Here is a 115,343-nt window from a genome sequence, read left to right as displayed (position 1 = left end):
TGTTTTTGCCTCCCCGTTTATTCTAGGGTTTCTCATCTTTACGGTCTATCCGATCTTCTCGTCGCTTTATTATTCGTTTACGGATTACAACCTGTTCGAAGCCCCGAGATGGATCGGGTTCGACAATTACGACAAGATGTTTACAGGCGACGACAAGTACTGGAAGTCGATTAAAGTCACCTTTACGTATGTTCTGGGCAGCGTTCCCCTCCGGCTCGCCTTCGCACTGGCTGTGGCCATGATGCTGAACAAAGCGGTAAAGGGAATCGGTCTTTACCGGTCGGCCTATTACCTTCCGTCTCTTATTGGAGGAAGCGTAGCGGTGTCCATCATGTGGACCCAGATTTTCGGAGACAAAGGACTGCTGAACTCGGCGCTCGGCTTGATCGGTATCCACACGGAGACTTCCTGGATCGGCAGTCCCGGAACGGCGATCTGGACGCTGATAGCGCTTTCGGTTTGGCAGTTCGGCTCTTCCATGCTGATCTTCTTGGCCGGGCTGAAGAATATCCCCGCCTCCTATTATGAGGCGGCGAGTGTGGACGGAGCCGGCGGAGTCCGGAAGTTTTTTCAGATCACGCTTCCGCTTCTCAGCCCGATCATACTCTTCAATCTGATCATGCAGACGATTTCCGCCTTCATGACCTTTACGCCGGCCTACATTATCTCCCGGGGGGAGGGCGGACCGCTGGACAGTACGCTGCTTTATTCGCTTTACCTGTACCGCCGGGCGTTCCAATTTTACGAGATGGGCTACGCCTCCGCCATGGCCTGGGTGATGCTTATCCTGATCGGATTGATTGCGCTTGTGCTCTTCCAGACCTCCAAATACTGGGTTCATTATGAAACGAAAGGAGGCCGTTAACATGGCAGCCGGCAAGCTTGTGATCAACCCGCCGTCCCAGGCGGCGGCTTCTTCCCGGACATTCCGCCATGCGTGGAAGCCCGTTGTGTATCATCTCCTTATTGGCGGCTTGGCTCTGTTCATGATCTACCCGATTCTATGGCTTCTGACCAGCTCGCTTAAACCGAACGATGAAATCTTTACCCAAGCTTACAGCCTTATCCCCTCGAGGCTTGCGTGGGAGAACTACGCCAGCGGCTGGCGGGGCTTCGCCGGGAATTCCTTCTCCACCTTCTTCCGCAATTCTTTCTTTATTGTGACGGTTTCGACGGTCGGAGCGGTGGTCTCTTCCGCCCTTGTCGCCTACGCCTTCGCCCGGATTCCGTTCAAGGGCAAGGGGTTCTGGTTCTCCTGCATGATGATGACGATGATGCTGCCGCATGACGTGACGATCATTCCCCAATACGTTATGTTCTCGAAGATGGGCTGGCTGTCTTCGTTCAAGCCGGTTATCGTGCCGCAGTTTTTTGCGGTTCCGTTCTTCATCTTCCTGATCATGCAGTTTATCCGGACGGTGCCGGCCGAGCTGGACGAGGCCGCCAAGATGGACGGCTGCAGCAAATACGGCATCTTTTTCCGGGTGATTGTGCCGTTGATTGTCCCGGCGCTGATTACCGCCACCATCTTCTCCTTCTACTGGAGATGGGATGACTTCATCAATCCGCTGCTTTACTTGAACAAGCCGGAGCTCTATCCGGTCTCGCTTGCCCTGAAGCTGTTCCTCGACGGGGAATCGCTCAACAACTGGGGCGGAATGTTCGCCATGGCGTCGCTGTCCCTGATTCCGATCTTCATCGTATTCTTTGTGTTCCAGCGTTATATCGTAGAAGGAATCAGCACCAGCGGATTGAAGGGATAACCGCATGAGAGGAGATAACGAAGAGATGCCTAAGCTAGTTTTTGACGAACAGGAGATCCGTTCCGCCATCGACCGGGTGGTGGAGCGCACGTACCGGATGGATTTCAGCTGGGATTGGCCCGGCGGGGTCGCGTTCTACGGGGTGTGCGAGGCCTATGCGGCCACGGGGAAGGAAGAATACCTGAACGGCTTGAAGGCCTGGGTGGACGAGAACATGGAGGACGGCCTTCCCAAGCTGTCCGTTAACGGGGTGTCCATCGGTCACGCTCTGCTTACGCTCTATGAGGTGACGAGGGACGAGAAATACCTCGCCACGGCTACCGAAATGGCGGAGTATTTGACCCATGAGGCCGAGCGGTTCGGGGACGGAATTTTCCAGCATACGGTGAACTCGGAATCGTATAACTTTCCGGAGCAGGCCTGGGTTGATACGATGTTCATGGCTGGCTACTTCCTGCTGCGAATCGGAGCCCTCCTTAACCGGGAAGATTACTTTGAGGACGGGCTGAAGCAGTACCACGGGCATGAGAACGTCCTGCAGGACCCGGTGACGAATCTGTATTATCACGGGTGGGACAATCTTGCCCAGAATCACATGTCGGGCATTTATTGGGCGCGGGGCAACTCCTGGGCGGCCTTGACGATGGCCCGGGCGTTACAGCTTATTCCCGTCACGCATCCGTCGTTTATGATTATCGACGGGTCGCTTCGCGACCAGCTAAGCACTCTTGTCCGCCTTCAGGATGATTCGGGTCTTTGGCATACGGTGCTCACGGACCCGTCGGCGCCGCTCGAGACGTCCGGCTCGGCCGGCATTGCGGCCGCCCTGCTTACGCGGGGAAGGCTCTACAACAAATACACGCAGAAATCCATTAACGGCATCCTTTCCCAAATTACCGCAGACGGAACCGTTACGGGAGTTTCCGCCGGTACGGCCGTTATGAAGGACGCGGACGGCTATAAGGGAGTACCGGATAAACGCATTCAGGGATGGGGGCAGGGCTTGGCGCTTGTTTTTCTGGCAGAAGTGCTGAACTCCACCCAGAACCGGTTCGGAAACGGGTGTTAAGAGCAAAGCAAGGGGAATCCCGTTTCATTTGGCGATCGGTGGACGATCGGCCAAATGGCGGGATTTTTGTGCAGTCTATTCGACTAACGGAGGGGTTAGAATGAGCGGTAAATTGTATCATGGGGCAGCCTGGTATCCCGAGCTGTGGGAAGAAGAGGTACTAAGGCAGGACATCCGGATGATGAAGGAAGCGGGCATCAATGTGGCGCGGATCGGGGAATTCGCCTGGTCGACGATGGAGCCGAAGGAAGGGCAGTTCGACCTCAGCCTGTTCGTCAAAGTTATCGGATGGCTGAAGGAGAACGGGATCGATACGGTGATGTGCACCCCGACCCCCACGCCGCCGATCTGGTATACCCACGGCCATCCGGAGAGGATGTATGTGGACCGCGAGGGCAAGGTGATGGGACACGGGTCCCGTCAGCATGCCTGCACGAACCATCCCGTTTTCCGGGAGAAGGCGGCCTTGATCACGGAACAGATCGCGAAGGCGGTAGGCAGGCAGCAGGGCCTCGTCGGGTGGCAGATCGACAACGAATTCAAGGCTCACGTGTCGGAGTGCATGTGCGCGACGTGCCTTGGCGAATGGCACGGGTGGCTGGAGAAACGATACGGAACGGTGGAAAGGCTTAATGACGCTTGGGGGGCCCAAATCTGGAGCGAACGGTACGAGGCCTTCGAGCAGGTTCCCCAGCCCGGACCGGCGCCGTTCCTGCACAACTCCTCGCTCAGCACGATGTACCAGCTCTTCTCCATGGAGAAGATAGCCGAGTTCTCGGACGAGCAGGCGGCTGTCATCCGTCTTCATTCGGATGCCCCCATTACCCATAACAGCAGTGTGGCCTTTCACGTGGATAACGAAAGGCTGTTCCGGAATCTGGATTTTGCTTCCTTCGATACGTATGCCACTTCGGACAACCTTCCGGCCTATCTGATCAACTGCGACCTATGGCGCAACTTCAAGAGGGGAAGGGATTACTGGATTATGGAAACCAGCCCGTCCTATGCCGCATCGCTTGAGAGCTACGCTTCCCCGCATCCGAACGGCTACCTTAAGGCGGAGGCAGTGGCGGCTTATGCGCTCGGCGCGGAAGCGTTCTGCTACTGGTTGTGGAGGCAGCAGCGCTCCGGCTGCGAGCAGCCGCACGGGTCGGTGCTGAGCGCGTGGGGCCAGCCGACGGTCGGCTACGCCAATGTGCGGGAGGTGGAGGAAGCCCGCCAGGCTATCGAGGAAGTAATTCTTGGCACCCGTCCTGTGCAGGCGGAGACGGCCGTCACCTATTCGGACCGCGCCAAGGCGTTCCTCAAGACGGAGCCCCACCGGAAGTTGAATCACCGGGGGCTGATGACCGGCTTCTATGAAAGACTGCTCGCGATGGGCATTCACCGGGACCTTGTCCCCGAAGGAGGGGAGCTCGAGGGCTACAAGCTGTTGTTCACCCCCTTCCTACCTTATGTGTCTCCCGAATTGACGGAGCGTGCCATGAGAATGGCGGAAAAGGGAGGGATCTGGGTCGTCGGACCTCTTTCCGGCGGTCGCACGGAGGAGCACACCGTTCCTGCCGACTGTGCCCTTGGCCCCTTGGAGGCGCTGGCCGGCGTGGAGACGGTCTTCACCTATCCCATGGAGGGGACCGGTTCGGTCGGGCAGGCGTTTGGCGTATCCGCTCCTCTCTCGTTGTGGAGCGCCGTCTTCCGGCCTCTTGAGGCCCAGTCGGCGGGGATCGTGGAGCAGGGACTCACGCCGGGCCTTTCCTTTCTTACCGAGCGCAAGCACGGCAAAGGTAAAATCGTCCTGCTCGGGTCCATGCCGGAAGGAGAGGAGGGCGACCAGCTTCTGAGAAAGCTCGTCGACCATTATGCCCGGGAGGCTCAGGTCACCCTGCGGACAGATGTCTCCCCGGGGACGATCGTCGCTCCAAGAAGAGGAGAAGACGGGGACGTCTGGTTCGTCATCAATATGGACGGACAGGGAGGGGCCGTAACTCTTCCTTCGAAGGCAGTGGATGCGCTGAGCGGAGCGGCGATCACGCCGGGCCGGCTGGAGGTAGGACGTTACGAGTATAGGGTCGTCCGCTTTACGTAAAAAGGATTAGAAATGCCGAGGAAAGCCCGTCTCCCGCAGGGGAGAAAGGGCTTTCACTCCTTTTGCCGGGTTTGCACTTTATTGAACGGATGCCATTCCAGGCGGGGCGGGAGCCGTCAAGAATATCCAATTGCCGGAAAAACAAAGCGGCGGCATAATCAGGGCTAACACCGCAAAGGCGGCAATCACTTGGAGGTGAAGGAATGAAGCAGGCAGCAGCTTCTCATCATAGGGAAATCTCGCATAAGACTTCGGTCCGCCGGCCAAGTGTGCTGGGGCGACTGCGCAAGGACAAATGGATGTATTTGCTTCTGACACCGGGCGTTCTCTACTTTATCATTTTTAAATACGTGCCCATGTGGGGCGTGCTTCTCGCGTTTCAGAATTACCAGCCGTTTCTCGGCTTCTGGAAAAGCGAGTGGGTCGGCTTCGAGCATTTCCGTGTTTTCTTTGAAAATCCCGAGTTTTTCATGCTGTTCCGCAATACATTGCTGCTTTCCTTGTACAATCTGCTGTTCTTCTTTCCGGCACCGATCATCCTGGCTCTGCTTCTGAACGAAGTCCGGATCTCCATCTTCAAACGCTCTATCCAAACGCTGATTTACATTCCGCATTTTATCTCGATGGTTATCGTGGCGAGCTTGACGTATGTCTTCCTAACGACGGAAGGCGGAGTGATCAACGAGCTGCTGAACAAATACATCGGCACCAAAATCGATTTCCTCTCCAGTCCCGACTGGTTCCGGCCCATGATTATCATTCAGACGATCTGGAAGGAATGCGGATGGGGGACGATCATCTTCCTCGCCGCCCTGGCGGGAGTGGACGTGGAACAGTACGAGGCCGCCATCATGGATGGAGCAAACCGCTGGAAGCAGACGTGGCACATTACACTGCCTTCCATCCGAAGCACGATTGTCATCCTGCTCATTCTGCGCATGGGCCATGTTCTCGACAACGGCTTCGAGCAGATCTACCTGCTGCTGAACCCGTTGAACCGCGAAGTGGCGGAGGTGTTCGATACCTACGTGTACATGGTGGGGATTACCCAAGGGGCGTTCAGCTACAGCACGGCGGTCGGCTTGTTCAAGGCGGTGGTGGGGGTCATCCTCGTGTTCGGCTCCAACTGGCTGGCCAAGCGTTTCGGCCAGTCCGGCTTGTATTAACGCCGGCCCGTCAACTATCCTGCCTAATCCTATCCATCCAAACGTAAAGGAGGAGACCATCCATGGCCAAACAATACAAAACCCCGGCGGGCGTCGCGTTCGATGTGACCAACTATCTGTTTCTCGGCTTGTTTGCGCTCGTTTCCGTGCTTCCCTTTCTCTATGTCATCGCAGGCTCCTTTGCCTCCGATGCGGAGCTGACCAAGCGGGCTGTCTTCCTGATTCCGGAGACATTCTCCCTCGCGGCCTATAAATTTATCTTCTCGACCGATACGATCATCCGAAGCATCTGGGTTTCCGTCTATGTAACCGTGGTGGGGACGATCGTCAACCTTCTCTTCACGGTGACGATGGCCTATCCGCTGGCCCGCAAAGGACTGATGGGCCGCAATACGCTGCTTAACCTGATCATCTTCTCGATGCTGTTCGGCGGAGGGATGATTCCCACCTACCTTGTGGTCCGCGAGCTTCATCTGCTCGATTCCTTCTGGGCGTTAATCCTGCCCGGTGCCATCAGCGCGTTCAACCTGATCATCGTCAAAAATTTCTTTCAGGAGCTCCCTCCCGAGCTTGAGGAAGCGGCCAAAATCGATGGCTGCACCGAACTCGCTCTGCTGTGGAAAATCGTTCTGCCGCTGTCCATGCCGGTGCTTGCTACCTTCACTCTGTTCTATGCCGTCGGCCATTGGAACAATTTCTTCTCGGCTCTGCTCTACATCAACGACCCGTCCAAGTGGCCTCTGCAGGTCATGCTGCGCCAGATCGTTCTCCTTTCCCAGGCGGCGGCAGGCGACCTCAACAACATGGACCCGAATTTCGTCAAACCGCCGGAGCAATCCATCAAGCTCGCCGTTATCGTCGTCGGCACGATTCCCATTCTGCTCGTCTATCCGTTCCTTCAGAAACATTTTGCCAAGGGAGTCTTGATCGGCTCGGTCAAGGGGTAAACGGATTTGCGATATAAGCACAACCAATTAAGGGAGGCATTCCAATGAAAGCAAACAAGAGAACGAAGCGTTGGATGACAATGGCGGCAGCCGGAACGCTGGCCGTCACGAGCTTGGCGGGATGCGGAGGCCAATCGGCGGCTCCGTCTCCGTCCGCATCCGCCGGCTCAAGCGGAAACAACCAGCAGGCGCAGGCGCCTTACGACATCAGCATCATGATCCCCATATTCAAGACGAACTACCCGAAGGACGACAGCCCCGTCGCGCTTGAGATCGAGAAGAAAACGAACACCAATCTGCATTTTGAGTGGGTTCCGAATTCCTCCTACGGAGACAAGTTCAACATCACTATGGCTTCCGGCAAGCTTCCGACCATCATCTACGTGCCGGATGTGAAATCGCCGAGCTTCGTGAACGCAGCCAAGACGGGCGCTTTCTGGGAAGTGGGCAAATATTTGAAGGATTATCCGAACTTGAGCAAGGCCAATCCGGTTATCCTGAACAATTCCTCCATCGAAGGCAAAAACTACGGAATATACCGGGGGCGGGCTCTCGGACGCAACGGCATCAACTACCGCAAGGATTGGCTTGACGCGGTGGGCATGCAGACGCCGAAGACGATCGATGATTTCTACAATATGTTGAAAGCGTTTAAAGAGAAGGATCCGGATGGAAACGGAAAGAACGACACGTACGGCATGGTGCTGGTCAAGTGGACGGGGCAGTGGGCGAGCGGCTTCGATACGATCAAGCTGTGGTTTGGCGCTCCGAACAAATGGGGAGTAGTGGACGGCAAGCTGGTTCCCGAACACCAGACAGCCGAATACTTGGAAGCTTTGAAATTCATGAAGAAGCTGTATGACGAGAAGCTCATCAACCAGGATTTTGCCGTCTTCGACAGCGCCAAATGGAACGATCCGGTCGTTAACAACCAAGCCGGAGTAATCGTAGACGTAACCGACAATGCGGCACGCCTCGATGACAAGATCCACGCCGCTCTTGCCAAGGAAGGCAAGGACCAGCCTGACAAGCATTATGTCGATAACATCATCGGCGTGACCGGCAGCCAGGGCCTTCGGGCGCTTCCCACATCCGGCTTTGCCGGCATGCTGGCCATCCCTAAATCAACGGTTAAGAATGAAGAGGATCTGAAGAAAGTGCTGACCTTCATCGACAAGATGAACGAGCCGGAGCTTCAGACGCTGGCCGGCTACGGGATCGAAGGCAAGCATTACACCAAAGCCGGTGAATTTGTCGAGCCGAGCAAGGATTCGGCTTTGCTGGAATCCGAGGTGGAAGGCCTGAACCAGATGCTGACTTTCATTCCGGAGGATCAGGGGCTGAAGGTTAAGCAAACCCCATTGCGTTTGCAGACGACCAAGATTCAGAAGGAAGCGGAAAAGTATATCGTGGCTAACCCGGCGGAACCGTTCATTTCCACGGTTTACTCCCAGAAAGGCCAGCAGCTGGATAATATCGTCAACGACGCCCGGATTAAATTTATCGTCGGGCAGCTGGATGAAGCCGGCTTGAAGGCGGCCTTCGAAACCTGGAAGAAGAGCGGGGGAGACGACCTGGTGAAGGAAATGAACGAGCTCTATGCCGCAGCCCCCAAAAAATAACTAGCCGAGCTTCGTCAGTCAGCTGTGCCCTCCCGGGCATGGCTTTCTTGACGTTTGGCGCGGAAAAGTCGGAAAAGTAATCGAAATCCTCTGAAAATTTGCTTGTGGCGGCTTATCCCGAAGGGTATCCTCATACTAAGATTAGAACCGCGAGACAAATAATCGATCAGGTTGGTGAGACGATGCTGAAAGCGATGGGAGCGGGGTGGTTCCGCGAACGGACCAAAAAGCCGGGCTCGGCAGGACGATTCTATAGAAAAAGCCTTATCATGATCTTCGTCGTGGCTGGGGTCCCCGGCCTCATTATCGGTGGTCTCCTGTACGGAATGGCCGGAGGGCGGGTAAAGAGCGAGCTTCTTCAGCTGCATTACCGTCAGATTGAACAGCGCTCGCATAATATCGACGACCAGCTCGGCAACCTGGAGCTGCTTCTTTCCCACTGGGCGTTTGACAGCAAGTTCGATACCAATCTGATCGAAACCAATTTTGTGCAAAATTATGAGAAAACGAATGACATCACCAAAACCTTGCTCGTGATGGAAGGGTCCAATTCCATGGTCAAAAAGGTGGAGCTGTATTTAGGCGGGGAGCGCCGCGTGCTCTTCAATCCGGAATACACCGTGCTGGACAACCAGACGGCATCCGCCGTGTATGAACCGCTGATCCGGACCAAGCAGGTGACCTATTGGGCCCAGAAGGCCTTTGATGCGGAGGGGAAGGGCAAACGGGATCTTATCCTCGTCCATCAAATCCCGGGCGGCACGTTCCAGCCGTTTGGCGTTCTGCTGCTGCGTTTCGATGGAGCGAAGGTCGCCAGCCTGCTGAGCACGCTTACTCCCTATAATGACGGTGAGACCTTTCTGTCGCAGGATTCGGGCGATCTGTTCGTTTCGTCTTCAGCAAGCGCTTCCAATTCGCCCTTGGTTATGGAGCTGAAGAAGAAGGTCGGCACCCTGCCGGCTTCGAAAGGGTCGTTCTTCTATAATTGGAAGGGGACGACCTACACGGTTTCGTACGGGAAGCTTTCGCGCATTTCGGAAGATTGGACGTTAGTGTCCGCCTCCCCGATTACCCAGATCACGGCGCCGGTCGTCTTCCTGTCCAAGCTGATTGTCGCCGTAAGCTTGTGTGCGCTGCTGCTGGCCGCCCTGCTGGCCTGGCTCGCCTCCCGGCAAATTTACTCACCTGTCAACCGGCTCGTTCAGGTGCTCTTTGCCGGCAAGCCGCCTGCCTCCCGGGAAAGGGAAGACGAGTTCGCTCTGATCGAATCTCATTGGCACAACCTGAACCGGGAAAGCCGGGAGCTGAACACACGGCTTGCGGAGCAGCTTCCCCATGTGAAGGAGGGCTTCCTGCATCAGCTGCTTCAAGGCTACCTGTATGCCTATTCGGAAGAAGACCTCCGCAAGCGAATGGAGCGCTTCAAGTGGCCGGTTGAAGGCCGGAAGTTCATCATCCTGTATTTGCAATTAACCGGAATTACCAGCATGGGAGGGAAATTCCGTTACGGGGATGAGGGCCTCGTGACCTTCGCTGCCGTCAATATGATTGACGAGCTGGCCGCGGAGCATTTTGGCGAGAGCAATACCATCAATTTTCATGATCTCACGGCGGGTGTGCTCCTGATGGTTCCGGGGGAGGAGCCCCATGCGGAGAAGGTGCACCGGTTCGGCCAGGAGCTGATGCAGGGCATCAACCAGATTCTGACCATGCGGGTTACGCTTGCGATCTCGCCGGCGGTGACGCAGGTCACCGACATTCCGCTTGCTTTCGAGCGGGTCAAGCATGCGGTCTCTCACCGCAATTTCGAGAATGAGAACCAGCTGATCGATCTGACGGAGGAGGTTACAGAGGGAAGCCCGGCAGAGGTCGTCTATCCCTTTGCCCTGGAGAGAGAGCTCGTTCAAGCCCTCCGAACCGGCAGACAGCCGGAAGCCGAAGAACTTCTTCAAGCGTTCTTGGAGGCGCTTACCTGCAAAGGGGCCAAGGAAATCGACGTGCAGCAGGGCATGCTTCAGCTGCTCGGAAGCATTCAGCATGCTATCCTCGTGTCGGGCATTCACCCCAACCGCCTGTTCGGGGGAGCCAATCGGTATGAGCAGCTTTCCCAGATCCGCGAGCCCGAGCTCATCATGACGTGGTTCCGGGAGAAGGTCATCACCCCTTTCCTGGAGGAAATGGGAGGCCGGACCGACGCACAGGTGAAGCGATATATCGAGGAAGCCATGATCTATCTCCAAAACCATTACCAGAACGACATCTCACTCGACAACTGTGCCGATCACATCGGGACGAATCCTTTCTTCCTGAGTAAATCCTTCAAGCAGGTGACCGGCAAAAATTTTATCGATTACCTGACCGAGCTCCGCATGGAGAAGGCGAAGGAGCTTCTGCGGGAATCCGAAATGAAGATCAGCGAGGTGGCCGAGCAGGTGGGGTACCAGCACAGCTATTTTAACCGGATCTTCAAGAAGCTGGAGGGGATGACCCCAACGCGTTACCGCGAATTGAGCCGCCACTCCTAAATGTGCAAGTCCGATAAAAAAGTGCAAGCTCCCGCCAAAAATGTTCGATTGCCGGCAAACCGCCTCCCTTTCTAGAATGAAGGAAACCATAAAGGGAGATGAAGTGGCGTGGCAACCGAGATTAAACTGAATCGCTTGAACCAAGCCGGATCCCTGCCGGCCGGCGTAGCCTGGGGAGTACCGTGGAAGGAAGGAGAGCTCGGCCGGCAGGAGACTCTGCATCTGGCCGGAGAGAAGGAGGGAGGGCTCCTGCCGGTGCAAAGCTGGCCCGCCGCCTTCTGGCCGGATGGCAGCGTCAAATGGTCGGCGCATGCGGCGGTGATTCCAGAGGGGGAGGGAGGCTTCTTCCTGGCGAGGGGGGCCGCACCCGAATCTGCTTCCAGGGTGAAGGTCACGGAAACCGACGAGGAGATTGCGATCGATACCGGCGTGATCCGTTTCGCTGTCGGGCGCTCGGGAGAGAACTGGCTCCGCGAGGTATGGCGGAAGGACGACCGGATCTGCAGCGGAGGGGATCTCGTCTGCCTTAAGGAAGAAAGAAACGAAGGCCCGGGTATCCGGACGGTTACCGAAACGGCCTTCGGAAGCGTGCTCGACAAGGCCGTGGTGGAGCAGGACGGTCCGGTCCGTGCCGTGCTTAAGCTGGAGGGAAGGCACCGTTCCCAATCGGGGAACGGGGAATGGCTCCCCTTCGTCCTAAGATTCTCTTTCTATGCCGGCTTGGATTCGATCCGGCTGGTCTATACCTTTTTCTACGACGGGCGGGAGGATTCGGACTTTATTAAAGGGCTCGGGATCCGGTTGGACGTACCGATGAACGGTCCTCTGTATAACCGGCACATCCGCCTCGCCGGCGACCAGGGCTTCTTCAGCGAGTCTCCCAAAACCCTGCACACGCGCCGTACCAAAGGAAAGTACCGCGAGCTCTTCGAAAAGCAGACGAGAGGGGAGAAGGTTATCTTCCACGAAGAGGAGGACGCTTACTTCCTCGGCCTGCTGGAGGATTCCGCCACCTGGGGCAGCTTCAAGCTGGTGCAGGATTCCTCGGAGCATTACCGCCTGTCCAAGCGGACGAAGGAAGGCTGCTCCTGGGTGAAAGCGGCGGAAGGCCGCCGGGCGGGCGGACTTGCTTATGTCGGCGGAACCCAGGGCGGTCTGGCCGCCGGGCTGCGCGGCTTCTGGGAAATGCATCCCGCCGGCTTCGAGGTCCAGGGGGCGGACGGGAGAGTGGCCGCTCTCACCGTATGGTTCTGGAGCCCGGACGCCGCTCCCATGGACCTGCGCCATTACGACACCGAGACGCATGTAGAATCGTCCTATGAAGGAGCGGAGGAGCTCCGGGCTACCCCGTATGGAATCGGCCATACGAGCGAGCTGACGATTTGGGCGACCGGGAGCACCCCGGACCCGGCGCTTCTGGAGCGTATGCGGGAGGAAGCCCAATCTCCTTCCCTTCTCGTCTGTGAGCCGGAATACTATCACGAGACGGGGGCCTTCGGTTATTGGAGCCTTCCCGACCGGAGCCATCCGGTAAAGGCCCTTCTCGAGGACCGGCTGGAGGGCATCGTTTCCTTCTACCAGAGAGAAGTGGAGCAGCGCAAGTGGTACGGATTCTGGGACTTCGGCGATTTTATGCACAGCTACGACCCGGTCCGTCATGTGTGGAATTACGACCTGGGCGGATGCGCCTGGCAGAACACCGAGCTTGCCCCCAACATGTGGCTGTGGGTCATGTTTCTCCGTACGGGGCGCGCCGATATCTTCCGGATGGCCGAGGCCATGACCCGGCACACGAGCGAGGTGGATGTCTATCACTTCGGGGAGTACGCGGGGCTTGGCTCCCGGCATAATGTGGTTCATTGGGGCTGCGGCTGCAAGGAAGCCCGGATCGCCATGGCGGGCCTTCACCGCTACTACTTTTATCTGACCGCCGACGGGCGCATCGGGGATATTCTGGATGAGGTCAAGGATTCCGATTTCTCTACCGTCAACTTGGACCCGATGCGGGCTTACTTTCCGAAGGACGAGCATCCGACCCATGTGCGGGTGGGCCCGGATTGGGCGGCCTTCAGCTCCAACTGGATGACGCGCTGGGAGCGGTATGAGGATACGGCATACCGGGATAAAATTGTGGCGGGTATCGACTGCATCAAGCAGGCCAATTACCGGCTGATCTCCGGTCCGACGTATGGCTATTACCCCGAAACCGGCAAGCTGGTGCCGATGGGGGATGACAATTACGGCCGTCACCTGGCGATCTGCATGGGAGGGCCGCAGGTATGGTTCGAGCTGGCCCGGATGCTGAAGGATGCCGAGTGGGAGGACATGATGGCCGAGCTCGGCGTCTATTACAACAAGTCCCAGGAGGAAAAGGATCTTCTGACCAAGGGAGCGGTCAGCACGAGCCGGTTCGAGCATCCGGTCCTCAGCGTCGCGATCGCGGCCTTCGGCGCTTATTATACGAAGGACGAGAGAACCGGACGCTTATGCTGGGCCATCTTGGCGGAGAATCCGTTCGCCCGCGTCCATCTTCAGGACGACGCCGTTCCCGTTACTCATGTAGACCGGCTGCAGGAGATCGACTGGATGAATACGAATGAAGCGGCGCAGTGGTCCTTGAACACGATCATCAGCCTGGACCTGATTGCCGACACGCTGCCGAAGGAGCTGAAGGAATGGAACGAACGGAAGAGAGCCTGATTCCGGCAGGATGGGAGCGGCTGTATTCCAATCCTCTGGAAAGCGAGCGGGATATAAGCTCCTTCCGGATGGAAGGGGACGGGGCGGTCACCTTCCCCATGAAGAGGATGAGGCTTGAAAGCACCCGGGATCCCGGGGAAGGCCAAGCCGCGAACCTGGTGTTCTGGTGTCCGGAGGAATTTCCTCCGGACTTGGCCGTGTCCTGGCGGTTCCGGCCGGTCCGCGAGCCGGGGCTCGCCATCCTGTTCTTATGCGCCCAAGGAAGGAAAGGCCAGGATCTTTTTGATCCGGGGCTTTCCCCGCGGACCGGCGTATACGACCAGTATCACCATGGGGACATCCAGGCGTTCCATATCTCGTATTTCCGCCGCCGCTGGGCGGAGGAGAGGGCGTTTCACACGTGCAATCTCCGCAAAAGCTACGGCTTTCATCTGGTGGCCCAGGGAGCGGACCCGATCCCCGGCACGGCGGACGCCGAAGGGGATTACCGGATGCTGGCGGTCCGGCAGGGCAGCCGGCTCTTTTTCTCCGTCAACGGGTTGGTCCTGTTCACTTGGGAGGACGACGGCCATACCTACGGTCCGCTCCTTGCGGGAGGAAAGATCGGCTTCCGTCAGATGGCCCCGCTGATCGCGGAGTATTCCGAGCTGTGCGTATACGGAAAATAATCCAGAATGGAGGAAAGGGCATGCCGAAAATCGTCCTGTGCTTTCCGGGAGGAAGGCACAAGGCTTTAACCATGAGCTACGATGACGGAAGAACGGCCGACAAGCGTCTCGTGGACATCTTCAACCGGAACGGAATCAAAGGAACCTTTCATCTGAACGGGGGGCTTTTTGAGGCGGAGGACCGCATCCCCGAAGCGGAAATCCGGGCCCTTTACGAAGGGCATGAAATAGCCGCCCTTACCCTTACCCACCCGACCATTGCCCGCTGCCCCGACGAGATGATTGTTCATGAGGTGATGGAGGACCGGAAGAGGCTGGAGCGGATCGCCGGGTATACAGTCCGCGGCATGTCCTATCCGAACGGCTCCTACAACCGCCGGATCAAGAGCATGCTGCCGTCCCTTGGCATCGAGTATTCCCGGGTGGTGGCCTCGACAGGGAACTTCTCCATGCCGGACGATTGGCACGAATGGCAGCCGACGTGTCATCACAAGCACAACCTGATGAAGCAGGCGGAAACGTTCGTTTCCCTCCACAAAGCCCAGTATCTCTATTTGATGTATGTGTGGGGACACAGCTATGAATTTGATCTTGACGGCAACTGGGAGCTCATGGAGGAGTTCTGTGCTTTCGCCGGCGGGCGGCCCGAAATCTGGTACGCCACGAACATCGAGATCGCCGATTACGTAAAAGCGTTCGAGCAGCTCCAATTTTCCGCTTCTCTTGATTTTGTTTACAATCCGACGGCCTTGAGCGTATGGCTTGGCGTTGACGGCCGGATCACGGAGGTCGGTCCGGGCCGGCAGGTGTCCATGACTGAGGCGGGCTAGGCAAGCCTGGTAAGAACAGCAGCCAGGTCAGGGCAGCCGGACCGTACGGCTCGATTTCCAGTCGAAAGGGCCTTTCTTCGTCCGGTCCAGTCAAAAGGGCCTCCCTTCGTCCTAGCCAGGACGAAGGGAAGGCCCTTTTGAAGAAGATGGGGCAAGTTTTTTTGGCCGGAGCCGCCGGTTAGTTTACGGTAAGAGATGCTGTTCCATGGAATCTTGTTCCATCCTCCAGCTGCCCGGTTACCTCCACCGTTTGCTCTCCCGACCGGTCGCCGAGAGCTTCGATCAGCTTGCTCCGGTCGACCTTGGCCATTAGGCTGAAGCCGTTGTCCCCGGAAGTGCCCTCGGCTTTCACAGATTCGGCGCTGAGTTCTTTACCCGCCACAAGCAAGGAGAGGGAGGAGGCATCGCCGGAAGCGCCGCCCAGGTAGGAGGACAGGGTAACCTTAATGGTAACCGACTGGCCCGAGCTCTTCCGGTCTAACGTCCGGGGAGCGATTTCCGCTTCAGCTGGCCGATTGACATAGAGGGACGGATGAGGAGGCTGCGTCATCCCGGCTCCCAGGAAGTAACTCGTGTGTGGAGGCTGGTTATAGGCGACGTTCTGCCAGGCGATTCCCAGCCGGTAAACGGAATCGTGAAGCAGGGTGGGGAGACGGTGCTCGGTCATACTCGTGGTGGTGTAGAGGCGCAGAGCGGTGCTGTCCTCCGTCCGCCAGATGACCTCCTCCCGCCAGTCGCCGATGAGGTCCGCCTGAAGCACGGGTGTTCCCTTCGTGTAATTGTTGGACAACGTGCCGTCCGCAGTTAAGAGACGAACGGGCTTGCTGTTCTCGTAATCCCATTTGTCAATTTTGCCGACGCCGGTAGCTGTGGTTCCGTTCCACGTATGATCCAGGAGCTCCCGCTGAAGGTCGCCGTCCCACCAAATGCCGAAGTTAATCGAGGAAGGCGTCGTCTCGCTGATCTTCTGGCCAGTGGCGCTGAACAAGCCGCTTATGCCGGCTGCCCAGGCTTCCTCGCCCGGGTATCTCGGGTCGAGATCGGCCGACATGCCCCGGCCGGTGTCCTTACCGGTATAGACGCCCCAGAGGGATTCTCCGGTAGCGGCATCGCGGAACTCCAGGCCGTAAGGGGATTTCTTATCCTCATGCACCTGCACCACTTCGAGACCCGGGCGAGTCGGATCGAGGTCCCCGACATGAAGGGCATCCCCGTGGCCCAGGCCGGTCGTATACAGCCCTTTGCCGTTATGATCGATGGCGGCGGCTCCGTAGATGATCTCATCCTTGCCGTCGCCATCCACATCGGCCACACTCAGGTTATGGTTGCCCTGGCCGCGGTAGCCTTCGTTGCCGGGGTCATTGGAATCGAAGGTCCACACCTGGCTAAGCTCGCCGTCCCGCCAGTTATAGGCGGCGAGGACGGCCCGGGTGTAGTAGCCGCGGGCCATGATGAGGCTTGGACGCTCTCCGTCCAGATAGGCGATCCCGGCGAGGAACCGGTCCACCCGGTTGCCGTAGCCGTCGCCCCAATCGGTGACCGTGCCGCGCGGAGGCTCATATGGAACGCTGGTCAGCTCCTTGCCCGTAGCCCCTTCGAAGATGGTAAGGAATTCAGGTCCGGCTAGGATGCGTCCTTCGCTGTTCCGGTAATCGGCAGCCGGATCTCCGATCACCTTACCGGTTCCATCGACCGTTCCGTCCGCCGTCTTGCAGGCCACTTCCGCTTTGCCATCCCCGTCCAGGTCATAGACCATCAGCTGGGTATAATGGGCGCCGGCCCGGATGTTGCGGCCGAGATCGATTCTCCACAGGAAGGTTCCGTCCATGCGGTAGGCATCCACATAGACGGGGCCGGTCACCCCGTTCTGGGAATTGTCCTTGGAGTTGGACGGATCCCATTTCAAGATAAGCTCCAGCAAGCCATCCCCGTCCACATCGCCGAGCGAAGCGTCGTTCGCGCTGTATGTGTACACGGAGCCGTCGGGGTTAACGCCGTCCGCCGGCTTCTTCAGAGGAATGTCGCGATACTGCTGCCCCCAGACGCCGGCCGGCTCCGAGGTTTCCTGTTCCTTGCCGTTTACAACCGGCTTAACGGTATAGCGGGAAGAGGGCGTTCCCGCGGCATCCAAGTAATTGGTCGAAGAGGTCAGGGGCTGGTCCGTGAGCCTGCGGCCATCCCGGTATAGATGAAAGGCTACGTCTTCCGGGTCCGTTCCAAGCAGACGCCAGCTGACGAAGTTGCCTTCCGGGGTTTGGACGGCGACCAGTCCCCTGTCCAGAAATTCCATTTGCCGTTTTCCTTCTGTGGCTGCCGAAGGGGGATTTCCTTCCGCCGCAACCGCTTTCAAAGATGAGCCGGATGAAACGAGCTGCAGTGCCGCGAGCAGACTGACGCCGGTGAGGCCGGCTTTCTTCTTCCAGTTCCTTGACCGCTTCCTGTTCTTCATCATACTGCCTCCTTGAGGGAAAGTGGTTCACCGGCCGGTTCTTTCCTGAATCTTCCGGGGTGACCCTTTAAAAGTAAGACAACCCCATTTTTCCGTAAATAAGAAAAAATTACCGAAGGCTCCTGCCGGGGATCCGCAAGAAAGTGGCAGGCCGTCAAGATAGTCCAAGCCCCGTTCCAAGCCGGGCAAAAAAGTACGATTGTGCGGAGAACGGATTTTCGCTAGGCTCCTCATTAGAAGAAGGAACAGGGTCCGGGGCGCCGGACGCCTTTTCCGATTACCATATTCGTGGAGGGAAGACCATGAGCCAAATGATTCATCACGAAGCCTGTCTGCTGGGCGAAATCGACATTCGGCAGGCGGGCCCCCGCTGCAAAATGCTGCTCGGAGATCTAAACGGCGACGGGCGGATGGAGCTGCTTCTCGTTCAAGCCGACAACCGCCAGGATGTCCGTTATATTCCTCACCAGGTACAGTGCCTGACGGCCTTTGACCTCGAAGGCCGGGTTCTGTGGCAAACGGGTACCCCCGACCCCGGAGCCGGGGGCCAGGGCTCGGATTATCCGGCCCAAATCGCCGACATCGACGGGGATGGGCATCTCGAGGTGATCTGCGTTATGAATGACCGTCTTATCATTCTGGACGGAAGAACCGGGGAACGGAAAGCCGTGCATGAGCTTCCTGACCCGCAGGCCCATGACTGCATCGTGGTGGCCAATCTGACAGGCGCTCCGTTTGCAGGCGATCTGATCCTGAAGGACCGGTATCACCGGATGTGGGCGTTCGACAACCAGTTTAACCTGTTATGGACCCACGAGGGAAACCCCGGGCATTTTCCGTGGGTATACGATTTGGACGGGGACGGCAGGGATGAAGTGATGGCCGGGTATGATCTGCTCGATCACGACGGAACGCTTCTGTGGAGCTGCCGGGATCTCGAGGACCACGCGGATTGCATCTGGGTCGGCGACGTCAACGGGGACGGAGAGCCGGAGCTCGTGATCGGAGGCAGCGTTACCGTCATGTATGACCGGCACGGACGGGAGCTGTGGCGGTACGAGGGCTCCGTCGAATCCCAGCATATCGCGTTAGGCCGTTTCCTTCCGGATAAGCCTGGCCTCCAAATCGCCGGATTGGACCGTCTTGTCCGGGAAGACGACGGGAAGGGGCTGAAGGGCAAGGATGCCTTGTTCCTGCTCGACAGCGAAGGCCGCGAACTGTGGAAGGAGGACCGGCAGACGGACGGCTGGCTGACGATCATCGAGCCTCTGTCGAACTGGGAGGAGGGAGCGCCGGATTATATCCTGGCCTTCCGCCGGGGCGGGGGAGTCTATCCCGGTCTGTACGACAGCGCCATGAAACGGGTCGTGGAGTTTCCGTCCGAAGGTTATGCCGTGCATGCCGATTTATGGGGCGGGGGAACGGAGCAGGTGATTGTCTACTCGGATGAACGGGCGTCGATCTACGCAAGCCGTCCGGCCCGTCTGGACAGCCGGGCTCCGGGACCCCTTCCCCAGCCCAAGCGGCTGTCGAGCTCGACGCTCTATCCCGGTGGAGAGATTCCGCTGAAGGGAGGGACGGAGAGATGACGGCTGGGGGATATTTTCATGAGAACGACTCCATCGCCGGGAGAACGGCCGGACGCCCGGAGGGCGTGTTGGAGGCGGTGGCCAACCGGTTCATCGGAGCGCATCCCGCGCTCCCTCCGGTCTATCGCGTTCATTCCGTCAACGGATTTCCCAGGGGAGCGGATTACCGGTACGTCATGGATTTCACTTCAAGGTGGCCGGAGATGGCCGACGGGCAATTCGTCTATGCGTGGAGCCGGGTGTGGAGCGACCAGGAGGCCGAGGTTCCGTTCAGCTTGTCCTGCTTCAGCCCCGCCAAAGTCTACGTTAACCGGTCGCTGGTCTATGAATCCAATCTGAATGACGATGTCTTTCCGGACCGGAACGCTTATTTCCGCACCAAGCTCAGCCGGGGCTGGAACCATCTTGTGCTGGAATTCGTGCGCACAGGCACTGGCTGCGGGGGGAAATTCGGAACGGGTAGCATCAAGGGCTTCCCGCTGCACGTGCTCGCGCCCACCCTGGACCGGGAAGGGCAGGAGGGATGGGTGTACAGCGCTCCCCAGGTTCTTCCCTTGTCGGTTATTCCCGGAGGGGAGGATGGGGAAGCGGTAAATGCCGCCTTCCTCTACCCGGAGGCGGATTGGACGGCCGATCAGAGGGAGCGGGGCTGCTTCGCGCGAATCTTCGGTTCCCATCCGGGCAAGTTGGCCTATGCCTGGGCGAAGGTGGAGAACCGGGGAACCGGCAGCCGGAGTGTTTGCTTGAAAGGAACCTTCCAAGGACCTGCGGCTGTCTTCCTAAACGGTGTCCCCGTCTTTCGATCGGAGGAGCCCGCCGCGGAAGTCTCTCTGGAGCTGAATGTCCCTTGCGGTTGTCACGAGCTGCTGGTCCGCTCGATGGGGACCGGCTCCCACTGGGGGTTCACCTTGGAGGCGGAAGGGGAGAAGGTCCGCCTGGTTCCCCCTTATCCGGTTCAGGGCCTCCCCGGCACCTGGCTTTACCTCGGTCCCTTCTCTGCGGCTCCGGACGAGACCGGACTTTGCCGGATGGACACGGTATTCGGAGAAGGGGAGGAACGAACTTTTTGGCAGGCCGACCGGCCGGGAGCCCGCATTCGGCCCTACCTCGAGAACCCCATGTTCGGGCGCTGGAATTACCCCCTCGGGGTTACCCTTTACGGACTCCTTCGCACCGGCGTGGAGCTTGGACGGCCGCATTACTCCGATTATGCGGCAAGCCATATCGGGCAGTGCAGCTCCCTGTTTGCCTACAGCGAATGGGATCGGGAGACGTACGGCTCGCCCGGCGTCAACCATCAGCTCTCGCTGATCGACAGCTTGGACGACTGCGGCTCGTTTGGCGCCGCCCTGCTGGAGGCCCATCGGGTCAAGCCGCTTAACGGCGCCCCCGAAGCTGCTGCGCGGATAGCCCGCTACATAACGGAGGAGCAGGATCGTCTGCCGGACGGCACCCTTTACCGGGTGCGGGGAACGACGGATTTTATGAAGGATACCGTCTGGTGCGACGATCTGTACATGAGCACCCCCTTTCTCAGCAAATATTCCCGTCTAACCGGGGACGCTTCCTATCTGGACGATGCGGCCGAACAGTTCCTGCTTTACCGCAGCAAGCTGTTTATGCCCGACCGGCAGATCATGCATCACGTCTATGACGCAAAATTCGGCAAAGGCAACGGGGTTCCTTGGGGCCGGGGGAACGGCTGGGTGCTGTTTTCCTTAACCGAGCTGCTGGCGCTTATGCCGCAGGAGCATAAGCGCCGGCAGGAGATCCTCTCTTTTTTCCGGGAGCTGTGCGAGGGCTACCTACGGCTGCAGGGAACGGGCGGATTATGGCACCAGGTGTTGACCGACCCCGATTCCTATGAGGAAGCGTCCTGCACCTCCATGTTCCTTTACAGCTTCGCGCGGGGAATAAGATTCGGCTGGCTGGCCGATGCCGAGCCTTATGCGGAAGCGGTCTGGAAGGGCTGGGAAGGCTTGACCCGCCGGTGCATCGACAAGCACGGGAATGTTTACGGAGTGTGCCGCGGCTCCGGTTATTCCTTCAATCCTTACTATTACAAGGACGGCCTCTCCTGGCTTCTTAACGATACCCACGGGATCGGCATTGTCCTCCTGGCCGGGATCGAACGAATCCGGCTGGAGAAGCATTTGGCGGAGCATTCCGGCTCCCTGCCTCAAGCCTGCCTATAAACAGGCGCCACTTCACACTCATTAGGGGAGGACCCCATGACACCTTCATACCGATTTGATTTTGGCCAAGGAAGTCCGCAGGAAGGCTATACCAAGATAGAACCCGACACCGTGCACGATCCTTCGGTCGGCTACGGCTTCGGGGAGACCAGCCGCATTAATGCAAGAGACAGAGGCGGAGAGCCGCTGCGGCGGGATTTCTGCATCCCGCTTGACGCCTCGTTTGTTGTGGATGTTCCCGACGGAACGTATCACGTGACCGTCTTAATGGGGGATGAGCTTGCCGCAACGGAAACAACGATCAAAGCCGGCGAAGGCCGCCTGATGCTTCACAAGCTGCGGACCCAGCCGGGGTATTTCGCCCGGGTAAGCTTTGCCGTATGGGTGACCGGCGGCCGGCTTCTTCTGAGTTTCACGGGGCGGGCCCCGCGGGTCAATGCGATGGAGATTAGGCCGTCCTCCTCGGCCTGCACGATCTTTCTGGCGGGAGATTCCACCGTCACCGATCAGCCGGCCGACGGTTATCCTTACGCGGGATGGGGACAGATGCTTCCCCAGTTCGTCAAAGCGGATGCCGCAGTGGCGAACTATGCCTTGTCGGGCCGCAGTTCCAAGAGCTTTATCCGGGAAGGGCACCTCGATGCCATTTGGAGCCGGATGAAGCCGTGGGATTACCTGCTCATCCAGTTCGGCCACAACGATCAGAAATACGGGGAGGAGCGTTATACGGAGCCCTTTACGACCTACAAGGAAACGCTGAAGATCTATCTGGACGGTGCCCGGGAGCGCCAGGCGTTCCCGATCCTCGTGACGCCGGTGGAGCGCCGGTTCTTTGAAGAGGACGGGACCCTTCGGGATACCCACGGCAACTATTTGACCGCAGTCCGGGAGCTGGCGGAGGAGGAGAAGGTGCCGCTGCTTGACCTTGCCGCCCGAAGCCGGGAGCTCTATGAACGGCTCGGGCCGGAAGGATCGAAATCGCTCTTCATGTGGCTCGCTCCGGGAGAGTTTCTAAACTTCCCGGACGGGACGGAAGACAACACTCATTTCCAGGAGCAGGGGGCCATTCAAATCGCCAAGCTGGCGGCGGACGGCTTGAAGGAATTGCGAATACAGCCGTTGAACCTCTATTTGAAGTAAGTTCCTAAGCGATAGGATACTTAAGGAGGAAAGGAACATGACCATGAGCAAAGGACACATCCTCTGGTTCATCCCAGACGGCTACATTCCCCCGGAGAGCTCCGGGGAGCTCGAAAGCCACGAGTCCATCTGTGTACTGAATTGTTATAAGGAACCCGCCCGATTGTCCGTCACCGTTTATTTCGAGGACCGGGATCCGATCGAAAACATAGAAGTGACGGTTCCTGGACGACGGACCGACCATATCCGCACGTCGTCGCTGTCCCGGGACGGCGAGTCCATCCCGAAAGGCGTCCCCTACGCCATGGAGGTGGAAAGCGACCGGCCGGTGATCGTTCAGTACAGCCGGCTCGATTCCACCCAGGCGGAGAACAGCCTGATGACCACGATGGCCTTTCCGGGCTAGCCGCTATGCTAAGGAGCATCTACAGGGCCCAGTGGAAGCCGGAGGGAAGAGAGGATGGCCTGCCGGTTCTGATGGAATCGCCCCGGGCGAGGAAGCTTGTCGAGTCCGGGGAGATTATGACCGCCGCCTGCTACGAATGGCGAAACAACCTGTTCCTGTATTACGAAAGTGTGGATAGGCCACTTCTGCCGGAGGAGCTCCTTCCTGGAGCCGCCCCCTTTCTCATGCCGTGGCCGGGGGAAGCGGAGCCGCGCCCATGGGTGCCCATGGCGGATGTCTTTCATTTCAACGAACCGGCGGGAGTGGAGCATTGGCGCCGCAGGACGCCGGTGGAGCAGCGGATCGGCCGGGTGGCCCATCTCCGGCCCGGGCAGATTGCGAGCTATATCTATTATCATTATCAGCTTCAGGAGGAAAGGGCGTTCCCGGGCGACAAATACGAAATTATCGCCATTCATGAGAACCTGCTGTTCGGTTACCAGGAGCTTCCGAAGGTGCTGGAAGAACCGGTTATCCCCGGCAGGCTGAAGACCAAAGGGACGCCCGGGAACTGGGCGGATTCCCGGATGGATCTGCACTTTCAGCCGTGGGAGGACGGCCATCTGTTCTTCAAGCCGATTGCTCCGTTGTTCGTTTACTACGAGGAATAGAAAGATAGAGCGATAGCCAGCCTGCCCAAAAAACCCAAAAAAGCGTCTCCCCTTAGCCCGGGAGACGCTTCTTGCTTATTCTAATGAAACTTGACGAGGTCCTTGATCTGCACGGGCAGTCCGGTGCGGATGGCCCGGTTGGCCGCAATGCCGGTCAGGATCGACCGGGCGCCGTCGATATGATCGGCCGCGCGGTGGAAGCGGTCTTCAAGCGGCGTGCCGAAGATGTCGTTGAGGAGAACGGGATCTCCGCCGCCATGGCCGCCTTTTCCTTCCTCGACCTCTACTTCATAAGGCGCTCCGAACATTGGGAATACCCTCATCGCTTTTCCTTTCAGGGCACCCTCCAGAGCTTTTTCTCCACCGGAGTTAACGTAAGACTGCTCCACGATCGACATCTCGATGCGGCCTTTGGTTCCGTTGAACGCAATCCGGTACCCTTCCCAAGGCATGTAGGCATTCAGCGAGTAGGTCAGAATCGCCTTGTTCTTGTAACGGACCATGACACCCATCGTGTCTTCGATGTTGATGCCGTCTCCGAATACGCTTTGGTCCCGGCGGTAGCCGTCCTCGTGCTCGGCATCCAGGTACATCGCTTTCAGGTTCTCGTTCTGGTCGAGATGCAGAGCGAACGGATCGTCCTTGGCATTGGGGTTCCCGGTTGCCCGGTCATAGAATTTGGTCTCTCCTCTGAGCTCCGCATTCTCTCTTCCATAGAAGAGGAGGTCTCCGAAGGCGAAGACGGTTTCCGGCTGGGAGCCGATCCAGAAATTAACCAGGTCGAAATGATGTGTGGATTTGTGAACGAGCAGTCCTCCGCTGTTCCTCTTGTCGCGATGCCAGCGGCGGAAATAATCGGCTCCGTGCTTCGTATTGAGCAGCCACTCGAAATGGACGGACGTCACTTGGCCGATCACGCCGTCTTCAATCAGCTCACGGGCTTTCGTATGATGCGGGGCGTACCGGTAGTTGAACGTGACGCGCACTTTTTTGCCGGTGCGGTCCACGGCATCGAGAATTTCCTGGCATTTCTCTTCGTCCACCGTCATGGGCTTCTCGGTAATAACGTCACAGCCGAGCTCCAGCGCCCGGATGATGTACGTATGATGCGTGCGGTCTACGCTCGTCACGATGACGGCATCGGGCTTCTCGGTCTCGATCATGCGGTCGAATTCACTGGCCGGGTAGGTGCGGACGGCCGGATAGTCGTATTTCTCCGTCAGCTTGCGGTTGGCATAGTCCATGCGGGTTTGGTTGATGTCGCAAAAAGCCAAGAGCTCCGAGGTTTCGCGGTAAGTCGTGGCGATGGCGGAATAGAAAAATTCAGCACGGCCGCCGGATCCGACCAATACGTATTTTTTGGTAGACATGGTCATCCTCCTGATGGATGGTTTATCGTTTCTTCCTTCAGATTATCGCAAGATAGAGGGATTTTCTCCTCTTTTTATGCGATAATGGTAGGGAATCACGCCTATTTTGCGATGATAGGAGAGAGATGACCATGGAAGAAGCGATGCTGCGTTACCAGGAAATGACCGATTCCCTGTGCGTGGAATATATCAAGCGGCACGGCCGGTACAGCATGGCGGCCAATCATTTTCATCCTACTTATGAGGTATATTACCTGCTGAAGGGGGAGCGCATTTACTTCATCCGGGACTCCTCCTACGCGGTCCAACCCGGGGATCTGGTCTTTCTGCCGAGAGATGCCCTCCACAAGACGATCCATTCCGGCATTCCGTCTCACGAAAGGATGGTGATTTATTTCGATGAGCGGTTCTTATACGAGGCAGGGGGGCAGGACGCGCAGCTTCTGCTAAGTCCTTTCCGGCACCGCCAGCCCGTTCTGCGCCTTCCCGAGGAACAGAAGAAGGAAGCGGAAAAGCTCGTGCTCCGTCTCTTGGAGGAGATCGGAAGGCGCGAGCCCGGTTACGACCTCTCGGTGCGGAACATCGTGACGGATCTTCTTCTTCTCTCGGGACGCTTCCTGCTGCGGAATGAGCCGCCTGAAACGGCTTATGCCACTCCCATGCACAAGAAAATATCGGAGGTGATCCGCTACCTCAACAGCCATTATGCGGAGCCGGTCACCTTGGCGAAGCTGTCGGAAACGTTCTTCGTCAGCCCTTATTACTTAAGCAGAAGCTTCAAGGAGGTCAGCGGCTTCGCTTTAACCGATTATTTGAATCTGACCCGGATTAAGGAGGCCCAAAGGCTTCTTCGCAGCACCCGTCTTCCGGTGACGGAAATAGCGGCCCGCGTCGGCTTTGAAAGCTTCTCCCATTTCGGCAAAATGTTCAAAAAATTATCCCGCATGTCCGCCCGGACCTACCGGAAGCAGGCATCCGCCCAGCCGGGGACGGACCCCTATTTGCAAGGCGGAGATGACCTTGATAAGATGGATACCGGTACTTTGTTGTAAAGACGCCGTTTCACTTGCTAAGTGCTTGGGTAAGGTTATTTATTAAGGATAACTTGAAGCCTGCCCCGGTGTGCCGTCTGGGGAACCATCCGTTCCAGAAACGGCTTGGGCCCGACTGGCGCCGCCGAAACGGGTTTTGCAGCAACCATTACGGGAGGTCCGATTCGGTTGGAAGGAATTCACAGAGAGAATGCAACTTTCTATTCAGGCATCCATGATGCGGCGGCCCATGTCATAGAGCTATTAAGCCGCTTGCTTGAAGTCAATACCATCTTCGTGGCGAGCAATGACGGGGTAACCAATGTTATTATGAATGCGTTTAACCGCAGGGAAGAGCTGGTGAAGGAGAACGACTGCCTTCCTTTTGAACTGAGCTACTGCAGCCTTGTTCTTCATAACGACAGCAAGCCGCTTCTGATTCCCGACACGGCTTCGAGTCCCCTCACCTCCTCCATGGCGGTAACCCAGGCTCTCGGAAGCCGTTCTTTTATCGGGGTTCCGATCCTGCTCAAGAACGGGACCGCTTACGGGACGGTTTGCGCCCTGGACTCCACGACCTACCGTTTTTCGGAGACCGATATTACCGCCCTGCAATCAATGGCTGTCTTTCTGGCCCATGTCATCGAATTGGAGAATACGGTCTCGGAACTTAAGAAGACGGAGAAGAAGCTGAAGGAAGCGAACCAGGCCGTGGAAGGATCCGTCCAGTTAAAAAGCAACCTGCTGGCGACCATCGGTTCGGAAATCCGGGCCCCTATCACCAGTATTATGGGAGCCACGGACCTGCTGGGCGAGACTCCTCTTCTGCCTGATCAGCAGGAATACATTGAAATTATCCAGATGAGCAACCATTCTCTGCTTTCGCTGGTGGACAACATCCTATACTACAGCCGTCTGGAAGCGAAAGACATGAAAGCCGAGCATGAGCCCTTCGATCTTGTATCGGCCGTGGATACCGTCATCCGGGATTTTCAAGCAGAAGCCGCGGAGAAAAACATCCAGCTCGAGCTGGCCACACGCTTCGAAAGCTTGCCTGTCATCGTTGGAGATGAGCGAAAGCTTCGTCAGGCTTTGTCGAATATTTTACGCAATGCCCTGGACTTCACGAGCCGTGGAAGAATCGACGTTTGCGCCCGTGTTCTGCCGAACAGCGGCGAGCCCGGAAGCTATCTGCTGAAATTTGAAGTCCGGGGAGGGGGGATCGGCATCCTTCCCGATAGGCTCGGGGATCTGTTTCATCTCCAGTCGGAACCGGAGCAGGCGGGAACCGAGCAGAACTACTCCGGGGCCGTCATTAATCTGGCCATCAGCAAACGGCTTATCGAGCTGATGGGCGGGTCTCTCCAGGCGGAGGCCGCCTCCGATCGTGGAGCTACTCTTACCTTTGTCATCCCCGTCCGGGAATTCACACTGGACATCCTATCTAACGACAACGAGCTCCCTGAAGAAGAAAGGCGGTGCAGGCGTTGACTTCCAGTAATTCCAATAGCCGCGAACGGCTGATCCGCCATCAGGTTCCGTTCGGCTCCGCCTTCGACTACCCCGCTGTTCTCGCAGAGGAAGCGGAGCAGCACGGGAGGGTTAGCATGTTTACCGTCCCTTACGGAGAAGGCAAAGCCTCCCTCATTCTTATCCAGCCGGGTCTGGTTCGTGTCCGTATGGTGGGAGGCGAAGACAAAGTGAAGAACGTTTACCGGTCGATGCCGTGGGAGGAGCGTCAGCTCACCATTTCGGGGGATCCCTTCCGCTACAAACAAACGGATTTCATAGACGAGGTAACCGAACGGCAGATTGATCTGCTGTCCTTCCAGCCGTCCTCTTCTTAATGGGATTTTCATAAAATCTGACAGGCGGAAAGTCAAGACCTGTCAGGTTTTATTTTTTTTGCCGTAACGATACCCATGGATCGACAAATTTTTCCGGAAGGCTGTAGTATCATAGCTTATGGATGAACGATCAAGGAAACGCTGTCATATTGAATCGTACCCTTATCCCTTATGTAACAATGAATCATGAAACAACAGGTTCCCATCAGACGGCCCGGCCTGTATTATGTGTCTCCTGAGATAGACGACTTCCTGGCCATACTGAAATCCAGTTTCTTCGGGTCATTCTCCGTTTAGGATGGACAGGCGGAAGGAAGCCGGGCACGGGTTATGATTCCTTTGGTTCGTTTGCCAAATATTCACATGGAGGCGGAGGCTTGCCGTGACCAGGATCGAAAGCAATCAGGCAGAGGATGGACAGCTTGCGCTCGAGCCGGTTAATTCCGAATGGGAAGAAACGATCCGAGTGCAGCAGGGAATGATCTTCAAATTCAAAAAGCAAAGCGGACGGTTTGTCCATACCATCTGCCATGGAGAACTGATGGACCGTATGCTTCCGGGTCAGGAGGAAATAGCGGGAAAGGACCTTAAGGACCTGCTGCCCTTGGATAAAGCCGTGGATGTGGCAGCCCACTACGAACGGGCCTGGCAGGGGGAAGAAAAGGTTACCTTTGAAGGAGAATCGGCCGGCATTCACTTTCTGGCCTCGCTCCGACCCATCAAGCAAAGCGGAAGGGTGGTGGAGGTCATCGGCTCGGCCATAGACATTACCGAACGGAAGCAGAGGGAGCAGTCCCTAAAGGAGAGCCTGCGGCTTAACTACAAGATGATCAAGCTTCTTCCGGCCGCCATCCTGGTTCACGATGAAGCGGGAATCATCAATTACGCCAACGACGCCGCCGTCAAGATGATGGGAGCCGGTTCGCGGGAGGAACTCACGGGCCGGCCGATTCTTGAGCTGGTTCACCCGGATTATCGGAAGCTGATGGAGGAACGCTTCCTTACCGTATCGAACGGACAAGAACCGCTTGAGTTTATCGAGCATAAGGTCAGCCGGCTGGATGGAGAAGTGCTAGATGTGGAATCCTCCTGTATTTACATTTATAAAAACTGCCGGCCGGTTATTCAGCTGGTCATGCATGACATCACGGAGAAGAAGAGGACCGAGGAGATGGTCCGCAAATCCGAGAAGCTCGCGGTCGTCGGCCAGCTGGCCGCGGGGCTTGCTCATGAGATCCGCAATCCGCTCACCGCGCTGAAGGGGTTCACCCAGCTGCTGAAGTCGCGGAATGCCGTTCATCATGAGTTCTACGAAATTATGCTCGCGGAGCTCGACCGGATTCACTTCATCATCAATGAGTTTATGGTGGTGGCCAAGCCCCAGGCCATGCGCTGCCAGCCTAACAACGTCCGGCACGTGCTCCAGAGCATTCTCAAGCTGCTGGAGCCTCAGGCCATCCTGAACAACATCGATGTTCAAACGGAATTCAAAAGCCTGTGCTCCCTGGTGGACTGCGACGAGAATCAGCTTAAGCAGGTCTTTGTTAACGTGATCAAAAACGCCATGGACTCCATGCCGTCCGGCGGGAAGCTGCTGGTGGAGCTGGAAGAGCTCCCCGAAGGAAAGCTCAGCATCCGCTTCACGGATCAGGGATGCGGAATTCCCGAGGAAGGGATCTCCCGTCTGGGCGAGCCCTTCTATACCACCAAGGAGAACGGAACCGGACTTGGTCTTATGGTCAGCATCAAGATCGTGGAGTCCCTGCACGGAGAGTTTCGCGCCGCCAGCCGGGTTAACCGCGGCACGACCATCGAGATCATCCTTCCGGTCAGCCGGAGCCGAATCCCGGCAGGTCATGCCGTTTTGCCTTGATGCTGCATTCCGAGAACAGACATGGTAGGATAGGAGGATGAAAACGAACTATTCCTACGCGAGGCAGAGCGCTCCGGCCCTTGCCCGCAAAGCCAAGAAACGATCTATCTTCCTGCTGGCCCTCATGGCGGCCGCCGGTATTCTGCTCCTTCGCCCGCTTCCTCTTGCCGATAAGCTTCTACCCGATTGGGGCATAGAGAGCAAGAAGAACGTCCCTCCGGTGGACAAGCTTCACCCGGTCGTTGCGGCCAAGCAGGCGGAGCTCGAAGCTGCCGCGCGCAAGGCGGGCATCCCGATTCTGATCACCGACGGCCTGCGCACCGTAGAGGAGCAGAACGCCCTTTACCGCAAGGGAAGGGAGGACGGCGGCTCCGTTGTCACCCAGGTCCAGGGTGGAGATTCCTATCATAACTACGGCCTGGCCGTTGATTTTGCCCTGAAGACCAAGGACGGCAAAGTCCTCTGGGATTTGAAATACGACGGCAACCGGAACGGCAAGGCGGACTGGATGGAAGTCGTGGCCCTGGCCAAAGGCCTGGGGTTCTCCTGGGGAGGAGACTGGTCCGGATTTCCGGATTATCCCCACCTGCAGATGGACTTCGGCTATTCGATCCGGGAGCTGAAACGGGGAGCGCGCCCCCCGGAGACGGCCTCTCCGTAAGCCTTCTTCCTTAGAAACTTAGAAAGCGTCAACCAAAGGAAACCGCCCGCCCGCGGTTTCTTTTTCTTTTGGGCAGGCAGGTGTTCGTCCCCGCGGCATAGAATAAAACAGGGAGCTTTGTGCATGTGACATTACCGTAAGGGAAGCAGCCTATCGAATTCCTTCATGACCATGAGAATGGAGTGTGGAAGATGATTGTATTGCTCACGGGAGATTACATTGAGCACGATGAGAAAGTCGCCCTTCAGAAGCTGTCCTGTCAGCCTCACGAAACGTTTCCGGAGCATACGCATACGTTCATTGAGCTTGTTTATATCTGGAGGGGAACCGGCACCCAGCTGATCAATGGACAGGGCTTTCCCGTCCAGCGGGGCGATCTGATTTGGATCAATCCGGGGGATTATCATTCGTTTACTTCCCCCGGGGAAATGCAGTACATCAATCTGCTGTTCGAGCCGGATTTTCTAAGCGAGCAGGAAAGAACAACGGTGTCCGATTTGCCTGCTTCCTATGAGCTGTCCCCCGCTCTCTTCCGGGAGTTCGGAGGGAAGGTTCCGGGAACGGCCTGCCATGTCTCCTTTCGCGGCAAGCCGATGCTTGAGCTGGAAGGCCTGCTGGACGCGATGATGGAGGAGTTCACGGCCAAGAAAGAAGGATACCGCTCCATGCTTCGCGGCTATACGACTCTTCTGCTGACCCGAACCTTCCGGATGATGCAGAAGAACCTGGCGGGGACCGAGCACCGGGATGCCTGCAACGTATTGCCCGGTCTCTTGACCTATATCGAGGAGCATTATACGGACCGCATCACGCTTCAGGACCTTTCCCGGGAAAGCTTCTATTCCCCTTATTACATCGGCAAGATCTTCAAAGAGCAGCTCGGCTCCACCTTCACCGAATACGTGCAGGAGATCCGGCTTCGGGAGGCCAAGCGTCTTCTGCTCGAAACGGACGAAACGGCGGAAGCCATCGGACGAAGCGTCGGATATCCGGACAAAACCCAATTCTACCGCATCTTCAAGCAAGCCTTCGGCCTCACTCCTCAGCAGATGAGGAAGCAGGGCTAAGGACTTGCAGGGCCGCGGGCAGGCGGGCTTGGAGTTGGTCCCAAAAGTCCCATGTGGGACTTTTTTTGTTTTTGTGGGAGTTTGCCGCGGGAAAAGCGTTTTCTCCAGACGGGAAGCGGTATTCTTGGGGCAGGAGGAGAGGACGGGCGCCCTCAAAATAGGCGATTCCGCCATCCGTGTGGGGTATTCGGTGTCGATTCAAAGACGAGAGTAGAGGATTTGGCTCTGTTTTTGAATTTTCAGACAATTTACTGACTTGGCTGTTGATTATTTGGTTCTTCGGAATAAAAATGGGGGGGAGTCCAAAAAACTCAAACAAGAATCAAGAAAATCGGAGGGTTGCTCATGAAGTCATGGAGAAGATCAAGGAACCTGCTCCTGGTTTCCGCTCTCAGCTTGGCTGTTGCTCTAACCGGTTGTGAAAGCGCCGCCATTTCAACGTCCCCGTCCCCCTCGGCCTCCGCCAAGCCTCCGGAAGCCACGAAAGCGCCGGAAGGAGGAGGGCAGGCGGGAGCCCAAACGATCCCGACGGATTTCAAGCAATCTCCTTTCCTGGACGGAAAGAATCTGGCCGCGGTGAAGGAACGGCTGCCCTCCGATTTCAAAATCACCAATGAAATCCCCTCCTCCCAGATGAAGTATGAGATCGGCACGTACGGCGGAGTCATGAGAACGGTTACTTCGGCGCCAAACTGGGATGCGGACGTATTCGTCATGAACAACGAGCCTCTGCTGAACACGCCCGGGATTCTCGGTGAGGAGATTACCGGCAATGTGCTGAAGGGCTACAAGATGAGCGACGACCAGAAGACCATTTCCTTTGAGATGCGCAAGGGCTTGAAATGGTCGGACGGCAAGCCGGTGACCACCGAGGATGTGCGGTTTACGGTGGAGGATGTGTTGAACAACCCGGAGCTTACGCCGATCTTCCCCGTATGGCTGCGGTCGGGCGGGGTCGCCGAAGGAGCCCCGCTCAAGCTGGAGGTAACGGATGAGTACAATTTCAAGATTTCGTTCGACCGGCCGTACGGCGGCATTCTGATCCGGCTGGCCATTCAAGGCTGGCGGGGGTACACCGAGCTCGTGAAGCCGGCCCATTACCTCAAGCAGTTCCACAAGAAATACACCCCTCTCGAGAAGCTGGAGCCCGCTATCAAGGAAGCCGGATTTCAGCCGGGGGAATGGGTTAACCTCTTCAACGACAAGGACATCACGAACTGGGAGCTCGCCAACCAGAAAGCCGTCGGGTTCCCCGTCCTCTATCCGTGGGTGATGACCAAATACACCGAGAACATGGCAAGCTACGAACGGAATCCTTATTACTTCAAGGTCGATACGGCCGGCAACCAGCTGCCTTACATTGACCGGATCCAAAGCACGCTCGTTCAGGATATCGAGATGGTCGGCTTGAAGACCATTGCCGGCGAGGTGGATTTCTCCCGGGAGTCGGCGGCTCTTGTGAAGATGCCCCTCTACAAAGAGAACGAGAAAAGCGGCTACAAGGCCCTTCTCGCCAACATGCACGTGACGCCGACGGACATTTACTTGAACCAGACGTTCGACGATCCGGCCTGGCAGAAGGTGGTGCAGGATGTCCGCTTCCGGCAGGCGTTGAATCTGGCTCTAAACCGCAAGGAGATTATCGATACAATCTATTACGGCTTCGCCAAGCCGGGGACCATCGAAGATCCGGCCTTTGACCTGACCAAGGCCAACCAGCTGCTGGACGACATGGGCTTGAAGAAAGGACCGGACGGCAAGCGGCTGGGTCCGGACGGCAAAGTCTTCACCATTCCGTTCGAGGTGGGGGCCCAGGCGCCGGACATTGTTCCGATGACCCAACTGGTGGTGGAAATGTGGAAGCAGCTCGGGCTGAACGTGACGATGAAAACGATCGACCAGACGCTCTATACGACACGCCGCGAAGCCAATCAGCTGCAGGCCTCGATGATCTGGACCCATACTCCGCTATGGTACATGGGCGATTGGGGCACGGCGAACTGGGGAACCCTGTGGGACAAATGGCGGACGACCGGAGGCAAGGAGGGGAAAGAACCGCCTGCGGATGTCAAAAAGCTGTATACGTTGATCGACAATGCGGCGGCGGCGAATCCGACGGATGCGAAGAAGATCATCGAGCAGGTTAAGCAGGAGATGAAAGACAAGGTGTACTATTTCATCCCGATTTCGGAGGTGAAGCAGCCGTTGATCGTGAACGCCAAGCTCCGCAACATTCCGAGCGACTCCAGCTTCGCGATCGCGGCCAACTTCAGCGGGGAGCAATTTTTCTTCGGCAAATGAGAATGACCGTTAGCAGAGCCGGGGCGGGAGGAGCCCTCTCCCCCGGCTTCTTATGGAAAGGAGGATCCCTATGTTGAATTACATATCCTACCGGGTCCTGCAGCTGATCCCGCTGCTCATTGCCATCAGCATGATCGTCTTCGTCATCATCCAGCTGCCGCCCGGCGATTTCCTAACCACCTATATCGCGCAGCTGAAGCTGGCCGGCAATGCCGTTTCGGAAAGCACCATCCTCAATCTGCAGGCAGAATACGGGCTCGACAAATCGATGTACATGCAATATTTCATATGGCTCAAAAATATTATTCTGCATGGCGATTTGGGCCGTTCCTTCCAATGGAACCAGCCGGTAGCCGACGTCATCGGCCCGCGCCTTGCGCTGACCGTGGTGATCTCGCTCATCTCCCTGGTCTTCGTCTGGGCGGTAGCCATTCCCATCGGCATCTACTCGGCGACTCATCAATATTCCGTGTTCGATTACATCTTCACCTTTATCGGCTTTATCGGCCTCGCCGTTCCCGGCTTTCTGATCGCCCTCATCCTCGTTTATTTCATCTTCGTCCAGACAGGGGTCTCGATTACCGGGCTGTTCTCTCCTGAATTCGTGGATGCCCCTTGGAATGCGGCCAAAATCATGAACATGCTGCCGAGGCTGATTCTTCCGGTTATCGTGATCGGGATGTCCGGAACGGCTTCGCTCATCCGGGTAACGAGGGGGATGCTGCTCGATGAGCTGTCTAAGCAGTATGTGATCACGGCCCGGGCCAAAGGGGTGGCCGAGAGGAAGCTCCTGTTCAAATATCCCGTCCGGATGGCGATTAATCCGCTGATCAGCACCATCGGCTGGACGCTGCCGGCCCTTATTTCCGGCGAGGCGATCGTCTCGATCGTCCTCAATCTCCAGACCACCGGACCCATGCTGCTGAAGGCGCTGATGTTCCAGGATATGTATCTGACGGGAAGCTTTCTTCTGATCCTGAGTGTTATGACGGTCATAGGAACCCTGCTCTCCGATATTCTGCTCGCGGCCGTCGATCCGAGAATCCGCTTCGGGGGGGTTAGCGAATGAGCGCCATGACCACGATTGCGAACCGGCTTAAACGAACGGGAGCGGGACGCCGGCGGAAGGAAGCCCGGGATCCGAGCCTCGAGGTCGCTTCCCAATGGCAGCTCATGTGGTGGAAGTTCAAGAAGCACCGGCTGGCGGTCTTCTCCTCCATCGTCCTTCTGCTGCTGTATCTGGTGGCGCTCTTCTGTGAATTTCTTAGTCCGTACGGAACGGAAACCCGGTTCACGGCTTACAAAAATTCGCCGCCCTCCCAAATCCACTTCGTCGATCCCGAGAAAGGCTTCTCCTTGCAGCCCTTCGTCTACGGAATGAGCGAGAAGGTGGATCCGCAGACCTTCCGGCGGACATTCTCGGAGGATCCGGAGAAGAAGTACTCCATTTCCCTCTTTGTGAAGGGGGAGCCTTACAAAATGTGGGGCCTTATCCCGATGGACCGCCACTTGTTCGGTCTGAAGGATGCCGACAGCCCGCTGCTTCTCATGGGGACAGATAAACTGGGCCACGACCTGTTCTCCCGCATTCTGTACGGAGCCCGCATCTCGCTTTCGTTCGGTCTGCTAGGCATTGTGCTGACCTTGATTCTCGGCCTTCTGCTCGGAGGAATATCCGGTTACCTGGGCGGGGTGACCGACACCATCATCCAGCGCACGATCGACCTCCTCATCTGCATCCCGACCATCCCGCTGTGGATGGCTTTATCGGCCGCCCTGCCGAAGGGCTGGACAGCGCTTCAGATCTACTTCGGGCTGATCATCATCTTCTCGATTATCGGCTGGACGGGGCTCGCCCGTGTGGTCCGGGGCAAAATGCTTTCCCTTCGGGAGGAAGACTTCACGCTGGCGGCCCGGCTCGCGGGAGCGAGCGACTTCCGGATCATCCGGAAGCACCTGATCCCGTCCTTCGCCAGCTACATCATCGTGAACGTCACCTTGTCGATCCCGGGAACCATTCTCGGCGAAACGGCGCTCAGCTTTCTCGGCATCGGCCTGCAGCCTCCGGTTGTCAGCTGGGGGGTTCTGCTGCAGGATTCCCAGAACCTGCAGACGCTTGCCCATTACCCATGGCTGCTCTGGCCGGCCGCCTTCATCATCCTGACCGTTCTGATGTTCAACTTTTTGGGAGATGGACTGCGCGACGCCGCGGATCCCTACAAATAGCGAGGTGAACCCGTTATGAAAGGAAACACGGCAGAAGCCGATGCCGTCATTCTGGAAATGAAGGACGTCAAGGTTCATTTTCATCTGGACGAAGGAGTCCTGAAGGCGGTGGATGGCATTGACCTGCGCATCAAGCGCGGCAAAACGCTCGGCATCGTCGGGGAAAGCGGCTGCGGCAAAAGCGTTACCTCCCAAGCGCTTCTCCGGATCGTGCCTTCCCCCGGCCGGGTGGAAGGGGAGATTAAGCTGAAGCGCATGCGGCCGGAGGGCGGTCTCGAGGAGGTGGACCTGATCCGGCTGGACCCCCGGGGCAAAGAAATCCGGGACATCCGGGGCGGGGAGATCGCGATGATTTTTCAGGAGCCGATGAAGGCCTTCTCCCCGATCCATACGATCGGAAATCAGATTATGGAGGCGATCCTCCTTCATGAAACGGATGACAAAGAGGAGGCTTACCGGATCGGAGTCGAGATCCTCCGCAAGGTCGGCATGTCTAACCCCGAGCAGAGGATGGGGGAGTATCCCCACCAGCTCTCCGGCGGGATGAGGCAGCGGGCGATGATCGCCATGGCGCTGTCCTGCCATCCCTCCGTTCTCATTGCCGATGAGCCGACGACTGCCCTCGACGTGACGGTACAGGCGCAGGTGCTTCAGCTGATCAATGACCTGAAGGAGAGCCGGGACACCTCGGTCATCTTCATTACGCACGATCTGGGCGTCATTGCCGAGATGTCGGACGATGTGGCGGTCATGTACCTGGGCAAGGTCGTCGAATATACGGACGTCGACACCCTGTTCCACGCGCCCAAACATCCGTATACGAAAGCCCTGCTGAATTCCATTCCGACCATCGGCCGGGGGAACCGCCGGCTCGAATCGATCGAAGGCACGGTACCGTTCCCGATGAACCTGCCGAAGGGGTGCGGCTTCTACACCCGCTGCAAGCACGCGGTCGACGGGATGTGCAACCGGGAGGACATTCCGCTTACGGAGATCGAGGAAGGCCATTTCGTCCGCTGTGTACTTGTCGGCGGACAGGACGCAAGAAAGGAGGCCGTACGATGAAAACGGATGCGGGTTACGCCAAGCAGGCGGTGCTGGAGGTTAAGGCGGTGAAGAAGTATTTTCCGATCCGCAAGGGCTTTCTGCAGAGAACCGCCGGCTATGTGAAGGCAGTAGACGATGTGCAGTTTGCCATTCGTCCCGGCGAAACCTTCGGACTCGTCGGCGAATCGGGCTGCGGCAAGACGACGCTCGGGCGCTGCATTTTGCGTGCCGTGGAGCCATCCTCCGGCGAGGTGCTGTTCCGCGACAGGAAGGGGATGATGCGCAATGTTCTGGAGCTGGACCGGCGCGAGCTGAGGGCGATCCGACGCGACATGCAGCTGATTTTTCAGGATCCATACTCCTCGTTGAATCCACGAATGACCGTGTTCAACATCATTGCCGAGCCCCTTGTGTGCAACGGCCTGATGGGCGGCTCGGAGCTGAAGCAGCGGGTCTCTTCTCTGATGGAAATGGTGGGTCTGAACAGCCGCCACCTGGAGCGATATCCCCACGCCTTCAGCGGAGGCCAGAGACAGCGGATCGGGATCGCCCGCGCCCTGGCGACGGACCCTTCCTTCATCGTCTGCGACGAGGCGGTTTCGGCCCTCGACGTGTCGGTTCAGGCGCAGATTCTCAATCTGCTGGAGGATCTGCAGGCCGATCTTAACCTCAGCTACTTGTTCATTTCCCACGACCTCGGCGTGATTCAGCATATTTCCGACCGGGTGGGGGTCATGTATGTGGGCAAGATGGTGGAGACGGCGGAGACCGAGTCCCTGTTCGCCTCCCCGCGTCATCCGTACACCGAAGCCCTTCTGTCGGCGAAGCCCATCCCGGATCCGCGCCATAAATCGGACCGGATTATCCTCTCGGGCGAGGTGGCGAACCCGGCCAACCCTCCCACCGGCTGTTACTTTCACCCCCGTTGCCCGTATGCCAAAGAGCTATGCCGCCAGGAGGCTCCCGAGATGAAAGCGGTCGGGGACGGGCACTACGCGGCTTGTCATTTTGCCGGAGAGCTGGAGCTGAGGGGGGCGGCCGGGCTATGAGCACCATCCTGCTGACCCTGCTTCTGTTCGCCCTATTCCTGGCTCTTATCATGATGGCCTCTCTGTGGTATATGCGCTTCTGGCTGAGCCGGTTGATCGGGAGCAAGCTGGCCGATCTGGAAACGATCGCCGCCACGGGAGCCGTCCCGCAGGAGTGGACCCTTCCTTATCTCCGAAGAATGATTCCTCTCCAGGAGCAGAACCGGACCGATGAGCTGCAGAGGCTGCAGAAAAAGGCGCGTCAAGCTTACGCCCGCAAGCTTGCCCGCCTGGCCGATTTCGTCAAACGGACTTCGCTTGTAGAGAGCGAAGAGGCCCGCCGGCACACTTTGCAGGTTCTGCAAAGGGTAGCCCGGGAAGAAAGGGAGGCGGGATGATGGATCCCCTGCTGGAACATCGCCGGCGGAATTCGGCGGCCCTTCTCTCCCTGGCGGGAGCCGCTCTCGCTTCCGTCCTCGGCCTCTGGAATTGGCTCGAGCTCCGCAGCCTGGTGCTGAGCCTGCTGGCTTATAACCGGGTGGACCCCTTCTCCTGGAAAGGTATCGACAACATGACCTTTCTGCTGTTCGGCATCTTGTGGCTCGCCTATGTTTTCTACAGTCAGCACTTTTTACGGACCCGGATTATGCGCAGGCGGGGCTGGACTGCCGCCGCCCGGCTCCTTGCCGTCCAGCTGTGGCTGCTGCTTCTTTGCCGGGGACTCCCCATGGCTTTGGGAACGGCACCCGCCGGAGGCAGGGAGGTTTGGCTCGCGCTGACCGGCCTGGCGGCGCTTCTGCTGACCGGCTTCGCCGTTCCCTGGCGGCGCGGCGAGCCGCGTGCTCTTCATCTCCCCAAGAAAGGATCGTGACCCATATGGAAATAGGAGTCGTATCCCGAAGCTTTCCTAAGCTCACCAACGAGGAAGCGGCGCAGAAGATGGCGTCGAATGGGTTCGTCTGGACGGAGCTGTGCTTCTCCCAAACGGATTCGAATTATTGGAAATATAACGGACGCTCGGATCTGTCGGCCATGACGAACGAACGCTGCCGGGACATCGTGGAAACGTACCGCCGGCACGGCGTGGAAGTGGCCTCCCTCGGCGTCTTCACCAATCTGCTGGAGCCGGATAAGGAAGAGCTGCAAGCCAACCTCGCATACTTCGAGCGCCATATGGAGCTGGCGGCGTCCTGCGGAGTTCCGGTGGTAGCCACCGAATGCGGCTTCGTCCCGGGGAAGAGAGGCATTCAAGCCGAAACGTATGAATCGGTCTTTGCCGCCTTCGTGGACACCTTCCGATGGCTCGCCGAACGGGCGGGTCATTATGGCGTTAAGGTCGCCCTTGAGCCATGTGTCCTCGACGTTGTACCGAGCGCCAAGCGGACAAGGGATTTCCTGGAACAGGTCGGCTCGGAGCACGTTCAAGTGCTGCTCGATCCGGCTAACCTCATTGCGAACAGCTCGGAGGAGGACATGTTCTCCTATCTGGCCCCCCACATCGCTTACTTTCACGGAAAGGACCGCAAGGTAAACGATGCTTACGGTCGGATCGTCGGAGACGGAGATATCCGCTGGCCGGCCTTTCTGGAGCTGTATCACCGGCATACGGAAGGGCTCCCGTTTATTTTGGAGTATGTCAACCCAGATAACTTCGTTCAGGTGAAAGACCGGGTGCTCAACTTCGACCGGATGAGGTGACGATGGATAATCGTACAGGAAGGAGCGGAAGCCGCTACTCGTCCGGGCATGATCCGGTCGGCCATACGATAGGGGAGGAGGGGACCTAGATGCTTGCCGCGGAGAGGTATCAGCATATTCTGAGGCTGGTTAACGAATGGGGAAGCGTAAGGGTGGCCGATCTCAGCCAGCTGTGCCGGGTGACGGACGAAACCATCCGGCGGGATCTGGACCGTCTCGAAAGCGAGGGCCATCTTCTCCGCAGCTATGGAGGAGCGGTCCGGGCTCAGGCCCAGTCGACGGAAACCTCCCACGAGCTGCGCGAGGCCGTGCATGCCGGGGAGAAGCAGAGCATTGCCGCGGCTGCGGCCCGGCTGCTGGAGCCGAACGACCGGATCGTCCTCGATGCGAGCACTACAGCCATCCAGCTGGCCGTGCAGCTGCCGGACATCCCGCTCACCGTGCTTACCAATTCCCTCCGGATCAGCCTCCTGCTCAGCGAAAGAAAGAACATAACCGTGATTGGAACGGGGGGGACCCTCGTCCCCAAATCACTATCCTATGTCGGCCCGCTGGCCGAGCAGTTTCTCGAGGAATATCACGTCAACAAAGCCTTTCTCTCCTGCAAAGGCGTCCATCTGGAGCGCGGAATAAGCGAATCCAATGAGCTTCAGGCCCGCGTCAAACGCAAAATGGTGGCAATGGCGGATCAAGTATTCGTCCTTGCGGACGGAAGCAAATTCGATGTGCAGGCCTTTACCATGATCAGCGGCTGGGACGGAATTCACTCGGTCATTACAGACTCTCAGGCGCCTGCCGGCCATGTTCAGAGCCTTCAGCGGAGAGCGATCGAGGTCATCCTGGCCGGATAACCTGCTTCTCCGCTCGAAAGATGGCGCAAATGACTTGTTAAATGGCCGAAAAGGCTATGATCTGGCGGGCTTGGAGCTGTATGATGGAGACAAGGAAAGCAAAGGAAAGGGAGGGAAGCGAATGATCGGCAAGACCATCTGGCTTATTCCCGACGGCTACCTGCCCGCCCGCAGCACCGGGGAGCAGATCAGCCACGAAGCGGTTTGCGTTCTCAATCTGGGTGAGGAGGACGCCGCGATCCGCTTGACGTTTTACTTTGAGGACCGGGAGCCCATGGACCGCTTCCGCTCGTTCTGCGGGGCCAGGCGGACGCATCACATCCGGCTCGACCGGCTGACGGATGATGAGGGGAACCCCGTTCCGGTGGGCGTGCCCTACGCCATTCAGGTGGAGAGCAGCGTGCCCGTTGTCGTGCAGCACAGCCGCCTGGACACGAGCCAGGAGGCATTGGCGCTTTTTACCACTATGGCCTATTCGCCGGAGTAGGAGGTGTTGAGGATGGTCAGGCAGTTAAAACGGTCCCAATTCATGAACGAGCTTCCGCTGCCCTTCTATATCAACCGCTGCTTCCACGACGAGCACAACCTTCCGGCCGAGCACAGCCATGATTTTATCGAGCTGGTGTATCTCGTCAGCGGGAGCGGTGAGCATCTGTTCGAGGAGGAGAGCTACCCGATCCACGCGGGGGACGTTTTCATTATCAATCCGGGGGAAGTGCATGCCTATCGTACCGAACCCGGGGAGAGGCTGGAGATCATCAATTGTCTCTTTACCCCGGAGCTGATTCACGAGTCCCTGCTGAAGGAGCTCGGCATCTCCCAATCGATGGATTACTTCTACGTGCATCCGTTTCTTGACAAAAGAGAGCGGTTTCACCACCGGCTTAACCTGAACGGTAACAGCTCCGCTCAAGTGCTTTCGCTGCTTGAGGGGATGATTGCCGAATGGGAGGCGCGCCGCTCGGGATTCCAGACCATCCTGAAGCTTCAAATGCTGCAGCTGCTCGTTCTGTTGTCCCGCTGCTATACGATGCGGCTGGTGAAGGAAAGCAGGAAAACGAAGGAAGGGGAGCATACGCTGCTTGTCCGCCGGATCACCGGGTTTCTTGAAAGGCATTTCGACAAGAAGCTTCCGATCCCCGAGCTGTGCGAGCTGTTCGGCATCAGCTCCCGGCAGCTCAATCGGATCTTCAAGCAGGAAACGGGGGAAACGGTAACCGACCGCATTCACAGCATCCGCATCGACCGGGCCAAGCAATATTTGGAGGAGGGGGATGAAAAGGTCATCAGCGTGGCCCATCGAGTCGGCTACGAGGACCCCGCCTTCTTTACCCAGCTGTTCCGGCGCAAGGTCGGCTGCTCTCCCGGCCGTTACCGCAGCATGAATGAATAAACGATAACGACCAGGGGAGCGAAGGAGGGGCAGGATGAAACCGACCGTATCTGGCAAGACGAAGCAGTCCGGGACCCGCCCGGGTTCGGCCGGATTAAGCCGCAAGCTGATGCCCTACGGGTTCCTGATCCCCATCTTCGCTTCCATGGGCATCTTTAAATTTTACCCGCTGGCCATTGCCCTTCTGAAATCGTTCTATGAGTGGAACGGGGCTAATCTTAACCGCTGGACCGGTCTAACCCATTACAAAGCCCTGGCCTCAGACCCTACGTTTCATATCGCCCTGCGGAACATGGCGGTTCTGACAGGGGCTTATGCCCTTATCCAGCTGGTGATGCCCCTTGCCGGAGCCCTGCTGGTCTATCATCTCCGGGGAAGACGGCTGCGGGCCTTGTGCCAAACCGCTTTTCTTCTTCCGATGGTCGTTCCCTCGGTCATCGTTTACTTGCTGTGGCGGTGGATCTACGCTTCGAACGGGGTGATCAATACCCTGCTCGGCAGCCTGGGCTGGGACAGTCTTAAGCATGCTTGGCTGGGAGAAAGCTCGACAGCGCTGGCTTCGGTTCTCTTCGTGGGCTTCCCTTGGGTTGGGGGCGTCTCGTTCCTGCTCTTCCTGGCGGGATTGACGGCCATCCCCACCGAGCTCTACGAGGCGGCACGCCTGGAAGGGGCAGGAAGATGGAGAAGGCTTACGCAGCTCGAGCTGCCTCTTCTCAAGGGATCGCTTGGGCTTGTGCTTCTTCTTGCCGTCATTCATCAGGTGCAGAGCTTTGAGAACGTTCTCGTTCTGACGAACGGAGGACCGGGCTTTGCTACGATGACACCCGCCCTGTACCTGTACAAAAAAGGCTTCGAATACAACGATTTCGGCTATGCTTCCGCCATTGGAGTCGTGCTGTTCGCCGGCCTGCTAATCTTTACCCTGCTGACGCAGAGGTTCATGCGAAACACGGAGGGCTCGGAATAAGGCCGCCAAGAGGGGAGGAGAACGTAATGAAAGGAAGCCGGGCCGGTAGGGGAATTCATTACGGCTGCACGGCACTGCTGCTGGCTCTCACGCTGTTCCCCTTCTACCTGCTGCTGATTTCGTCAGGGAAAGATAAGGGGCAGCTCATCCGCCACTTCTGGACTCCCGTTGCTCCCTTTCATTGGGAGCATTACGGCATTGCCCTGAAGCAGCTATGGCCCTTCCTGCTGCACTCCGTCTGGATCACCCTCTGCCTGATTCTGTGTGTGTTGATCAATGGGTTAACCGCCGGCTATGCCTTCGCCCGCTTTCAATTTGCCGGCAAAGGCCTGCTGTTCGCCGTTGTGATGTCTCTCGTCCTTATTCCGGGCTTTCTGCTGCTTATTCCGCAATTCATGCTGTTCCGTAGCCTCGGCCTGCTTAATACGCTGTCCGCCCAATTTCTGGGGCCGATGGCGGGAGCTTCTTCCCTGGCCGTTCTCCTGATCCGGACGTTCTTCGAAGGCATTCCGCGCTCCCTTACGGATGCCGCCGCCGTGGAGGGGGCGGGGGAGCTGAGGATTTTGACGCAAATTATGCTTCCTTTATCCCTGCCCGTCGTAGCGGCGGTTTCGGTTATGAACGCTCTGCTCGGCTGGAACAACTACGTTTGGCCCCTAGTGGTCACCTCCGGAGACCGGGCCAAGCCCGTCATTCTGGGGCTGTCTTCCCTGACGGGGCCGATGGACAGCATTCTGGGCATCCAGATGGCCGGGTATGTGCTGGCCTCCGTTCCACTGCTGCTGCTGTTCCTGTTCTCCACGAAGGCGTTCGTTCACGGCATGACTTCGGGGGCGGTTAAGGCGTAGCAGGAAGGAAGACGCAGGCGGAAGGCGGGAATGACCATGGGAGGTGGAGAATGAAACCGAATCGAACAGGCCGAAGGCCTCTAATCCTGCTGGGTACGGCACTCGTGCTGGCGGCGGGAGCAGGGTGCACGGCGTCTTCCCCGGAGGCTAGCCCCGGGGGGCCGAGCGGGAACGGGACGGAGCTTAACGTCACCGTTATGCTGGAGACCCAGGGGGACCAGACGGAAATCGACGCCTGGAACGAAATTGTCCGTTCCTATCAGGAAGCTCATGCCGGTACACGCATCAAGCTTCAGACGATGTTCTTCCCGGGGGTGGAGCAGCACCGCACCTGGGTCACGACCCAGCTGATCGGCGGAACCGCGCCGGACGTGCTGACGACCCGGTACATATGGGATCAGGAGGATTTGAAGAAGGGGCTGCTGCTGGACCTCACCCCTTATTACCGGAAGGAGACCGCTTATTCGGGGGGGAAGACCTGGGAGGCGACTTTTCCCAAAGCGGTGATGGCCCAGCTGGCCGGAGACCAGGGAACCTATGCCAGCGTCCCGACCTTCGTGAACTCGGTGCGGGTTCTGTACAACAAGGAGCTGTTTGCCAAGGCCGGTATTCAGGAGGTTCCCAAGACCTGGGCCCAATTTATGGATGCCCAAGCCAAGCTGGCCGCCCAGAAGGTGACTCCGTTCGCTTTTCCCAATACGAAGCCGGGCGATTACAACTACAGCTGGGCGACGCGCATTCTCACCGAGGAGCTTACGGTGGGGCTCTATGACACCCTTGACGTCAACAAGAACGGGGTTATCGAGATCAACGAGTATGTCAAGGGAGTCGACCAAGGCATCCTTGACATCGAGAAAGCGCCGTTCCGCGACGTGTTCGGCCTCCTCAAGGACTGGAGCCGTTATTGGGCCAAGGGCTACAACGGGCTGGATTTTGATTCGTCCACCGATCTCTTCCTGCGGGGGGAAGCGGCCATGGTGATGCGCACTTCCGGCCAGAGCAAGGTCATCTACGAATCCAAAGCCCGCACGTTCGAGGTGGGGGCCTTCCCGCTTCCTTATCTGACGAAGGAAACCCATCCGTCCGCCTCTGGCAAGCTTATGGAGATCGGCGGAGTACCTGCTGGGAATCTGGCGATTCCGAAGAGCATCGCCCAGCAGAAGCTGGAGCCGGCGCTTGATTTTATCGCTTACGTCTCGTCGCCGCCTATCCAGGGACTTCTCGGGGAGAAGCTGTTCCGCACTCCGGCAACCGCCGATGCCGCGCTTCCGGAAAAGCTGAAGGGCTTTATGTTTGTCGGGGAGCAGATGAAGCTGAATATTTACGCCGGTGAAGTGGATAAGAATGTAACCGAAATGAACCAGAAGCTCGGCCAGCTGTTTCTTGAAGGGAGCAAAAGCCTGGACAGCTACGTTAGCGAGCTGAAGAAGCAGATGGTCGACGGCGCTCAGCAGAAGATGAAGGAGAACAATTGGTCGAAGGATAACAATTACGGCATTCATTAGCTTAGGGAGGGATAACCATGGCTTTGCAGGTTGGAGTAGTGGGAGTGGGAAACATCGGATCGATTCACGCTGGGGTTTACAAGGATCACCCTAAAACGGAGCTCGTCGCGGTATGCGACATTAACCGGGAAAAAGCGGACGCGGCCGCCGCGCGCTTCGGCTGCCGGGCGTTCTACAGCGTCCGGGAGATGCTGGACAGCGGTATCAAGCTGGACGCCTGCAGCATGGCGACCAAGGGAGAGGAGAACGGGGGAGAGCATTATACGCCCACGATGGAGCTCCTGGCCGCAGGCATTCCCGTGCTGGGGGAGAAGCCGATCTCCAACCGGATCGAGGAAGGGGAACAGATGGTGGCCCTGGCCAAAGAGAAGGGAATTCCGTACGGAGTCAACCTAAATCACCGCTTCACCCCGGCGGCAATCCGCGCCAAGGAATGGGTGGACGGCGGCCGTCTCGGCAAGCTGCATATGATCAACATGAAGATGTGGATCAACAACCCGGTCGAGACGTCCCCCTGGTTTCATCTTCGCGCCCTGCACCCGCATTCCTTCGACGTGATCCGTTATTTCTGCGGGGATGTGAAACGGGTCGCCGCCTTCATGATGAAGGGCGAGGGGCGGGCCATCTGGTCCAACGCGCAGATCATCATGGAGTTCGAGAACGGGGCCATCGGGAACCTGGTCGGCAGCTACGATGCCGGGGCAAGCTATGGCCTGGAACGGTGCGAGGTCGTTGGTTCCGAGGGAAGGTTCGTGCTGGATGATGCCTGCGAGCATCTGACTTACTACCCGCGCCGCAGCATCGAGACGGAAACGTACAGCTACCTTGGCGGCATGAGAAACTTCAACGAAACCTTCAAAAGCCGGATCAGCGATTGGATCGAGCAGCTGGATGCCGGGGTGTCCCATGACCGGATCAACGGCTCCGGCGAAGAGGCACTGAGAGCCCAGAAAATCATCGAAGCGGCCATCCGGTCCTTTGAGACGTCCACGATTGTAGAAGTGTAGGGCTTGCCTTCATTCGGTACATCATCCGGTACAGTCAAAGGCAGGAAAATCACGGGAGGTGCGATTCATGATTCAATTGGGGATCAATTCGGTGCTGTTCAAGGAATTTGATTTCGAGACGGCGGCCCGTCACATCAAAGCCGCCGGTTATGATGGGGTTGAGCTTTCGGCCATTAAGGGGATGTGCGAGCATCTCGAGCTGGACCGGTGGGAGGAGCAGGCTCCGGACATCCGCCGGATCGCGGAGGAGAACGGGCTGAAGCTTCTGTCGATGGAGGTGGCCGCGCTGGATGAAGGAAGGCTCCGGCCCGCCTTCGCCGCCGCTGCCGCCCTCGGCATTCCAGTGGTGAACGTAGGGCCGGGAGGCAAATCCGATGTGGAGGAGGATTTGGCCGCCACGCTCGACAAGCTGACCCGGATGGCGGAGCTCGCCGGCGAGCACGGGGTCACCCTGTGCGTGAAGGCACACGTGGGAGGCTCCATCTATAATACGCCGACCACCTTGCGCGCCATAGAGGCGATTGCCAATCCGGCCTTCGGTATCGACATGGACCCGAGCCATATTTACCGGGCGAATGAGAATCCGGAGGAAGCCCTTCCCCAGGTTATCGGCCGGGTCCGCCATATCCATATCCGTGACTGCCGGGGCCGGCAGGCGGGACCAGGCCCCATTGAGCTGCAGGCGTGCGGCCGCGGGGATATCGATTTGATCGGGTACTGCAAGGTGCTGGCGGATAACGGGTATGACGGTCCTGTCTGCCTGGAGGTTATTGGAGCAGGCGGCCATTCGCTCGCCCAGGTTTCGATCGTTGCGGCGGAAAGCTACGGCTATTTGAACGCGGTGCTGAAATCCCTTGGCGCCCGATAATCGGATCTACCAAAGGAGAGGATTCTCTTGACCAAAACCAAACCAAACCTGCTCCTCCTCGGAATCGACAGCCTCCGGCGGGATCATATGAGCGGCTACGGATATCACCGGCTCACCACCCCGCATCTCGACAAGTTCAGTGAAGGAGGCGTCCTGTTCGAGCAGCATTTCTCGCCAAGCATTCCGACGACTCCCGGCTATGCTTCCATGCTCACAGGGATGGACTGCTTCGGCACCGATGTGGTAGCGCTCCGCCACGGGGGTCCGCTTGGCGGTCATGTGACGACGCTGGCCGAGCTCCTGGAGCAGAAGGGCTATAACACGAGCTGTATCGGCTTTACCGGCAACCCTTCGGCCAGAGGCTTTCAGACCTACCTCGATTATGAAGGCTGGGGGCCGGACGGAACGGGGAGATCGCCGAAGGCCGATAACCTGAATGCCGTCGCCTTGCCGGAGCTGAGAAGACTTGCGGCCGATGACAAGCCCTTCTTCCTGTTCCTCCGCCATATGGACCCGCACTCCCCTTACCTGCCGCCGAAACCGTTCGAACGGATGTTCTATGACGGCAACGAGTTCGACCCGGATAACCACTCGCTTGACGACTTGTATGCGTTTAAGCCGTTCGTGGATTATTTCACCTCCTGGTTCCCGGAGGGCTGTACGGACAGCGACTACATCGATGCCCAGTACGACGGGGCTGTCGCTTATATGGACGCTTCCATTCAAACGCTGTTCACCGCTCTCGAGAAGATGGGGCTCGAAGAAGAGACCCTCGTCGTGGTGACGTCCGACCACGGGGAGACGCTGAATGAGCATGACTGCTACTATGACCACCATGGGTTGTATGAGACGAACCTCAGCATCCCGTTGATTCTGCGCTATCCCGGCAAGCTGCCGGCCGGACGCCGCGTCTCGAGCCCGACCCAGATCAAGGATGTCATGCCTACGGTTCTCGAGCTTCTTGGCATTGAAAGCGCAATCCGGTTCGACGGACGCAGCCTGCTCCCCCTCGTACGGGGCGAAGAGAGGGTGCCCGAAAGCGAAATGTATTTGACGGAATGCACCTGGATGCGGAAGCACGGCTGGCGGACGCCGGAATGGAAGCTTATCGTGGCGCTGGAGCCAGATTTTCACTTCAAGCCGGAGATCGAGCTCTATAACCTGATCCGGGATCCGCAGGAGCTGGTGAACGTGGCCGAGCAGGAGCCCGAGGTGGTAAAGCTTCTGAAAGCACGGCTGGAAGCCCATGTGGCGAAACGCGAGAAGCAGACGGGCCGGTCGGCGCCCATCCACGTCAACGTCAACTGGCACGGACTGGGCACCGGACCGTTCGAGTCCTCCCAGGAAGCGTATGACAGCCTGCATATCGGCTCTCCGAAGACGGCGAAAAGCCTTCAGAGCAAAGAAAAGAAGCAGGACGACGCCGGGGAGGATTTGACGGAGATCCCGTCCGCCTGAAGAGAGTAAGGAAATGGGGGAGCCTTCCCCCTTTTTTGATTGGTGCCGGAAGGGAAAGGAGGAGAGCGGAATTGATTAAAGCAGCAGTGGTGGGTGTCAACCATATCGGGCGGATTCATTGCGGGTGTTACAAGGATCATGCGGAAGTGGAATTGAAGGCGGTTTGCGACATGAACCGGAAGCTCGCCGACGCAGTGGCGGCCCAGTTCGGGGTAAGAGCCTATTACGACCTGGAGACCATGCTGGAGCAAGAGGACCTCGATGTTATAAGCGTGGCCACCGGGGGCTTCGAGAACGGGTCGCACCACTTCGGGCCGGTGATGACGGCGTTGAAGGCGGGCAAGGATGTGCTGGTGGAGAAGCCGATCTCTAATGACATCGGGGAAGCGAAGGAAATGATCCGTCTAGCCGAGGAACAGAACGTAAGATTGGCGTGCAACCTGAATCACCGGTTCACCCCCGCCGCCCGCCGGGCGAAGCAGTGGATGGAGAACGGGGAGGTCGGCCTTCCGCTGTTCCTTAACATGCGGCTGACCATCGGCAATCCGAACGAAACGAGCCCGTGGATTCATCTGCGGGCCCTCCACCCTCATTCCTTCGACGTCCTCCGCTATTTCGGCGGGGAGATTCGCCGGGTGCAAGCCTTCCTGACCAAAGCCCCGGGACGCACGGTTTGGTCTACGGCCTCCATTAATCTGGAGTTCGAGTCGGGGGCCGTCGGGCATCTGACCGGAAGCTACGATCTATTCGGCGGCCATCCGATCGAGAGCTGTGAAGTGGCGGGAGACAAGGGCCGGTTTGTCATCGACAACGTGTACGAATCCGCGACCCTATATCCGGGCCGCCAGGAGGAGCTTAAGGTATTCCGCAATTCGATCTTCGGCGGGCTGAAGGGCTTCAACGATACGTTCCGGGTGCGGCTCGAGACGTTTATCCGGGAAATCCGGGACGGGGTTCCTCCGGAGGCCATTGAAGCGTCAGGCCGGGACGCGCTGGCGGTCCAGGCGGCTATCGAAGCCGCCATCCGCTCCCATGAGGAAGGCGGCCGTCCGGTGGAGGTTGCGGAGATAAGGAGCTAGGGCTTTGCCCTTAACCGGGTACGGAGAAAACCCAGGTAGGCGCGATAAGAAAGGGAAGCGGAGCTTTCTTGGCGGATAAGGCACAAGAGGAGGAATTAGGATGGAACAGGCGGGCTTGGTGCTGTGGTTCACAGGACTGTCGGGAGCCGGCAAAACGACAACGGCAAAGGCTTTGCAGGAGGCCTTGCGGGCGTCGGGGAATAAGGTGGAGCTTCTCGACGGGGATGAGCTCCGGAACACGATTTCGAAGGGGCTCGGCTTCTCTCGCGAGGACCGGCTGGATAATATCCGCCGGATTGTTTACTTGAGCCGGCTGCTTTCCCGCAATGGGGTCACCGTGCTCGTTTCGGCCATTACGCCTTACCGGGAAATGAGGCAGATGGCCCGGGAGGAGCTTCCCGGCTATGTCGAAATCTACGTGGACTGTCCCTTGGCGGAATGCGAGCGGAGGGATGTGAAGGGCTTGTATGCCAAAGCCCGCCGGGCCGAAATCCCCTCGTTTACCGGAATCGGAGACAGCTACGAATCACCGGAGCAGCCGGATCTCGTTCTGCGCACGGACCGCGATCCGGTCGAAAACAATGTCTCTTTGGTGCTGGAATATATGGAAGCCAGACGCAGGCAGGGAGAAGCCGTATGAACATCGTCATGATTTCCCTCGATACCCTGCGCGCTTCCCGTCTTGGCTGCTACGGCTACCGCAAGCCGACTTCCCCTTATCTCGACCAGTTCGCTTCGGAAGGAGTGCTCTTCGAAAGGGCTTATGCCGCCGACATTCCGACCGAGGTCGCCCATACGGGAGTCTTCACGGGAAAGCTCGGCCTCCGGACCGGTATCGTGTCACACGGTTCTTCCTTGACCCAGCTTCCCAAAAAAGAAGCCTGGCTGCCTTCGATTCTGAAGAATGCCGGCTATACCACGGCAGCGGTGGATAATTTGTACCAGCTGAAGGAATGGTTCGCCCGGGGCTTCCGGTATTACATCAATTCCTCGGGGGCCCAGCGGAATATCGACGGGCGGACCGTGAACGAGCTGGCCCTGCCTTGGATCCGGCAGCATAAGGACGAAAAGTTCTTCCTGTTTCTTCATTATTGGGACGCTCACACCCCCTATGTCCCGCCGCCGGAGATGGTGAGGCCCTTCTACGAGGAAGGACGGGACCCGTTCGATCCTCACAACCGGAGCATGGAGGCGGCCTACAATCATGCGGCCTATCCGTTCTTTAAGCATCATCATTACGACCAGTTGGGTCCGGTGACCGATGCGGATTACTTAAGCGCGCTTTATGACGCGGAAATCCGTTATCTGGACGACCGGTTGAAGGAGCTCGATGAAGGGCTCCGGGCGGAAGGGCTGTACGAGAACACGATGGTCGTCTTGTTCGGCGACCATGGGGAAAGCCTGACCGAGCATGACATTTACTGGGACCACTGCGGCCTGTACGAAACGACGGTGAACGTTCCCGTTCTGCTCCGGTATCCCGGCAAACTTCCGGAAGGTCTCCGGGTAAAGGGGCTGGTTCAGCAGGTCGATTTGATGCCGACCCTTCTCGAGGCTGCCGGAGTGGAAGTTCCGCCCGGACTGGACGGCCGAAGCCTCTGGCCGGCAATGGAAGGGAAGGAGGAGGGGACGCGGGAGGAGATCTACCTGAGCGAATGCGCCTGGCAGGCCAGCCGGGGGGTGGTCACCCGGGATTACAAGTTTATCCGTACCTACGATTCCGGTCCCTTCCGGCGTCCTCCGCGTGAGCTGTATCAGTTGACGACGGATCCCGATGAGGCGAGTAACGTGGCGGAACGCTTCCCGGCGATTGCCGACCACCTGGAGGGAAAGCTGAGAAGCTGGGTGGAGCAAGTGCTGAACGGGCGCGAGGATCCGATGAGAGAGCAGCTCGAGGTGGGGCTGCCCTTCCGCAACCGGATCCACGACATCCTGGTTTCCTACGGATTAACCTGGGAGGACTGGATGAAGGACCCCCGGCGGGAGCGGTTTGATGAAGCAAGCCGCCAGTGGAAACAGCAGGTATGAGGAGGGAGGAAGCCAGCGCTATGGAAAGGATTTCCGCTGCGGAGGGTCGAAAGCCGAATCTACTGATCATCGTCGCCGACCAGCTCCGGCATGACTGTGTAGGTTGGAGCGGCGGGAGGTCCGTCCGTACCCCCCATCTGGACCAGCTGGCGTCGGAGGGGATGGACTTCCGCCAGGCCTATTCGCCCATCCCCGTATGCGGACCGGCACGCCAAGCGTTCGTATGCGGACAAAGGCCGGAAACCTACGGCGGGCTGTGGAATCCTTCCCTCGGCCTTCCGGTAAAGGCGCTGGAGCCCGATTCGTTTTCCTGGGCCCGTTCGTTGGAGATGGAAGGTTACCGGAACACGTACTTGGGCAAGTGGGACGTAAACCCGGACCATGACCCGACTTCCTACGGATACGGGGAATACATCGACAGCGAAAGGCTCTACCGGGACTATCTGAAGAGCCGGGAGCCCGCTGTTACCTACACGGCAGGATTCTGGGGGGAAATCGACCCCCTTCCGGTAGAGGAAACCCGGACGCACCGGACCGCGGCTCTGGCCATCGAGGCCATGGAGAAGCTGACGGAAGGGACGGGGCCATGGCAGCTTCGTGTCAATTTTACCGAGCCCCATCTGCCCTGCCGGCCCGCTTCGGAATTCGCCGCTCTCTATTCTCCGGAGGAGATTCCTCCGTGGGAGAGCTTTGCGGAGACCTTTGAAGGCAAGCCCTACATTCAGGGCCAGCAGCTCCGAAATTGGAAAATTGAGGAGTTTACCTGGGAGGACTGGGCGCCAGCCGTGGCCCGGTATTACGCGGTCATTACCCAGCTGGACGAGGCCGTCGGAAGGGTTCTGAAGGCATTGGAAGATGCCGGGCAGAAGGAGCAGACGATGGTGGTCTTCACATCGGACCACGGGGACATGGCAGGCGGGCACCGCATGATCGACAAGCATTATGTGATGTATGACGATGTGGTGCGCGTGCCCTTCCTGGTCCGGTGGCCCGGGGTGATTCCGCCGGGAAGCCGGAGCGACGCCTTCGTCTATCCGTTCCTTGATCTGCCGCCTACCCTGCTTGACCTGGCAGGGGCGCCGCCTCCCGAAGGGGCTGTTCTTGCCGGCCGCTCTCTTCTCCCGTTATGGACGGGAGAGGAAGACCCGGCCGGCGTGCCCTCTCCCGAAGGTTGGCGGGAGGAGGTCGTCTCCACCTACAACGGGCAGCAGTTCGGGCTTTTTTCCCAGCGCATGCTTCGAACCCGGGACTGGAAATATGTCTGGAATCCGACGGACACGGATGAGCTGTACGACTTAAAAAACGACCCGCATGAGCTGAACAATGCCGTTCGAATGCCGGAGAATCATAGGAGGGTTCAGGAACTGAGAAGGCGGCTCTACGATATCCTTCTGAAGGAAGGCGACGGGCTGGTCTCGACCAGCTGGATGCGGGACCAATTGATGGAAGGTCACAAGAAATAAAGCGGGGACGGGTGGGTTTCCGAACCGGGGCTCCTTAAGATAGGCAGGAAGCATGCCGGCCTGAGGGGCTTTTTGGGTTGGCAGGATAATGGTCCGTGCTGTTAGGCAGACGCCTCAACCCCCGATGCAACGCCGGACTGCCGCAACGGCACACCAGCAACGTCGCAACGCTCCGAACAAAGAAAAGGCTTCCATCCGCTCGCGGAAGGAAGCCTGTTTCTTATGGTTTTGGCGAAGCTCGGTTCAGCGGCAAGTACTTTACCCTTGGCGGACGAGCTTCGTGATCCGGCCGTCCGAGATCCATTCGGCCACGTAAACGTTCCCTTGCGAATCGACGCAGACGCCGTGAGGAGAGCTGAATTTGTCCGGGCGGAAGTAGTCCTTCGGCAGATTGGGCCAGCCTTTCTGCTTGTAGGCCTGCTGATCCTCACCCAGATGGGTGATCAAGCGGTCCTCCGCATCCAGAATCGTGATCCGGCTGTCCAAATCGGGAATGTACACCTCGTCCCGGAAGAAGTAGAAGCTGCAGGGAAGATCCAGGTTATGATCCATGAAACGCTTATGCTGGCCGTCCATGGTAAATACCTGAATGCGGTGGTTCCGGCGGTCGGCCACATACAGCTCCGGCTCCGGGCCTCTCGGATTGACCGAAATGCCGTGAGGCTCGATGAGCTTGCCCGGCTCGGAGCCCCGTCCGCCCCAGCTGCGGATGTATTGGCCGGAGGCTTCGTACTGGTGCACATAATACTGCCCGTAGCCGTCGGCTACATAAATATCGCCGTTCGGCCCTACGCAGACATCGGTCGGTATGTATCTCCGGTCATCCCCGTACAGGTCGGGCCGGTCGGGAGTGCCTATCTCGAGAAGCACTTCGCCGTCAAGCGTGGTTTTGACCAGAAGGCTTCTTTTCGTATCCGTAAAGTACAGAAACTGTTTCCCATCGGGCTCTTGATGAAGATAGAAGCCGTGGGCGCCCCCTTCAAATTCCTCTCCCCAAGAAGCGAGGAGCTTACCCTTCGGATCAAAAACAAGTACCGGGTCCTTCCCCGTATGATGCACATAAACATTGTCCTCGGCATCCACGCAGATGCCATGGGTATAGCCGTACGCTTGGCCGTCCGGCCGCTTTCCCCAGCCTTCCTCCACCCGGTAAGAGTGGCTCGCGTTTCCTATGATAGCACGTTCCCCCATATCAGCGCCTCCTTCAGCTTGACTACCCTTTCAGTATAAAGCAGATGGAGGGAAGAATTTGTCGAATAATGTAGACGAAAAGCGGGCTAAACGGCTTAATTCTTCAGAAGATCCGGCTTCGCTGCCGGAACTGGCTCGGAGTCAAGCCGGTGACGGCTTTGAAATTGCGGCAGAAATAATGAATGCTCGAATAACCAAGCTTGGCTGCGACTTCTTCGATGGACGGCTCTCTCGAAAGCAGGAGCTGAGCCTGCCGGATCCGTTCCCGGATGAGATAATGCTTCGGCGTCAGGCCGGTCGTCTCCCGAAATAACTCCGCGAAGTAAGTCGGGTGATAACCCGTCAAGGAAGCAAGCTCCGGAATCGTCCACGGATAAGCCGGGTCCTTCTCCACCGCTTCCAAGGCATCGGCGATTTTGCTGCTGCCGCTTGCGGCCCGGAAGCGCTTGTCGAGCTGATACCGCAGCAGGGTGACCAGAAGCTGCACGAGCAATCCCCGCATCGCGGCTCCGGCACCGGGAGCCTCTTCGATGAACTCCTTGGCCAGTTCATGGAAGAGAGGCTCCAGTCCTTTGCGATCATACAAATGCTGCATAACGGCGGGTCCGCTGCCTTCCACTTCCACCTCGTAGGCTTTGGCGGGCAAAGAAAGATCCTCCTCCCGGCAGTCCCGGATCCCGGGGACCGGATGACGGGGTTCGAGAGAGGGGGCGTTCCAGCTGAAGTGAATGCTCGACAGGGTAAGCGGTTCATTAGCCAGAGCCGATAACCGGTGGGGAGTTTCCGATCCGTAAAAAAGACAATGACCCGGGGCGGCCTCGATCAAACGGCCCGCCAACTCGAGGGTGGCTCCGCCGGACACAATGTAGACGAGCTGGGAGTCGGGATTGATTCGGGGCCCCCACACCCTTCCGGGCGGAACCGTGATGTAATTGGCGAAATTGACCGTGGGACGGAGATCGCCCAGGCGGCCCACTTGTTCCTTCGGCGCTTCGGTTAACATTACCACGCCTCCTCCTGCTCTGCTTCCGTTACTCCCTATTCTTACCTGGATCTGGGAAAAGTGCAAGAACAACTTGGTTTTCTCTAAAGACCGGCAGGGGAGGGACTTGGTATGCTGTAAGCGTAAACCATTACGCGAGGGGGAACCCGAAATGTTAACCAACGAGCAAATACAGGAGTTTGACGAGAAAGGCTATATCAAGGGTGGAATCGTCCTGTCCGATGCGGAGGTCGAGAAGCTTCGGGAAGAGCTGGAAATGGTGATGGAAGGAAAGTCCGTCAAGAAGCCGGTTCATAACCGCAATTTGCTCGATAATTCCCATTACGGAATGAAAATCACGAAGAAGGAAACGGTCATTCAGATTGTGAACATCTGGATGGCCAGCGAGGTATACCTGGAGCATGCCGCCAACCGGACGATTTGCGAAGAGGTGGCCCAGCTATGCCGGACCGATACCCTGCGGATCTGGCATGACCAGATTCAATACAAGCCGCCTGTCACCGGGGGACCGACCTATTGGCATCAGGACCACCCGCTGTGGCCTGTCATTCAGCCCGCCGATCTGGTCAGCGCCTGGGTGGCGTTAGACGATGCGGTGATCGAGAATGGATGTATGTGGATGGTGCCCGGCAGCCACAAATGGGGGAATCATCAGAAGTACTTGAGCAGCAGCGAAGATTTCAAGCCCGTCCACCGCTCTCCCGAGCTGCTGCCGGCCGGGGTAAGCACGGAAGCCGTCCCTTTTGAAATCAAGAAGGGCCAGGTCGGGTATCACCACTGCCTCACTTGGCACGGTTCCCCTAACAACCGCTCCGAGCGCAAGCGCCGGGCCATTGCCGTTCACTACATGCCGGGCCAAACGATCTACGCCCCGACGGGGAATCATGTGATGGAGGCCCACATTCACGTCAAGGCGGGAGAACCGATGTCGGGAGACAGCTTTCCGGTGGTTTACCGCAAGCAGGAAGAAAACCGTTCGGCCATTTAACGTTAGGGCATTTTGATTAAGAAGAAATCGAATTTCCGACTACCCGTAGTATCATATGGAAAAGCCCGCTGTTTCCCTGAAACGGCGGGCTTTTGTTTTATGCCGGGAACCGTTCCCCTTTATTTGGATACTGCGATTAAGGGAATGCGGGTTAGGTTAAAGATAGAAGAAAGATCTGAATAGGTGGAGGCGTGAGCAGGTCATGAATAGCGCAAGGCCTAGTCCCAAAAAAGTAAAGGCGCAAGTCCATGCTTCGGCGCGCAACCTATGGTCCGGTATTTTGTTCGGTTTAGGCTTGGTGGCCTTTTTTGATGAGGCCGTTTTTCACCAGCTGCTTCACTGGCATCACTTTTACGATAAATCGACAACCGGAATCGGATTGGTCTCCGATGGTCTTTTCCATGCCTTCAGCTGTTTCGCGACGATTGCTTCCTTGTTTATGTTAGCCGATCTCCGGCGCCGGCAGGCTCTCCGCCTAAAGCGCTGGTGGGGTGGGGTATTTCTGGGGGCCGGCGGGTTTCAACTGTATGACGGGATGGTTCAGCATAAATGGATGAGGCTCCACCAGATCCGCTATGAGGTAGACCTGTTGCCCTACGATGTCATTTGGAACGTCGCAGCCGCTCTGCTGATTATCCTGGGGATGGTCATGATCGCCCGTACCCATAAAGAATCTCTCCAAGGGGAGTCAAGGAGCTGACATGCACACTAGCGCCGCTGACCATACCGGAGGCTTATGGTTTGAATTTTGGCCGGCTTTATTTTTTGTTGCTTTTGCCGTTATGTATTTGGATGCGGCTGGTAAATCCAACGGCCGCTTTCGGAAATGGCCGGTCTACCGGAGCCTCTGCTGGTGCGGCGGGGTGGGGAGCGTGGCCTTGGGGGCCGGTGGTTTTACTGCAGGACCTATACACCTGGGATTTGTTGCCCACATGACGGAGCACATGCTCCTTGGAATGATAGCCCCTCTGCTTATTGTTATGGCTGCCCCGATAACCTTGGCTTTACGATTACTGCCGACCCAATGGGCACGGCGTGTCACGCACTTTATGAATTTGCCGCTGATCCGTATCCTGGTGCACCCGGTGACGGCCGCCTTTCTAAATACCGGAGGAATGTGGTTGTTATACACCACTCCTTTATATGAGGTTATGCATGGCAGCAGCATGGTCTATTTTTTGGTTCACCTGCATTTCTTCCTAAGCGGATATCTTGCCGCGGCATCCATCCTGTACGTGGACCCGGTCTCTCACCGTTTCAGCTTCTCCTTCCGAGCCGTTGTTCTCATACTTAGCTCTGCCGCTCATAGTATCCTATCGAAAATCGTCTACTTCTCCCCTCCGCCGGGGGTGCCGGTCGAGGAGGCGCAGGCGGGCGCGCAGCTCATGTATTACGGCGGTGACGTTATCGAGGTCGCGCTTATCACGATCTTCTGCTTTCAATGGTATAGAGCTGTGCAGGTCCGGAGGCGGGGCAGCAATGGATTTTCCCGTCCGTGAACTTTTTCAATCCTTTAATAACAACAAGAAGGGGAGGAATGGGGGATGAGTATGGCTTTGCTGTGGGGGGCTCTGTCAGGCTCCGCTGTTTTCTTAGGCGCCCTGGCCGCCCTTTACCTCAAGATTCCCGTCAAGCTGACGGGCTGGATCATGGCATTCGGCACCGGCGTTCTGATGGGGGCGGCGGCCTATGAACTGCTGGGGGATTCCATGGAACAGGGGGGAATGGGGCCGACCGTACTCGGCTTCTCGATCGGAGCGATCTTGTTCACCGCGTTCGACTGGTACATCTCCCGCAAAGGCGGGGCGGGGCGCAAGCGATCCTCCAAAGAGAGCGAGAAGACCAAGAAAGGCAGCGCCGGAGGAGGAAAAGAGGGAGGAGCCGCCATCTTCGTCGGAACCGTCATGGATGCCGTACCCGAGTCGATCATGATCGGGACCAGTCTCCTCAGCGGGTCGGTCAGCTGGCTGCTCGTCGTCGCCATCTTCATCAGCAATATTCCCGAAGGGCTGTCCAGTACGGTGGGGCTTAAGGCAGGCGGCTATTCCAGAGGAAAGATATTGCTGCTTTGGCTGTCCGTACTGGTTATTTCGGCACTTTGTTCCCTGGGGGGCTACGTGTTTCTGGAGGGGGCGCCGGACGAGCTGATGGCGGTCATCGGCTCCTTTGCCGGAGGCGGCATTACCGCGATGGTCGCCTCTACCATGATGCCGGAAGCGTATGAGGAAGGAGGCCCGGTCGTCGGGCTGCTGTCCGCCTGCGGGCTGATCAGTTCCCTCATTCTTGACCGATTGTCGGGCTGACCGGGCAATGTTATCCTTAAGGTAACTTTTTCCGATTGGGGATGATGGAGTGGACAAGAGCAGTACGATCCGGCCCGGGAGCTTGGATAAGAATATGACGGTAACCGCCCTGGAGGGCGAATGGGAATGGCACTCCCCGAAAGAGAAGCCCATGGCGGTTCTTGGCTTCGCCTGGCTGGAAAGCGAGGGGCTTTACCGACGGCTGCCGGCCCATCCTTCCGAGACGCTTCCGCCGGCTGTCGATATGCTGGCCGATTGCACGGCAGGGGGACAAATCCGCTTCCGGACGAACGCTTCCCGGATCGCCGTCCGCGCCATATTGGGGGGATCCCCCAATATGTACCATATGCCCGGAACGGGGCAGAACGGGTTTGATGTTTACCTCGGAGAGCCGGGGGAGGAAAGGTATGTGGGGACCGTCCGCTTTGAGCCCCATCAGGCCGCCTATGCCAGCCTGCTTGTGGACGGCAGCCCTCCCGAAGGCTTACGCACGGTAACCATCAACTTCCCGCTGTACCAAAGCGTGCAGGAGGTCGAGGTGGGGCTCAGCCCGGGGGCCGAGGTGGCCGAGGCGGTCTTCCCGCAGCCGGGACGGCTTGTGTTCTATGGTACCTCTATCACACAAGGGGGATGTGCGTCCCGTCCCGGCATGAGCTATCCCCAGCAGATCGGCAGGAGTTTATGCCGGGAAGTGATCAACCTGGGGTTCTCGGGCAACGGGAAGGGAGAGCCTGAGCTCGCCCGGATCATCCGGGAGATCGAACGGGTGGATGCGCTTGTGCTTGACTATGAGTCGAATTGTACGCTCGAAGGCTATCTGTCCACGCTTGAGCCGTTTATCCGGCTGTACCGGGAGAAGAACCCTCTGACACCGATTCTGGTATCGACCAAAATCCGGTACGCCAAGGAAGCCATTCAGCCCAGCCTCACCGAGCTTCGAATCCGCAAGCGGGACTTCGCCCGGGAAGTCGTAGAGCGTTTAACAGCCGAGGGGGATGCCAACCTCTACTGGTGCGATGGAGGAAATCATCTGGGGGAGCGGTTCGATGAATGTACGGTGGACGGCGTACATCCCACAGACCTGGGCTTTGCCAGGATGGCCGAGGGGATCGGACAGCACTTGGCCGGGATTTTGGGTATTGTTCGGAAATAGTCATTAAAAGAATCGGGAAACGGCCGTGGAAGGACGCCGTTTCTTTTTTTGTCCGCCTTTTACGAAGCAAAGGGGGCGGTCGGAGAGGCCAGTGCAGAAATACAAAAAATAATGCTTGCAAAGGCTTTCATCCCCAAGTATTCTAATAATAAATCAATTTGATTAACTAATGAATGGAAGGGGTTCGATGTTAAAGGTACCCAGCCACCTGTTGGGTTAAAGGTCGGCCAATCAGGAGAAGAAGCTGCAGCTCGCGGTGAACGGCGATGGCGTTACCACCTTAGGGGGATAGAGGCCGTCCGATACATAAAGCAATGCCAAGGAAAATGCCCCGGGACACGAGGGAACAGCTGCGATCCGGTTATTCAAAAGACTTCCGGGCATGGCCGTTTACAAAGCATTAGGAATGCGCAAACATTCAGCAAACAAAAGGCTGGTACCCTGTAATAGTAAATCGATTTGATTAACTATCTCGAAAATGAGAGGAATCGGTGTAAAAATGAAGAAAAGTTTGACTGTTTTGACAGCCGCCTTTGTGGCTTCCAGCCTGTTAACCTCCGCTTGCAGCAAGGAGGCTCCTGCCGCTGAAGGGCAAGGAGCCAAGCCCGTGGATCCGGTTCTGAATGAAACCGGTTATCCGATCGTCAAGGAGCCGGTCAAGCTGCAGTTTTTTACGGGAAGGAATTCCGGAGGAGCCGAGAACTTTAACGAGCGTATGCTCTGGAAGGAGTATGCGAAGAAAACCGGGATTGACGTGGATTTTCAGCTCGTCAACTTCGAGAACCTGAGTGAGAAATTTAACTTGGCCATGTCGAGCGGCAATTACCCCGATGCGTTCCATACCGCCCGGATCTCGACCAACGACATTGTAAAGTACGGCTCCCAAGGAATGTTCATTCCGCTTAACGGCATGATCGACAAATATGCCCCGAACTTCAAGAAGCTGCTGGATCAATATCCCGCCATCAAGAAGGGAATCACGATGCCGGACGGCAACATCTACTCCGTTCCGCTCGTGTATGAGCCGGACTTCTACGCGGTTCTGATCAGCCAGAAGCTGTGGATCAACAACGATTGGCTGACCAAGCTGAAGATGCCGGTGCCTAAGACGCTGGACGATTATTACAGCTACTTGAAGGCCGTCAAGAACACCGACCTGAACGGCAACGGCAAGGCCGACGAGATTCCTTACGGCGGGGTCGGCACCGGTTCCCTGTTGGAGGTGCTCAAGGGTTCCTTCGGGCTGATGAACAAGGGCACGAACCACCGGAACGTGGATGTGGATCCTGCGACCAACAAGCTGCGGTTTATCCCGACCGACCCGAGGTACAAGGAATTGCTGCAGTACTTGAACAAGCTGTACACCGAAGGCCTGATCGACAAAGACATAACCACGATCAAGAATCCCGCGTTCGCGGCCAAAGGGTCCCAGGGCATATACGGCTCTCTCGTGACGACCTTTCCGTCCACTGTGATGGGGCAGAAACAGTATGTCATTCCGGCTCCTTTTGAAGGCCCGCACGGGGATAAGCTGTTCACGAACATCCAGAATCCGCTCGTTCAGCCGGGAGCCTTCGTCATCACCGATAAAAACAAGCATCCGGAAGCGACCATGCGCTGGATCGATTACTTCTTCAGTGACGAAGGGCAGCAAAATTTCTTCATGGGCTTCGAAGGCGTTACCTTTAAGAAAACCGCAGACGGCAAGCTGAATTATACGGATGAGATCATGAACAACCCGAAAGGGATGGAGCAGGGCGTCATGAAATATCTCACCTGGCCGGGGGGGAGCTATCCGGGCTATGTGACGAAGAAATACTTCAAGGCGGTCGACGAGGAGACGAACAACCAGCATAAGGTGCTCGGCGATTCGCTGCCGAAGGAGAACTGGCCGGCGTTTACCTATACCGTGGAAGAATCCGATCAAATGAAAACGCTCTGGACGGATTTGAATACCTACATAGACGGCATGACGGTCAAGTTCATTACCGGCGCCGCTCCGTTCAGCGAGTGGGACAATTATACGGCAACCGTTAAGAAAATGAAGGTCGACGAGTACATGAAGCTGTATGAAGGAGCCGCCCAGCGTTATCAATCTTCCAAATGATAAGGAGGAATTCGCATGACCATTCGTAAAAGCACGAGGCTTGCCGCTTTCGGATTAGCCGCCGCTTTGCTCGCTTCTTCGTTCCCAGGCGGGACGAAACCCGTCAAGGCGGAGGATAACGTCCTCGGACCGGTACCGTCCCTCCTGATCACCGAACTCGCTCCCGACTCACCCAACAAAACCAATGACGCAGGCAAGGTGGTGGACGGCTACGAATTCATCGAGGTGTACAACAACAGCGACGTTCCGGTTCCTCTTAAAGGGTACAAAATCTTGTACTATTCCAGTTCGACGTACGCGACCTGGACGCTGAACGCGGACAAATCGGTGATGCCGCTGAGCTCCATGATTCTCTGGGTTCAGTCCCCCAACCTGACGGTAACGGCGGACCAGTTCAATGCGGCTTACGGCTCCTCGATCCGGGAAGATCAATTCTACCCGGTTGTCACGGCCGGCTTCTCCAACACCGGTTCGCGCCGGGTGCTGCTGACTACCCCGGACGGGATAGAAATCTCGCGGGCGGAGTATGTGGGGATCAACGACGCAGCGGACAGCACGTCCATCGTCTACTCCTATCCGCTGAACGGCAGCACGCTTATGCGGCAGACGGCGATCAAGCAGCCCCCGACTCCCGGAGTCCTGCTTCCGGGACAGGCGCCGTCTGCGGCCGCTCCAGCGGCCCCTGCCGGCCTGAAAGCTGCAGCCGGCGACCGGCAGGTCACCTTGAGCTGGAGCGTGGGGGCCGACCCGGCCCATGACCGCTACCAGCTTCTGGTGAACGGCAAACCGGCGGATGACCTTATTACCGGGACCTCCTACACCTTGAAAGGGCTGTACAACTACACCTCCTATTCCATAGCCTTGAGGGCGGTGAACCAAGAGAACCAGATCTCCCTTCCCGTCAGCGTCAAATCGACGCCGGTTCCAGCGGTTAAGGACAGTGTGGCCCCAGCGGCTCCGGCAGGAGTAACAGCAGAGGCGGGAGCCGGTGAAGTCAAGCTGAGCTGGCAGCCGAATGCCGAAGGGGATGTGATGGCTTACCGGATCTACACCGACGGCAAACTGAGCCAGACCGTGGACAGCTCGACTTATTCCGCCACCGTTCCGAACCTGACAGGGGGAACGGCCTACCGGTTTGAAACGGCTGCTCTGGATTCGTCCAACAACGAATCGGCGAAATCCGCATCGGAAACGGCGGTTCCCGAGCATCAGCCGATCACCCAGGAGGATATGGGCTTCGAGGCGCCGGATCCGTTCGAGCCCTTCACAGAGTATCTCGATACAAGCGAGCCGGGTGCGTTCGTCCCCGGACTGCGTCAGAACCTGATTCCCCAAGGGATCGATTATGTGAAGGAGAAGAATTGGACGGTCATCAGCGCTTACCGCTCCGACAAGCGGCCGAGCATGCTGTCTTTTCTGGACGACGCAACGGGTAAGCTGGTCAAGTCCTTTCATCTGTACAACCCCGACGGAACGCCTTATAACGGCCATGCCGGAGGCGTGACCGTCAGCGGGAAGCACACTTGGGTGGCGAATAACCGGTTCCTGTATCAGAACAGCCTGGAGGATGTATATCGCCAGCAGGACAACACCAACCTGACCTTCACCCCGGGAGGTTTCCGGGTGTATAACAATGCATCCTTCGCGACCTATGCGGACGGGACGCTCTGGACAGGGGATTATTACTACCCGCCAAGCTACCAGACACCCGCCAACCAAAAGCTGATTAACCGGGACGGAGTCGAATACGGCGCGTGGATGACCGGATACAAGCTTGATCCCGAAACCGACAACCTGCCGGCGGGGCGGAAGCTTGATGACGCTACCCCGGTGACCCCGGATTACATTCTGTCCATCCCGAACAAGATCCAGGGAGCCGCCTTTGCCGGCGATCATATTCTGCTCAGCTATACGGCCGAGAATGCCTACAGCTCGCTGCTTAAGTACCGCAACCCGATGAAGGACGCTCCTCACACCTACGTCGAGATCGACGGCAAGCAGGTGCCGGTCTGGTTCCTGGACAGTGCGGAGAAAGAAGACGAGATGATGATCCCTCCTTATGCGGAAGAAATCTCCGTTCGCGGGAACAAGGCCTGCCTGGTCTTTGAATCCGGGGCCAGCACCTTCAGCCCTTACATGTATTATCCGATCGATCAGGTGCACTGCTTGGATCTGGCCGCCTGGGAAGCTTATGACGGAATTTCGATTCAGGGGCTGGACGAAACCATGGTTCACGGAAGTGCCGCATCGCTGAAGGTCCTGCATGCCCTCGGGGAGAAGGGCACCTTCGACGTCACCAAACCATCCGTCTTGACAACCAGCAATCCGGCTGTAGCTTTGGTCTCTCCGGAAGGAATCCTTCTGGCAACAGGCCCAGGAGAGGCGGTCATTACGGCCGAATACGAAGGAAGAAAGGCCGAGCGCACGGTAAAAGTCATTCCCCGGCTCGATTCCCTTACTCTTCAAGTGCCGGAGCACCCTGTCGACCGGGGAGCGGTTATCCCTATCAAGGTGACCGCCTTCTACAGCGACGGTTTGGATAAGGACGTGACGGCGTCCGCCCGGTACCTTTTGAGCAGGACGGAAACAGCGGAGCTTCAAAACGGGGTCTGGACCGCCCGTACGCCGGGGCGAACACTGATCACCGCCTCTTATGAAGGAAAGGAAACGGAACCTTCCGCCTTAGTGGTCCGGGCCAAAACCGAAAAATAATCAGCTTTATCTTTAAGCTTATCCGGCAGGTTCAAGAATCTCCCGGCTTCCCCTCCGGATTCTCACATCTTTCGGTTTAGGGAAGCCGGGATTAATCCAGCGAGCAAGCTATAGAGAGAAAAGGAAACCATCTACTCATGATCATCCTGTTAACCGTAATTGTTGCCGTTGCCGCTGTTCCTTTGCTTTATTTCGTGTGGATGCATTCGAGCCGTCTGTCCGGCCGGCCCGCGGATGCCCTTATTGTTCTCGGTTACCGCTGCGAGAACGATGCGCTCCATCCTCTTCTTAAGGAAAGGCTGGATACCGCCATCGGCTTAATGAACCGGCATTCCTACCGGTGTGTTATCGTGTCAGGGGGCTCGGTTGCCTCCAAACGGAGCGAGGCGGAGATCATGAAGCAGTACCTGCTGAGCCAGGGCATCCCTCCCCGTTTAATTGTGGAGGAGAGCTGGTCCCGCAATACCGTCCAGAACATGGTAAACTGCGGGCTCCTGATGGAGGAAAGGGGTCTCCGTACCTGTCTCGTGGTGTCCAACTCCTTCCACATCCGGAGAATGAAATACATTGTGAAAGCCCTTGGCATGAAGGCCATGTTCTATGCCGACCGCAGCCCTCGGGCTGTCTTCAGGCAGGGGAAGCTGACCGTCCAGGAGATCCGGGCGTTCCGCCTGACGCTCCCCTGGCTGGAGAAGGTTTCAGGCATGCCTCGCCGGGAGCTGATGGGAAAGAACGCCGCCCGCCCCGCCAATCCTAAACCGGTTGAGTGAAATCCGAACCGCTATGGAAAAGGAGTAATTCCCTATGCAAGCCAGATTGGAAAACACCGCAGGGGCCGCCTCTAGGCCCATGCGATTGCGTAAACGGCTGCTGCCTTATGCCAGGAACTGGCAGCTTTATCTGCTTCTTGTCCCCGTCATTGCCTACTATGTCGTCTTTGAATACGTTCCGATGTACGGGGTTCAGATCGCCTTCAAAAATTTCCTCGCAAGCAAGGGGATATGGGGAAGTCCGTGGGTGGGCTTCAAGCATTTTGAACGTTTTTTCGAAAGCTATTTCTTCTGGCGTCTCTTGCTTAATACGCTTGGGATCAGCCTGTATCAGCTGGCCGTGGGCTTTCCCGTCCCGATTCTGTTGGCGCTTATGATCAACGAAGTTCGGAAGCCCCTGTTTCGGCGGTTCGTCCAGACCGTCACGTATGCTCCCCATTTTTTGTCCACGGTGGTGCTGGTGGGGCTCTTGTTTATTTTTCTTAATCCGAATACGGGACTGGTCAACAATTTCCTTAAGCTGATCGGCCTGGAGCCGGTTGCCTTCATGACCGAGCCCGGCTGGTTCAAGAGCATTTACGTTCTCTCCGGTGTGTGGCAGCAGATGGGATGGAGCTCGATTATTTATCTGGCAGCTCTTTCGGGCATCGATCCCCAGCTGCATGAGGCGGCTCGGGTGGATGGGGCTACCCGCCTGCAGCGGATCCGGCACGTGAACCTGCCCGGCATTATGCCGACGATTATCATTCTGCTCATTCTGCAGATCGGCTCGCTGATGGGCGTCGGCTTTGAGAAGGTCTTTCTTATGCAGAACAGCCTGAACATGGACAGCTCGGACGTCATCTCGACGTACGTGTACCGGAGCGGGATCCTGGGAGCCCAGTACAGCTTTTCCGCTGCCGTCGGCTTGTTCAATTCCGTCGTCAACTTCGTTCTGCTTCTGCTGGTCAACCTGATCGCGCGGCGGATGAATCAAACCAGTTTGTGGTAAGGAGGTAGGCCTCATGGGAGAAACCCGGGGAGACCGCGCATTCGATATCGTCAATATCCTATTCTTGTGCATTATCACTGTCCTTGTCATCTATCCCCTTCTGTTTGTGCTGAGCGCTTCGATCAGCAACCCGGCCAAGGTTTTCGCGGGAGAGCTTTGGCTGTGGCCGAAGGAAATCACGTTTGACGGGTATAAGCGCATTTTTGCCAACAAAGACATTATGACCGGTTACGGCAACACGATTCTGTATACGTTCGTAGGCACGGCCGTCAACGTCGTTCTGACGATTTGCGCCGCTTATCCCATGTCCCGGAAGGATTTGAAGGGGCGCAACGTGCTCACCGTGCTCATCGTGTTTACGATGTTCTTCACCGGCGGCTTGATTCCTACCTATTTGATCGTCAAGGACTTGGGCCTTCTGGACTCCATATGGGCGATGATTTTGCCGAATGCCATTGCCGTTTATAACGTTATCATCATGAGAACGTATTTTCAGACAAGCATCCCTTCCGAGATGCAGGAGGCGGCATCCATCGACGGCTGCGACAACTTCCGCATTCTCACCCGCGTCGTGCTGCCGCTTTCCATGCCGATCTTGGCCGTCATGGTGCTTTTCTACTCGGTGGCCCACTGGAACGCCTTCTTCAACGCCCTTATCTATCTGTCTGACAGGACTAAGTTTCCCCTGCAGCTGATTCTGCGCGAAATTCTCATCCAAGGGCAGACGCAGGACATGGTCGACATGAATGACGATACCCTCATGCGCAAAATGATGGAGGCTGAGTCCATCAAGTACGGGGTCGTGGTCGTCGCCAACCTGCCGGTTCTTATGCTCTATCCGTTCCTGCAGCGTTATTTCGTCAAAGGGATGATGATCGGTGCCCTGAAAGGCTGATACCAAGAGCCGGTTTCCCCGGAAACGAAAGGAGCTGTTCCAACCCTAATATGTTAAAATTAGATCGGCGGAAGCCCTCCGCACTTTGGAAAAAAAGGTTGAGATTCCATGTCCGGTGAAAGACTGAAAAGCCATCAATTGCTTAAATCGATCAATCAGCATAAAGTTATGTATTTGATCCATTCGGAAGGGCCGATTTCCCGCGTCGAGCTGGCGGAGAAAACGGGCCTGACCCAGCAGACCGTCACCAACATCGTGAACCGTCTGCTTGAACAGGATATGGTGCGCGAGGGAGAGCCCGTCGTCAGCAGCGGAGGCCGCAAGCCAGTTCCCTTGACGATCAACGGATCCCGGCTGTATGCGATCGGCATTGAAGTGGCCGGTAAGTTCATCAGGGGCACCTTGATGGATTTCCGCCAGGAACGGATCGGTGCAGCCTCCCGAAGCGTAAGTCATTATGAAAGCGAGGAGCATCTGATCACGCTGCTTCGCTCCGTCATGGATGAGCTTATCGCCCTTGTTCCGGATCCGGTCCTGATCAAAGGCGCAGGCATGAGCATCCAGGGGCTGGTCGACTCCAGACGGGGCGTTGCGCTGCGTCTGCCGGGCATCGGCTGGGGGAGCTTTCCTTTGAAGGAGAAACTCGAGGAGCTTTACGGCATTGCCTTCTATATGGAGAATGACGTCAATCTGCTGGCTCTAGGGGAAAACATGAACGGCTCCTTGAACGATTCGGTCCATAACATCACCCTGAAATTCGATTACGGAATCGGGGGAGCAATCTGCGCCGGCAAGGAGCTCGTCACCGGCTCTTCCTTCGTGGCCGGGGAGTTCGGCCATTACAAAGCCTTTACCGGGAAGGATGCCAAGAAATGCCACTGCGGCGGTTACGGCTGCCTAACGACTCTTGTTTCGGAGAGTGGGCTAATGAAGAACGAGGGCTTGTCCATTGACGAGCTCGCGGATGGCGTGCGGGCGGGTGAACCGGATAAGGTCTCGCTCTACGAGCGGATGGCCGAAGCGGTTTGTCTCGCGGTAAGCAATGTCGTGACCTTCCTTAACCCGGATCACCTGCTTGTGACGGGTAGCGTGCTAGAGAAGTTGGGGGATCTCCTCCTTCCGGAGCTCCACCGCCGGCTGCCGGATTATGTGCCCGAGACCTGCCGAGGCGTGAAAATCATTCACTTGCAGCACAAGCCGGATGAAACGGAGCTTGCTGTCGGCCTGGTCGTCAAGAAAGTGTTCGAGGTGCCCGTGGAAAGCTTGTCTTTGTAACGGGACGGAAGAGAGAGGATGGTCATGGTGAGGCCCTTTAGATTAATTGCCCTGGACTTGGACGGGACGCTTCTTACCGATGAGAAGACGGTTTCCGCGGCGACGAAGCTGTGCTTACAGGAGGCGGTCGCTCAGGGGGTTCATGTCATTTTCGCTACGGGAAGGGGGATTCAAACGGCCGGAGCCTTCTGGCAGGAGCTTGGCCTGCAGTCTCCGATGGTTCTGCTTAACGGCGCGGAAATCTGGGCGGGTCCGGGTGCGCTGCACCGCCGTACCTTCCTTCCGAAGGAGACCATCCGGCGTCTTCATGAGGCGGCGGTTTCGTACGGAGCGCGCTTCTGGGGATACAGCGTCGAAAGCTTGACGGGAACCAAGGACTGGTCCGAGGAGATGTTCGGGCGCGACTGGATGAAATTCGGAATCAAGCATGAAGATCCTTTCACGCTGTCTGCGCTCAAAGAGCAGATTCTGGCGTGGGGCGCCCTCCACGTGACGAGCTCGGCTCCGGTAAATCTGGAAATTTCCGTAGAAGGCATTACCAAGGAGAGCGGAGTGCGGGAGGTGTGCCGGCTGCTCGGCATCCGGATGGAGGAAGTCCTGGCGGTGGGGGACAGTGACAATGATCTGCTGCTGCTGACCTCAGCCGGACTCGGTGTCGCGATGGGGAACGCGGAAGTGCATGTCCAGAAGGCGGCTGGCTATATTACCGCTTCGAACAATGAAGACGGAGTAGCCCGTGCGATTGAACGATTTGTGCTTAGCGCCTGACCGTGAATGGACGGCAGAAGACGTAAATGCGTAATCGGGCGTTAGGCTTGATCCTGGCTTCCCTGGTTACCCGGTTGATAGACCGGAAATAAAAAAAGCAGCCGATGGGGCTGCTTTTTACCGTTACAGGCCGGTCGTTCGTCAGATCAGGATGGAGCGGGTGATGATGACCAGCAGGATGAAGAGCACCAGGATAACGCCGACAGAAGTAAAGCCGCCGCCGTAGCAACCGTAACCGCCGCCGTAAAGTCCGTAAGACATTCAGGATCAACTCCCTTGGTAAGATTATCCGTACACCATAAGATATGGGTTCTGCTTGCCTGATGATTGGACAGCAGCCCGTTCCCGGCGCCTATTGTTCAGGTGGGCGCAAGCGCAGTGTTTCCAGTGAAGAAGCATCCATTCGCCTACGGAAGTTCGATCGGGTTGATAGGCCGAGGCATACTGCTCGATCCGCAAGAAGACCGCCGCGATGATTTCTTCCCTCTCCTCCATCTCCAGGGCAAGACGTTCTGACAGGTGATACAGGCTAAGCCCATACCGGTCATAAAGCGAAGAAAAGGCCGTACGGTCGCCCTGTGCGAGCCTTTGGATAAGAGAGATATCGGTCAGCTGGTCCATCACGTGCCCTCATTTCGCATGATCCTTTTCAACCCTTTTACCCGTTAAAGCGCTGCTTGAACCGAAACCTTATACTTATCTTATACAAATATTTTACAATGGGCGCCTAACCGGTATGGCGGAATTTGTTTAGCGGTAAACCATTCGGTGATGACATTTTGAGAAGATAGGAGTATTGTGATTAGTAAGGACAACAGCGATTACTTAGGAAAGGGGCAGGGCCTTGGGCTATTTGGCTAAATACAGACGCAAGTACGGCAAATCGTTTATGGCGGCAATTTTCTTCCTTACTATTGAAGCTCTCGGAGATCTCCTGCAGCCGACCATTATGGCCAAGATCATAGACGTGGGCGTGTCGGGAAGGGACATGGGGTATGTTCTTCGTATGGGCGGGCTGATGCTGCTTATTACGCTGATCGGGGCGGTAGGGGCTTCGGCGCGAAATATCATTTCAAGCCGTGTCTCCCAGAAGTTCGGGACGGAGCTGAGATCGGATCTGTTCCGTAAAATCCAAAGCTTGTCCTTTCGCAGCATCGACAAGTTTGAAAGGGCTTCCCTGGTGACCCGTCTTACCAATGACGTAACCCAGGTTCAGAATTTCGTGAACGGTCTGATGAGAATTTTCGTGAAGGCTCCTCTGCTCTGCATCGGAAGCTTGATTATGGCGGCCCGCTTGGAGCCGGAGCTTTCCCTGATTCTTGCCGTTGTCGTTCCCCTCGTCGGCCTTCTCATCTTCATGAATATGAGGGTGGGCTTTCCCCGGTTTCTGAAGGTTCAGAAAGCGCTGGACCAGGTCAACCGGGTCATGCGGGAATACCTGTCCGGGGTCCGCGTGGTGAAAGCCTTCAACCGGTTCAACTATGAAACCGAGAAGTTCCAAGAGGCTAACGCGGAGTATCAAACCCGATCGGTGGCCGTCATGAGGGCCATGTCGATCTTCAACCCGGCCATTATGCTGACGGTCAACCTCGGCATTCTGGCCGTTATCTGGCTCGGCGGCATTCGCGTGGACCAAGGACAGATGCAGGTGGGCAGCATCATTGCCTTCATTAACTACATGACGCAGATTCTCTTCTCGCTCATGACCATTTCGATGGTGTTCAACATGTTCGTCCGCGCCCGGGCTTCCACCGCACGCATCGGTGACGTATTCGCCGAGGAGAATCCGATGACGTGGAAGGAGGAAGCGGCTTTCGCTTCAGCAGAGGCAAAAGGAAGGATCGATTTCGAGAACGTGACGTTCTCTTACGAGGGAGAGGGGGGAGAGCCGGTGCTTAAGGGGATTACGTTCAGCTGCCTCCCGGGAGAGACCGTCGGCCTGATCGGATCGACGGGTTCCGGCAAGAGCTCCCTGGTGAACCTTATCCCCCGGTTCTACGATGCCGACTCGGGAACCGTTAGGGTAAACGGCCGGGACCTCCGGGAAATGGACCCGCACCAGCTCCGGGAAAGCATGGCGGTCGTTCCGCAGAAGACCGTTCTGTTTACCGGCAGCATTGCCGCCAACCTCAAATGGGGCAAAGAGGACGCTACCCGCGAACAGCTGGAGAGAGCGGCACAGGCTGCGGAGGCTGCGGAATTCATTGAGAAGCTTCCGGAAGGGTATGAAACAAAGCTCGGCCAGAAGGGCGTCAACCTGTCGGGTGGCCAGAAGCAGAGGCTCTCGATTGCCCGGGCACTGCTCCGCGAGCCGGATATTCTCATTCTCGACGACTGCACGAGCGCCGTCGATGTAGAGACGGAAGCCCGGATCAAGGCTTCCTTGAAAGCCTATTCCCGCGGGCTGACCTGCCTTCTGATCGCCCAGCGGATCACTTCGGTGATGGATGCCGACAAAATTGTCGTGCTCGACAACGGAGAGCTAGTCGGCATAGGCACGCACGACGAGCTGATCAAGGAGTGCCGGGTGTATCAGGAGATTTACCGGTCCCAAATCGGAAAGGAGCTGCACGCCGATGTCAACGCATAAGGAAAGCCCGGGCAGAAACAGGGGACAGGCGGACCCTGCTCCTCCGATGGGCATGCCGGGTGGCCCGGGCCGGCCTGGCGGAATGATCGGCCGCGGAGGGAGGGTCCAGGCCGTCAAGCCGAAGCAGTTCCGGGCTACGCTGACCCGCCTGTGGAGGTACCTGGGCGCGGAGAGGAAGCTGCTTACCTGCGTCTTCCTGTTCCTGCTCTTAAGCGCCGGTCTTACCTTGGCCGGTCCCTACCTGATCGGACGCGCCGTCGACGCCATGTCGGTGAACGGGACCGCCGTCGACTTCCGCTTGCTCCAAACCGTGCTTGTGGCGCTCCTGGCCGCTTATCTGGCCGACGCCGTCCTTACCTTCAGCCAGAGCTGGATCATGGCAGGCTTGTCCCAACGAATCGTCATGGGTCTTCGCCGGACCATGTTCGCGAAGCTGCAGAAGCTGCCGCTCGCTTATTTCGATTCCCGCCCCCATGGGGAAGTGATGAGCCGTCTATCCAATGATATCGACAACGTAAGCAATTCCATTTCGCAGTCGACCACCCAGCTCATGTCAGGAATCATCGCCATTGTCGGTTCGCTGGTCATGATGCTCATCCTGAGCCCTCTGCTCACGCTGGCCAGCCTTATTACTGTACCGCTGGTTTATCTGCTCGCCCGCTCGATCACCCGCAAGACGAGCAGCCTTTTTAAGGCCCAGCAGGCGGAGCTCGGCAAGCTCAACGGGCATATCGAGGAAACGGTATCGGGCATTGCCATGGTCAAAGCCTTTAATCATGAGGAATCCTCCATCCGGGAATTTGAGGAAGTGAACGCGAGGCTGTACGAGGTCGGCTTGAAGGCGCAAATTTATTCCGGCTTTCTTATGCCCATTCTGAGTGTCATCAATAACATCGGGTTTGCCGCCGTAGCCATTGTCGGAGGGGTGCTTGCCGTCAAGGGCAGCATCACGGTCGGCATTATCGCGAGCTTCCTGAGCTATTCCCGGCAGTTTGTCCGGCCGCTTAACGAAATCGCCAATACCTACAACCTTCTGCAGTCGGGCGTGGCAGGGGCCGAGCGGGCCTTCGAGGTGCTGGACGAACAGGAAGAGCCCGAGGATCCGCCGGGAGCGGTTCCGCTTGTCCACCCGCAGGGCCGGGTGGTGTTCGACAACGTTACCTTCGGGTACCGGCCGGACCGGCCCATCCTGCAGAACGTCAGCTTCGAGGCCGAGGCGGGTACGAGTCTCGCCCTCGTCGGTCCGACGGGAGCGGGCAAGACGACGATCGTTAATCTTGTGACGAGGTTCTACGATGTGACGGGCGGAACCATCTATCTCGACGGCAAAGATATCCGCCGGTATACGAGGGACAGCCTTCGCCGCTGCTTCGGAATCGTGCTTCAGGACACGTACCTGTTCTCGGGAACCATCCGGGACAACATCAAATACGGCCGGCCGGAGGCAACCGATAAGGAAATGGAAGAAGCGGCGGCGATGGCGAATGCGGAAGCCTTCATCCGGAAGCTGCCCAAAGGGTACGATACGCTGCTTAGCGAGAACGGCGGCAATCTGAGCCAAGGGCAGCGGCAGCTTCTCGCCATCGCCCGGGTGATGCTGGCCGAGCCGTCCCTGCTCATCCTGGACGAGGCGACTAGCAGCATCGATACCCGTACGGAGCAGCATATTCAGGATGCTCTGCTAACGATGATGCAGGGGAGAACGAGCTTTGTCATTGCCCACCGGCTCAACACGATCCGCGATGCGGACACGATCATGGTGATCGATCAGGGAAGCATTGCGGAGAAGGGCAGCCACGAGGAGCTTTTGGGAAAGGGCGGCACCTATTCCCGGATGTTCCACAACCAGTTCAAAAACCTGGAAGGCGCTTGATTCAGCAAGAACCCGCGACGGTTAAATAGTGGAGGATGAGGAGTTTCCATACTTTAACCGTTAGGAGATGAGGGTAATGGGAGAGAAACGGGTTGCCGGGAAAGTGGCCGTCATTACGGGCGGCGGATCGGGAATCGGAAAAGGAGCCGCCCTTAGGCTGGCGGAGCAGGGAGCGAAGATCTGCCTGTTGGACCGGACGGTAGAGGAAGCCGACCGGGTCAAGCAGGAGATTGAAAGGGCAGGCGGAGAGGCACTGGTCGTGGAGACCGATATTTCCAAGCCGGAGATGGTGGAGGAAGGCATCCGCCGGGCCGTCGAGCATTACGGGAAGATCGATATTCTATTTGCCAACGCCGGCATTAACGGCACCTGGACCCCGATTGAAGACTTATCCGTAGAGGAATGGGATCAGACCCTCGATATCAACCTCAAGGGAACCTTCCTGACCTTGAAATATGCGATTCCCCATCTGAAGAAGAACGGGGGAAGCGTCATCATTACGAGCTCGGTGAACGGCAACCGGGTGTTCAACAACTTCGGGGCGAGCGCGTACAGCTCAAGCAAGGCGGGCCAGGTAGCCTTCATGAAAATGGCCGCTCTCGAGCTGGCGAAGTTCAAAATTCGCGTAAACGCCATCTGCCCGGGAGCGATTGAGACGAATATCGATGAGAACACGAACCGCACGGAGGAGGTGGAGAAGATCGCCATTCCGGTCGAGTTTCCGGAGGGCGCCAACCCGCTTCAGGGAGGGCCGGGGAACATCCGGCAGGTGGCCGATCTGGTGCTCTTCCTCGCTTCGGAAGAAGCCTCCCACGTGTCCGGAACGGCGATCTATATCGATGGAGCGGACTCGCTTCTGCATTAGCGGCTAACCCGGCTGGCAATTCTTTCTTGCTATATTGGGATCACCGGTCCCGTCTTTTCTTTCCTTTCGGCGGAAGCTCTTCGGAGCTTCCGCTTTTTGACGTCGGAGTGCCTTATCCGTGAGTGTTGTTCTGCTTTCCTATTGAATTTCGTGCCCCATACGGGGGGTTCCCGCCAACAAAGTTACCGGATAAGGCACGAGGTTTGTTGTTTTTACCAGAATCCGTTATATTTTAGTAATGCGGCTTAGAGGGGAGGGAAGGCCATGGGATGGCTGAAAGACGTATCGACTTTTTTGCTTGTGCTGAATCTTTTGCTGGCCCTGGCCATTGTCTTCCTGGAGCGGCGGAATGTAGGCGTCACCTGGGCCTGGCTCATGGTGCTGCTGTTTCTGCCCGGCCTCGGCTTTGTGCTCTATCTGATTCTGGGCCAGAATTTATCCCGGCGCAAGCTGTACAAGATCCGGGAAGAGGACCAGCGGAAGCTGGACTCCTTGATCGAAAGCCAGCGCGAGAGCTTCCGCCGCCACCAAATCCACTATAACGATCCCGAGATGGTTATCTACCAGGATCTGATCTATATGAACCTGAGAAGCGGCCACGCCCTCTTTACCCAGAACAATGCGGTGGAGGTGTTCACCGACGGCCCTTCCAAATTCGACAGACTGTTCGCCGACCTGGAGGCGGCCCGGCATCATATTCATCTTCAATATTATATTCTGAACGCGGACGGGTTGGGGAAGAGGCTCGTGGAGCTCCTGGCCCGCAAAGCCCAAGAGGGAGTGCAGGTAAGGCTGCTTTATGACGACATTGGCAGCAATAGGCTGCCGCGCCATTTTTTTGACGGGCTCATCCGGGCGGGGGGGCAGGTGGCGGCTTTCTTTCCGTCCCGCATTCCTTATTTGAATTTCCGGGTGAATTACCGCAACCACCGCAAGGTGGCCGTTATTGACGGGGAATTCGGCTATATCGGCGGCTTCAACGTAGGAGACGAATACTTGGGCCTGAACCCGAGATACGGCTTCTGGCGGGACACCCATCTGCGGCTGCAGGGAACGACCGTGCTTCAGCTGCAAGCCCACTTTCTGATGGACTGGAACCTGGCCTCCGTTCACAAGCTGAAGGAGGAGACCTCCTTCTTTCCGCTCTATCGTCCGGGCGTGGGCCAGGTAGGGGTACAGATTGTGGCAAGCGGACCGGATAACGAGATGGAGCAGATCAAGAACGCCTATATCAAGATGATCAACGACGCGAAGGAAAGCATCTACATCCAATCCCCGTACTTCATTCCGGACGAAAGTCTCTTAAATGCGCTGAAACTGGCCATCTGGTCAGGAGTGGACGTGCGGATGATGATCCCGAGCCGTCCGGATCACCGGATGGTGTATTGGGCCTCCTGGTCCTACCTGGGGGAGCTTCTGGAGGCGGGCATGAAGTGCTTCCTCTATGAGAAAGGCTTTCTTCATGCCAAAATGGTCGTCATCGACGGCCGGGTCGCCTCGGTCGGCACCGCGAATATGGACATCCGCAGCTTCAAGCTGAATTTCGAGATCAATGCTTTCCTTTACGATACGGCTACCGCTTCCCGGCTTCAGGCCATCTTCGAAGAGGATATGGAGCACAGCCTGCAGCTGACCTATGACATCTACCGCAACCGGTCGGCTCTGTACAAGCTCCGGGAATCCTGTACCCGGCTGCTTTCTCCTATTCTATAGAAAGATCTCTGCCTTTTCAGAAAACTCTCAGCTAGCACTCAGACGCCCTTCAGCTAAGGGGGCTATAGTACTAAGTGTAAGGCAAATAGAGAAGAAAAGGTGGAATGAAGAATGAATTCGTTCAAAGGCAAACTCCTCAAAAGCACGTTGGCGGCAGGCGTTATTCTAGGCGGCGGCATCGCAGCCCTCTCTCAAAGTCAAGTGTTCGCGGATACGACGGATTCGGGACAAGCCCAGACGGCACCGGGAACGAAGGCGCAGACCGGAACGAACGATTCCTTCCCCGGCGGCGGCCATGGCAAGCGGGGCGGCGGCTTCGGAGAGAAAGGCTTCCGCGGTGGGAATGTGCTTCAAGAAACGTCCGATCTCTTAGGAATCGATACCTCCGCCCTGATGACGGAGCTTAAGGCAGGCAAGACGCTGGCACAGGTAGCCCAGGAAAAGGCGGGCCTGACGCAGGAGGCGTTCCTCGAGAAGCTGACGGCGGCCGAAACGAAGAGCATCGATGACGCCGTAGCGGCAGGCAAGCTGACGCAGGCGCAGGCGGATGAGCAGAAAGCGGGGCTCACGGAGCATCTGACGCAGGAGATCACCGGCACGTTCCCGGCTGACTTCGGCAAGGGCGGTCCCGGTCGGGGGGGACATGGCGGACCCGGCGGACATGGAGGCTTCGGGCTGCATCCTGACAAGCTCGCTCCTCTGGTCGGGCTGACGGACGACGAGCTGAAGACGGAGCTGGAATCCGGCAAGTCACTCGCCGAAATCGCCCAAGCCAAAGGCATTAGCGAGGATGACCTCATCGCCAAGATCAAAGAATCGATGACGGAGGATATCAAAACCTTCGTGGAAAGAAAAGGAACGGATCGGCCGCAGCGCGGAGCTGACGGCAAGACGGCCGCACCGGCCACACCGGCTCCATCGAGTGGAGCAACGGGAACAAGCGCAACGACAGCCGGCTAAAGGATCGCAAAAAGCTGCCCAGGTGGGCAGCTTTTTTGCGCATGGGAGGGAGTCTACTGAAAAGAGGAGCGGCTCCAACGCCCCGGCAGACTCGCAAGCCGAGGAGGATGGACGGAACACCGGTTGTTCCCTATCCGCCGCCGGTTGAGGGCAGACGCCGGCCAGAGCCGGTACCGTCAGGGAGTATCGGGGAGAACGGCCTTGGCCACCCGGTCGATCCGGTTCGTCCAGATCCACCCCGTGAAGCCGTCCGGCAGCCGCTTTAGGTCTTCCGGGGTGTCAAACCCGCTGGAAAATTCGCTGCCGTCGCCGCCCACGACGATTACCCTCGTATCGGCGCGCTCCATGCGGTTCAGGAATTGGTACGGCCATCCCCACAGCAGGGGAGCGAGCTTCTCGGGAAGCTGGAGCTGGGTGTGGCGGCACGCTTCGGGCATATAGCCCGTCCAGCCGACCGCCAGGTAGGAAAGAAGGCAGCCCTTTAAGGTTTCCTTAGACATTACCCTTAGGGAAGGAAGCTTCTTCTTGAGCTCGGCTACCGGCTGATCTCCGCCATACACCGTCAGCTTCTCCCGGCGCCCGGCCGGCAGCTCCGCCAGGATAGAAGCAAGCCGTTCTCCTTCCCGGGGATCGTTGCTCTTGATGTGAAGCAGAAGGTAGCGGTCCGGGAACCGGTCCAGCACCTCCGTAAGCGTTGGCATTAACCCGATCCCTTTTCCGCGGAAAGGATAGGTCCGGCCCTCGTCCGCCGTGTATCCGTACCCGATATCGGCCTTCTTCAGCTCGGCCATCGTATAGTCGCGGGTAACGCCCTTGAGATCGGTACGGCAATCCAGCGTCCAATCGTGAAAGACCGCAAACTGGTCGTCCTTCGTCCAGTGGACGTCGAATTCCACCATGCCCGCTCCGGCCTCGAAGGCCGCCTCCATCGAAGCGAGGGTATTCTCGAGATAAGGGTGCTCCGGCGGATAGATCCGCTCCGCCGTGCACGTGTCGTTCCCGATACCCTCCATGGGGAAGGTTTGGGCCAGGCCCCGGTGGGCGAGAAGCTGAGGGGGGCCGTCCGGCTTGGGCGCCAGCAGGCTGGTATTCATCAAGTAAACGATAACGACCAGTACGGCCAATAACCGGAGCGCCTTGCTCCGAAGCAGCTTACGAGCTCTTCCCACCGCCGATTCCCTCCCATACGGTATTCAGCTGGGCCCTCATGCTTGCCATCACGCTATCCCGATCTTTACCCTGCAGAAGAGAGCTCATGTAAAGGGCGAGAAGAACGGATGCGGCACTACCGGCATCTCCTTCGGAACGCACCTGCCCGGTCTTCTTGCCCTCTTCGAGAAGGGAAGCGAGCTTGTTCCGAAAGACGGCCAGATTCGCCGATTCCTCCCCGGCTTCAAGGGCCGAGCGCACCGTTTCGGCCAGCACCCGGCGAAGCAGATCGTAATGCCGGAAGTACAGCTCCGTCAGATCGCTAAAGATTCTCTGAAGGCGGTCCTTCCAATCGCCCTCCGCATGCCGCTCGATGATGGCGGTCATAAGAGGCAGGTAGGTTTCGGAGAGGTGCAGAAGAAGGTGCTCTTTTCTCGGAAAATAATTGAAAAAGGTTCCTTTGGCAATTCCGCAGGCCGTTGTGATCTCCTCTACGGTTACCTGATCATAGCCTTTCCGCTTGAACAGCTCGACCGCGCGGCGGACAATGTCTTCCCGGGTCCGGGCTTTTCGGGTTTCTCTAGACACGATGGATCACTCCTCCTACACCAAAAAATGACCGTAGTCATAAATGACTGTGGTCATTGTACATCGAAGGACAGCGGTTTGGCAAGCCGGTTGACGTGCCTAGAACGGCGGGGAAGACAAGACGGAACGCCCGGCTCTTCCCGTTCTCCAGGAAGTTTCGTGGAAGTGTCTTCCTCCCGGTGGTACAATGAATGGAGGGAGGAGAGACCGGACATGACCTTTTCTTGGAAACGCAATCTCGCCGTCCTGTGGATCGGCGTTTTTTTCTGCAGTACGGCTTACTCGGTATCTATCCCGTTCCTGCCCATCTTCCTTCACACGGAGCTTGGCGTAGGAGAAAGCGAGCTGGGTGCCTGGTCGGGAGCCGCTTTCGGCATAACCTTTCTGGCGAGCGCCTTGATATCGCCGTATTGGGGTTCGCTTGCGGACAAGTACGGGAGAAAGCCGATGCTGATCCGCTCGGGCTACAGCCTGGCGGCGCTTTATTTTATTAATTTCTGGGTGCATAATCCCTACGAGCTACTCGTTCTGCGCATTCTGCAGGGACTCCTCGCCGGATTTGTCCCCGCTTCCATCGCGCTGGTCGCCACCAATACCCCGGAGAAGCATGTAGGGTATGCCCTGGGAATAATGGCCACGGCCGGAGCGACGGGAGGCATCGTCGGCCCGCTGGTCGGCGGTTTTGTCAGCCACTGGTTCGGCAACCGCGAGGCTTTCTTGTTCTCGGGCTTCATCGTTCTAATTGCCGCCCTGATTGCCACTTTCTTCGCGAAGGAAGAGAAGATCAACCGCACGGGGGTCCGCTCCAACATCCGGGAGGACCTGAGAACGGCCGCTTCCAACCGGACCTTCATGACTTTGCTCGGCCTCGTGATGATGGGGACGTTCTCGATCATGATTCTCGAGCCGCTCATCACCGTCTATGTGCTGGAGCTGGGCGCTTCCAAGCAGGATGCCTCCCTCAGCTCGGGCATTATCTTCTCCGCGGTCGGCATCGCTACGGTACTGGCGGCCCCCCGCTGGGGCAAGCTGGGGGCGAAGACGGGCTTCTCACGAATCCTGTTTATCGGGCTGATCGGCGGGGGAATCGGGAACCTGCTGCAGGTGTTCGTTCATCACCTCTTCGGCTTTGGAGCGCTGCGTTTTATGTACGGGTTGTTCTGGGCGGGGGTCTATCCTTCGGTCAACGCCATGATCGTTAAGGTGACCCCAAGTGAATTCCGGGGGAGGGCATTCAGCTTGAACCAGTCGGCGAATCAGCTCGCCATGATGCTTGGGCCTGTCGTCGGAGGCTTTCTTGGGGGCTTGGTCTCGATTCGAACGATTTTCGTCATCAATGGAGTAGCGCTTCTGCTTACCGCCGCCCTCATCAAGCTGAACCGCCTGGACAAGCGGGTGGCCGAAGCGTCCGGCGAGCCCATGCCCTCTGCAGCGGGAGCTTCCCCGCGAACGGGGTAGCCCTTGGGACGGACGAGCCTGAATCTCCGGATAAGGCCGTAAACCGCAGCAAAAAATAATGAGCTTGGAACTCAGGAGCCTTATCCGGCCTGGGTTCCGGGCTTTTTTATTGGGGATGGAAGAAAAAGGATGTTTAATTCTTGTCCGATTGCGGTAATAAACCAGGTGGATAATAAGACGCAAGGAGGCAGAGATGGGGAAATTTCCTTTCCTTTCTCTGGCGCTGGTCATTATTATGGGACTGTTGTCGGTCGGCAGGTTATTCGTCCAAGAGAACGTTAGCGCCAGAGAGCAAGAGCAGCAAAGTCAGACAGAAGAACACAGGCTCCTGAAACCGATGGTCTTCAAGGCTCCGATAGACCGGAAGCCGGTAAATGAAGTACATATCATGTCAGCGGTACATACGGATTCGGTCCCCGATGCGGGGGGAAAGCAGGCAGAAGCCCAGAAAGAAGCGCCGAAAGAAGCGCAGGGGCCGAAGGAGCCGAAGCGTCCACCGCTGCCGAACCTGCCCCTTCCAGACCAGCTGCTGGATTATCTGTGGGACCGCTCCCGCGAGAGTGGACTGTCCTTCAGCCTACTGCTGGCTATGGCCAAGCAGGAAAGCAATCTGGGGCAGGACAAGATCAATGTCAACACCAACGGCACCGTAGACAAGGGGATCATGCAGGTGAATTCCAGCAGCCTGGATTGGCTTGCGGGGCTGGCCCGGATCCAGGAAGTGGATCCGATGAACGATTATCACAGTATCGACTTGGCCATCGCCTTTCTGAAGTTCGCCCGGAATTATTGGGAGAAGCAGGGGTTGACCGGGGAAAGACTGGAGAATTATATGATCGTTTCGTACAACCGCGGAATCGGCGGATGCCGCTATTATGATCAAACCTATGGGATCAACAACAATGCTTACCTGATCAAGGTGCGCCAGAATCAGGAGCGCTTTGATCTCCAGCTGTGAGCCCTTGCCGCCTGCCAAGGGATAGCCGACAAACCAAAAGACCGGTTCTCAGGAACCGGTCTTTTGGTTTGTTCCAGCATGCCTTATCCTCTATCCTCCGGGTCGAACCGGCACTCCATCAAGGGAATGACCTTCGTCCTCTTGATGCCTTTGTACCCGAACCACAGAAGCAGAAAAAGAGGAAGCCCGACGTAGGAAACGAGGATGCCGTGCCAATCCGGATGCCCTCCGGTGAAGGCCCCGTAATTTTGCCCGAGGATCACGATTAGGCACAGCACGAAGGCGAAGAGAGGGCCGAAAGGGAACCATTTGGCCCGGTAAGGCAGCTCGCCCAGGCTCCGTCCTTGGGCCACATAGGCCTTGCGGAACCGGTAATGGGAAACCGATATTCCGAGCCAGGCGATGAACCCCGACAGCCCGGAGGCATTCAACAGCCAAATGTAGACGACGCCTTCCCCGAAGATAGAGGAAAGAAAGGCAAGCGCCCCTGTCAGGGCAGTGAGAACGAGGGCCGCCACCGGGACTCCCCTCTTGTTCAGCCTGCCGAATACCCGGGGGGCTTTGCCGTCCTTGGCCAGCGCCCACAAGATGCGCGTAGAGGCGTACATGCCCGAGTTGCCTGCGGATAGAACAGCTGTCAAAATAACGGCGTTCATGACGGAAGCCGCCACCGCGAGCCCCGCTTTCTGAAAGACCAGGGTGAAGGGGCTGACCTCCACCGTCCCCACCGATAGCTCCGGGCTGGAATAAGGGATGAGGAGGCCGATCACGAGGATGGCGAGAATGTAGAAGAGCAGAACACGCCAGAAGATCTGCCGGATGGCTTTCGGGATGTTCCGCGCCGGGTCCTCGCTTTCGCCCGCCGCCACGCCGATCAGCTCGGTTCCTTGAAAGGAAAACCCGGCGACCAGGAAGACGCCGAGGGCCGCCATGAATCCGCCGTTGAAGGGGGCGTCCCCCGCCGTAAAGTTGCGGAATCCGACCGCTTCTCCTCCCAGAATGCCGAAGATCATCAGAAGGCCGGCTCCAATGAACAAAATGACCGTAGCTACCTTAATGAAAGAAAACCAGTATTCGCTTTCCCCAAAGCTGCGGACCGAGACAAAGTTGATGAGCAGCATCAAGGCAAGGAACAAGGAACTCCACAGCAGAGCGGGGCTATCCGGAAACCAGAATTTCATAATGACAATGCCCGCCGAAAGCTCGGCTGCTATCGTAATGGCCCAGTTATACCAGTAGTTCCAGCCGAGAGCAAAACCGAGGGAGGGATCGACGAACCGGGAAGCGTAGGTGCTGAACGAGCCCGAAACCGGAAGGAACGCCGCGAGTTCCCCCAGACTGGTCATAAGAAAATAGACCATGAGGCCGATGGCGGCATAAGCGGCGATGGCTCCTCCGGGGCCCGCGCCGCTTATGGCGGTGCCGCTCGCCAGAAACAAGCCGGTTCCAATGGAGCCGCCCAGGGAGATCATGGTCAGGTGCCGGGCTTTCAGCCCGCGCCTGAGCTTCGAAGCAGAAGAGTTGGACATGGACGTAAGCTCCTTTTTGTTATTGTTATTTCCTTTTATTCCCGTTTTATTTGGTTCTTATTAGAGGAGATTTACAGGGAGATACAGAAGTAAGCAGATAAGGTTACCAATACATAGAACCAAAGGTGATGGATGGATGATGGGAAATCCGCATACTTGTTCCGAAGGACCATTCTTGAACGGAGCGGAAACGGATGCCGGCGGCTCACACACGAACCCTGCCTTGTACCGGTTTGCTTTTGAGCACGCTGTTTCGGGCATGGCCTTATTTAGCTCCAGGGGGCTGCTGCTTGACGTGAACCGCCGGTTTGCCGAGCTGATCGGCCTTTCCGCCGAGGCACTCTTTCGCTCGTCGCTCTCTTCTTTCTTGGTTCGGGAGGATCTTCCCCCGTTCTACCGGGCGCTGCGCAGGCTTAAGCGTTTGGGCGGGATGGAGGAAGGAGAATTCAGGCTTCGCCATACCGGCGGGAGCTTCCTGTGGCTCCAATGGAGGGTAACGTCTACCGGCCTGAAGGACGAGGGAGACCCTGTCCTGCTGTTGGACGTTCAGGATATCACCTCCTACAAGAAAATGGAGCGCACTAACTTTGAAAGCGAACAGCGTTACTCCTCTCTCATCGAATATAACCCTGCGGTTATTCTGAGCTTGGATTTGCAGGGTGAGGTTGTCGGGGCCAACCCGGCCGCCGAGAAGGCCATCGGCTACTCCGAGCAGGAGCTTCTCGGGCGTTCCTTCAAGACGCTCATCAAACAGGAAGAAGGGGAGCTCCGGCTGAGCCATTACCGCAACGGTTTCGTTAACGAGACGTTTAACAACCTCATTTCGGTGTGCCACAAGGAGGGACACATCTTGGAATGGGGAGCCAAGGATGTGCCCATCTACGTTAACGACAAGATTGTCGGCTTCTACATCATCGCCAAAGACATCACCGATCAAAGAAAGGACCAGCAATCCCTCCGTAAAGCCGAACAGGAGCTGAAGGACGCTGTCCGCCAGCAGCAGGGACTGACCTACAAATTCAAGGCGGCCGGCGGCCGGCTTGTTCTTACCCTCTGCGACGGTGAGCTGCTTTACCGGATGGGCCTGACGCCGGAAGCCGTTGTCGGACGTCCGCTTCAAGAGGTTCTGGATTGGCAGGGAGAGGAGCGCGAAGAGGCTTTTCGCCGGGCTTTGGCGGGAGAAGAGAACGTGCAGTTTGAAGGCCGGTATGCCGAAATCGATTACCTGGCCTCGCTTCGCCCGCTTAAAGAGGGCGATGCGGTTAAGGAGGTCATCGTCTCGTGTGTGGATATTACCGAGCGCAAATGGATCGCACGCAAGCTGTCGGAAAGCGAACAGCGGTACCGTTCGCTGTTTCATTACAATCCGGACGCCGTCGTGTTCACCGACCGGTCGGGTCATTTCATAAGCTTGAACCCGGTCAATGAACTGATCACCGGGTATAAGCCGGAAGAGTTGGTTCATCAAACCCTTCTGACCCAGATGGAAGAGGAGGATCAACAGGCGGGAATCGAATTCTTCACGCGTACCCTTGGCGGCGAGCCGCAGAACGGGGAGCTGCGCATCCGGCATAAGAATGGACACCCTATTCACGCCCACGTGACCTATATCCCCACCATCGTGAACCAGGAGGTCGTCGGCGTCTACTCCATCATCAAGGATATTTCCGCGCAGAAAAAGATGCAGGAGGAACTCCGTTCCACGAAGGAGTTGCTGGAATCGTTCGTGGAGAACATCGATGAAGCCATCTGTCTGCTTGACCTCGACCGGACGATCATCCAGATCAACCGGGCCTTCGAGCGCATCTACGGCTGGGCGAAGGAGGAAGCGGAAGGGATGCGGCTTCCGGTCATTCCGCCCGGTCAGGATGACGAGTTTCGGGAGACGCTCACCCGCGTGATAAGCGGAGAACCCGTAGTCGGCCGGGAAACGGTCCGGACGCACCGCAGCGGCCATCTGCTTACCGTGAGCGAAACCGTTTCGCCCATCCATGATGCCCAAGGAAAAATCGTGGCGTTCGCCTCCTTGTCGAGGGATATCACGGAGCATAAAAGGACGGATGAGCTGCTCCGCAAATCCGACAAGCTCTCGGTGGTGGGCCAGCTGGCGGCCGGAGTCGCCCATGAAATCCGCAACCCTCTCACCTCCCTGAAAGGCTTTCTCCAGCTGCTTCGCGGAAGCGCCAAAGAGAACCAAAACTACTACGATATCATGCTTTCCGAGCTGGAGCGGATCAATGTGATTGTCAATGAATTTCTCTTCCTTGCGAAGCCTCAAATTTCCGGAAGCGGGAAGAATGACGTCTGCCATCTGCTGAAGGATGTGATAACCCTTCTAGATACTCAGGCCATTCTTTCAAACATTGAAATTCGCTTTCAGCCGGAAGGGGCCGCTTGGGTCCAATGCGAGGAAAACAAGCTTAAGCAGGTGTTTATCAACATTCTAAAAAATTCCATGGAGGCTATGCCCGCCGGTGGGGTTATCCGGGTGGAAGTCACCCGTCCTGACTCCCGTCAAATCCGCATACGGGTGGAGGATGAGGGGGAAGGAATCCCCGGGGAAAGGCTCCCGAAGCTGGGAGAGCCGTTCTATACCACCAAAGAAAAAGGAACCGGGCTTGGCCTGATGATGTGCTTCAAAATTATCGAGGCCCACAAAGGCCGAATTACGATCTCGAGCTCCCTCGGAGCCGGCACGATCGTAGACGTCTACCTTCCCGCATAAATGGGCCGTTCCGTCCTGGTCCATCCGAGGGAAGCCCAGTATTTCCCGCTAGGCAATCCCGGCATCCTTGTTACAATGAGAGATGGTGATCAGGATGGACAAATGGATTAATCCCATGCAATGCGCCGCCGAGGACGTTCCTTTTGCGGACGAGCATTATCTTTTCGAGCCCAAAATCGACGGGCACCGTCTTCTTCTCTATTCCGGAAGGGACGGAACGCGGCTCTATGACGGAAGCGGCCAACCTCTTAATGCCTTATACCCGGAGTGGACGATGGGGATGGAAGAAGGCATGATCCTTGACGGGGAAGCGGCGGCTGTAGGCGAGGACGGAAGGTCGATCTGCTTTGAAACGGTCATGAAGCGAAGGCGGGCGGCTCCGGCTGAAGCGGCCGGCCTGGCGGTCCGGTACCCGGCCCAATACATAGTCTTTGATATCCTGCAATACCGGGGCAGGGATTTGCGGGGACTGCCTCTGGCGAAGCGTAAGGAGATATTGGCCTCCATTGATTTCAGCGGCTCGCCCGCCATCGGCGTTATTCCGTTTATGGAGGAGCACGGGGATCTTCTGTATGAGGAGATCCGCCGGAGATGCTGGGAAGGCATGGTGGCGAAGAAGCTTTCGAGCATGTATATCAGCGGGCGGAGCGAGGCGTGGCGGAAGGTCATCTTCTGGCAGGAGACGGAAGTCGCCATTACCGGCATACGCAAGCGGGACCGGGGCTGGCTGGCTTCCGTTCCTTCCCCCGCCGGAGCGGTCCGCCCGGTAGGTGTGATCGGCGACGGGGCGAGGGCGGCGGATAAAATGGCCTTTTACCGCAGGTCCCGCTCTCTTGCGGTCGGGGAGGACGAGCATTATGTCTACCTGGCTCCGGAAATCCGCGCCACCGTCAAAGCCCGGGGCTGGACCGGAAGCGGACAGCTTCGCTCTCCTTTCTTTGTGCGCTTTGTTTCCTAACCGCCGGCTCCCGTCGGCCCGCTTTCTTACCCGGCACAGTCGAGAATCAAGCTCCAAAAAAAGCCAAGCAGGTCACGTCCCTAAGGGACGTCTGCTTGGCTTTTTGACATGGGCGGATAGTATCCCTGCTAAGAACGGGGCGGCGCGGAAGATTGCCGCACGGTCAGCTTAGGAGGAAGCACGATCTTCTTGCGGGGGGAGCCTGCTTCCACCCCATGAATGCGGTCGATCAGAAGGCGGATCCCCATGCTCCCGAATTCGTAAGCCGGCTGGGCCGCTACGGTTAGGAACGGATCCAGAACGGAGTTGGGATCCAGATCGTCAAAGCAAACGACGGACAGGTCATGCGGCACATCCAGCCCCCGGCGGCGGAAGGCTTTAACGGCATCCAGAGCGAGGAAATTGTTCGCCGCAAAAACAGCCGTAGGCCGTTCGGGAAGCGCCAGCATCCTCTCTACGGCCTCCTCGATCGTTCCGAGCGAGGCCCTCCCGTATCCTGCTTCAAACACCAGGCGGTCGTCCCAGGGAAGATCATGCAGCTTCAGGGCTTCGGCATATCCCGTGAAGCGTTCGCGGGCCGTCGAAACCTTCATGGAGCCGTTCAGAAGGGCTACCCGCCTATGACCCAGCTGAAACAGATGCTCCACCAGCAGGCGGGCACCGAGGCGGCTGTCGCCGAGCACCGTGTCGCACTCGACCCCGGGAACCTCCCGGTCGATCAGGACGAAGGGGATGCCATGCTTGTGCAGCTTCTCCAGCTGGGGGAGGGAGTTGTCTCCCGCGGGGGAGAAGAGCACGCCGTCCACGCGGGTGGAAAGCACCATCTCCAGGTACTCCTTCTCCTTCCCCACATCCTCATCGCTGTTGCTGAACAGCAGGCGATAGCCCCGTTTCATCGCGGCGTCCTCCGCTCCCCGGGCCAAGGTCGTATAGAATGGATTGGTAATGTCCGTAATGAGGAGGGAAAGAATGCGGGTCTCCTGAAGGACAAGGCTCCTTGCGGCCGAGTTCGGCACATAGTGAAGCTCCTCCATCACCTGCCTGACCCTTACCCTCGTTTTCTCGCTGATCCTTCCCGTGTTATTGATAACCCTGGATACGGTCATGGCCGAGACATTGGCTTTCTTCGCTATATCGTAAATGGTAATCATGGTCTACTTCCTTTGCTTGTACCTGTTTTTGCAAGGATTTTCCGCCATTTAGACGGAGAGGTGGCGGGTCATTCGGCACCCGGTCTGGTACCCATTGTAACCAAAAAAATATTTGACAGCAAGGAGGACTGTTGGTAAGGTAGGGTTATCGGTAACCCATCGATTAATGAGGAGATGACTTCATGGCGGAAACCATAAAGAGCGGCTCCGACGTCATCGTAATGGACGTTAAGGACCATGTCGCCACGGCTTTAAAGGACTTGGCGGAAGGACAGACTTTTTATTGCCGTATTCAGGATGAGGTGAAGCCATTCACCGCAGCCGACCCGATTCCGTTCGGCCATAAAGTGGCGATTGTAGAGATTCGCAGCGGCCAGGATGTTCTGAAATACGGGGAAGTGATCGGCCGGGCAACGACCGACATCCAAGTCGGCCGGCATGTGCATGTTCATAACCTGGAAGGCATCCGCGGACGCGGCGACCAGGCGGGCAAGTAGGGGCAGGACCAGCTGCCGAAGAAAATAGAGGAGGACCAATCATGGGGACCCTTATGGGATACAAAAGAGCAAACGGGGATACGGGCATACGCAATCATTTGCTGGTCATCCCTACCGTTATTTGCGCCAACCAGGTTTGCAGCCGGATCGTTCAGATGGTTCCTGAAACCGTTGCCATTCCGCACCAGCACGGCTGCAGCCAGATCGGTGCCGACAAGTCCCGCACCTTCGAGACCTTGGCCGGAACCGGCCGTAATCCGAATGTGGGGGCGGTGCTTGTCGTAAGCCTTGGCTGCGAGGTCGTGAACCCTTACGAGCTCGCGGACGCCATCCGCGTTACGGGTAAACCGGTGGAAGTACTGGATATCCAGGAAGCCGGAGGGTCGGTGAAGGCTATTCAGCAGGGGACCGAGATCGCGAATCGCCTCCGGGCGGAGCTCGATAAAGCGGAGCGGGTGGAGCTGTCCTTAAGCGAGCTGATCGTCGGGGTCAAGTGCGGTGGATCGGATGCCACGTCCGGCCTTGCATCCAATCCGGCTCTAGGCAACGCCGCGGACCGGTTGATTGCGGAAGGCGGCGGCATCGTAATCGGAGAAACGACGGAGATCATCGGAGCCGAGCACATTCTGGCCGCCCGCTGCCGGACGCCGGAAATCTCGGATAAGCTTTATCACATCGTAGACCGCTTCGAGAAAGAAGTGGAGCGGATGGGCGAGGACATGCGAGGAGGGAATCCAAGTCCCGGCAATATCGCGGGAGGGCTCTCCACGATCGAAGAGAAGTCGCTCGGATGCATCAGCAAATGCGGGACGGCTCCTTTTGAAGGCGTTATCGAATATGCGGAGAAAATTCCCGGCAAAGGGCTATATTTCATGGACTCCCCGGGAAATGACATCGAATGCGTCTCCGGCATGGCCGCGAGCGGCGTCCACCTGGTCTGCTTCACCACGGGAAGGGGAACACCGACCGGATCCGCGGTTATTCCCGTCATCAAAATTACCGGTAACGGCCGGATGTATGAACGGATGGCCGACAACATGGACGTGAATGTCGGACCGATGCTCGAAGGCTCCATGAATGTGGAGGAAGCCGGAGAGCTGATCTGGCAAGAAATCCGCGAGGTGGCCGACGGAAAGCTGACCAAAGCCGAAATTCTCGGGCATCAGGAGTTCAGCATCAACCGGATCGGTCCGAGCCTCTAAAGGGCGGGAACCGACTAACCAATAGAGAAGGAGAATTTCCATGAAAAGATTGCACAACCGCACCGCTCTTGTAACGGGAGGCAGCCGGGGGATCGGCGAAGCCATCGTCCTGCGTCTTGCGGAAGAAGGGGCTAACGTTGCCATTAACTTCACTTCGGATTCCTCGAGGGAGAAGGCCGAGAGCGTCCGCAGAAAGGTAGAGGAGCTAGGCGGCAGGGCGGTGATCGTTCAGGGAGATGTCGGACGCAAGGAGCAGGTCCAGGCCATGTTCGAAACGGTGGAGAAGGAGCTCGGTTCCATCGAGATTCTGGTCAACAATGCCGGCGTGGCTCCCTTTGAGTCGTTCCTTCACGTAACGGAAGAAACCTGGGACCGGACGTACAATACGAACGTCAAGGCCATTTTCCTTGGATCCCAGCTGGCGGCCAAAGGCATGATCGAACGCGGCTACGGCAAAATCATCAACGTGCTCTCGACGGCGAGCCTGGTGGTCACAAGCCCCGTGATTCCGCACTATCAATCTTCGAAAGCGGCGGCCCATATGCTGACCAAATCGATGGCCATCGAGCTGGGCCGATATGGGATTAACGTAAACGCCGTCGGGCCAAGCACCGTCGACACGGATATGTGCACCGACTACCTGGCGGATGACGAAATCCGCCGCAAGGAAGTGGAGGCCAATCCGATGAAGCGCCTCGGCACCGCCCGCCAGATCGGAGACGCCGTCGTGTTTCTCGCCTCCGACGAGGCCGAGCAGATCAACGGCCACCTCCTCATGGTCGATGGCGGTCTGACGGTGAAAGCCGCCCAGCCGGACGATCATATGGAGCGATAAGACACGGGAGGGAAGAAGCATGGTCAAGGTACGCTGGGAGTATTACGTCGGCACGAGCCGGGAGGAGCTTCCCGAGAAGGGCACGGAAGGCTGGGAGCTGACGGCCGTCACCATGGTGGAAGGGAAGGAATGCTTCTACTTCAAGCGCCCCTGCCCCTCCATCCGGGAGGAGCTTACGCTTTCCCAGCGGCGGCGGGCTCTGGAAGCAGGGGGAGGGAGTTCTTTATGAAGAAGCAAGGGATCCTTCATCCCCAGCTGAACCGGATACTGGCGGAGACGGGCCATACGGACCTTCTCACCATATGCGACAGGGGATTCCCGGTTCCGCTTGGCGTCGAGAGGCTCGATTTGGCTCTGGTCGACGACCTGCCGACGGTTCTGGACGTCCTCCACGCCGTGGAGAAGGAATTTATTCTGGATGCTCTCATCGTGACGGAAGAAATGCGGGAGGCGAGCCCCGCCCGGTTCGGTGAACTGCAGAGCCGGTTTGCGGATAAGCTGATTGTCGTCAGTCATGCACGGTTCAAGGAAATCTGTCCGGAGTCCCGGGCCGTGATCCGGACGGGGGATACGACTCCCTACGCGAACCTGATCATAGTTTCCGGGTAAGGGAACCCAACTTAGAAAGGCCCTGGACCAGTTGAGGTCCAGGGCCTTTGTCTAGAGAAAGAGGCTGGTCTTTACCAGCCTCTTTCGTAAGGAACGGGGGGCTTAAGCTCGGTACGGAGCTCTTTGGCCGCGGTGCGCGGCCAATACGGATCGCGAAGCAGCTCCCGCGCCAGGAAAATCAGGTCGGCCCGTCCGTTCTTCAGAATTTCCTCCGCCTGAATCGGGCTCGTGATCAAGCCTACCGCTCCGGTGGCCACTCCCGCTTCCCGTTTCAGCGTTTCGGCAAAGGGAACCTGGTACCCCGGATAGGAATCAATCTTGGCAGGCGCTACGCCTCCGGAGCTGCAGTCAATAAGATCGACGCCCTGCTCCTTCATCTTGATGGCCAGAGGAATATAGTCCTCTGGGGTCAAGCCCTCCGGCAAATATTCATGAGCGGAGATTCTGACGAACAACGGGCCCTCCCAGACCTGACGCACCTCATCGATAATCTCGCTGAGCAGGCGGTAGCGGTTATCCGCATTTCCTCCGTAGGCATCCGTTCTTTTGTTGGCAAGAGGGGACAGGAATTCATTCAGAAGATAGCCGTGGGCGGCATGAAGCTCGATCACATCGAAGCCGGCAGTCTTCGCCCGGACGGCGGCGTCCTTGAAAGCCCGTTTGGTTTCCTGGATCTGCCCGATCGTCATTTCCACCGGTGCCTTCATATCGCCGAAAGCCACAGCGGAGGGAGCCACGATTTCGCCCGGCAGCACGGCTTTGCGCCCGGCATGGGCGAGCTGAATGCCGATATGGGCGTCCTGCTCGTGGACCAGGTCGACCAGCTCCTTCAGCCCTTCGAGATGATCATCGCTCCAAATGCCCAGGTCCTGTTCGGAGATTCTCCCCTGGGGTGTCACCGCACTCGCTTCCACGACAATCAGGCCGACTTGGCCGACCGCCCGGCTCGTGTAGTGGGTACGGTGCCAGTTGGTGATCCGTCCATCCTTGTTCGTACTCGAATACATACACATAGGGGACATAACGATCCGGTTCTTCAGGGTAACGCCTCTGACGGGAAAGGGGGTAAACAGTTGGCTCATTCCTCATCCTCCTCTTTGTCTCTATATAAAAATGATTGGCTATCTTTTTAATAGTAACACATCATTCGTTGCAAAGACACTTTTCCGCCTGTCTCTTCGTCTTCCTGCCCAGTATGTCCGCAAAAAAGGCCCCGCATCCGCGGGGCCTTTCCTCACCTTTATGAGCATACGAAGTCGATTTCACCCGGGCTACTTGGCAGCAAGCTCAAAGGGGTTGGACTTGGCAATGGCGATCTTTTTGGAATCGTACACTTCCACCTGCAGCGTCTTTTTCCCCTTCTTGGCCATCAGCGCTTTGGGGATGGAGGCTGTCAGATGGGACTCGTCGTGATAAGTTGTTTTGAGCGGCTTGTCTCCCAAGTAGACTATGCTTCCCGGAACAAAGAAATGGCCGTGAATCTCCACCGGGGTATCGGATTCCCCTTGAGAGTCCGGAGAAGCGAGAACTTCCGAATCGACGCTCTCAATCTTCATATCTCCGAAGCCCAGCACGTAGTCCTTATGAATAATAGGCTCCGAAATATCCTTGTACCCGTAGCGGGAACCGAAAAGGATGTCATGCTGGAGAAGCTTGTATTCCGTCAGATCTTCTTCCTTGATGTTCATTTCCTCGTAGTGATTCTTCGGCGGGATGATCGGCATCTTCTTGGACAGCTGGTAGAGGTAGTCCGTGTAATAAGAGCCTTTACGCTCCGCCAAATTAAGAACGTAAGGACCAAGGAACGAAGGATTGATGTTCAGTGTTTCCTTCTTCTCCGGCAGGTAGTTGTTCCATACTACGAACGGGGTGCTGTACATTTTCTTGAGAAAGTCCGGATCGTTCTCCGTAAGGTAACCGGTTTCCTTATATACCCCGTACTCATTGCCTAGCAGCGGCAGGTGGTCCCCAAAGAATACGATGATGGTCGGTTCCTTCGTCTTGCTGAAATGGTCCACCATCATTTTGAACGACTGCTCCGCATTGTGGACTCCCTGAGCGTAAGTCTCGATGATGCCCTTGGTTTCCTCCGAATAGTTGTTGAGCACCTTGAAATGGTTGTTGTTGCCGAATTTCCAAGGCTCGTAAGGCCAGTGATTTTCCATCGTGTTGGCAAAAATAAAGTCCGGCCCTTTCGATTTCTGCGCCTCGTTAATAATGACTTCCGAGACCTTCGTGTCCGGGATATACAGACCGTTCACGCCCGAGTCAAAGAATTCGCTGGAGATAAACTTCCCGAAACCGAAATCCTTGTAAACCTTGTTGCTGTCAAAAAACCAGTTATGAAACGGATTAACCGAAACGGTGTTGTAATCCTGCCGGTCCAAAATGCTCGCAAGCGAGTCTACTTCATGGTTTACATATTGAATGTAAGCGAGCGATCCCTGGGGCAGAAAACGAATGGAATTGCCGGACAGCACTTCGAATTCCACATTGGCCGTACCTCCTCCGAATTGGGGGGAGAGCAGCGTACCACTTGTGTAAGTCTGCTGGAGTGAATGAAAGAACGGAATCGGATCTTCGCTGAACTTGACATCTTTCATGAGAGTCGGATCCCAGAACGATTCGCTCAGCATGACGATTATATTCGGCTTAACGGCGCCGTCGGTATTCGTTCGGCGGGGGATCTCTTTGATGTAATTCTCGATGGCGGTTGCGGTGTAACCCTCCGGTTCGGGAATGAACACGAGATCCATATTAAGCATGGAGGTCAGCAGAAAACCGTTCTGCAAGTAATTCTCCGCCTGATCCCAAGGAATGGTACTGATTTTGAAAGCGTTTTGAAATTTATACGGCTTGTTCGTGTAGGTTCCGTACAGAAGGAAGGCGGAAAGCAGAAGCAGAACGGCTCTTTCGGGCCAGTTGCTTTTGCGGGCTGTACGGGGAACCCGATGAAGCACTAAATAGCTGATAAGGAAGAAGGCGGCGACCCCGCCGACCAGCTCCCAGCGGAGCAGGTCCCCCGCGTACTGTGCGACATCCGCTCCTTCGCTGCTCAGGACAAGGTCCCAGGGAAGCATGGGCAGACCGAGAATTTTAAATTTAATGCCGCTGACAAGAGAGGTCGTCAGCAGAATAAAGGTAACGATCCAATAAGAAGTGCGCATGCGGCTGGTCAAAGCCACGAACAGGAAGTAGAGACCGAACACCAGAAGGTAATTGAGCGCAAATTCATGGGGGCGCTGGAGGACCCATTTGATGGTGGCTTTGACATGCCCGCGGTTGCAAAATTCCGTCAATCCAACCAAGAGGGCGGGCAGAATAAGCAGCGGCAGACGCGATAAGATGTAGAGCAAAATGCTTTTGGGACGGGTTGGGTGCTGGTCCAGTTTGGGTCACTCTCCTGTGAGTTTGTAAACAATTCGTGAATTTTTCCGCTCCTATCGATTATAGGGGGTAACGGAGCGGGGCGCTACTGAATTTTTTCTTAACATTAATGAACAGGACGCGAAAGGCTGTTGATTAAAGCCAAGCCGAATCGGGTAAGGTATAGCATAACGATTCCGATTGGAGGCTGACGAAGATGGAACAGACGCTGAAAAGCATTAAGGAATGGCTGGAATCCTGCAAAGACCGGCCTCTCGTCATAGATAAGAAAGAGGACGGAGATCTGGACAGCGTGACGCTGCAGCTGAACGAGGTCGTGGTGGCGGTTCGCAATGAAACGCATCCTGATGATTATATTTCGGAGCGTTCTCTTATTCTTCAAGGAGAAGGCAAGGTAGAAGGTGTCCCGGAGGAAGAGGCCCCTCTCCCGCAGAACCTGTATGAAATTCCGTTCAACGACAAGCTGGAAAGCCGGCAGGAGGCCCAGTCGCTACTCATTCGGACGGACCGGGCGGAATACATTCTTCGTCCCGAGTAAGACAGTAGGAACCTATAACATGGCAGCAAAGCTCCCTATAACAGGGGGCTTTTATTTTTTTATGAAAGGGGCGAACCGTTTGGGCGACCCTGTCGTTTCCTTAGAGGAAGGAAGAATTTACCCGAAAGGAGACCGATGCCTCATGCAAAAAGGCTGTGCAGCGCTATGGATTGCTGCAGCCGCGATAGGTCTCGCCGGCTGCGGCAAAGTCACGCCGGAGGGAGCGGCGGCTCCGTCGGCTTTGGCGGCCTCGTCCCCCTCAGCCGCCGCGGGCACGGCCGCGCCTTCGGCCGCTCCGCCGGCGGTGCCGTCTCCGGCGGTGACGCCGGTCGCTTCGGCTGAGCCGACCGCGAAGCCCGCTGCGGCCCCGCCGGCCGCTTCGCCGTCTCCGGCCGCCAAAGCCGAAGAGCTGTACCGCGGCAGCTGCATCGGGTGCCACGCCGCCGAGCTGAAGGGCGGCTTCGGGCCGAACCTGCAGCAGGTGGGCTCACGCAAGACGAAGGACCAAATCATCCGCCAGATCGAGCAGGGGGGCGGCGACATGCCCGGCTTTGGCGGCAAGCTGTCCAAGGAACAGATCGACATTCTGGCATCCTGGCTGTCCCAACAGAAATAACGAGGAAATCATGAGGAGGAGACGTATGAACCTTAAATCGAAAACCCATCACTGGATGCTGGCCGGCATCGTGGCGGCCGCGGCGGTCCTTCCAGCCGCTCAGGCATCCGCGGACGGAGCAGCGGGAACGGCCGCCCAGGTCGTATCCGACACGGACCTGGCGGCGGAGCTTGGCATTCTGCAGGGAGAAGGAAGCGGACTGACGGACGCTTATTTAAGCAAGCCGACGACCCGCCTGCAGGCCGCTATTTTATACCTGCGGATGAAGGGGCTGGAAGGGGAAGCGGCGGCCTTCTCCATGCCGGATAGGGAAACCTTTAGTGACGCCGTTCTGGTATGGCCAGAGGGGAGAAACATTCTGGCCTACTTGAAGCATCATCCCGAGCTGGGGTGGACCGGAATCGGAGGAGGGAAGTTCGACCCGCTGTCCGGGATTACCTCGGAGCAGGTTTACAAAGTTATGCTGGAGGCGGTGGGCTACAAGCAGGACCAATATTTCACCTATGACAAGGTACTGGAGGCCGCCCGGTTGGCAGGTCTCGGCAAAGAGGCGGCCGCCAAGCCCTTCCGCAATGTCAACATGGCCTCCGTGCTGGTGGAGAGCTTGTCCGCCAAGGTCAAAGGAACGGGAAAGACGCTGGCGGAGGTACTGACCGAGAAGCGGGTGATTAAGCCGGACGCTTTGAGGGCGCTCTCTTATGATTTTCTATCCTATGCAGCGAAGCCGGAGCTCGGAACCTATCTCGCGGACAGCAAAGGACGGACGCTCTACTACTTCAGCAAGGACTCGGCGAACCTCAACTCCTGCCAAGGCAAATGTTTGGAGAACTGGCCGGTTTACTACAGCGAGAAATTAAAAGTGCCCGCCGGGCTGAAGAAAGAAGACTTCGGGACGCTGACTAGAGCCGATGGGACAAAGCAAACGACCTACAAAGGCTGGCCGCTTTATTATTATATCGGCGATAAGGCGCCGGGGGATACGTTCGGGGAGGCGGTGAACAAAATCTGGTACGTGGTGGAAGCGCCTTCGTTTGCCGCCATCGGGCAGAAGGAAGGGATCGGCCTCTATTTAACCGATTCCTACGGAAGAACCCTGTATACCTTTGATAAGGACAGCTACGAGAAGAGCGCCTGCAGCGGCACTTGTGAAACGAACTGGCCGGTCTATTACGAGGAGGCGGTTCAAGCCCCTACCGGTACGGACCAGGCGGATTTCACCACCATGACAAGGGCGGACGGCTCGAAGCAGACGGCCTACAAGGGAGCTCCTCTTTATAGGTTCAGTAAAGATGGTAACCGGGGCGACACACTCGGGCAGAATGTCAACAACATCTGGCATGCTGTGGATCCCTTCTCCTTTGCCGGAACGGCCAAACCCGCCGGGAAAAGCTACCAGGTGGACATCAGCGGCTTCGCCTTCGGCATCCCCGAGCTGACCGTAGAGGCCGGCTCTACAGTCACCTTCACCAATTTGGACAGTGTCCGCCACAATGCCGCCGCGGTGGACGGATCCTTTGCCACCCCTCTCCTGTCCAAGGGGGAGTCGGCCACGATTCAACTCGACAAGCCGGGCGTTTATGATTACGTATGCGAGCCCCATAAGAGCAGCATGAAGGGGCGGATCATCGTCAAATAGCTTGGTCCCTATGCCCGGTTTCGTCCCCGACGAACCGGGCTTTTTTGCCTCAGAAACCCGTTGCGCCCAGGCAGGGGATATAGGACAATAGAAGCACAGCATGCGGCGCAGCCAGACGGAAGGGAACTTCATTTTGAGGCAAGGGGTAACGGGATGCGCGGCAAAACGGATGCGGAATTGATGGAGCTCGTTCGCGCCCGGCATCGTCCGGCGCTGGAGGAAGTGTATGATCGCTATGTCAGGCTGGTGTATTCCTTTGCCCTGAAATCCGTTAAGGAGGAGCAGGGGGCCAGAGAAATCGTTCAAGGGGTATTTACCCGGATCTGGACCACACGAAAGGGATACGATCCGGACAAAGGGCAGTTCGTCAGCTGGCTGCTGACGGTTACAAGAAATATGGCCATTGACCATGTCCGCAAGGAGCAGCGCTCCTCCCGGGAGGTGCCCCTGGAGGCGGAAGAATGGGAGCGGTTCGAGGCACCTACGGATCAGGGACCGGAAGCGGTCATAACCCGGGCTTTAACACGGGAAGAGATCCGGCAGGCTTACCGGCACCTCTCCTCCAATCAAATCCGTCTTCTCGAGAGGGTTTATTGGGAGGGCTACACCTTAAGCGAGGTGGCAAGCGAAGCCAACGAACCGCTCGGTACCATCAAAAGCCGGCTTCACCAAACGCTGAAGCTGCTGCGCCAGTCCATACAGAAGCAGAGGGAGGGATAAACGTGCAAGAAAACGGTCAGACCCCATGTGAGCAGCTTATCCCTTATTTGATGGGAGAGGGCAACCAGGAAGAGCGCCAGGTCTTTGAACGTCACTTGTCCGTCTGCCCCTCCTGCGCGCAGGAGCTGAGCGAGCTGAAAGAAACTTGGACGGCCATCGGCCTTCAGGACGACGAGCAGGACGTTCCGGCCGATTTGAAGGAAGAGGTCATGCTTGGGATTTTTGGGGATTCCTCGGTTTCCCCCGAACCCAGAGAGGCCCCTTCCCGTTTCGTCCCGGTGCAGGTCCCGGTGCGGAGAAGCGGCATGCGTCCGCTTTATTCCGCCTTGGCCGGTGCCGCGGCCGCTGCAGCCGTCCTCCTTGCCCTTTATGCCCTAGGCCCTGCGAAAGAATCGGGGAAGCCGGCCGCCAGGATCGCCGGACCCGCCGAAATCGTAAAGAGCTACACGCTGAAACCGGTGGACGGCTTGCATAACGCGGGAGGCCGGGCAACGGTCATGAAGCGGGACGGGGGGAACGAAATCGTGGTGGAGCTCCAAGGGATGCCGCCCACCCAAGGCGATCAGGCCTACCAGGTTTGGCTTCTGAAGAACGGAGTGCGCTACAACTGCGGAACCCTGGTAACGGATGAGAAAGGCAGCGGAATCCTTACCTACCCGGTCAAGCAGGAGAACCTGAGCTTTGACGGGATTGGGGTTACCTTAGAGCCTGATGCGGGCGGGACCCAGCCGAGAGGCCGCAAAGTGCTCGGCACCGGGTAAGGACAGGGAAGGGGAGCGGATCAGCCTGCTTCCGGGCGGATGGGAAGGGGCAAGCCAGTCGGTTGGAGCCGGCTGGCCTTTTTTTCTTTGCCAAGAGAATGATTTCATGAGATAATTAAAGTTTACCGTACCATGACAAGATGGGGGAAAATGGAGTGGAACGTTATCCGTTTGCATACGATCCGTCCCAGCCGTTCGTCGGGCAGTTGAGCGACTGGGTATCGGATGTTTTCTATGACCTGCTTCCGGAAGCAGGCTTTGAAGTTCGGGACGAACAAATTTATATGGCCTTCCAGCTCGAAAGGGCGTATGCGGAGAAGAAGACCATCCTGGCCGAGGCGGGGGTGGGAACGGGGAAAACGCTCGTTTATTTGCTGTACGCGGCCGGCTATGCCCGCTATACCCGCAAGCCTGCCGTAATTGCCTGCGCCGACGAATCGCTGATCGAACAGCTCGTGAAGCCGGAAGGGGACGTGGCGAAGCTGGCCCGCCACCTGGGGCTGCGGATTGACGCGCGTCTGGGCAAATCGATGGATCAATATCTCTGTCTGAACAAATTGGATAAAGCCCGGACGGGGCCGGACGGCCTCGCCTGGCAGGAGCTTTACGAGGAACTCCCGGACTTTGTCCATTCCTACGAGACCCTGCAGGCCTTTCATCCTTATGGGGACCGCAAGCATTATCCGGGCTTGAATGACGAGCAGTGGAGCCGGGTCAACTGGGATTCCTTCCAGGACTGCTTCGCCTGCGAGCAGCGGCACCGGTGCGGACAGACCCTGTCGAGGGACCATTACCGCAAATCGGCCGATCTCATCATCTGCTCGCATGATTTCTATATGGAGCATGTGTGGACTTACGAGGCCCGCAAACGGGAAGGCCAGCTGCCTCTGCTGCCGGAGCACAGCTCCGTGGTATTCGATGAGGGTCACCTGCTGGAAACCGCCGCTCAGAAGGCTCTCACCTATAAGCTGAAGCATGCGGTATTCGAAGAGCTGGTCACCCGGCTGCTTCAAGGGGAAATTCGGGAGAAGCTCGCCGTTCTCATCGACGAGGCGATTCTTCAGAGCGAGGTGCTCTTCGAGGCGTTGGCGGGACATTCCGAGAAGGTGCACGGATCCGACCGCAAAAAAATCCGGCAGGATGATTCCCTGCTTCGCGAAGTAAGCCGGTTTCGTTCGCTCCTCACAGAGATTGAAGAGGAGCTGGTGTTCGAAAGCGAGCTTTATACGCTGAACGACTACCAGCTGCGGATTGTGGAAGAGCATATCGAGATGATCCAGAAGGCCCTCGGCCTCTTCCGTCATTCAGACCGCCTGATCTGCTGGCTGGACGGGGAAGGGGAAGGGGCCACCCTGACCATCATGCCGAAAGCCGTTAAGGAAGTGCTGAGGGAGCATGTCTTCTCCCAGGCGATGCCCCTTGTCTTCTCCTCGGCCACCTTATCCGTCGGCGGGTCCTTCCGGTACGTGGCCGACAGTCTCGGCATGGAGGCTTTCCTATCTTTTTCCACCCCTTCTCCTTACCGCTACGCCGAACAGATGGAGGTAATCGCCCCACGCTGGCAGTCGGGGGGGAGCTTTGAGGAGAAGAAAGAGACGGCTCTCCGGCTGCTGGCACGAACAGGGGGACGCGCCCTTATCCTGTTCCCGGCGAAGGAGGAGCTGGCCCGGTTCAAAGCGGAGCTGGGGAGCTATCCCCTGGCCGGGGCGGGAACGTTCTACTATGAAGGAGACGGGGAAATCAGCCACTTGATCTCCTCCTTCCAACGGGAGGAAACCAGTGTACTGTGTGCCGTGAGCCTGTGGGAAGGCTTGGATATTCCGGGTCCGTCCCTGTCCCACGTTATGATTTGGGAGCTGCCTTTTCCTCCGCAGGACCCGGTTTACGAGGCCAAAAGAAGACAGGCATCCGCGGCGCCCTTCGAGGAAGTGGATCTGCCCTATATGCTGCTCCGGCTGCGGCAGGGAATCGGCCGGCTGATCCGCACCGGTACCGACCACGGGCTGGTCTCCCTCTTGAGCAAGACCTTGTGGGAAAAGGACGAAGTACGCCGAAGTGTGGAGCATATCCTTCCGGAAGGGGTCGGCCTAAAGGCAGGGGAGAATCAAGACTTTGTCTGCGGCTGAGGCAGGGAAATGGGTAGTTGCCTTGAGAATTTGGCCGGAAGCGGGCATATAGTGGAAGGGTAGGAACCCAATACCGAAAGGAAGGATAGAAAATGCCCTTGCGCAGACAGGTATTGTCCGCGGTCCGGCCAGTAGTCGGTTACGGACTTCATGAACTCCCCCTGACCTCTCCCGCCCATGCTATGTATGAGGTGGCCGCCATCTCTTATTTAATGGGGATGGGCTACAGCTATGCCGACGCCCATCGTGTGGTTGAATCCTGGGAAGTAGGAGAAGCTTTCCCGCCCTATCAGGGGACCGTTCATTATCACCACCACATGATCCATTCGATTTAGTGCCGAATCGACTGTGTTCACGGTAAGACGCAAGGCAGCAATCGACAAAATTCCAGTTCATTCCTTCCCTAATAGGACAACCTGTGATATACTGTTTGATGTAACGAATTATATACTGTTGTTGCACGAACCAGCAGACAGGAAATATTTCCCTTTGGGTTTGGAATAGATAACGCCATTTCGCACCGTTACGAGCTTCTTATTAAGCAACAGAAAGCGAGGAACAGGCAAATGGATCTAGCATTGGATCAATTCATGGGAGAACCGGTAAACATCATCTACCTGGACAGCGACAACCGAACGGTCCAGCACAAGATCGATATTTTGACTACCGGTGCCCAATGTTGTGTCGCTTATTGCTTTGACCGCCAGGAGGCCAAACTTTTCCGGAACAACAGCATTCTTGCCGTAATGCCTATTAAGAAATACTACCACTAAGACAATCACGGCTGCCTTCCTTTTAAGAGGAAAGGCAGCTTTTTTGCGTTCAAGTGCCTTATCCGGCACCCTAATCAATAGGGAAGCAGAACTTTTTACGGAGAAGGCACCAGAATGACGCAGCGGGGCGGGAATGGTATGCTGAAGAGGCAGGCAGATCACTTGGCCGAAAACGACGGATAAAGGAGCAGGACGGATGATCGAAGCGGTGGTTTTTGATTTTGACGGGCTAATTCTCGATACGGAAACGAATGAGTTCGCTTCCTTTCAGGAGCTGTTTAAAGAGCACGGAGCGGAGCTGACGCTCGAAGTGTGGGGGAGCGTGGTGGGCACGAACGGCTTTGACACCTACGCCCATCTTGACGAGTGTGTAGGACGACCGGTGGACCGGGAGACGGCGAGGGCCAGAAGAAAGGAAAGGTTCCAGTCGCTGATGGAGGCGGAGGACATCCGGCCGGGCGTGCGCGAGTATCTGGAGTCGGCCCGGCGGATGGGGCTGAGAATCGGGCTGGCTTCCAGCTCCCGGCTGGCTTGGGTCACCGGGTACTTGGACCGCTTCGGCCTGACTTCTTATTTCGAATGCATTCAGACGGCCGATCATGTGGAGAAGGTCAAGCCCGATCCTGCTCTTTACCGCCAAGTACTGGAGCAGCTGGGCGTGGCTCCGGAACGGGCCCTTGCCTTCGAGGATTCGCCGAACGGGGCGCTTGCCGCCAAACGGGCGGGCATGAAGGTCGTAACGGTTCCGAACCCCTTGACGTGCCGGCTTGTCTTCGGAGAGGTGGACCGGACCCTAGGCTCCATGAGCGAGATCAGCCTGGAAGACCTGATCGCCGAGCTCGGTGCCAAGACGGAACCGGCCTAAGCCGGTTTCCGAATGAAGCCATCCATTGGAGCGTAAAAGAAACGGGACCTCCCTCCAGGGAAGTCCCGTTCTCGTTTTACTTCGGTTTACCGGCTGTCAGCTTGCCGCTGCGTTCCTCATCGGTGATAAGAGGACAAGTCGTGCAGCTGCCGCTGCCCGGAAGCTGGTATTTGAGACAGCAGGTTTTGCGTACGCGAAACGAGACACCGGGCTGGGCGGGGTGGGGAATGCACCGGCCTTCCACGCCGAGCGGATTGAAGCTTGATCCCCCGGTCAACCAGGCGGCTTCTTCGCTTAGCAGAAAGCAGTAATCTCCGGTGATGCGTTCCCGGTCCGAACCGGCGGCCGCCCCGGCGATCATCTCGCCGTAGAAGTGATGCACATAGACGGCGGCGTTCTCCCACAGCATCTGCGGGCTCAGGCGGTACCGCCCGCTTAGAAGACAGAAGAGACGCTGCAGGTTTCCGGTGAACAGGGCGGCAAGGGTGTGGGCTCTCCAAGTGTTTCGGTCACCGCCGGAAGCGAGAGTTTCCGGATCGGAGGTCCCTTGCGGAGCGAGAATCAAGGTGAAAGGCTGCTCCTTGTCCCAAGCGACAGAGAGGGAGGGAAGAGAGGCGTCCAACCCGATGCGGTATACGCTCATGGCGTAAAGAACGCCGCAAAGCATGCGGCTGTAGAATTTGGTGAACTGCGAAGCCGCGATTGGCAGCCGATCGATCTCCCTAATCTTAGCGAAAAGGGAGATCGTTTCCTCCAGCCCCTCTTCCTGCTGCAGCCGGCTGCTCTCGGTTACAGGCGTCCCGCCGGAATCCGGCTGAGGCTGAGAGCCGGATTCTATGCGGAAGCGCAGGTGGAAGATCTTCTCCAAATAAGTCCGCTCTTCGATGCTTAAGCTCATGTCTAAGCTCCTCCGGTCCGTTCGTTTGATGATATATTCAAATTGTAGGGGACGGCCGGAAGGCTGTCAATGAGTTTGATATTCATTCTCAATGACACAGCCCCGCCGAATTGACAGCCCCGCCTAATTTAGGCATCATGAAACAAGACCCCAACTTCCGAAATGCCTGGAACGATGGGGTGGGTCCTAAGCCAAAGTTTGGAGGGAATGAAAGTGACAGCCGAGGAAATCATTCAGGAGATGGTGAAGCAGGGCATGCGCATTACGGACCAGAGAAAGACGCTTGCCGGTCTTTTTGCTGAAGAGGGGAGCGCCCTGACCCCCAAAGCCGTATATGAGTATATGGGACGTCTGTATCCCGGATTAAGCTTCGACACCGTCTACCGGAACCTGAGGCTGATGCACGAAATGGGCGTTCTCGAGCAGTTCGTGCTGGAGGACGGGATCAAGTTCCGGGTCAGCTGCGGCGAGAATCACCACCACCATCACATCATCTGTATGAACTGCGACAAGACGTACTCTGTGACTTACTGCCCCATGGATGCCGTATCCGGGCTTCCGGAGGGGTTCCAAGTCGTTAAGCATAAATTCGAAATCTACGGGCTTTGCGAAGATTGTGCGGCCCGCCGGGACACCCCGTCATGAGCTTTCTCCGCCAAGCGGTCAAAGCCCCCGTGCACGTCTACCGGAAATTCGTGTCGCCGCTGAAGCCTCCGACCTGCCGGTTCTACCCGACATGCTCCCAGTACGCGCTGGAAGCCATCGATGTTCACGGAGCCTGGAAGGGGTCGGTTCTAACGGTGATTCGTCTATGCAAGTGTCATCCGTTTCATCCGGGAGGGCTGGATCCGGTCCCGCCCAAGAAAGACGGAGGGACACCGCCCGATTCCCCGCCGCCGGCTTGACACGGGGCCGTGCGTTTCGTTATATTGAGGGAATACAAGTAGAAACCGAATAGGCAGTTTTCAATGAACGGATAAGTACGTGCAGCGCACTGTCGCCAGAGAGCCGGGGAAGCTGAGAACCGGTACAGGAGAGCACACGGAAGATGGTCCCGGAGAGCTTGTCTTCGAGCCTGAGGGTAAGAGGACGACGTACCTTCTGCGTTAAAGAAGCAGTCGCAAGACTGGCAGAGCCCCGATGTGCGAGCAGCGGGGGAACCTGGGTGGTACCGCGTGAGCCGAAGCTCTCGTCCCAAGACGGACGAAGGGCTTTTTTTGCATTCCAAAATTGATTAAGCAGGAGGGAACGCTCCCATGAGTCAGACGAAACCAACGTTCTACATCACCACTCCGATCTATTACCCGAGCGACAAGCTGCATATCGGCCATGCCTATTCGACGGTGGCGGGAGATGCCATGGCCCGGTACAAAAGGCTTCGCGGTTACGACGTTATGTATTTGACGGGAACCGACGAGCACGGGCAGAAAATTCAGGAGAAGGCGGAGGAGAAAGGCGAAACCCCGCAGCAGTTCGTGGACCGGATCGTGGCGGGCATCAAGGAGCTGTGGAGCAAGCTCGACATTTCCTATGATGATTTCATCCGCACGACCGAGCCGCGGCACAAGGAAGCCGTCCAGAAAATCTTCCGGCAGCTGCTCGACCAAGGCGACATCTACCTCGGAACGTACGAAGGCTGGTACTGTACCCCGTGCGAGTCGTTCATCCTGGAGCGCCAGCTCGTGGACGGCAAATGCCCGGACTGCGGACGCCCCGTGAAGAAAGTAAGCGAGCAGAACTATTTCTTCCGGATGAGCAAGTACGCCGACCGCCTGCTCCAATACTATGCCGAGAATCCGGATTTTATCCAGCCGGAAGCGCGCAAGAATGAGATGATCAACAACTTCATCAAGCCGGGGCTGGAGGATCTGGCCGTGTCCCGGAGCACGTTCGAATGGGGCGTTCCCGTTCCGGGGGATCCGAAGCACGTCATCTACGTATGGATCGACGCGCTGTCGAACTACATTACGGCTCTCGGCTACGGTTCGGAGGACGAAAGCAAGTATGAGAAATACTGGCCGGCGGACGTTCATCTCATGAGCAAGGAGATCGTGCGCTTCCATACGATTTATTGGCCGATCATGCTGATGGCCCTGAACCAGCCTCTTCCGAAAAAAGTATTCAGCCACGGCTGGCTTCTCATGAAAGACGGCAAAATGTCCAAATCCAAAGGAAATGTCGTCGATCCGGTTACGCTTATCGACCGGTACGGGCTGGACGCCCTGCGCTATTACCTGCTCCGCGAGGTGCCCTTCGGCTCGGACGGCACCTTCACGCCGGAAAGCTTCGTCGAGCGGATCAATTACGATCTCGCCAACGACCTCGGCAACCTGTTGAACCGGACGGTGGCGATGATCGACAAATACTTCGACGGGGTGATACCGGCCTTCGTGGAAGGATCGACTCCGTTCGACGCCGACCTGATCGCTACGGTCCGCTCGACCGTTGCCAAGGTCGAGGAGGTCATGGAGAGCATGGAGTTCTCCGTCGCCTTGGGCGCCATCTGGCAGCTCATCCGCCGGACGAACAAATACATCGACGAGACGCAGCCTTGGGCGCTTGCGAAGGACGATTCCCGCCGCGCGGAGCTTGGCTCCGTGCTCTACTGCCTGGCGGAGTGCCTTCGGAACGTCTCCATTCTGCTGCAGCCGTTCTTAACGCAGACGCCGGAGAAAATCCGCCGTCAGCTCGGCATCGAAGGCGCCGAGCTCGCCGCCTGGGAAAGCCTGTACGGTTTCGGCGCGCTGCCGGCCGGGGTCCGCGTGCAGAAAGCCGAGCCGATCTTCCCGCGCCTCGAGGCGGAGCCCGAGATCGCCTACATCGCCGAGGCGATGGGGGGCGGGGCCGCCGCCCAGCCGGCACCGGCCGCAACGGCCGACGCTCCCGGCTCTACGGTCGCTGCGCTTGGCGCGCTCGATCTGCAGGGAGCGGCTGCGGCCGAGGCCGGCACGCCGGCCGGCGCCGCGGCGGGAGCTCCAGCGCCAGCGGCTCAGCCCGACCGGGCCGAAGAAATCAGCATCGATGATTTCTTCAAGGTCGAGCTGCGCGTGGCGCAGGTGACCTCCGCGGAGCCGGTGAAGAAGGCCGACAAGCTGCTGAAGCTGCAGCTTGATCTAGGCTTCGAGCAGCGGCAGGTCGTCTCCGGCATCGCCAAGCACTACAGCCCGGAAGAATTGGTCGGACGCAAGGTCATTTGCGTGACCAATCTGAAGCCGGTCAAGCTGCGGGGCGAGCTGTCGCAGGGCATGATCCTGGCCGCCTCGGAAGGCGACAAGCTCACACTCGCCACGGTAGCCGAGGACCTGCCGAACGGGGCCATCGTCAAGTAAACCGCCAAAAGAAGCCCTTGCGGGAGGACCCGCAGGGGCTTTTTGGCTGCAGGCGTCATCGGAAGCTCGTCCATCGTAGGCAGGTGGAGAACAAAACGCCGACTCCCCGTCTGTGTAATTTAACCTTACATAAGCCCGGCTTTATGCTATACTTCTAAGAAAAAAAGGAGTTATTCTATGGAGTGGATTTCGGTTTTACTGCTTGGCTTCTTCCTCGGGATGAGGCATTCCACCGATGCGGATCATGTGGTGGCGGTGACGACCATCGTCAGCGAACAAAGAAAACTAGGCCGGGCCGGCTTGATCGGCATCGCCTGGGGACTCGGGCATACCCTAACCATCCTGTTGATCGGATCGGCCATCATTTATATGAAATTCACGATTCCGCCTGCGCTTGGCCTGTCCATGGAGTTCAGCGTCGGCGTAATGATCGTTATTCTGGGGCTGTTCAGCCTGAGAAGACTGTTCACGAAGAAGCATGCTCATCCGCATGGAACGGAGCAGGCAGAGGCTTCGGACGTCCCTTCTTCGCGGTCCCGGTACATTCGGCCGCTTGCGGTGGGGCTGGTTCATGGAATGGCGGGCTCGGCCGCCGTGGCGCTGCTGGTTCTGAACGCCATCTCGAACGAGAAGCTGGCCTTCTTCTACCTGTTCATCTTCGGGCTCGGGACGGTGGCGGGCATGATGCTCGTGACGATGGCCATCGGCCTTCCCTTCATCTTCTCCAAGCGGACCCAGTCCCTGAACCGGGTGCTCGGCATCGGAACGGCGGTCTTCAGCATCGGCTTCGGCTTGTTCCTGATGTACCGATTAGGCATAAGCGACGGCTTGCTGACCGGACACCCGGAATGGACTCCGGAGTAACGATCTTTTACAAGGCGCCAGCCGGATTATGTCCGGGCGGCGCTTTTTTGTTATTCCCAGGCATAACATTAAATCGTAATCATTATGATTTATATTGACACCGGCGGAATGGCGGGCTTATAATGCTCCTTGTAAATAAAAATGATTACGATTAAGAACGGATCGGAGTGACCATCCTTGAAACGAACTTATCCTTTTATCTTTCTTCTGCTGCTACTCTCGGCGGCCGCTTTAACCGGATGCGGCAAGGGAGCCGGCCAAGCCCAGCTTCAGGAAGGGAAAGTCAATGTGGTGACAAGCTTTTATCCCCTGTACGACTTTGCCGGCAAGATTGGGGGAGACCATGCGAATGTGATCAATCTGGTACCGGCGGGGGTCGAGCCGCACGACTGGTCCCCGAAGAGCAATGATATCCGGCTGATGACGAAGGCGGAAATGCTGGTATACCAGGGAGCCGGCTTCGAGGGCTGGGTGGACGATTTTCTTCAGAGTCTTCCGAAGGACAGCAAAGTGAAGGTCGTGGAAACGAGCAAGAGTGTCGAACTCATGAAGGATCAGGAAGAAGCCCATTCCGGTAGTGAGGAGCACGGGCATGAAGGAGTGGATCCCCACGCCTGGTTAAGTCCCGCTAACGCAAAGAAGATGGCAGGCGCTATCAAGGACGGCTTTATCCAGGCCGATCCGGCCCACAAGGCGGATTACGAAGCGAATTTCGCCGAGCTTTCGAAGAAGTTCGACGCCCTTGACGCCTCTTACCGCGATTCTCTGTCCAAGGTGCCGCGCAAGGAGATTGTCGTCTCCCACGATGCCTTCGGGTACCTCTGCCGCGATTACGGCTTGACCCAGAAGGCCATCATGGGGCTGTCTCCGGATGCGGAGCCTACCTCTCAGGATATGAGAATGGTGAATGCATTCATTAAAGAGAGCGGAGTGAAATATATATTTTTCGAGGAGCTTGTTTCCGACAAAACAGCCAAAACGCTTGCCAAGGACGCCGGCATTCAGACGCTCGTGCTGAATCCTCTCGAAGGGTTGACGGAGGAAGAGGTTAAGGCAGGGAAGGACTATTTCGGCGTCATGGAGACGAATTTGCAAAATTTACTGAAAGCTTTACAATGAAACTACGATTCCACCAGAAAAAGGAGCGGGTCCCTATGGCCGGTACTTCGGCCCGAGACTGCCACCAGCATGTCATCGAAATCGAAGATTTGTCCTTCTCTTATGAAGATAAACAGGTAATAGATCAATTGGATTTTTCGGTTCTCCAGCGGGATTTCGTCGGTCTGGTCGGGTCCAACGGAGCCGGCAAAACGACGCTTCTGCGGATGATCGTCGGCCTCATCAAGCCCCAGAAGGGAACCATCCGTCTCTTCGGAGAACCGGTCGGCCGGTTCAAGGACTGGGAGCGGATCGGCTATGTCCCCCAGAAGAATAACTTCAACCCCCTCTTCCCGGCGACCGTCCGGGAAGTCGTCATGTCGGGGCTTTACGGGCGCAAGAACATGTTCCGCCGGTTGAACCGGGAGGATTCCGCCAAGTGCAGCGAAGCGCTGCGGGTGATGGGGATAGAGGATCTGGCGGACCGGAGGATCGGCCAGCTGTCCGGTGGCCAACAGCAGCGTGCCTTTCTGGCGCGGGCGCTGATCAACAACCCGGACCTGCTCATTCTGGACGAGCCGACGGTAGGGATCGACGCGGAGACGCAGGAGGGCTTTTTCCACCTGCTGCGGCATATGCACCATCACCACGACATTACCTTCCTGATGGTGTCCCACGACAGGGAGGCCCTGCAGTCTTACCTGGGATCGGAGCCGGTCCAGTCGGCCGGGAAGCTGAAATTTTATGTGAAGCATACGCACGATCCGGAGGATTGCGGGGAAACAAGCCTGTCCCATGCTCTTTCGGATTTAAGAGGCTACGAAGAAGTGCTGCAGGGGAGTGTGCGGTAAGTGGAGATTTTTTCGGACGCTTTCTTCGTCAGGGCGCTGATTGGGGGCATCCTGATCGGCATAACCGCCCCTCTGATGGGAATCTTTCTCGTGCTGAGGCGCTTGTCGATGATAGGAGACACGCTGGCTCATGTTTCCATTGCCGGCGTCGCCCTCGGCTTTCTGATCAATGTCTACCCGGTTGGGGTCGGCCTTGTTTTCGCGGTGCTTGCCTCGTTTGCCATCGAGCGGCTGCGCAAAGCCTACAAGACGTATGCCGAGCTTTCCATTGCCGTGATCATGTCAGGAGGGGTGGCTCTTGCTACTTTCCTGTTTACGCTCGGCAAAGGCTTTAACATTAACGTATACAGCTATTTGTTCGGCAGCATCTATACGCTTGACCGGCTGGACCTGTGGATGGTGGCGGGAGTGGCCCTCCTGGTCATTGCAGTGGTTCTTCTGAACTTCAAGGAGCTCTTCCTGATGTTCTTCGATGAAGACGCGGCAGCGGTCAGCGGCCTTCCCCTCCGGTTCTATAACATCATGATCACCGTTCTCACCGCGCTGGTGATCAGCGTAGCCATCAAGATCGTCGGCGCCCTTCTGGTGTCTTCGCTCATCACCATCCCGGTGGCGGCGAGCCTCGTTGTGGCCCGGAGCTTCCGGCATTCGGTGGTCATGGCCGTTCTTTTCTCGGAGCTGGCTGTGATCGGGGGGCTGATTCTCGCCGGGGTGGCCAATCTTGCTCCGGGAGCGACCGTCGTCCTTCTCTTGATCGCCATTCTCATGATGGCACTGGTGCTGCGCAAAGGCTTGCGAATTTGGTAGCAGAGGAGTAACCCATGGAACAGGTCAATATCTGGATCGCCTTTCTGGCAGGGATCGCTTCCTTCATTTCTCCCTGCTGTCTGCCGCTGTATCCGTCTTATCTTTCCTACATTACCGGAATATCCGTCAATCAGATCAAGAACGGGGACAACAAAAAGGAAGTGAGGTTGGCGACGCTTACCCACTCCCTGTTTTTCTGTCTCGGCTTTTCGGTTATCTTCTTCAGCCTTAGCTGGGCGGCCGGCTTCGTGGCGGACTTCTTCAAGGATAACCGGAATCTGATCCGCGAGCTGGCCGCTCTGCTGATTCTGCTGATGGGCCTGTTCATGCTTGGCATCTTTCAGCCGCAGTTCCTGATCAAGGAACGCAAGCTGAACATGAAATGGAAGCCGGCCGGGTACCTCGGTTCCTTCCTCATTGGAATAGGCTTCGCTGCAGGCTGGTCCCCGTGCGTAGGCCCGATCCTATCGGCCATTCTGGCGCTTGCCGCCACGCAGCCGGATGCCTGGCTGCCTCTCATTACGGCGTATTCCCTCGGCTTCGCCATCCCGTTTATGGTGCTGGCGTTCTTCATCGGATCGACCAAATGGATCCTGCGTTATTCGTCCGTCATGATGAAGATAGGCGGGGCCGTGATGATCGTGATCGCCATTCTTCTCTATACGGACCGGATGACCCAGATCACGATCTGGTTTAACAGCCATACGCCGGATTGGCTTAAGTTCTAGGTCCTTCCGGGGGTTATTATCCCCGTATGCAAAGTCACCGGATAAGGCATCAGGTGAAGTAATCGATGTGGGCTTCCGGAAATTTCTCAAAGATTTGTTCCGTGATGAATTCCCTTAACGCTTGGGCCTGTTCATCCGGGTACACGTATTTGCCCTGGCCCCAGCGGCCCCATTTGTACTTGCGCTTCGCCTCGTCCATCTCGAGCTTGGTTTTCGGGTAACGCTGGAGGATGACGTTTTTGGCCGTTTTGGTAAAGCGGTGCTGAATCAGTTCGAATGTGAGATCCTTTACGGCTTCGGCCGGAAGGGTCTCTTTCAGCTTCTCGAACAAATGACGGTACCCGTCCTCCCAGCCCTCATGCCAAATAATGGGGGCGACGATGAAGCCGAGCGGGTATCCGGCATGCGCTACCTTGCCCGCGGCGGTAATCCGGTCGGCAAAGGAGGAGGTGGCCGGCTCAAAGTTCTTTATGACATAATCGGCATTCACACTGAAGCGGATGCGGGTATGCTTGTTGTGATTCAGGTTCAGCAAAGGCTCGACATGGTGAAATTTGGTCACGAAGCGCAGCCTTCCGTAATCCTGCTTCGCCATGAATTCAATCAGCTCGGCGAGGGAACCGGAAATATGCTCCAAGCCGACGGGATCGGAGGTACAGGCGGCTTCGAACCGGGTAATCTCCGGAATCCGTTCGTCGATATACTTCTGGGCGGCCTCCAGGATCTCATCCGTGTTCACATAGACCCGGATATAGGGCTTCGCCCCGAGGGTGGTCTGCAGGTAACAATAATGGCAATGGGCCATGCAGCCGGTGGCAATGGGGATGGCGTATTCGGCGGACGGCTTCGATTGATCGAACTTCAGCGTCTTGCGGACCCCGACCACCAGCGTGCGCTTGGCGATCCGGTATTTCTCCAGGTCGGTTTCTCCGGGCAGGTTCGTAATCCGGTTGTGCGAGGTGGTCATCCGAATAGGCAGCCCTTTCTCCTCGGCCCATTCTTTAATCTTCTTTCCCTTTGGATAATTCAGCGCATCGGGTTCAAAATAGACCAGCTCCGGCACGAAGACCTCTAAGCTTTTGGGCGGCCGGCTGAGCAATTCGGTTGCCATGGAGGCTTCTCCTTCCTGCGGATGATCGGCATCGGCTGTGCTTTTTCTGTGCTTAGTTTGCGTCAGTCGGGGCGGAGGCACACGTGGCAAAATCAAGGCTTATCCGGCCGCTGAAGGGAGGGGGTTGGCTTGCACTGCCTAGGGGAATGGTTTATCATACTTAGAGTGCAAGGAAGCAGATTAAGGGGGAAAACGGGATGGCAACGCCGAGCATGGAAGATTATTTGGAGCGGATCTACAAGCTCATCGACGAAAAGGGCTACGCGCGGGTATCCGACATCGCGGAGGGCCTTGAAGTCCATCCATCCTCGGTTACGAAGATGATTCAGAAGCTGGACAAGGACAATTACCTCGTCTACGAGAAGTATCGCGGCCTCATCCTCACCTCGAAGGGCAAGAAAATGGGCAAACGGCTCGTCGACCGGCATCACCTGCTCGAAGAGTTCCTGACCATGATCGGTGTCCAGGAGGAGAACATTTATAAAGATGTGGAGGGAATCGAGCATCACCTGAGCTGGGATTCCATTACCTGCATCGAAACGCTTCTCGAATATTTCCGGAGAGACCCGGATAGGGCGGCCGAACTGCTGAGAATCCGCTCGGAGCTGGATACGGACTAAAGGGAAACACCTGCTGGACAAGCGGGTGTTTTTTTGTTGCCCGGATTAAGCCTCCAGGAATAACCCGAGGCTAGCGCCTCATAAACTGTACAACCGACAAGATTCGGGAGAAAGCACGAGAGGCGGGGATCGGGTGGAGGTGAATGCGGTTTTTCAAGGCGGCGGGGTCAAAGCGATCGGACTGGCGGGAGCGGTATGCGAAGCGCAAAGAAGGGGGATTCGGTTCGTCCGGACCGCCGGAACCTCCTCCGGGTCCATTGTGGCTGCGCTGCTGGCCGCCGGTTACACCGGAGAGGAATTGAAAACGATCATCATGCAGACCCCTTTCTCTTCCTTCCTGCAGAAGAGCTTCCTTCATGAAATCCGCTGGATCGGGCCCGCCGTCCGCTTGCTGTTGAAGAAAGGATTGTATTCAGGGGAGAAGCTGGAGCAGTGGATATACGAGCTGCTGGCGGCCAAGGGAGTCCGGACGTTCGGGGATCTTCCGGCGGATCACCTAAAGATCATTGCCTCGGATATTACCCAAGGAAAGCTGCTCGTCCTCCCGCAGGATATCGGCAAATACGGCATTGACCCCAACCGGTTTACCGTGGCGAAGGCGATCCGCATGAGCACGAGCATTCCTTATTTTTTCGAGCCGGTCATTATCCGCAAGCGCTTCAAGAAGGAGGAACCCTCGGTTCCGTTTCGCGACCAGTTCGTCTATATCGTGGATGGAGGAATCCTGAGCAATTTTCCGCTTTGGCTGTTTGACGACGAAACAAAAAAAACCGGCAGGCGGCTGCCTACACTGGGTTTTCAGCTGGTGGGGCGGGGAAAGGGAGAGCCGCACCGGATCGTGGGCCCGCTGTCCATGTTCCATGCCCTGTTCTCCACCATGATGGATGCTCATGACGAGCGGTATATTGAAGAGCATAACCGTTCCCGTACCATCAAGATCCCCGCGCTCGGGGTCGGAACGACCGATTTCAGCATTGTTCCCGAGGCGAGCCTCGAGCTGTTCGAATCGGGAGTTAAGGCGGCGGATAAGTTTTTCTGCCGGTGGTCGTCCGCCCGCTACTGGTCGATGTATGGGTAATGAAAAAGGCTGGTTGGAGGGAACGGCTTAGTGGTATTTGGGAGTCTTGTCATCCATGCTGTCCTTGTTACCGGGAATAACTCGGAACGGGGACGTTTTTCTTTTCTTAGGGGACGCAGCCGTCGGACGGTAGGCGGAGGTCCGGTAAGCCTTCTGCATGCCTCTGGCGGGCAAAAACTTGTAGAGCAGAAAAATGCCCCCCAACACGATAATCGGAATCAGGAAATTCCCTACATTGAAGATCAGCCCGACCGCCGCCAAACCGAAAATGACATAATCCTTAGCTGAAAAGCGCCTTCTCATGGGACGTCTCCTCCTCTTTGGTGCATTATTTGGTCAATTGGGTGTCCAGCTCCCTCATTCGGTTGAAGGAAGCGATGGAGACCTCCACCTGCTCATCCAGCGGCTCCTTGGTCGTCAGCTTCTGCAGCCATAGACCGGGATAGCCGAGGTAACGGAGGATAGGGATGTCCCTCAGGGCATTGGTGGCACGAAGCGCCTCGTAAGAAACGCCGATGACGACAGGCAGCAGGATGACGCGCTGGATCACACGCTCCCACAGGTTGTCATAATGAAGGAACGAGTAAATGACCACACCGATGAGCACAGTCAGGATGATGAAGCTGCTTCCGCAGCGGTAGTGAAGCGTGCTGAATTTCTGAACGTTCGGCACGGTCAGCTCCACGCCGGCCTCATAAGCGCTGATCACCTTGTGTTCGGCTCCGTGATACTGAAACAGCCTTTTGATCACGGGCGTCAAAGAGATGATATAAATATAAATAACCAAAAACAAAATTTTTATAACGCCTTCGACCAAGTTGTGAAGGATGCGGCCGGCTCCCTGGTTGCTCCATTGATTGCTGAACAACAGCTGTTCGATGACAGCAGGAACGATCGTGAAAATCAATTTCCCGAAGACGAAGGACAGAACCCCGACGACGGCGACTCCCAGGATGAGCGAGAGACGGCTGGTAAGGGAAGGCTTCTCCTCTTCCTTGTTTGCCGCCCCATCCCCGTCCTCATCTTCCGCAAACTGCTCGGCGGAGAAGTTAAGGTGCTGCGCTCCCTTGGCACTGGATTCGATAATAGCGACGAGTCCCCGCAGGAACGGTATTTTTTTGAGGGTGCGGAGCCAGGATATTTCCTTCTTCGGCACCTCCAGAAAGGCAATTTCGTCATTCTTGCGGCGGACCGCCGTCACGTTCACCGAGCGTCCCGCGAACATAACGCCCTCGATGACCGCCTGGCCGCCGTAGATATTCATGTTGGTTTGTGACAAGCCTTTTCACCTTCTTTGTCT

Annotated in this window: 104 protein-coding genes (1 of these 104 only partly in view); 88 read left to right on the top strand and 16 right to left on the bottom strand. The window is 57.2% G+C overall.

What is annotated here, in order from left to right; genetic code table 11:
* From MJA45_RS17980 to MJA45_RS17930, 11 genes are all read left to right on the top strand, one after another.
* On the top strand, positions 1–865 hold the 3' portion of the coding sequence (locus MJA45_RS17980) for a carbohydrate ABC transporter permease (protein WP_315603284.1). The gene continues 38 nt to the left of window position 1, outside the view; only the last 865 of its 903 coding nucleotides appear in the window; its start codon lies off the left edge, out of view; it ends in the stop codon at positions 863–865.
* Positions 866–986: 121 nt separating this feature from the next.
* Positions 987–1,763, top strand: a complete 777-nt coding sequence (locus MJA45_RS17975; protein ID WP_315608051.1) for a carbohydrate ABC transporter permease — start codon at positions 987–989, stop codon at positions 1,761–1,763.
* Positions 1,764–1,788: 25 nt separating this feature from the next.
* On the top strand, positions 1,789–2,832 hold the full coding sequence (locus MJA45_RS17970) for a glycoside hydrolase family 88/105 protein (protein ID WP_315603283.1): 1,044 nt from the start codon (positions 1,789–1,791) through the stop codon (positions 2,830–2,832).
* A gap of 100 nt (positions 2,833–2,932) precedes the next feature.
* Positions 2,933–4,918 carry a beta-galactosidase gene (locus MJA45_RS17965; protein WP_315603282.1) on the top strand — a complete coding sequence of 662 codons (1,986 nt, stop codon included), beginning with the start codon at positions 2,933–2,935 and terminating at the stop codon, positions 4,916–4,918.
* 203 nt (positions 4,919–5,121) lie between these two features.
* Complete coding sequence (locus tag MJA45_RS17960; RefSeq protein WP_315603281.1) at positions 5,122–6,084, top strand: ABC transporter permease; 963 nt, start codon at positions 5,122–5,124, stop codon at positions 6,082–6,084.
* 62 nt (positions 6,085–6,146) lie between these two features.
* Positions 6,147–7,031: a carbohydrate ABC transporter permease gene (locus tag MJA45_RS17955; protein ID WP_315603280.1), complete on the top strand. Its 885-nt coding sequence runs from the start codon at positions 6,147–6,149 to the stop codon at positions 7,029–7,031.
* Between the two features lie 44 nt (positions 7,032–7,075).
* Positions 7,076–8,653: an extracellular solute-binding protein gene (locus MJA45_RS17950; RefSeq protein ID WP_315603279.1), complete on the top strand. Its 1,578-nt coding sequence runs from the start codon at positions 7,076–7,078 to the stop codon at positions 8,651–8,653.
* A gap of 182 nt (positions 8,654–8,835) precedes the next feature.
* Positions 8,836–11,178: a helix-turn-helix transcriptional regulator gene (locus MJA45_RS17945; protein ID WP_315603278.1), complete on the top strand. Its 2,343-nt coding sequence runs from the start codon at positions 8,836–8,838 to the stop codon at positions 11,176–11,178.
* Positions 11,179–11,286: 108 nt separating this feature from the next.
* The gene (locus tag MJA45_RS17940; protein ID WP_315603277.1) at positions 11,287–13,878 is read left to right on the top strand and encodes an exo-rhamnogalacturonan lyase family protein; all 2,592 of its coding nucleotides are present in this window, start codon (positions 11,287–11,289) and stop codon (positions 13,876–13,878) included.
* Positions 13,854–14,546, top strand: coding sequence for a DUF1961 family protein (locus MJA45_RS17935; RefSeq protein WP_315603276.1), 693 nt, complete (start codon positions 13,854–13,856; stop codon positions 14,544–14,546). Before MJA45_RS17940 ends, MJA45_RS17935 begins: the two co-directional genes overlap by 25 nt.
* Positions 14,547–14,566: 20 nt before the next feature.
* On the top strand, positions 14,567–15,376 hold the full coding sequence (locus MJA45_RS17930; protein ID WP_315603275.1) for a polysaccharide deacetylase family protein: 810 nt from the start codon (positions 14,567–14,569) through the stop codon (positions 15,374–15,376).
* A 178-nt stretch (positions 15,377–15,554) separates the two neighbouring features.
* On the opposite strand, the gene MJA45_RS17925 is transcribed toward MJA45_RS17930, so the two are convergent.
* Positions 15,555–17,825, bottom strand: coding sequence for a rhamnogalacturonan lyase (locus MJA45_RS17925; protein ID WP_315603274.1), 2,271 nt, complete (start codon positions 17,823–17,825; stop codon positions 15,555–15,557).
* A 302-nt stretch (positions 17,826–18,127) separates the two neighbouring features.
* Between MJA45_RS17925 and MJA45_RS17920 the strand changes: the two genes are divergently transcribed.
* The 5 genes from MJA45_RS17920 to MJA45_RS17900 are packed head-to-tail and all read left to right on the top strand — an operon-like array spanning position 18,128 to position 23,805.
* Positions 18,128–19,414 carry an FG-GAP-like repeat-containing protein gene (locus tag MJA45_RS17920; RefSeq protein ID WP_315603273.1) on the top strand — a complete coding sequence of 429 codons (1,287 nt, stop codon included), beginning with the start codon at positions 18,128–18,130 and terminating at the stop codon, positions 19,412–19,414.
* Positions 19,411–21,609, top strand: coding sequence for a glycoside hydrolase family 88/105 protein (locus MJA45_RS17915; protein WP_315603272.1), 2,199 nt, complete (start codon positions 19,411–19,413; stop codon positions 21,607–21,609). Before MJA45_RS17920 ends, MJA45_RS17915 begins: the two co-directional genes overlap by 4 nt.
* 36 nt (positions 21,610–21,645) lie before the next feature.
* Positions 21,646–22,749, top strand: a complete 1,104-nt coding sequence (locus MJA45_RS17910; protein WP_315603271.1) for a rhamnogalacturonan acetylesterase — start codon at positions 21,646–21,648, stop codon at positions 22,747–22,749.
* A gap of 37 nt (positions 22,750–22,786) precedes the next feature.
* Positions 22,787–23,155 carry a sensory rhodopsin transducer gene (locus tag MJA45_RS17905; RefSeq protein WP_315603270.1) on the top strand — a complete coding sequence of 123 codons (369 nt, stop codon included), beginning with the start codon at positions 22,787–22,789 and terminating at the stop codon, positions 23,153–23,155.
* 5 nt (positions 23,156–23,160) lie between these two features.
* Positions 23,161–23,805: a hypothetical protein gene (locus MJA45_RS17900; RefSeq protein ID WP_315603269.1), complete on the top strand. Its 645-nt coding sequence runs from the start codon at positions 23,161–23,163 to the stop codon at positions 23,803–23,805.
* 80 nt (positions 23,806–23,885) lie between these two features.
* Here the strand turns inward: MJA45_RS17900 and MJA45_RS17895 are convergent, their stop codons facing one another.
* A complete protein-coding gene (locus MJA45_RS17895; RefSeq protein ID WP_315603268.1) occupies positions 23,886–25,175 on the bottom strand; it encodes a Gfo/Idh/MocA family oxidoreductase in 1,290 nt (429 codons plus the stop codon).
* Between the two features lie 131 nt (positions 25,176–25,306).
* On the opposite strand from MJA45_RS17895, the gene MJA45_RS17890 reads away from it, so the two are divergent.
* The 27 genes from MJA45_RS17890 (at position 25,307) to MJA45_RS17760 (ending at position 53,421) form a co-directional block, all read left to right on the top strand.
* A complete protein-coding gene (locus MJA45_RS17890) occupies positions 25,307–26,227 on the top strand; it encodes an AraC family transcriptional regulator (protein WP_315603267.1) in 921 nt (306 codons plus the stop codon).
* 168 nt (positions 26,228–26,395) lie between these two features.
* A complete protein-coding gene (locus MJA45_RS17885) occupies positions 26,396–27,697 on the top strand; it encodes a GAF domain-containing sensor histidine kinase (protein WP_315603266.1) in 1,302 nt (433 codons plus the stop codon).
* A complete protein-coding gene (locus MJA45_RS17880; protein ID WP_315603265.1) occupies positions 27,694–28,053 on the top strand; it encodes a hypothetical protein in 360 nt (119 codons plus the stop codon). The genes MJA45_RS17885 and MJA45_RS17880 overlap by 4 nt, the downstream gene beginning before the upstream one ends.
* Positions 28,054–28,435: 382 nt before the next feature.
* A complete protein-coding gene (locus MJA45_RS17875; RefSeq protein WP_315603264.1) occupies positions 28,436–29,926 on the top strand; it encodes a PAS domain S-box protein in 1,491 nt (496 codons plus the stop codon).
* Between the two features lie 37 nt (positions 29,927–29,963).
* Positions 29,964–30,587 carry a M15 family metallopeptidase gene (locus MJA45_RS17870; protein ID WP_315603263.1) on the top strand — a complete coding sequence of 208 codons (624 nt, stop codon included), beginning with the start codon at positions 29,964–29,966 and terminating at the stop codon, positions 30,585–30,587.
* A 191-nt stretch (positions 30,588–30,778) separates the two neighbouring features.
* On the top strand, positions 30,779–31,654 hold the full coding sequence (locus MJA45_RS17865) for a helix-turn-helix domain-containing protein (RefSeq protein ID WP_315603262.1): 876 nt from the start codon (positions 30,779–30,781) through the stop codon (positions 31,652–31,654).
* 345 nt (positions 31,655–31,999) lie between these two features.
* A complete protein-coding gene (locus tag MJA45_RS17860; protein WP_315603261.1) occupies positions 32,000–33,955 on the top strand; it encodes an ABC transporter substrate-binding protein in 1,956 nt (651 codons plus the stop codon).
* A gap of 70 nt (positions 33,956–34,025) precedes the next feature.
* On the top strand, positions 34,026–35,024 hold the full coding sequence (locus MJA45_RS17855) for an ABC transporter permease (protein ID WP_315603260.1): 999 nt from the start codon (positions 34,026–34,028) through the stop codon (positions 35,022–35,024).
* Complete coding sequence (locus MJA45_RS17850; protein ID WP_315603259.1) at positions 35,021–36,181, top strand: ABC transporter permease; 1,161 nt, start codon at positions 35,021–35,023, stop codon at positions 36,179–36,181. Before MJA45_RS17855 ends, MJA45_RS17850 begins: the two co-directional genes overlap by 4 nt.
* Positions 36,182–36,196: 15 nt before the next feature.
* Positions 36,197–37,246 carry an ABC transporter ATP-binding protein gene (locus tag MJA45_RS17845; RefSeq protein ID WP_315603258.1) on the top strand — a complete coding sequence of 350 codons (1,050 nt, stop codon included), beginning with the start codon at positions 36,197–36,199 and terminating at the stop codon, positions 37,244–37,246.
* Positions 37,243–38,277: an ABC transporter ATP-binding protein gene (locus tag MJA45_RS17840; RefSeq protein WP_315603257.1), complete on the top strand. Its 1,035-nt coding sequence runs from the start codon at positions 37,243–37,245 to the stop codon at positions 38,275–38,277. Before MJA45_RS17845 ends, MJA45_RS17840 begins: the two co-directional genes overlap by 4 nt.
* On the top strand, positions 38,274–38,654 hold the full coding sequence (locus MJA45_RS17835) for a hypothetical protein (RefSeq protein WP_315603256.1): 381 nt from the start codon (positions 38,274–38,276) through the stop codon (positions 38,652–38,654). Before MJA45_RS17840 ends, MJA45_RS17835 begins: the two co-directional genes overlap by 4 nt.
* A complete protein-coding gene (locus tag MJA45_RS17830; RefSeq protein ID WP_315603255.1) occupies positions 38,654–39,127 on the top strand; it encodes a hypothetical protein in 474 nt (157 codons plus the stop codon). Before MJA45_RS17835 ends, MJA45_RS17830 begins: the two co-directional genes overlap by 1 nt.
* Positions 39,128–39,132: 5 nt before the next feature.
* Positions 39,133–39,954, top strand: coding sequence for a sugar phosphate isomerase/epimerase family protein (locus tag MJA45_RS17825; protein ID WP_315603254.1), 822 nt, complete (start codon positions 39,133–39,135; stop codon positions 39,952–39,954).
* An 89-nt stretch (positions 39,955–40,043) separates the two neighbouring features.
* Positions 40,044–40,805, top strand: a complete 762-nt coding sequence (locus tag MJA45_RS17820) for a DeoR/GlpR family DNA-binding transcription regulator (protein WP_315603253.1) — start codon at positions 40,044–40,046, stop codon at positions 40,803–40,805.
* 34 nt (positions 40,806–40,839) lie between these two features.
* Complete coding sequence (locus MJA45_RS17815) at positions 40,840–41,292, top strand: sensory rhodopsin transducer (protein ID WP_315603252.1); 453 nt, start codon at positions 40,840–40,842, stop codon at positions 41,290–41,292.
* 12 nt (positions 41,293–41,304) lie between these two features.
* Positions 41,305–42,198, top strand: coding sequence for an AraC family transcriptional regulator (locus MJA45_RS17810; protein WP_315603251.1), 894 nt, complete (start codon positions 41,305–41,307; stop codon positions 42,196–42,198).
* A gap of 34 nt (positions 42,199–42,232) precedes the next feature.
* A complete protein-coding gene (locus tag MJA45_RS17805; protein WP_315603250.1) occupies positions 42,233–43,165 on the top strand; it encodes a carbohydrate ABC transporter permease in 933 nt (310 codons plus the stop codon).
* Between the two features lie 26 nt (positions 43,166–43,191).
* Positions 43,192–44,013 carry a carbohydrate ABC transporter permease gene (locus MJA45_RS17800; RefSeq protein ID WP_315603249.1) on the top strand — a complete coding sequence of 274 codons (822 nt, stop codon included), beginning with the start codon at positions 43,192–43,194 and terminating at the stop codon, positions 44,011–44,013.
* Between the two features lie 50 nt (positions 44,014–44,063).
* On the top strand, positions 44,064–45,518 hold the full coding sequence (locus MJA45_RS17795) for an ABC transporter substrate-binding protein (RefSeq protein WP_315603248.1): 1,455 nt from the start codon (positions 44,064–44,066) through the stop codon (positions 45,516–45,518).
* Between the two features lie 17 nt (positions 45,519–45,535).
* On the top strand, positions 45,536–46,525 hold the full coding sequence (locus MJA45_RS17790; RefSeq protein ID WP_315603247.1) for a Gfo/Idh/MocA family protein: 990 nt from the start codon (positions 45,536–45,538) through the stop codon (positions 46,523–46,525).
* 67 nt (positions 46,526–46,592) lie between these two features.
* The gene (locus tag MJA45_RS17785; RefSeq protein WP_315603246.1) at positions 46,593–47,393 is read left to right on the top strand and encodes a sugar phosphate isomerase/epimerase family protein; all 801 of its coding nucleotides are present in this window, start codon (positions 46,593–46,595) and stop codon (positions 47,391–47,393) included.
* Between the two features lie 27 nt (positions 47,394–47,420).
* Positions 47,421–48,851, top strand: coding sequence for a sulfatase family protein (locus tag MJA45_RS17780; RefSeq protein ID WP_315603245.1), 1,431 nt, complete (start codon positions 47,421–47,423; stop codon positions 48,849–48,851).
* A gap of 71 nt (positions 48,852–48,922) precedes the next feature.
* Positions 48,923–49,930 carry a Gfo/Idh/MocA family protein gene (locus tag MJA45_RS17775; RefSeq protein WP_315603244.1) on the top strand — a complete coding sequence of 336 codons (1,008 nt, stop codon included), beginning with the start codon at positions 48,923–48,925 and terminating at the stop codon, positions 49,928–49,930.
* A gap of 100 nt (positions 49,931–50,030) precedes the next feature.
* Positions 50,031–50,570: an adenylyl-sulfate kinase gene (cysC, locus tag MJA45_RS17770; protein ID WP_315603243.1), complete on the top strand. Its 540-nt coding sequence runs from the start codon at positions 50,031–50,033 to the stop codon at positions 50,568–50,570.
* Positions 50,567–51,958: a sulfatase family protein gene (locus tag MJA45_RS17765; RefSeq protein WP_315603242.1), complete on the top strand. Its 1,392-nt coding sequence runs from the start codon at positions 50,567–50,569 to the stop codon at positions 51,956–51,958. The genes cysC and MJA45_RS17765 overlap by 4 nt, the downstream gene beginning before the upstream one ends.
* A 20-nt stretch (positions 51,959–51,978) precedes the next feature.
* Complete coding sequence (locus MJA45_RS17760) at positions 51,979–53,421, top strand: sulfatase family protein (protein ID WP_315603241.1); 1,443 nt, start codon at positions 51,979–51,981, stop codon at positions 53,419–53,421.
* A gap of 258 nt (positions 53,422–53,679) precedes the next feature.
* On the opposite strand, the gene MJA45_RS17755 is transcribed toward MJA45_RS17760, so the two are convergent.
* Both MJA45_RS17755 and MJA45_RS17750 read right to left on the bottom strand, forming a co-directional pair.
* The gene (locus tag MJA45_RS17755; protein WP_315603240.1) at positions 53,680–54,612 is read right to left on the bottom strand and encodes an NHL repeat-containing protein; all 933 of its coding nucleotides are present in this window, start codon (positions 54,610–54,612) and stop codon (positions 53,680–53,682) included.
* A gap of 103 nt (positions 54,613–54,715) precedes the next feature.
* Positions 54,716–55,615, bottom strand: a complete 900-nt coding sequence (locus MJA45_RS17750) for an AraC family transcriptional regulator (RefSeq protein WP_315603239.1) — start codon at positions 55,613–55,615, stop codon at positions 54,716–54,718.
* Positions 55,616–55,766: 151 nt separating this feature from the next.
* On the opposite strand from MJA45_RS17750, the gene MJA45_RS17745 reads away from it, so the two are divergent.
* The 12 genes from MJA45_RS17745 to MJA45_RS17690 all read left to right on the top strand — a co-directional run bounded on the left by MJA45_RS17745 (position 55,767) and on the right by MJA45_RS17690 (position 69,577).
* The gene (locus MJA45_RS17745; RefSeq protein ID WP_315603238.1) at positions 55,767–56,603 is read left to right on the top strand and encodes a phytanoyl-CoA dioxygenase family protein; all 837 of its coding nucleotides are present in this window, start codon (positions 55,767–55,769) and stop codon (positions 56,601–56,603) included.
* A 202-nt stretch (positions 56,604–56,805) separates the two neighbouring features.
* Complete coding sequence (locus tag MJA45_RS17740; RefSeq protein ID WP_315603237.1) at positions 56,806–57,303, top strand: DUF2243 domain-containing protein; 498 nt, start codon at positions 56,806–56,808, stop codon at positions 57,301–57,303.
* A 1-nt stretch (position 57,304) separates the two neighbouring features.
* Positions 57,305–58,102 (top strand): cytochrome c oxidase assembly protein, encoded by a 798-nt coding sequence (locus MJA45_RS17735; protein WP_315603236.1) that lies wholly within the window; start codon positions 57,305–57,307, stop codon positions 58,100–58,102.
* A 45-nt stretch (positions 58,103–58,147) separates the two neighbouring features.
* Entirely contained in the window at positions 58,148–58,906 is a 759-nt protein-coding gene (locus MJA45_RS17730; protein ID WP_315603235.1) for a ZIP family metal transporter, read from the top strand.
* A 49-nt stretch (positions 58,907–58,955) separates the two neighbouring features.
* Complete coding sequence (locus MJA45_RS17725) at positions 58,956–60,059, top strand: SGNH/GDSL hydrolase family protein (RefSeq protein WP_315603234.1); 1,104 nt, start codon at positions 58,956–58,958, stop codon at positions 60,057–60,059.
* Positions 60,060–60,558: 499 nt separating this feature from the next.
* Positions 60,559–62,166: an extracellular solute-binding protein gene (locus MJA45_RS17720; protein ID WP_315603233.1), complete on the top strand. Its 1,608-nt coding sequence runs from the start codon at positions 60,559–60,561 to the stop codon at positions 62,164–62,166.
* Between the two features lie 15 nt (positions 62,167–62,181).
* On the top strand, positions 62,182–64,878 hold the full coding sequence (locus tag MJA45_RS17715) for a fibronectin type III domain-containing protein (RefSeq protein ID WP_315603232.1): 2,697 nt from the start codon (positions 62,182–62,184) through the stop codon (positions 64,876–64,878).
* 137 nt (positions 64,879–65,015) lie between these two features.
* Positions 65,016–65,648 carry a YdcF family protein gene (locus tag MJA45_RS17710; RefSeq protein WP_315603231.1) on the top strand — a complete coding sequence of 211 codons (633 nt, stop codon included), beginning with the start codon at positions 65,016–65,018 and terminating at the stop codon, positions 65,646–65,648.
* Between the two features lie 79 nt (positions 65,649–65,727).
* On the top strand, positions 65,728–66,639 hold the full coding sequence (locus MJA45_RS17705; RefSeq protein ID WP_315603230.1) for an ABC transporter permease: 912 nt from the start codon (positions 65,728–65,730) through the stop codon (positions 66,637–66,639).
* 13 nt (positions 66,640–66,652) lie between these two features.
* A complete protein-coding gene (locus tag MJA45_RS17700) occupies positions 66,653–67,534 on the top strand; it encodes a carbohydrate ABC transporter permease (protein WP_315603229.1) in 882 nt (293 codons plus the stop codon).
* Positions 67,535–67,642: 108 nt separating this feature from the next.
* Positions 67,643–68,809 (top strand): ROK family protein, encoded by a 1,167-nt coding sequence (locus MJA45_RS17695; RefSeq protein WP_315603228.1) that lies wholly within the window; start codon positions 67,643–67,645, stop codon positions 68,807–68,809.
* 18 nt (positions 68,810–68,827) lie between these two features.
* On the top strand, positions 68,828–69,577 hold the full coding sequence (locus MJA45_RS17690; RefSeq protein WP_407083055.1) for a Cof-type HAD-IIB family hydrolase: 750 nt from the start codon (positions 68,828–68,830) through the stop codon (positions 69,575–69,577).
* Between the two features lie 141 nt (positions 69,578–69,718).
* On the opposite strand, the gene MJA45_RS17685 is transcribed toward MJA45_RS17690, so the two are convergent.
* A complete protein-coding gene (locus MJA45_RS17685) occupies positions 69,719–69,838 on the bottom strand; it encodes a sporulation protein YjcZ (RefSeq protein ID WP_315603226.1) in 120 nt (39 codons plus the stop codon).
* Positions 69,839–69,862: 24 nt separating this feature from the next.
* Entirely contained in the window at positions 69,863–70,201 is a 339-nt protein-coding gene (locus MJA45_RS17680; RefSeq protein ID WP_315603225.1) for a hypothetical protein, read from the bottom strand.
* 220 nt (positions 70,202–70,421) lie between these two features.
* On the opposite strand from MJA45_RS17680, the gene MJA45_RS17675 reads away from it, so the two are divergent.
* The 5 genes from MJA45_RS17675 to MJA45_RS17655 all read left to right on the top strand — a co-directional run bounded on the left by MJA45_RS17675 (position 70,422) and on the right by MJA45_RS17655 (position 77,578).
* Positions 70,422–72,167 (top strand): ABC transporter ATP-binding protein, encoded by a 1,746-nt coding sequence (locus MJA45_RS17675; protein WP_315603224.1) that lies wholly within the window; start codon positions 70,422–70,424, stop codon positions 72,165–72,167.
* 46 nt (positions 72,168–72,213) lie between these two features.
* Positions 72,214–74,040 (top strand): ABC transporter ATP-binding protein, encoded by a 1,827-nt coding sequence (locus MJA45_RS17670; RefSeq protein WP_407083165.1) that lies wholly within the window; start codon positions 72,214–72,216, stop codon positions 74,038–74,040.
* 76 nt (positions 74,041–74,116) lie between these two features.
* Positions 74,117–74,905: an SDR family oxidoreductase gene (locus MJA45_RS17665; RefSeq protein WP_315603223.1), complete on the top strand. Its 789-nt coding sequence runs from the start codon at positions 74,117–74,119 to the stop codon at positions 74,903–74,905.
* A gap of 264 nt (positions 74,906–75,169) precedes the next feature.
* Complete coding sequence (cls, locus tag MJA45_RS17660) at positions 75,170–76,618, top strand: cardiolipin synthase (protein WP_315603222.1); 1,449 nt, start codon at positions 75,170–75,172, stop codon at positions 76,616–76,618.
* A gap of 111 nt (positions 76,619–76,729) precedes the next feature.
* Positions 76,730–77,578, top strand: coding sequence for a hypothetical protein (locus tag MJA45_RS17655; RefSeq protein ID WP_315603221.1), 849 nt, complete (start codon positions 76,730–76,732; stop codon positions 77,576–77,578).
* 176 nt (positions 77,579–77,754) lie between these two features.
* Here MJA45_RS17655 and MJA45_RS17650 read toward each other — a convergent pair whose 3' ends face one another.
* Positions 77,755–78,747, bottom strand: coding sequence for a glycerophosphodiester phosphodiesterase family protein (locus MJA45_RS17650; RefSeq protein WP_315603220.1), 993 nt, complete (start codon positions 78,745–78,747; stop codon positions 77,755–77,757).
* Positions 78,731–79,315 (bottom strand): TetR/AcrR family transcriptional regulator, encoded by a 585-nt coding sequence (locus MJA45_RS17645; protein ID WP_315603219.1) that lies wholly within the window; start codon positions 79,313–79,315, stop codon positions 78,731–78,733. The genes MJA45_RS17650 and MJA45_RS17645 overlap by 17 nt, the downstream gene beginning before the upstream one ends.
* A gap of 213 nt (positions 79,316–79,528) precedes the next feature.
* Here MJA45_RS17645 and MJA45_RS17640 point away from each other — a divergent pair, with 213 nt between their 5' ends.
* Together MJA45_RS17640 and MJA45_RS17635 are read left to right on the top strand one after the other, a co-directional pair.
* Positions 79,529–80,773, top strand: a complete 1,245-nt coding sequence (locus MJA45_RS17640) for an MFS transporter (RefSeq protein ID WP_315603218.1) — start codon at positions 79,529–79,531, stop codon at positions 80,771–80,773.
* Positions 80,774–80,966: 193 nt separating this feature from the next.
* Positions 80,967–81,731: a transglycosylase SLT domain-containing protein gene (locus MJA45_RS17635; protein ID WP_315603217.1), complete on the top strand. Its 765-nt coding sequence runs from the start codon at positions 80,967–80,969 to the stop codon at positions 81,729–81,731.
* Positions 81,732–81,814: 83 nt separating this feature from the next.
* Here the strand turns inward: MJA45_RS17635 and MJA45_RS17630 are convergent, their stop codons facing one another.
* Entirely contained in the window at positions 81,815–83,260 is a 1,446-nt protein-coding gene (locus MJA45_RS17630) for an amino acid permease (protein WP_315603216.1), read from the bottom strand.
* Positions 83,261–83,435: 175 nt separating this feature from the next.
* On the opposite strand from MJA45_RS17630, the gene MJA45_RS17625 reads away from it, so the two are divergent.
* Both MJA45_RS17625 and MJA45_RS17620 read left to right on the top strand, forming a co-directional pair.
* On the top strand, positions 83,436–85,985 hold the full coding sequence (locus MJA45_RS17625; protein WP_315603215.1) for a PAS domain S-box protein: 2,550 nt from the start codon (positions 83,436–83,438) through the stop codon (positions 85,983–85,985).
* A 94-nt stretch (positions 85,986–86,079) separates the two neighbouring features.
* Positions 86,080–86,943 carry an ATP-dependent DNA ligase gene (locus tag MJA45_RS17620; RefSeq protein ID WP_315603214.1) on the top strand — a complete coding sequence of 288 codons (864 nt, stop codon included), beginning with the start codon at positions 86,080–86,082 and terminating at the stop codon, positions 86,941–86,943.
* Between the two features lie 128 nt (positions 86,944–87,071).
* Here the strand turns inward: MJA45_RS17620 and MJA45_RS17615 are convergent, their stop codons facing one another.
* Positions 87,072–88,094 (bottom strand): LacI family DNA-binding transcriptional regulator, encoded by a 1,023-nt coding sequence (locus MJA45_RS17615; RefSeq protein WP_315603213.1) that lies wholly within the window; start codon positions 88,092–88,094, stop codon positions 87,072–87,074.
* Positions 88,095–88,276: 182 nt separating this feature from the next.
* On the opposite strand from MJA45_RS17615, the gene MJA45_RS17610 reads away from it, so the two are divergent.
* From MJA45_RS17610 to rbsD, 5 genes are read left to right on the top strand one after another with little or no spacing between them, the layout of a single operon-like run.
* Positions 88,277–88,591 carry a UxaA family hydrolase gene (locus MJA45_RS17610; protein WP_315603212.1) on the top strand — a complete coding sequence of 105 codons (315 nt, stop codon included), beginning with the start codon at positions 88,277–88,279 and terminating at the stop codon, positions 88,589–88,591.
* A gap of 41 nt (positions 88,592–88,632) precedes the next feature.
* Positions 88,633–89,793 (top strand): UxaA family hydrolase, encoded by a 1,161-nt coding sequence (locus MJA45_RS17605; protein ID WP_315603211.1) that lies wholly within the window; start codon positions 88,633–88,635, stop codon positions 89,791–89,793.
* 40 nt (positions 89,794–89,833) lie between these two features.
* A complete protein-coding gene (locus tag MJA45_RS17600; RefSeq protein WP_315603210.1) occupies positions 89,834–90,628 on the top strand; it encodes an SDR family NAD(P)-dependent oxidoreductase in 795 nt (264 codons plus the stop codon).
* 19 nt (positions 90,629–90,647) lie between these two features.
* Entirely contained in the window at positions 90,648–90,857 is a 210-nt protein-coding gene (locus MJA45_RS17595; RefSeq protein ID WP_315603209.1) for a hypothetical protein, read from the top strand.
* A complete protein-coding gene (gene rbsD, locus MJA45_RS17590; RefSeq protein ID WP_315603208.1) occupies positions 90,854–91,237 on the top strand; it encodes a D-ribose pyranase in 384 nt (127 codons plus the stop codon). Before MJA45_RS17595 ends, rbsD begins: the two co-directional genes overlap by 4 nt.
* 71 nt (positions 91,238–91,308) lie before the next feature.
* On the opposite strand, the gene namA is transcribed toward rbsD, so the two are convergent.
* A complete protein-coding gene (namA, locus tag MJA45_RS17585) occupies positions 91,309–92,319 on the bottom strand; it encodes an NADPH dehydrogenase NamA (protein ID WP_315603207.1) in 1,011 nt (336 codons plus the stop codon).
* Positions 92,320–92,508: 189 nt separating this feature from the next.
* Positions 92,509–94,593, bottom strand: a complete 2,085-nt coding sequence (locus tag MJA45_RS17580) for an LTA synthase family protein (protein ID WP_315603206.1) — start codon at positions 94,591–94,593, stop codon at positions 92,509–92,511.
* A 227-nt stretch (positions 94,594–94,820) separates the two neighbouring features.
* Here MJA45_RS17580 and MJA45_RS17575 point away from each other — a divergent pair, with 227 nt between their 5' ends.
* From MJA45_RS17575 to MJA45_RS17535, 9 genes are all read left to right on the top strand, one after another.
* Positions 94,821–95,162 (top strand): protein YmzB, encoded by a 342-nt coding sequence (locus tag MJA45_RS17575; protein ID WP_315603205.1) that lies wholly within the window; start codon positions 94,821–94,823, stop codon positions 95,160–95,162.
* A gap of 142 nt (positions 95,163–95,304) precedes the next feature.
* Complete coding sequence (locus tag MJA45_RS17570) at positions 95,305–95,778, top strand: c-type cytochrome (RefSeq protein ID WP_315603204.1); 474 nt, start codon at positions 95,305–95,307, stop codon at positions 95,776–95,778.
* Between the two features lie 25 nt (positions 95,779–95,803).
* The gene (locus MJA45_RS17565) at positions 95,804–97,414 is read left to right on the top strand and encodes a plastocyanin/azurin family copper-binding protein (RefSeq protein WP_315603203.1); all 1,611 of its coding nucleotides are present in this window, start codon (positions 95,804–95,806) and stop codon (positions 97,412–97,414) included.
* A gap of 153 nt (positions 97,415–97,567) precedes the next feature.
* Complete coding sequence (locus MJA45_RS17560) at positions 97,568–98,134, top strand: RNA polymerase sigma factor (protein WP_315603202.1); 567 nt, start codon at positions 97,568–97,570, stop codon at positions 98,132–98,134.
* 2 nt (positions 98,135–98,136) lie between these two features.
* A complete protein-coding gene (locus MJA45_RS17555) occupies positions 98,137–98,895 on the top strand; it encodes an anti-sigma factor (protein WP_315603201.1) in 759 nt (252 codons plus the stop codon).
* 155 nt (positions 98,896–99,050) lie between these two features.
* Positions 99,051–101,021: an ATP-dependent DNA helicase gene (locus tag MJA45_RS17550; protein ID WP_315603200.1), complete on the top strand. Its 1,971-nt coding sequence runs from the start codon at positions 99,051–99,053 to the stop codon at positions 101,019–101,021.
* A 92-nt stretch (positions 101,022–101,113) separates the two neighbouring features.
* On the top strand, positions 101,114–101,356 hold the full coding sequence (locus MJA45_RS17545; RefSeq protein ID WP_315603199.1) for a hypothetical protein: 243 nt from the start codon (positions 101,114–101,116) through the stop codon (positions 101,354–101,356).
* Between the two features lie 231 nt (positions 101,357–101,587).
* The gene (locus tag MJA45_RS17540; protein WP_315603198.1) at positions 101,588–101,794 is read left to right on the top strand and encodes a hypothetical protein; all 207 of its coding nucleotides are present in this window, start codon (positions 101,588–101,590) and stop codon (positions 101,792–101,794) included.
* A 196-nt stretch (positions 101,795–101,990) separates the two neighbouring features.
* Positions 101,991–102,659, top strand: a complete 669-nt coding sequence (locus tag MJA45_RS17535) for an HAD family hydrolase (protein ID WP_315603197.1) — start codon at positions 101,991–101,993, stop codon at positions 102,657–102,659.
* A 76-nt stretch (positions 102,660–102,735) separates the two neighbouring features.
* On the opposite strand, the gene MJA45_RS17530 is transcribed toward MJA45_RS17535, so the two are convergent.
* On the bottom strand, positions 102,736–103,557 hold the full coding sequence (locus MJA45_RS17530) for an IucA/IucC family C-terminal-domain containing protein (protein ID WP_315603196.1): 822 nt from the start codon (positions 103,555–103,557) through the stop codon (positions 102,736–102,738).
* A 207-nt stretch (positions 103,558–103,764) separates the two neighbouring features.
* Between MJA45_RS17530 and MJA45_RS17525 the strand changes: the two genes are divergently transcribed.
* From MJA45_RS17525 to MJA45_RS17490, 8 genes are all read left to right on the top strand, one after another.
* The gene (locus MJA45_RS17525; protein ID WP_315603195.1) at positions 103,765–104,202 is read left to right on the top strand and encodes a Fur family transcriptional regulator; all 438 of its coding nucleotides are present in this window, start codon (positions 103,765–103,767) and stop codon (positions 104,200–104,202) included.
* A complete protein-coding gene (gene yidD / locus MJA45_RS17520) occupies positions 104,199–104,462 on the top strand; it encodes a membrane protein insertion efficiency factor YidD (protein ID WP_315603194.1) in 264 nt (87 codons plus the stop codon). The genes MJA45_RS17525 and yidD overlap by 4 nt, the downstream gene beginning before the upstream one ends.
* A gap of 351 nt (positions 104,463–104,813) precedes the next feature.
* Positions 104,814–106,886 carry a methionine--tRNA ligase gene (metG, locus tag MJA45_RS17515; RefSeq protein WP_315603193.1) on the top strand — a complete coding sequence of 691 codons (2,073 nt, stop codon included), beginning with the start codon at positions 104,814–104,816 and terminating at the stop codon, positions 106,884–106,886.
* A gap of 177 nt (positions 106,887–107,063) precedes the next feature.
* A complete protein-coding gene (locus tag MJA45_RS17510) occupies positions 107,064–107,750 on the top strand; it encodes an urease accessory protein UreH (RefSeq protein ID WP_315603192.1) in 687 nt (228 codons plus the stop codon).
* Positions 107,751–107,927: 177 nt separating this feature from the next.
* On the top strand, positions 107,928–108,869 hold the full coding sequence (locus MJA45_RS17505; RefSeq protein WP_315603191.1) for a metal ABC transporter substrate-binding protein: 942 nt from the start codon (positions 107,928–107,930) through the stop codon (positions 108,867–108,869).
* A 35-nt stretch (positions 108,870–108,904) separates the two neighbouring features.
* Positions 108,905–109,699, top strand: a complete 795-nt coding sequence (locus tag MJA45_RS17500) for a metal ABC transporter ATP-binding protein (protein WP_315603190.1) — start codon at positions 108,905–108,907, stop codon at positions 109,697–109,699.
* Complete coding sequence (locus tag MJA45_RS17495; protein WP_315603189.1) at positions 109,700–110,506, top strand: metal ABC transporter permease; 807 nt, start codon at positions 109,700–109,702, stop codon at positions 110,504–110,506.
* Between the two features lie 14 nt (positions 110,507–110,520).
* Positions 110,521–111,234 carry a cytochrome c biogenesis CcdA family protein gene (locus tag MJA45_RS17490; protein ID WP_315603188.1) on the top strand — a complete coding sequence of 238 codons (714 nt, stop codon included), beginning with the start codon at positions 110,521–110,523 and terminating at the stop codon, positions 111,232–111,234.
* Between the two features lie 49 nt (positions 111,235–111,283).
* On the opposite strand, the gene splB is transcribed toward MJA45_RS17490, so the two are convergent.
* Positions 111,284–112,345 carry a spore photoproduct lyase gene (gene splB / locus MJA45_RS17485; protein WP_315603187.1) on the bottom strand — a complete coding sequence of 354 codons (1,062 nt, stop codon included), beginning with the start codon at positions 112,343–112,345 and terminating at the stop codon, positions 111,284–111,286.
* Positions 112,346–112,542: 197 nt separating this feature from the next.
* On the opposite strand from splB, the gene mntR reads away from it, so the two are divergent.
* Both mntR and MJA45_RS17475 read left to right on the top strand, forming a co-directional pair.
* A complete protein-coding gene (gene mntR, locus MJA45_RS17480) occupies positions 112,543–112,965 on the top strand; it encodes a transcriptional regulator MntR (RefSeq protein ID WP_315603186.1) in 423 nt (140 codons plus the stop codon).
* Between the two features lie 133 nt (positions 112,966–113,098).
* Entirely contained in the window at positions 113,099–114,043 is a 945-nt protein-coding gene (locus tag MJA45_RS17475) for a patatin-like phospholipase family protein (RefSeq protein WP_315603185.1), read from the top strand.
* Between the two features lie 27 nt (positions 114,044–114,070).
* Here the strand turns inward: MJA45_RS17475 and MJA45_RS17470 are convergent, their stop codons facing one another.
* Both MJA45_RS17470 and MJA45_RS17465 read right to left on the bottom strand, forming a co-directional pair.
* Positions 114,071–114,346: a hypothetical protein gene (locus MJA45_RS17470; RefSeq protein ID WP_315603184.1), complete on the bottom strand. Its 276-nt coding sequence runs from the start codon at positions 114,344–114,346 to the stop codon at positions 114,071–114,073.
* Between the two features lie 25 nt (positions 114,347–114,371).
* Positions 114,372–115,307 (bottom strand): DUF1385 domain-containing protein, encoded by a 936-nt coding sequence (locus MJA45_RS17465; protein ID WP_315608049.1) that lies wholly within the window; start codon positions 115,305–115,307, stop codon positions 114,372–114,374.
* Between the last annotated feature and the right edge of the window lie 36 nt (positions 115,308–115,343).

This window comes from Paenibacillus aurantius, from assembly GCF_032268605.1.
In the GTDB taxonomy this organism is placed as follows: domain Bacteria; phylum Bacillota; class Bacilli; order Paenibacillales; family NBRC-103111; genus Paenibacillus_AO; species Paenibacillus_AO aurantius.
Note: the sequence above shows the minus strand (reverse complement) of the source record. Positions and strands in the feature narration are given on the sequence as shown.

Coding starts and splice junctions, on each gene's coding strand:
- MJA45_RS17975 (WP_315608051.1), top strand. CDS start 987: ATGATCTACCCGATTCTATGGCTTCTGACCAGCTCGCTTAAACCGAAC.
- MJA45_RS17970 (WP_315603283.1), top strand. CDS start 1,789: ATGCCTAAGCTAGTTTTTGACGAACAGGAGATCCGTTCCGCCATCGAC.
- MJA45_RS17965 (WP_315603282.1), top strand. CDS start 2,933: ATGAGCGGTAAATTGTATCATGGGGCAGCCTGGTATCCCGAGCTGTGG.
- MJA45_RS17960 (WP_315603281.1), top strand. CDS start 5,122: ATGAAGCAGGCAGCAGCTTCTCATCATAGGGAAATCTCGCATAAGACT.
- MJA45_RS17955 (WP_315603280.1), top strand. CDS start 6,147: ATGGCCAAACAATACAAAACCCCGGCGGGCGTCGCGTTCGATGTGACC.
- MJA45_RS17950 (WP_315603279.1), top strand. CDS start 7,076: ATGAAAGCAAACAAGAGAACGAAGCGTTGGATGACAATGGCGGCAGCC.
- MJA45_RS17945 (WP_315603278.1), top strand. CDS start 8,836: ATGCTGAAAGCGATGGGAGCGGGGTGGTTCCGCGAACGGACCAAAAAG.
- MJA45_RS17935 (WP_315603276.1), top strand. CDS start 13,854: ATGGAACGAACGGAAGAGAGCCTGATTCCGGCAGGATGGGAGCGGCTG.
- MJA45_RS17930 (WP_315603275.1), top strand. CDS start 14,567: ATGCCGAAAATCGTCCTGTGCTTTCCGGGAGGAAGGCACAAGGCTTTA.
- MJA45_RS17925 (WP_315603274.1), bottom strand. CDS start 17,825: ATGAAGAACAGGAAGCGGTCAAGGAACTGGAAGAAGAAAGCCGGCCTC.
- MJA45_RS17920 (WP_315603273.1), top strand. CDS start 18,128: ATGAGCCAAATGATTCATCACGAAGCCTGTCTGCTGGGCGAAATCGAC.
- MJA45_RS17915 (WP_315603272.1), top strand. CDS start 19,411: ATGACGGCTGGGGGATATTTTCATGAGAACGACTCCATCGCCGGGAGA.
- MJA45_RS17910 (WP_315603271.1), top strand. CDS start 21,646: ATGACACCTTCATACCGATTTGATTTTGGCCAAGGAAGTCCGCAGGAA.
- MJA45_RS17905 (WP_315603270.1), top strand. CDS start 22,787: ATGACCATGAGCAAAGGACACATCCTCTGGTTCATCCCAGACGGCTAC.
- MJA45_RS17900 (WP_315603269.1), top strand. CDS start 23,161: ATGCTAAGGAGCATCTACAGGGCCCAGTGGAAGCCGGAGGGAAGAGAG.
- MJA45_RS17895 (WP_315603268.1), bottom strand. CDS start 25,175: ATGTCTACCAAAAAATACGTATTGGTCGGATCCGGCGGCCGTGCTGAA.
- MJA45_RS17890 (WP_315603267.1), top strand. CDS start 25,307: ATGGAAGAAGCGATGCTGCGTTACCAGGAAATGACCGATTCCCTGTGC.
- MJA45_RS17870 (WP_315603263.1), top strand. CDS start 29,964: ATGAAAACGAACTATTCCTACGCGAGGCAGAGCGCTCCGGCCCTTGCC.
- MJA45_RS17865 (WP_315603262.1), top strand. CDS start 30,779: ATGATTGTATTGCTCACGGGAGATTACATTGAGCACGATGAGAAAGTC.
- MJA45_RS17860 (WP_315603261.1), top strand. CDS start 32,000: ATGAAGTCATGGAGAAGATCAAGGAACCTGCTCCTGGTTTCCGCTCTC.
- MJA45_RS17855 (WP_315603260.1), top strand. CDS start 34,026: ATGTTGAATTACATATCCTACCGGGTCCTGCAGCTGATCCCGCTGCTC.
- MJA45_RS17850 (WP_315603259.1), top strand. CDS start 35,021: ATGAGCGCCATGACCACGATTGCGAACCGGCTTAAACGAACGGGAGCG.
- MJA45_RS17845 (WP_315603258.1), top strand. CDS start 36,197: ATGAAAGGAAACACGGCAGAAGCCGATGCCGTCATTCTGGAAATGAAG.
- MJA45_RS17840 (WP_315603257.1), top strand. CDS start 37,243: ATGAAAACGGATGCGGGTTACGCCAAGCAGGCGGTGCTGGAGGTTAAG.
- MJA45_RS17835 (WP_315603256.1), top strand. CDS start 38,274: ATGAGCACCATCCTGCTGACCCTGCTTCTGTTCGCCCTATTCCTGGCT.
- MJA45_RS17830 (WP_315603255.1), top strand. CDS start 38,654: ATGGATCCCCTGCTGGAACATCGCCGGCGGAATTCGGCGGCCCTTCTC.
- MJA45_RS17825 (WP_315603254.1), top strand. CDS start 39,133: ATGGAAATAGGAGTCGTATCCCGAAGCTTTCCTAAGCTCACCAACGAG.
- MJA45_RS17820 (WP_315603253.1), top strand. CDS start 40,044: ATGCTTGCCGCGGAGAGGTATCAGCATATTCTGAGGCTGGTTAACGAA.
- MJA45_RS17810 (WP_315603251.1), top strand. CDS start 41,305: ATGGTCAGGCAGTTAAAACGGTCCCAATTCATGAACGAGCTTCCGCTG.
- MJA45_RS17805 (WP_315603250.1), top strand. CDS start 42,233: ATGAAACCGACCGTATCTGGCAAGACGAAGCAGTCCGGGACCCGCCCG.
- MJA45_RS17800 (WP_315603249.1), top strand. CDS start 43,192: ATGAAAGGAAGCCGGGCCGGTAGGGGAATTCATTACGGCTGCACGGCA.
- MJA45_RS17795 (WP_315603248.1), top strand. CDS start 44,064: ATGAAACCGAATCGAACAGGCCGAAGGCCTCTAATCCTGCTGGGTACG.
- MJA45_RS17790 (WP_315603247.1), top strand. CDS start 45,536: ATGGCTTTGCAGGTTGGAGTAGTGGGAGTGGGAAACATCGGATCGATT.
- MJA45_RS17785 (WP_315603246.1), top strand. CDS start 46,593: ATGATTCAATTGGGGATCAATTCGGTGCTGTTCAAGGAATTTGATTTC.
- cysC (WP_315603243.1), top strand. CDS start 50,031: ATGGAACAGGCGGGCTTGGTGCTGTGGTTCACAGGACTGTCGGGAGCC.
- MJA45_RS17765 (WP_315603242.1), top strand. CDS start 50,567: ATGAACATCGTCATGATTTCCCTCGATACCCTGCGCGCTTCCCGTCTT.
- MJA45_RS17760 (WP_315603241.1), top strand. CDS start 51,979: ATGGAAAGGATTTCCGCTGCGGAGGGTCGAAAGCCGAATCTACTGATC.
- MJA45_RS17755 (WP_315603240.1), bottom strand. CDS start 54,612: ATGGGGGAACGTGCTATCATAGGAAACGCGAGCCACTCTTACCGGGTG.
- MJA45_RS17750 (WP_315603239.1), bottom strand. CDS start 55,615: ATGTTAACCGAAGCGCCGAAGGAACAAGTGGGCCGCCTGGGCGATCTC.
- MJA45_RS17745 (WP_315603238.1), top strand. CDS start 55,767: ATGTTAACCAACGAGCAAATACAGGAGTTTGACGAGAAAGGCTATATC.
- MJA45_RS17740 (WP_315603237.1), top strand. CDS start 56,806: ATGAATAGCGCAAGGCCTAGTCCCAAAAAAGTAAAGGCGCAAGTCCAT.
- MJA45_RS17735 (WP_315603236.1), top strand. CDS start 57,305: ATGCACACTAGCGCCGCTGACCATACCGGAGGCTTATGGTTTGAATTT.
- MJA45_RS17730 (WP_315603235.1), top strand. CDS start 58,148: ATGAGTATGGCTTTGCTGTGGGGGGCTCTGTCAGGCTCCGCTGTTTTC.
- MJA45_RS17720 (WP_315603233.1), top strand. CDS start 60,559: ATGAAGAAAAGTTTGACTGTTTTGACAGCCGCCTTTGTGGCTTCCAGC.
- MJA45_RS17715 (WP_315603232.1), top strand. CDS start 62,182: ATGACCATTCGTAAAAGCACGAGGCTTGCCGCTTTCGGATTAGCCGCC.
- MJA45_RS17710 (WP_315603231.1), top strand. CDS start 65,016: ATGATCATCCTGTTAACCGTAATTGTTGCCGTTGCCGCTGTTCCTTTG.
- MJA45_RS17705 (WP_315603230.1), top strand. CDS start 65,728: ATGCGATTGCGTAAACGGCTGCTGCCTTATGCCAGGAACTGGCAGCTT.
- MJA45_RS17700 (WP_315603229.1), top strand. CDS start 66,653: ATGGGAGAAACCCGGGGAGACCGCGCATTCGATATCGTCAATATCCTA.
- MJA45_RS17695 (WP_315603228.1), top strand. CDS start 67,643: ATGTCCGGTGAAAGACTGAAAAGCCATCAATTGCTTAAATCGATCAAT.
- MJA45_RS17690 (WP_407083055.1), top strand. CDS start 68,828: ATGGTCATGGTGAGGCCCTTTAGATTAATTGCCCTGGACTTGGACGGG.
- MJA45_RS17685 (WP_315603226.1), bottom strand. CDS start 69,838: ATGTCTTACGGACTTTACGGCGGCGGTTACGGTTGCTACGGCGGCGGC.
- MJA45_RS17670 (WP_407083165.1), top strand. CDS start 72,214: ATGGGCATGCCGGGTGGCCCGGGCCGGCCTGGCGGAATGATCGGCCGC.
- MJA45_RS17665 (WP_315603223.1), top strand. CDS start 74,117: ATGGGAGAGAAACGGGTTGCCGGGAAAGTGGCCGTCATTACGGGCGGC.
- cls (WP_315603222.1), top strand. CDS start 75,170: ATGGGATGGCTGAAAGACGTATCGACTTTTTTGCTTGTGCTGAATCTT.
- MJA45_RS17655 (WP_315603221.1), top strand. CDS start 76,730: ATGAATTCGTTCAAAGGCAAACTCCTCAAAAGCACGTTGGCGGCAGGC.
- MJA45_RS17640 (WP_315603218.1), top strand. CDS start 79,529: ATGACCTTTTCTTGGAAACGCAATCTCGCCGTCCTGTGGATCGGCGTT.
- MJA45_RS17635 (WP_315603217.1), top strand. CDS start 80,967: ATGGGGAAATTTCCTTTCCTTTCTCTGGCGCTGGTCATTATTATGGGA.
- MJA45_RS17630 (WP_315603216.1), bottom strand. CDS start 83,260: ATGTCCAACTCTTCTGCTTCGAAGCTCAGGCGCGGGCTGAAAGCCCGG.
- MJA45_RS17620 (WP_315603214.1), top strand. CDS start 86,080: ATGGACAAATGGATTAATCCCATGCAATGCGCCGCCGAGGACGTTCCT.
- MJA45_RS17615 (WP_315603213.1), bottom strand. CDS start 88,094: ATGATTACCATTTACGATATAGCGAAGAAAGCCAATGTCTCGGCCATG.
- MJA45_RS17610 (WP_315603212.1), top strand. CDS start 88,277: ATGGCGGAAACCATAAAGAGCGGCTCCGACGTCATCGTAATGGACGTT.
- MJA45_RS17605 (WP_315603211.1), top strand. CDS start 88,633: ATGGGGACCCTTATGGGATACAAAAGAGCAAACGGGGATACGGGCATA.
- MJA45_RS17600 (WP_315603210.1), top strand. CDS start 89,834: ATGAAAAGATTGCACAACCGCACCGCTCTTGTAACGGGAGGCAGCCGG.
- MJA45_RS17595 (WP_315603209.1), top strand. CDS start 90,648: ATGGTCAAGGTACGCTGGGAGTATTACGTCGGCACGAGCCGGGAGGAG.
- rbsD (WP_315603208.1), top strand. CDS start 90,854: ATGAAGAAGCAAGGGATCCTTCATCCCCAGCTGAACCGGATACTGGCG.
- namA (WP_315603207.1), bottom strand. CDS start 92,319: ATGAGCCAACTGTTTACCCCCTTTCCCGTCAGAGGCGTTACCCTGAAG.
- MJA45_RS17575 (WP_315603205.1), top strand. CDS start 94,821: ATGGAACAGACGCTGAAAAGCATTAAGGAATGGCTGGAATCCTGCAAA.
- MJA45_RS17570 (WP_315603204.1), top strand. CDS start 95,305: ATGCAAAAAGGCTGTGCAGCGCTATGGATTGCTGCAGCCGCGATAGGT.
- MJA45_RS17565 (WP_315603203.1), top strand. CDS start 95,804: ATGAACCTTAAATCGAAAACCCATCACTGGATGCTGGCCGGCATCGTG.
- MJA45_RS17560 (WP_315603202.1), top strand. CDS start 97,568: ATGCGCGGCAAAACGGATGCGGAATTGATGGAGCTCGTTCGCGCCCGG.
- MJA45_RS17545 (WP_315603199.1), top strand. CDS start 101,114: ATGCCCTTGCGCAGACAGGTATTGTCCGCGGTCCGGCCAGTAGTCGGT.
- MJA45_RS17540 (WP_315603198.1), top strand. CDS start 101,588: ATGGATCTAGCATTGGATCAATTCATGGGAGAACCGGTAAACATCATC.
- MJA45_RS17535 (WP_315603197.1), top strand. CDS start 101,991: ATGATCGAAGCGGTGGTTTTTGATTTTGACGGGCTAATTCTCGATACG.
- MJA45_RS17530 (WP_315603196.1), bottom strand. CDS start 103,557: ATGAGCTTAAGCATCGAAGAGCGGACTTATTTGGAGAAGATCTTCCAC.
- MJA45_RS17525 (WP_315603195.1), top strand. CDS start 103,765: ATGAAAGTGACAGCCGAGGAAATCATTCAGGAGATGGTGAAGCAGGGC.
- yidD (WP_315603194.1), top strand. CDS start 104,199: ATGAGCTTTCTCCGCCAAGCGGTCAAAGCCCCCGTGCACGTCTACCGG.
- metG (WP_315603193.1), top strand. CDS start 104,814: ATGAGTCAGACGAAACCAACGTTCTACATCACCACTCCGATCTATTAC.
- MJA45_RS17510 (WP_315603192.1), top strand. CDS start 107,064: ATGGAGTGGATTTCGGTTTTACTGCTTGGCTTCTTCCTCGGGATGAGG.
- MJA45_RS17500 (WP_315603190.1), top strand. CDS start 108,905: ATGGCCGGTACTTCGGCCCGAGACTGCCACCAGCATGTCATCGAAATC.
- MJA45_RS17490 (WP_315603188.1), top strand. CDS start 110,521: ATGGAACAGGTCAATATCTGGATCGCCTTTCTGGCAGGGATCGCTTCC.
- splB (WP_315603187.1), bottom strand. CDS start 112,345: ATGGCAACCGAATTGCTCAGCCGGCCGCCCAAAAGCTTAGAGGTCTTC.
- mntR (WP_315603186.1), top strand. CDS start 112,543: ATGGCAACGCCGAGCATGGAAGATTATTTGGAGCGGATCTACAAGCTC.
- MJA45_RS17470 (WP_315603184.1), bottom strand. CDS start 114,346: ATGAGAAGGCGCTTTTCAGCTAAGGATTATGTCATTTTCGGTTTGGCG.
- MJA45_RS17465 (WP_315608049.1), bottom strand. CDS start 115,307: ATGAATATCTACGGCGGCCAGGCGGTCATCGAGGGCGTTATGTTCGCG.